We start from the raw sequence: 84358 nt of genomic DNA, 5'->3' as shown, positions 1-84358 counted from the left end.
GTGCACCGGAAGCTGACATCTGGATAACCCCCGTCACGAACGGGCGCCAGCAGCACCGCATCGCACGGTCCGGCCTCGTACGCTCGGATCATGACTCTCGCCGGCGTCCTCGCGTTCCTGGGGCTCGGCGCGATCACCATGGACGTGCTCGGCGGCGTCATCGCGACCGGTATCCTCCTGCGCGGTGGGCGGCTTCGGCACCTGCTCGCCTTCTGCGGCGGCTACGCGCTGGTGATCATCCCGGTCACCGCCCTCCTGCACCCCGTGCTCACCGTGCTCGGCACGTGGCTGCGCCCGATCCTCCACTCGAACAACGCGATCGGCAGCATCGAGGTGGTCGCCGGCCTCGCGCTCGGCGCGCTCGCGCTGCACCAGTGGCGCTCGGTGCATCGGCAGCCCTCCGCCCCCGGCCGGCTCAGCAGTCGCAGCACGCCGTCCCGGCTCGCGATCTGGCCCCTGCTCGCCGCCGGCCTCGCCTTCTCGATGACCGCTCTCGCCGATCCGGCGTTCACGCTTGCGGTGGGCATGGCCGCCCAGGAGGAGTCGCTCCCCCTGCGGATCGGGCTCCTCGTGCTGTGGCACCTCATCTACCAGGCGCCGCTGGTGACCCTCACGATCATCGCGAGCACCGGGAAGCATGATCGCCTGGTGCGGCGCCTCGCCGACTGGTTCGTCGAGCGATGGCGCGCGCTGCAGGCCGTGCTCGCCGTGGTGCTGGCGCTCATCGCGCTGCTGGTGCTCGGGGACGGCACGATCTCCCTGATCGGCGCGCACGTGCCCTGGCTGCGGCAGCTGCTCTCGCTGCACTGAGCGCGCGGGTCTGCCGTCAGTCGATGATCTCGTCATCCCCGCTTCGGCGCAGCTCGGCGAGGCCCTCCCGCATGGCGTGCACGCTCTCGGGGCTGTGCCCGGTCCAGCCCTCGAGCTCGCGGACCACGCGGACCGGCTCCTGGGTGCGATAGGAACGTGTCGGGTTGCCCGGGAACCGCTTGTCGGTGACGTTGGGGTCGTCCTCGATCTCCCCTGTCGGCTCCACGACATAGATGCGGGGCTGGCCCTCGCCCTGGGCGAGCTGGGCTCCCCAGGCCGCGGCGGCCAGAGTCTCGGTGAAGTAGACGTGGCGCATCGCCAGGCCGTCTCGATAATTCGAGGGCTGCTGCGGCGTGAGCAGCTCCCCGGGCTCCAGCGCGGCCTTCGTGCCGTGCAGGTACACGCCCTCGTCGAACACCTCGAAGGGTGCAGGCTCTGTCATCGTGCCCTCCCTCTGGATCGGCGTCTGCAGGTCCCAGAAGTCTGCTCCGGGAACGTCGCGCGCGCCACCGCGAAGCGCGAGGAAATTCTCCGTAGCTCCTCCGTCTCGGCGCGGTCAGCCCGCGAGGTGCTCCCCCAGGGCCGCGAACTGCTCGCGGGGGGCGAAGCCGGTGGCGTGGATCTTCGCGAGGTCCAGAGCGGAATGCCGAGGTCGTGGGGCGATCCCCGTCTTGCCCGCGTAATACTCACCCGTGCTCACGGGCGTGACGCGACCCCGCTCGTGGCCGGTCAGGGCGAACACCTCGGCGGCGATGCGGGCCCAGCTGACCGGCTCCCCCTCGTTCGTGACGTTGTAGATCCCGGCAGCGGGACGCACGGTGAGCAGGTGATCGATCGCCGCGGCGAGATCGGCGGTGAAGGTGAGCCGGCCGATCTGGTCGTCGACCACCGTCGGGTCGATGCCGCGCCCGGCGAGGCCCGCCATGGTGTCCACGAAGTTGCCGCCCTCGCCGATCACCCAGCTGGTGCGCACGATGTAGTGCTCCCTCAGGCTCGCCACGAGCTGGTCGCCGGCGGCCTTCGTCTGCCCGTAGACGCCCAGCGGGCTCGGCGCCTCGTCCTCGTCGTGCACCTCGGCGCTCCCGTCGAAGACGTAGTCGCTGGAGACATGCACCAGCGTCGCCCGCTGCGCACGGGCAGCCTCCACCAGGCGTCCCACCCCGGTGACGTTCACCGCCCAGGCCGCGCGGCGACCCTCGTCGGACTCCGCAGCATCGACCGCGGTGTACGCGGCGGCGTTGACGATCGTCCCGTACGGCGAGAAATCGAACGCCGCGACGCTCACGGGATCGGCGAGATCCAGCTGCTCGCGGGTCACCACGTCGACGTCGGACAGATACGTCCAGCGCGCCGCGAGCGCACGCCCCAGCTGCCCTCCCCCGCCGATCACCAGGGTGCGGCGCGGCGGCACCGGCGTGACCTCCGCCAGACGCGGATGGGCGAGGTCCTTCGCGGAGAGCTCCGACTGGTCCAGCGGGATCGGCCACGGGATCGACGCGGTCTCGTCCGCCAGGTTCAGGAACGTGTACTGCGACTGCGCGGCCTCGGACCAGTGGTCGCTGACCAGGTAGGTGTACGCCGCCGGCGCCTCCAGGGTCTGGAACGCATTGCCCACCCCGCGCGGCACGAAGATCGCCACCTCCGGCGTGATCTCGTGCCAGTACGTCGCCCCGAAGCTGTCCCCGGCGCGCAGATCCACCCACGCCCCGAACACGCGACCGGTCGCGACCGAGATGTACTTGTCCCACGGCTCGGCATGGATGCCCCGGGTGACGCCCACGGCCTGGTTGAAGGAGATGTTGTTCTGCACCGGGCCGAAGTCCGGCAGGCCCGCGGCGACCATCTTCTCCCGCTGCCAGTTCTCCTTGAACCAGCCCCGGTCATCCCCGTGCACCGGCAGATCCACCACGAGCAGACCCGGGATCTGGGTCTCGTGCACGCCGAGCTGGGTCATTGCCCCACCTTTGCGTACTTCGCCTCGGTGGCCGCCTTCTGCGGGCGCCACCAGTCCTCGTTCTCGCGGTACCAGGCAACCGTCGCCGCCAGGCCCGCTTCGAAGTCGCGGAACGAAGGCTGCCAATCCAGCTCGGTGCGCAGCCGCGTCGAATCGATCGCATAGCGCAGGTCGTGGCCGGGACGATCGGTGACGTGCTCGTAGTCCGTGCTCTCACGCCCCATGAGGTCCAGGATCAGCTCCACGACCTCCTTGTTGCTCTTCTCCCCGTCGGCCCCGATCAGGTAGGTCTCCCCGATCGTGCCGCGATCCAGGATCGTGAGCACCGCGCTGGAATGGTCATCGGCGTGGATCCAGTCGCGCACGTTCTGCCCCGCCCCGTACAACCGGGGCCGGATCCCGTCGATCAGGTTCGTGATCTGACGCGGGATGAACTTCTCCACGTGCTGGCGCGGCCCGTAGTTGTTCGAGCAGTTCGACAGCGTCGCCTGCACCCCGAAGGACCGCACCCACGCCCGCACCAGCAGATCACTGCCGGCCTTCGTCGCCGAGTACGGGCTCGACGGGTTGTACGGCGTGGATTCCGTGAACCGCTCGGGATCATCGAGCGCCAGATCCCCGTAGACCTCGTCCGTCGAGATGTGATGGAACCGGGTGCCGTGCTTCCGCGCCGCCTCGAGCAGCGTGAACGTGCCGATCAGGTTCGTGGTCAGGAACGGGCTGGGATCATCGAGCGAGTTGTCGTTATGGGACTCCGCCGCGTAATGCACCACCGCGTCGGCCTCCGCGACCAGCGGCTCCACCGTCGCGGCATCAGCGATGTCCCCGACCACCAGACGCACCCGGCCGCTCGGCACCCCGGCCAGCGACTCGCGGCTGCCGGCATAGGTGAGCTTGTCCAGCACCGTGACCGTGTCATCGGTGTGCGCCATGACGTAGTGGACGAAATCGGAGCCGATGAAGCCGGCCCCTCCGGTGACGAGCAGATGACGCGACATCGAGGATTCCTCCGCGGTGGGTGGGTGGCGGGCCGACGGGTGGTGCGGACCGAGGGTCAGACGGGCCGATCGGCCCGTTCGCGACTCAGGACGTCCAGCAGGTAGCGGCCGTAGCCGGACTTCACGAGCGGTTCGGCACGTTCCCGCAGCTCCTCGTCGCTGAGGTATCCCATCCGCCAGGCGACCTCCTCGGGCGCGCCGATGGACAGGCCCTGGCGCTGCTGGACGGTGCGGATGAAGTCTCCCGCGGCGGCGAGGTCGTCGAAGGTGCCGGTATCGAGCCAGGCGGTGCCGCGGGTGAGCACCTCGACCTGCAGCATGCTGTCGTCGAGATAGGAGCGGTTCAGGTCGGTGATCTCGAGCTCTCCGCGCGCGGAGGGCTGCAGCATCTTCGCCCGCTCCACCACGGTGGCGTCGTAGAAGTACAGGCCCGGCACCGCGTAGTTCGACCGGGGGCGGATCGGCTTCTCCTCGAGCGAGATCGCGTTGCCGTCGCGGTCCATCTCGACCACGCCGTAGGCGCTGGGGTCGTTCACCCAGTAGCCGAACACGGCCGCACCCTCGAGGTCGTGGAAGCGGCGCAGCTGCTCACCCATGCCCTGCCCGTAGAAGAGGTTGTCCCCGAGCACGAGCGCGGCCGGCTCACCGGCCAGGAACTCCTCGCCCAGCACGAAGGCGCGGGCGAGACCGTCGGGATCGGGCTGGATGACATAGCTCAGCGACACCCCGAAGCGGCTGCCGTCGCCGAGGACGCGCTGGAACGCGGGCTGGTCATCGGCGGTGGTGATGATCAGGATGTCGCGGATGCCCGCGAGCATGAGGGTGCTCAGGGGGTAGTAGATCATCGGCTTGTCGTAGACAGGCATGAGCTGTTTGGAGACGCCGATGGTCAAAGGATGCAGCCGCGAGCCCGTGCCGCCCGCCAGAATGATGCCTCGCATACTACGGAGTATGTCACGCTTTGTCCGTTTTGCACCCTTTTCTTCACGCGGGGATCTCGAGGTGCTTCGAGGGAGGCGACGGGCAGCGACAGATCCCGCGACCCGGGGATGCGGCTGCTCCCGCCACTCCTGCCGTTCCCGCTGCTCATGCTACTCCCGCGCGAACACCCCCACGGCGTCCCACGCCGCCCAGCCGCCTTCGGCCAGCTCGAGCTCGAGGACGTTGACCCCCGCCTGCAGCAGCGAGGCCGGGAGCGCGTGCTCGTGGAAGGAGCGCCGCAGCGTCGAGCCCGGCACGGTCGCGTCCCCCTCGCGGGAGCCGCGGGTGCTGCCCACGGGCAGCTCGATATCGGTGACGTGCTCGTCGTTGGCGCTGACCCGCAGGATCCCACCCAGCCGCGTGGTGTCCACGAGCCAGACAGCGAGGTCGAGATCGGCCTGCGGCGCGTCGTCGAGCGTGAGCGTCCAGCGCGCCCGGTAGGGCTTCTTCCCCGCCCAGGCGTCGCCCGGGCCCGGCAGCAGGTACGGCCAGGCGGTGCCGGGCTCGTCGGCACCCTGCTCGTACTCGATGACGGCGCCCGGGAACTCCGCGGGGATCTTCGCATACGAGCTCGGCGCCAGGTGGTGCTCGAGCGTGCGGCCGTCGAAGTCGCCGATCCGGGCGATCTCCCGCCCGGTGGCGGTGACCGAGGGCAGGGAGCTGCCGGTCAACGGCACGCTGGGGCGGCCGCGTCGGCCGGCGTCGGAGACCGCGAGCACGGTGTAGGTCCAGGTCTCCCCGGCCGGGTCGAGGTTCGTGTGGGCGAAGGTCGGGTAGACCGTCTTGGCGATCAGATCGCTCTCCCGCGGCGTGCCCGGGGCGCTCTCGCCGCGAACCGCATAGACCCGGAAGTGGTCGATCAGCGGATCGAATCCCAGGGGCTCCCAGGACACCTGGGTCCTGGCCAGGGCGGGTTCGGCGTGCAGGCCGGTGATGGTGTCGGGGCGCGGGCTCATGGCTGCTCTTCTCTGGCTGGTCAGGCCGGGATCAGGCGGGGGTCGCCGGCGGGCGTGGTGAAGCGCGCCGAGAGCTGCTTCGGGGCGGTGTCGTCGGCCTCGATCCACTCCACGATGTAGAAGCTGGAGACCAGCTCCTGGGGCGTGAAGCGCAGGTGGATGTAGCCGCGTCGGCCGTCGTAGTGCTTGACGTACTCGTGCTGCGTCCAGTCGTCGGTGTAGTTGTCGGTCTTCGCGCCGTCGCCGTCGGAGCCCACCGAGGTGCAGATCAGCTCCACCCCGATGGTGCCGCTGCCCGGATCCGTGAAGTCGGCCAGCAGCTCCGCGGCGACGTGCTTGTGGATGTCGCCGGTGAGCACCACAGGGTTGCTGCTGGCGACCATCGCGTCCAGCAGACGCTGCCGGGCCGCCGGGTATCCGTCCCACATGTCGGTGCGGTCCTCGGTGATCGCGGCGACCACCACGCCATTGGCCATCACGTTCCACAGCGCCGGGGACTGCTCGAGGCGCTCGGTCACCCAGGCCTCCTGCTCCGCGCCGAGCATGGTGCGGTCCGGATCCTGCTGGTCCTCGGCGCCCGTCGGCGCCGGGTCCCGGAACTGGCGGGTGTCCAGCAGCGAGAACCGCGCGAGGGAGCCCACGTCGAACCCGGTGGTGATGTCGGAATCCGGACCCTCCGGCAGCGCCTCGATGTCCAGCGGCATGTTCTCGTAGAAGGCGCGGTACGCGACGGCGATGCGATAGGCGAACTGATCCTCCGGGATGCCGGTGCTGGAGCCGCCGCCCACGTAGTCGTTCTGCACCTCGTGGTCGTCCCACACGGCGACCGCCGGCACCCGGGCGTGGACCGCCTGCAGGTGCGGATCCAGCTTGAACAGGGCGTAGCGCAGCCGGTACTGCTCGAGGGTCTCCGTCTCGACCTGATGCGCGGGGCCCACCTCGGCGCCCTGGCGCCAGAGGTTCGCCTCCGTGATGCCGTACTCGTAGATGTAGTCGCCCACGAACACCACCAGGTCCAGCTCCTCCTCCGCGGCCAGATGCTTGTGCGCGGTGAAATGCCCGTGGTACCAGGCCTGGCAGGAGACCACACCGACGCTGAAGGACTCGACCTCCGCGCCCTGCGCGGGCAGGGTCCGGAAGCGGCCGACGGGGCTGTTCGTGCGCCCCACCGAGAACCGGTAGTAGTAGTCCGTCGCCGGGTCGAGGCCCTCGACCTTGGGGTGGATGGCGTGCGCGAGCTCGGGCTGGGCGAGGGCCTGCCCGCGGGCCGCGATCTGCCGGAACTCAGGATCCTTCGCGACGTGCCAGCGCACCGTGACATCCCGCAGCTCCATCCCGCCGTGGCCGTCCTCGGCGAGCGGCTCCGGGGCCAGCCGGGCCCACAGCACCGCGCCGTCGGGCCGGGGCGCCCCGCTGGCCACGCCCAGGGAGAACAGGCCCTCGGGCTGCGGCCCCTCCTCGGCGCTCGCGTTCGGGGCCGTGATGCCCAGGGCGATCACGGCGGCGGAGGCACCGCTGGCCTGGAGCAGCCGGCGGCGGCTGACGGGGGCGGTCGCGGTGGCAGTGGCGGGCGCGGCGGATGCCGGCATGGGGTCTCCTGGGCGTGGGGGTGTGGGAGAAGGGATTCGGGGAGGTCGCTCGAGCTCTCCGTGTCGAGCGTGTCCACGTCCGATCCGACCACAGGGGGGTTTCGCGCGCATGACGAACGAGGAAAGTCCCGTGAATGGTTTCGGGAAGCTCGGTGCCCCGAGCCTCACCCACCGCGGCCCGACTCCCGGACTCGACGACACCGGCCCGAGCACGCGATTCACGCCCAGTTCTCCGGCGTATCCTGCACGGATGCGCCTCTCCCCCGCTCTTGTGCGATCCCTGCCCAAGGTCGTGCTGCACGACCATCTCGACGGCGGACTGCGCCCGGCGACCGTGCTCGAGCTGTGCGCCGAGCAGGGCATCGCCCCACCGCCGATCGCTCCTGCCCACGAGGCGGACGGCAGCGTCGACGTGCCCGGCGGCGCCGAGGTCCCCACCGCCCGCGACGTGGCCGACTGGTTCCACGACGCCGCCGACTCCGGGTCCCTGCCCGCCTACCTCTCCACCTTCGACCGCACTCTCGCGCTGATGCAGACCGCCCCCGCGCTGCGGCGCATCGCCCGCGAGTTCGTCGAGGACATGGCCGCCGACGACGTCGTCTACGCCGAGACCCGCTGGGCCCCGCACCAGCACACCGCCGGCGGACTCACCCTCGACGAGGCCGTGCAGGCGGTCCAGGACGGACTGGACGAGGGCGTCGCCGCGGCGGCGGATTCCGGCGCACGGATCGTGGTGGGTCAGCTGCTGGCCTACCTCCGCCACCTCGAGCCCACCGACGACCTGGTCGAGCTCGCCATGGATCGGCGTTCGAGCGGCGTGGTGGGCATCGACCTGGCCGGGCCCGAGGAGGGCTTCCCGGCGTCCCGGTTCCGTGCCCAGTTCGACCTCGCCCGCGATCACGGCATCCACGTCACGATCCACGCCGGGGAGGCCGACGGCCCCTCCTCGATCGCGGATGCCCTGGACTGCGGCGCGCAGCGGATCGGCCACGGCGTGCGCCTGATCGAGGACATCGACGGCCAGGAGCTCGGCCCCGTCGCGGCGCGCGTGCACCGCGAGCAGATCTGCCTCGAGGTATGCCCCAGCTCGAACCTGCAGACCAGCGACACCACGGACGTCGCCCGTCACGCCGTCGGGCCGCTGCACGACCTTGGCTTCACCCTCGCGCTGAGCGCCGACAACCGCCTCATGAGCCGCACCTCCACCTCCCGGGAGATGACCCTGGTGACCGAGACCTTCGACTGGACGCTCGAGGACCTCGAGCAGGTCGTGCTCACCGGGCTCGAGGCAGGCTTCGCCCCCGAGCCGCACCGTCGGGCGCTGCGCGAAGAGGTCGTGCTGCCCGCCTTCCGCGCCGCCCGCGAGGCCTGACCCCGGCAGTCCCGCGCTCGCGCATCCCCACGCCCCGAACCGTCCCGCACGGGCCCGGAGTTCTGCGCCTCGGTCCGAGGTCAGAGGCTGGAGGCGCGGACCTCGAGGCGGGGCGTGAGCACCTGCTGGTGCGGCACGTCGGGTTTCCCCTCGACCAGGTCGAGCAGGGTGCGGCCGGCGAGGCGGCCCAGCTCGGTCAGGCCCATGTCCACGGTGGTCAGCGGCGGGCGCGAGGCGAGCGCCATGACCTCCCAGTTGTCGAAGCCGGTGACCCGCACCTGAGCGGGGACGTCGATCCCCTTCTCCCGGAGGCGATCCGTCACCCCGCGCGCGATCTGATCCGAGCCGCAGAGGAGTCCGTCGAGATCGGGGTGGGAGGCCAGCAGCATGTCCACGGTGGCGCGGCCCCACTCCTCGGACCAGTGCCCGAAGAGGGTGGGCGCGACCAGGGCATCCCCCAGCGTCTGCTGCACGGCGAGCGCCCGGGCGTCGGCCGAATGGTGCCGCTGCGGTCCGGTGACGTGCGCGATGCGCCGCGAGCCCATGGCCAGCAGGTGCTCGGCGGCCATCGTCGCCCCGGCGCCCTCGTCGGCCACCACCGCGTAGTCGTCGGGGTCCTCCGAGGGGGAGAAGGCGTAGACGGTCGGGATCGGCAGGGAGATGGAGGGCCGCGGATCGGTGGTGCGCCCGGTGATGATCAGGCCGTCGACGCGCCGCTCCTGCAGGGACTGCAGGTAGTGCTGCTCGCGCAGCACGTCGTCGCGGGTGTCGCACAGGATGATCGCCATCTTCCCCGCGGCGAGCGCGTCCTCGACCCCCATCAGCAGCGGAATCGTGAAGCGGCCGAAGCTGTCCGTGGTCAGCAGGCCCACGGTGTAGGTGCGGGTATCGGCGCTCCCACGGCCGGAGGCGCCGACCACGAAGCCGAGCTGCGCCGCCGCCTCCTTGACCCGTGCCCGGGTGTCCTCGCGCAGCTGCCCGGTGTCGTTGAGCGCTTTGGACGCCGTGCTCATCGAGACCCCGGCGAGCTCGGCGACGTCGGCGATGCGGGGGGAGGGCATCGACGGTCGCATCGGCGTGGTCTTCACGGGGCCTCCTGGGCTCGTGCATGGTGTGCGGTGTGCGGTGTGCGGTGGCACGCATGGCGTGCGGTGACGTGCGTTCCAGGGCGGGGGTTGTCCCGCTGGAGGGAGCATGCCATTATCGACACAGAAACTTGGTTTCCGCACTTTCCGCAACGAAGCTCACCTGTGAGGTCCTTGATGACGACGTCCCCGAACACGCTTACCGCCCCGGCGGTCCCCACTGCTCAGGCCGCCGTCACGCTGCGTCCGCTGCAGCCGGGCGCCGCCCGGATCACCGGCGGCTTCTGGCACACCCGCCAGCAGCGCAACCGCACGGCCGGCCTGCGCTCCGGCTATGAACAGCTCGAGGCCTCGGGCACGTTCCGCAATTTCCGCATCGTCGGCGGCACGGAGCAGGGCGAGGCCTCCGGGATGATCTTCCAGGATTCCGACGTCTACAAGTGGCTCGAGGCGGTCGCCTTCGAACTCGGCCGCGAGGACGATCCCGAGCTGCGCGGCATGGCCCGGGAGGTCACCTCGATGATCGCCGGCGCGCAGCAGGAGGACGGCTACCTCAACTCCGTCCACACCCTGCGCCACTCCCCCGACGAGCACTACTCGCACATGGCCTGGAACCACGAGCTGTACTGCTACGGCCACCTGATCCAGGCCGCCGTCGCCCTCTCCCGCAGCGCCGGCGAGCAGGAGCTCCTGGACGTCTCGCTGCGGATCGTGGAGCACCTGCGCACCGTGTTCGGCCCCGAGCTGCGCCACTCCACGGGCGGCCACCCCGTGATCGAGATGGCGCTGGTGGAGCTGTTCCGCCTCACCGGCCGCGAGGAGATCAAGGACCTCGCCCGCTTCTTCCTGGACACGCGCGGCGGCGAGGAGCGCTTCGACGGCGTGAACCCCGGGCCGGGCTACTTCTCCACCGCGGTCCCGGTGCGCGAGGCCCGCACCGTGGAGGGCCACGCCGTGCGCGCGCTCTACCTCTTCGCGGGCGCCACCGACCAGGCCGTCGAGGATGACGACGCCGCCCTGCTCGCCACCACCGAGTCCGTCTTCGCCGACCTGCTGGCCTCCAAGACGTACGTCACCGGCGGGATGGGCGCCCGCTGGGACTGGGAGGCCTTCGGGGACCCCTTCGAGATGACCACCGACCGCGGCTACGCCGAGACCTGCGCCGCGATCGGCGCGATCCAGTGGGCCTGGCGACTGCTCCTGGCCACCGGGAAGAGCCATTACGCCGACGTCATCGAGCGCCTGCTGTTCAACGCCTTCCTGCCCGGTGTCTCCCTCGCCGGCACCGAGTACTTCTACGTCAACTCCCTGCAGCTGCGCGAGGGCGCCACGGCCGACGAGGGCCGCTCGATCGCCCACGGCCGACGCGGCTGGTTCGACTGCGCCTGCTGCCCGCCCAACATCATGCGCACCTTCGCGAGCCTCGACCATCTCGCGGCGACCGCGACCGCCGACGGCCTGCAGCTCCATCAGTTCGCCTCCGGCACCTGGAGCGCCGGAGAGGGGACGGACACCCTGAGCGTCCGCGTCACCACCGACTATCCGACGGACGGCCGCGTGCACGTGGAGGTCCTCGAGGCCCCGGCGACGGAGCGCACCGTGTCGCTGCGCATCCCGGCCTGGTCGCGCGGTACCGCAGAGGTCACCTTCCGCGGGATGGCGGCCGCGGCGCCCGAGCAGCCGATCACGGTGCCGGCCGATGGCTCCCCCGCCGAGGTCCGCGCGGTCCTCACCGCCGGCGACGTGATCGAGCTGGACCTGGATCTCTCCCCGCGCTTCGTCGGCGCCCATCACCGCCTCGATGCCTCCCGCGGCGCCGTCGCCCTCGAGCGCGGCCCGCTGGTCTACGCGGTCGAGAACGAGGACCAGGACGGTGCGGCGAGCGTCGACGACGCCGCCGTGGATCCGCACCAGGCCCCGTCGGCCGGTGATCCGCTCCCCGCCCTGGACGGCGCCGTGCCGCTCGCCGTCAGCGGCAGCGCTGTCGCCGTCTCCGCCGCGGCCGCCGCCTGGCCCTACCCGGTCCACGGCAGCGCCGATGCGGAGGTCACCCGCACGCCCACCACCTGGACCGCGATCCCGTACTACGCCTGGGGCAACCGCAGCGTGGGCCCGATGCGCGTGTGGCTCCCCCTCGAGGCCGACTGATGATCTCGCGGCGCGCAGGCCTGCGCCGCCCCTGGTGAGGCGCAGGGAACAGAACTGCTGCGGTCCGGTCGGGTGCAAACGGCCCGGGCAGTGGCAGGATCAGCGTCGTGCCCGAGAACTCCTCGCGCTCGCCCCGCTCCGACGAGCCATCTGACCCTGATCACGAGCAAATCCCCCAGACCGACGACCACGAGTCACCGGTCCCTCCGTCGACCGACACCGACCCGGAGCACCCGCACCGCGCGCAGCGCGCGTCGGCCGCACGTCACGCCTCGGGACCGCACCCCGCGCACGCACCTCATCCGCACCAGCACCCCCATCACCACCTCGACCAGCGCGGCATGCCCCGCACCCGGGAACCGCTGGCGATCCTGATGACCGGTGCGCTCGGCGTCGTATTCGGGGACATCGGCACCAGCCCGCTGTATGCGCTGCAGACGGTCTTCAGCACCCACCACAACGCCGTCGCCCCCTCCGAGTCCGACGTGCTGGGCGTGATCTCCATGGTCACCTGGTGCCTGCTGATCATCGTCAGCGTCACCTACATCGGGCTGATCCTGCGCGCCGACAACCAGGGTGAGGGCGGCATCCTCGCCCTCACCGCGCTCGTGCTGCGCAAGCTCGGCACCGGCGGCTCGCTCATCGGCTCCCGGGAAGCGGCGGTCGCGCTCGTGCTCGGCGTGGTCGGGGCCGCCCTGTTCTTCGGGGACTCGCTGATCACCCCTGCGATCTCCGTGCTCTCCGCCTTCGAGGGCATCGAGGTGGCCAGCTCGGTCCCGAACACGGTGATCCTGCCCGGCGCGCTGATCGTGCTCACGGCGCTGTTCGCGGTGCAGCGCTGGGGCACCGCCCGCATCGGCCGCTCCTTCGGGATCGTGATGGTCATCTGGTTCCTGACGCTCGCGGCGATGGGTCTGCCGCACGTGCTCGCGAGCCCGTCGATCCTGCGGGCGCTGTCCCCGCACTACGCCATCGCGTTCATGATCGACCGACCCGTGGTCGCGTTCATCGCGATGGGCGCCGTGGTGCTGACGATCACCGGCGCCGAGGCGCTGTACGCGGACATGGGGCACTTCGGCCGACGGCCCATCGCGCTGGCCTGGATCTGCCTCGTGCTGCCCGCACTGCTGCTGAACTACTTCGGCCAGGGCGCCCTGATCCTCGCCGACCCCGCCGCCGTCGCGAACCCCTTCTTCTCCCTCGTGCCCGACGCCCTGCGCGTTCCTCTGGTGGTGCTCGCCGCGATGGCCACCGTGATCGCCTCCCAGGCCGTGATCTCCGGTGCGTTCTCCGTGTCCCGCCAGGCCACGCGCCTGTCCCTGCTGCCGCGGCTGAAGGTCACGCAGACCTCCGCCGAACACGGAGGGCAGATCTACGTCGCCTCGATCAACGCGCTGCTGTTCGTGGGCGTGGTGGTGCTGGTGGTCGTCTTCCGACGCTCCGAGGCGCTCGCCGCGGCCTACGGCCTCGCGGTGACCGGGACGATCATCCTGGTGCTCGCCCTGTTCCTGCTCTACGCCCGACGGATCCGGAAGTGGCCCCTGTGGCGCGTGATCACCATGGCCGTGGTCGTGGGCGGTCTGGAGCTCGTGCTGCTCGCCGCCAACGTCGTGAAGATCCCCGACGGGGGCTGGCTGCCGCTGGTGGTCGCCGCCGTGCTCACCACCATCATGCTGGTGTGGAAGCGGGGCTCGCGGATCCTGTTCGGGCGGCGCCGTGAGATGGAGGGACCGATCGCGGACTTCGTGGCCGGGCCCGCCCGGGCCGTCCCGCGGGTCCACGGGCTCGCCGTGTACCCCCACGGGGATCCGACGACGGTGCCGCTGGCCCTGCGCACCGGCGTGGAGATGAACGGCGTGCTCCACGAGCACGTGGTGATCGTGACCATGAAGCACCTCTGGGTGCCGCGCGTGCACCACGACGACCGGGTGCTGGTCGACGTGCTGGGAGACAGCTCCGACGGGATCGTGCAGGTCACCTATCAGGTGGGCTTCCATGACTCGCAGGACGTCCCCGCCGCGCTGCGCGCCGCCATCGAGCTGCGTGGGCACCTCCACGACCACTGCGCACCGGACTGCACCGAGCACGTCCCGGAGCTGGTGCTGGATCCCGAGGACGCCGTCTACTTCCTGTCCGTGTTCCGCATCGAACCCGGCCAGGACAGCTCCATGCCGCGCTGGCAGAAGGCGATCTTCCGTCAGCTCGAACGGGCCTCGGCCAACCGCACCCACGTGCTGCACCTGCCGCCCACGCGCACCGTGGTGATGGGCGCGGAGACGGTGCTGTAGCGGCCCGAGCGGGCCCTGGCGGGGCGAGCCCTGGCGGGCCGGGGCGAGGCGGGGCGGGCCGGGCCGGGGCGGGGCCATCCGGGGCGCGTGCCCGCTCAGCCGATCGTCGGCTCGAGCTCCTTCCACAGCGGCTCTGCCATCTCGCGGCTGAAGTGCGCCGTGAGGTGGTGGCCGTCGCGGTACACCAGGGTGTTCCCGATGATCGCGGGGCAGTTCTCCTCGTTGCAGAAGTACCGCTTGAGGTCCAGGAACGTCGCACCGCTGTCCGTGGCGGCGGCCTCGCTGGCCGTCACCAGAGGGGCGTCGAACGCCTCGCCGACCGGGATCGCGCACTCCTGGGCGTCCTCCAGATGCGCCGAGAGGCACACCGCCGAGGTGCTGCCCTGGTTGGGGACGTCGGCGAGCACGTCGACGGCCGGCCCGTCGATCTTCCCCATCGTGGATTCCAGCCCGGCCTGCCACTTCGCCGGGAAGTCGTCGTCGCCGCCCACCAGCTCGGGCGGGGCGCCGGGGTAGTTCGTCAGCAGCACCAGGTCGGGCTGCTCGGCGTTGATCCGGTCGATCACGCCGGCACGCCACTCATCGCACTCGGTGTACGGCACGCCCTCCTCCAGCTGCCGGAGGTCCGCCGAGGTGCACGAGCTCTTGGTGTTCGTGTCCAGGCGGATCTTCCCCTGGTCGGCGAGCTCCGCGAGGGCCGGATACCAGCTGGCCGCGTGCGAGTCACCGAACAGGAACACCAGCGGGGCGTCCTCGTCGTCCCCCACCTGGCAGCCGCCGGGGTCGGTGTCGGCCTCCGAGCGGTGGCAGCCGTCGTCGTAGATCGTGGGGTTGTCGTCCTCGGCCTCCTCGAGGGAGGGCGTGAGGTTCTCGGGCACGAAGTCGGTGCCCTTCGGGTTCGGGGTCGGCGCCTCCGCGGCCGCCGCGACATCGGTCGCCGCCTCCTCCTCCTGGGTCAGGAGATAGCTGCCGCCACCCGTCGCGATCAGTGTCGCCGACGCCGCCAGGGCCACGGCGCCGGTCCACAGCTGCGAGCGCTGGCGCAGCGGGGCGAAGGCGATCACGGGGCGCTCCACGAAGCGGAACAGCAGCCAGGCCAGTGGGAAGGCCACCGCCCCCAGGAGCAGCTTGACCCCCAGCGGCAGCGGATCCTCCTCCCCGGCGACGACCTGCGGGATCACCTGCAACGGCCAGTGCACGAGATACAGCGAATAGGAGATCGCACCGACAAACTGCATCGGGCGCACGCTCAGCAGACGATTCGCGTTCGCGCCGCCGGGCGCCGCACCGCCCACGATCAGCAGGGCGGTCGCGATCACGGGCAGCGCCGCGGTGTATCCGGGGAACGGGGTCACGTCCGTGTACAGCAGACCCACCGCCACCAGCAGCGCCAGCCCCAGCCAGGACAGCAGCCCGGTGCGGGCCGAGCGCAGCCACGGCGCCCCGGTGCGCATCAGGAACGCGATCAGCGCGCCGGCGCCCAGCTCCCATGCCCTCGTGGGCAGGGCGAAGAAGGTCCAGGGCTGAGAGATGGCCATGCCCACCACGCACAGCACGAACGAGAGCGCCGTGAGGACCGAGACGATGATCAGCAGGCGCCGCTCGCTGCGCCGGCACAGCCAGAAGCCGAGCGCGAGGATCGCGGGCCAGAACAGATAGAACTGCTCCTCGACGCCGAGGGACCAGTAGTGCTGGAAGACCGACGGGCTGGTCTCGGCCAGATAGTTCGTGCCCTCCACGGCGAACAGCATGTTGGGCACGTACAGCGCGACGGACACCGCGCCCTTGGCCACCTCGTTCATCAGCAGCGGAGGCATCCAGATCCAGGCCGCCAGCACGGTCAGCAGCGCCACGAGCAGGGACGCCGGCAGGATCCGTCGGGCGCGCTTGGCGTAGAAGCTCCCGAAGCGGATCCGCCCGTGGGTCTCCAGCATCTCCAGCAGATGGGTGCTGATGAGGAATCCGGAGATCACGAAGAAGACGTCGACCCCGACGAAACCACCGGTGATCAGCGGGACCCCGGCGTGGTAGAGCACCACGAACAGCACGGCGATCGCCCGCAGTCCCTGGACGTCGGGGCGGAATCCGGACTTCGTCGCGGCGGGCGTCCCGGCCGCTGCTCTGGCGTCAGCGCTCACTGGTGTCCTTCCCGTGGATGTCCTCGGGCCGTGGAGTATATTCCGCGCCGCGCGCTCCAGGGGAAGCGCAACGCACGGTCGCGTGACGAGTCCCGCGTCGGTGCAGGATCCGGCAGATCGGTCCACGGTCGGCGGAGTCCGACGGCTCGGACGGGTCAGGCGGCCCGGCGGATCACGCGGCCCGGCGGATCACGCGGGCGAGGATGTCGAGGTACCTCCGCGCGAGGACGTCGTCGTCGGCGTGGTCGGAGACCCAGGCTCTGCCGCTGGCCCGCACGCCCGCCTGCGACCGGTCCGCGGCGAGCCCCCGCCACAGGTCCGCGAGCGCGTCGACGTCCTGCGGGGGCAGCACGTGGCCGGCGCCGGCCGCCCGCACCACGTCGGCCGCCTCGCCATCCAGCAGCGCCGTGATGTGCCGCCCGGTCGCGAGCATCTCGTAGAGCTTGGAGGGAACGGTCCACTGGAACGGCGCCCAGTCCCGCAGCGACACCACGACGGTGTCCGCCCAGTGGTACTGCGCGCCGACCTCGCGGTGCGGGATGCGCGGCAGCACCTCCACCGGCGCGTCCAGCTCCTCGGCCAGAGCGGCCAGGGCCGACGCCTCGACCCCGTGGCCCACGAGACGCACCTGCAGGTCCACACCTTCGCGACGCAGCTGCGCCGCGGCCCGCACCACGGTGTCCAGTCCCTGCGAGCGCCCCATGTTGCCCAGGTACAGGCAGCGCAGCTCTGGATGGTCACCAGGCAGGTGGTCGTGACGCGGGGTGACCTTCGACAGATCGGTGCCGTTGCGCACCACGTCGATCTCGGTGACGCCGCGCTCCTCGAGCACCTCGGCGAAGCGATCCGTCGTGGTCACGACGGCCTGCGCGCCGCTCTGCCAGCTGGTCACCTGCTGGTGCACCACGCCCTTGGCCAGCGCGACCGCCCAGCGCATGCTGGTCCGGGCGGCGTTCCGAGGCGGGGCGTGCACCGCTTCGGCCACGAGCGCGCCGGCCGGGCCGACGTGCGTGACCAGATCCGGCCAGGCATCACGCATCTCCACCACGAGCGGAACGTCCCACAGGGAGGCGAGCGCGCGCCCCACCATGAGCGTCGGGATCGCGGGGGCGGTCGCGATGACCACATCGGGTCGGGTATCGGGCCGGGAGAACCGCCGACGCAGGCGCCACAGCGCATCCGCGGCGGCCACCAGGTGATCGGCGGTGCGGGTGCCGATGTCTGCGAAGTGCGGGAGATAGGCGGTGCGCAGCACGGTCTCGCCATGCCGGCCCACCTCGACCCCGCCCACGCGATGGGTGCGCCGCTGGGTGCTGTTGGGCCGTCCGCTGGGATAGTGCGGCACCGGCGCCGCCACGGTCACCCGATGGCCGGCGGCGATGAAGCGCTCGATCAGGGCGGACCATCGACGCTGAGGCGCCCCGAACTCGGGCGCGTAGTAGTGCGTCAGCAGCAGGATCCTCATGCGGTCGCGGACTCCTCGAGCCCGAGCACCTGGTGCGCCTCGCGCAGCAGCTCGGGGGTGAGGTGGCCGGTCTGCGGCGGGCGGATCCCGGTGCGAGCGGTCTCGGCGGAGATCAGCAGACGGATCGACTGCGCGCTCTCGTCGGGCTCCGCAGCAGGCAGCTCGGCGATCGCGGCCGACGGGATGACCCCGTGGCGGGAGCTGAGCTGACGACGCACCACGGAGACCGCCGCGAGCTCGCCGGTGGCATCGTGCAGGTAGATATCGCGCACGCGACCCACCGTATCGCCCTCGCTGCCGAGCACCGCGAGTCCCGCGAGGGCGAGCAGCCGCGCCCGTGGTCCCGCAGCGCCGGCTCCCGGATCACCGTGAGGGGTCGCCTCGTCGGCCTGGCCGGCTCCGTCGGCCTGGCCAGAACCGTCGGCCTGGCCAGAACCGTCGGCCTGATCGGTTCCGTCGGCCTGGCCGGATCCGTCGGACCCGGCCGTCCCCTCCGTGGCTGCCGTGCCTCCGGATACCTCCGCCACGCTCGCGCCCGCCTCAGTCGACGATGCAGAGACGCACGAAGTCGTGCACGTCGCGGATGGGGTCGGCCGTGCGGTCCTGCTGCAGCTCACGCACGGAATGCTCGCGCACCGTGAGGCTCAGCAGCAGCGAGAACAGGCTGCGTGCCATGAACGCCGGCTCCACGCCCTCGAGCAGCAGACCCCGCTCGGCGTGCCCGGTGAAGACCTGTTCGAGCACATGCTCGTGCACCAGGCGCAGCCGCGAGATGCGGTAGCGGCCCGGATGATCCGGGTTCACGGTCTCCGCGGCCAGCGTGGCCAGCAGCGCCATCGAGTGCTGCGTGGGGTTCCACGGGCCGGCCAGCGCCGCGAGCAGCGCCTTCGGGGATCCCTGGAGCGACTCCACGGAGTCCAGCAGGCCCTGGGCATGGGCCTCCAGCCGGTCCACGACCGCGCCCAGCAGCACCTCCTTCGAGGCGAAGTGGTGCAGCATCCCCGGATGCGAGATGCCCACGCGGCGCGAGATGTCGCGCAGGCTCGCCCCGTGATAGCCGCGCTCGGCGAACAGGGCCGCGGCACCGTCGAGGATCGCCTCCCGTCGGGCCTGGCCCGGGGTGGTCGACAACGGCGCCTCGACGACCTCGGGCTCCTGGAGGACCATCGCGAGATCAGGGGCGGCATCCCCGGTCGTGGCCGGCGGCGCCACCGCCGAGACCTCGGCCGGAGCGCCGACGATGGTCCGCAGATCGGTCCCGACCTCGAGCTCCGCGGCCGAGATCGAGTCCAGCGTGCGCAGCGCCTGCGCCAGGGGGTCCACGCTCATGTTCACCGAGTTCCCGTCGAACGATTCATCGCCGGCACGATCGGAGAAGACGGCGGACAACGGCGATGGCCCGGTCCCCGCACCCGGGGGGCCACTCGTCGCGGCAAGCGTCATCGAGGTTGTCCCTTCGCGATCAGTTCGGCGATCTGGATGGCATTCAGGGCAGCGCCCTTGCGCAGATTATCCGCTACGACGAAGAATACGAGACCCTTTCCGCCCGGAACCGACTGATCCTGACGGATCCGGCCCACGAACGTGCCGTCCTGGCCGGCGGCCTCCAGGGGGTTGGGCAGGTCCACGACGGTGACGCCGTCGGCCTCCTCGAGCAGCTCACGGGCACGGTCGGCGGTGATCTCGCGATCGAACTCCGCATGGATCGCGAGCGCATGTCCGCTCATCACCGGCACGCGCACGCAGGTGCCCGCGACGGGCAGCTCGGGCAGGCCCAGGATCTTGCGCGACTCATGGCGGAGCTTCTGCTCCTCGTCGGTCTCGCCGGAGCCGTCCTCGACCAGGTTCCCGGCCAGCGCGAGCACGTTGTAGGCGATCGGCTTCGCGTAGACGGCGGGCTCGCCGAGGTCGACGGACGACCCGTCCAGCGCGAGCTTCTCCACGTCGTCGGCCCCGGCACGGATCTGCCCGGCGAGCTCTGCGACCCCGGCCACGCCGGACCCGGAGACGGCCTGGTAGGTGGCGACCTTCAGCCGCGCCAGACCGGCCTCGTCGTGCAGCGCCTTCAGGGTGGGCATCGCGGCCATCGTGGTGCAGTTCGGGTTCGCGATGATCCCGCGCGGCAGATCGGTGATGGCCTCGGGGTTCACCTCGGAGACCACCAGCGGCACCTCGCCGTCACGGCGCCAGGCCGAGGAGTTGTCCACGACGGTCGCGCCGGCCTCGGCGAAGCGGGGGGCCAGCGCCGTCGAGGTCGAACCGCCGGCGGAGAAGATCGCGATGTCGACCGCCCTGCCCTCGGACGTGATGTCCGCGGCCGTGGCATCCTCCACCACGAGCGCGCCGCCCGCGTACTGCACGGTCGAGCCGGCGCTGCGGGCCGACGCGAACGCGCGCACCGCGCTGTGCGGCACGGCGCGCTCCGCGAGCAGGGCCAGCAGCACCCTGCCCACCTGGCCGGTCGCGCCGACGACGCCGATGACGGGCCCGTCGGCCGCATACCCGGGGGTCGCGGTCATGTCCACGGAGTGCGCGCCGGCTGCCGCGCCGGGGGTCGTGCCGGCTGCCGCGCCGGACGTGCTGGTTGCCGGGACCCCGTGCGCGGAGTCGCTCGGGAAGTCCTGCTGGAAGTCGTTCGCCACGATGGTCCGCTCCTCGGGGTTCTGGGTGCTCATCGTCCGGTCCCTCCGTACACGACGGCTTCGGTCTGCTCGGAGTCCAGGCCGAACGCCGAGTGGATCACGCGCACCGCGTCGTCGAGCCGCGACTGCTCGGTGACGACAGAGATGCGGATCTCCGAGGTCGAGATCATGTCGATGTTGATACCGGCCTCGCCGAGGCTGCGGAACAGGGTCGCCGAGACGCCCGGGTGGGAGCGCATCCCGGCGCCGACGATGCTGACCTTCCCGATCTGGTCGTTGTAGCGCACCTCGGAGTAGCCGATCGCCTCGCGGGACGCCTCGATGGCCTTCAGCGCGGCCGGGACGTCCTCCTCGGGGAGGGTCAGGGAGATCGCGACGGTGTCGTCGACCGTCGAGGAGTTCTGCACGATCATGTCGATGTTCGCCCCGGAACCAGCGACGACATCGAAGAGCAGCGCCGCACGGCCGGGGACGTCCGGCACCTCGACGACGGTGATCTTGCCTTCGCTGCGGTCATGCGCGACGCCCGAGATGATGGGGGCTTCGAGGCCGGGATCGGAATGGTCGTCCATGGGGAGCTCCTGGGTCGGGTCGGCGGCGTCGCGGCGGGCGACGTCCGCAGTGCGGATGGTGACGTCGGGGTCGATGGGGATCATGCGCTCGGGATCGTCGGAGACGATCGTCCCCAAGCGGCCCGAGTACGAGGAGCGCACGTGCAGCGGCACCCCGTAGCGGCGCGCGTACTCGACGCTGCGCACCATGAGGATCTTCGCGCCGTTGGCGGCGAGGTCCAGCATCTCCTCGCACGAGATGTAGGGGACGCGGCGAGCGGCCGGGACGACCCGGGGATCCGCGCTGAACACGCCGTCGACGTCCGAGTAGATCTCGCAGACGTCCGCGTCGAGCGCGGCGGCGAGCGCCACGGCGGTGGTGTCCGAGCCGCCGCGACCCAGCGTGGTGATGTCCTTCGTGCTCTGCGAGACGCCCTGGAAACCGGCGACGATCGCGACCGACCCCTCGTCCAGGGCCTCCTGGATACGACCGGGGGTGACGCGCAGGATGTGGGCCTTGCCGTGCACCTCGTCGGTGATCAGGCCGGCCTGCGAGCCGGTGTAGGCACGAGCGTCGACGCCCGCGTCGTTCAGCGCCATCGACAGCACCGCCATCGAGATGCGCTCGCCCGCGGTGACCAGCATGTCGAGTTCTCGGGCCGGTGGCTCGTCGCTCACCTGCTCGGCGAGATCGATGAGCTCATCGGTGGTATCGCCCATGGCAGAGACGACGACGACCACTGTGTGGCCCGCCTTCGAGTACAGGGAGATCCTCTGGGCGACACGCTTGATCGAGTCGGCGTCGGCGACGGAGGATCCTCCGAACTTCTGGACGACCAGGCTCATGAGACGGGTTCCTTCACGGTTGCGGGCATCGGGCAAAACATCAGGCATCAGGCATCAGGCATCGAGCGGGGTACTGCGTCAGACATCGAGCGGGGTACTGCGTCGGGCACCAGCCCAGCGACTGCGAACGTCACCAGGCGTCGGCCCGGGCGCTGCACCACCGGCGTCCACCCAGGGACGGTCAACGTCACCAGGCGTCAGCCCGGGTGCTTGACCAGGCATCGGACTGCCCCGCTGCGGGACACCGACGAGCGGGCCCCACATTCCGTGACCTGGGCGCTGACCTGTTCGTCGACCCAGCACACGGAACCGCCGACCAGTCTACGAGGGCTCTCGCCCAGACGCTCATGACCCCACCTATCGAGACGCACCCCCAGGTCACAGCCCTTTCGAGACGTGGCCCACCCAACACTCCCCCGCGCGCGCCGTGGCGACTCCCCGGACCACGACCTCATTGGCCTTCGCCGCTCTTCCCCACGACCTCGTCACGGCGAGCGAGGCAAAGTTGGTCGATAGCGTCCTCGATTCCCCCAACTTTGCCTCGCTAACGGGACGGCAGACCGCTCTCGGCGGCCCTGCGAGTAGGAGAGGCTTCCGTATCGCTGGGAGGAAGCAGGAGCAGCACCCGCGGCGGCAGCGGCGGCAGCAGCACCCGCGGCGGCAGCGGCAGCGGCAGCGGCAGCGGCAGCGGCAGCGGCAGCGGCAGCGGGTTGCGCGCGAGAGGCGATGACCAGAACGCCCTGGGGAGGAAGCTTCTCGCACGCCGTGGACCTCGGGATTGTGGACGGCGGCCCGCGTCAGCACCTCCTTCATCGGAGCATTCACCCATGCCTCGCCACCCCTCACCCCTGCCGCCCTCGCTGCCGTTCGCCGTGTTCACCACTGCGGAAGCGCGGCGCGCAGGGGTGAGCACCGACCGTCTGCGGGCACAGGATCTCCGCCGGCTGGGCTACGGCATCTATGTCCGTGCGGACGCCGACCTCACCGAAGCCGCGATCATCACCGCGCTGACCCGCAATGACCCGATGGCTGTGGTCCGGGGCTCGAGCGCCGCGCGGCATTGGGGACTGCCGCTCCCCCTGCCCGTCGAGACCTGGAGCGTGGAGTCGCGCACCACGTCGATTCAGATGACCGCGAATGGACACCTCAGACGCGACACACGACTGGTGCGCTGGACTCGACAGCACCTCCGGGGCGAAGAGCTCGTCGCAATCGGCGCGCTGCGGGTCACCAGCAGGGTGCGCACCTGGCTCGATCTCGCCCGGGATCTCACCCTCGACCAACTCGTCGAGATCGGCGACCACCTGGTGCGTCACCCACGCAGCAGGTTGGAACATCGCACCCACGCCTACGCGACGCCGCAGCAGCTCGGCACGGCGGCGCGCGAATACTCGGGTTCGGGAAGACTGCGCCTGCTGGAAGCACTCGAACTGGTCCGAGTGGGGAGCGACTCCCCCGCCGAGACGAGGCTCAGGCTCGCCGCCGCACGGGCAGAGCTACCGGAGCCCGAACTCAATACACGTCAGTTCGACGGGGGTCACGACCTCGGGGAGCCGGATCTCGCCTGGCCGCGGTGGCGGGTGTGCGTCGAGCATGACGGTCCGAGGCACCGCACTCCGAAGCAGCAGGAGAACGACATCGCCCGACGCGAGAATCGAGAGGCAGCCGGATGGATCGAGGTGCAGACGGTGGCCGCTGACCTCCACAAAGGATGCCGACGCGGGATACGGCGATTGGAGGAGGCGCTCACGCGTCACGGCTGGCGGCGCAGCGCAGCTGCCTGAGCACCTCCGCCGCCTCAACCCCCTCAAGACCTGGCCTCGTGCCCCGCCAGCGGACACGACTCCTCGACGACCCGACGACCCGAGGCATAGTCCCCAGCCCGTCACCCGACACGACGACCCGCAGCCAGCGAGGCAAAGTTGGGGGAATCGATACCGGATAACCCCATCTTTGCCTCTCTCGGGCGGTGCGGAGGCAGGGCTGGGCAACACTCGAGAGCGGGCTGGGCACGGCAGCACCGAGGCAGGACTGGGCACGACAACGCAGAGGCCGGGCAGGTCGCGACAGCGCCGGGGCAGGGCGAGGCACGCGGGGCGCTGGGTCAGCCCTTCTCGACGAGCTCGGTGAGGAGGGCGCGGGCGCCGTCGGTGCGGAGCACCTCGAGGGCGTGGAGGTAGGGCGTGGTGAAGGCTTCCTGGTCGACGAGGTCGCCGAAGAGCTCCTCGTCGCGGAGGAAGGCCAGCGGGTCCTCGTCGTGCTTCGCGGCGGCGGCCATGACGCGGTCGTGGAGACGGTCCACCACGGGCCACTCCTCACCGTTCTCGCCGGTCCCCTCGGCGTAGCGGGCCCAGGAGGCGACGATCGCGGCGGAGGCGGTGACGTCGCGTCCGGCCTCGAGGTTCTCCTGGATCACGGGGACCAGCCAGGTGGGGATGCGGTCAGAGGACTCCGCGGCGAGGCGGGCCAGTGTGTCCTTGACGCTCTGGTTCGCGAAACGCGCCATGAGCTCATCCTTGTAGGCGGTCAGATCCATGCCCGGCACCTCGGGCACGGTGGGGGTGCCCTCGTGGTCCATGTAGAGGGTGCGCGTGAAGGGCGCGAGATGCTCGTCCACGGCGGCCTCGTCGGCGTAGGTCTGCCCCAGGAGCAGGCCGAAGTAGGCGATGGCCTGGTGGGAGCAGTTCAGCAGGCGCAGCTTCATGAGCTCGTAGGGCTCGACGTCCTCGACCATCTGCACCCCGACCTCCTCATAGGCGGGGCGGCCGGCGGGGAAGTCGTCCTCCAGGACCCACTGCACGAAGTCCTCGCTGACCACGGGCCAGGCGTCCTCGATGCCGTAATCCTCCGAGATCATCTCGATGTCCTCGGGCGCGGTGACCGGGGTGATGCGGTCGACCATGCAGTTGGGGAAGGCGACGTCGCTCTCGAGCCAGTCGCCGAGCGTGGCCTCGCCGTGCAGGCCGTTCTCGTCGCGGCGGCGCGCGTAGGCGAGGATCATGCGCTTGGCGAGGTCGCCGTTGCCGCGCACGTTGTCGCAGGACATCACCGTGAACGGCTCCGTGCCGGCCTCGCGGCGGCGGCGCAGCGCCTCCACGACGTAACCGAACATCGTGCGCGGGGTGCCGGAGCCGTCGGCGAAATCGGTGGAGAGGTCCGCGGCGACCGCCTCGGTCTCGTACTGGAACTCGCCGGTGGAGGGGTTGTAGTTGTAGCCGCCCTCGGTGACGGTCAGCGAGACGATGCGCACCGCCGGGTCGACCATCTGGGCGAGCACGGCCTCGGGGTCGTCGGGGGCGAAGAGGTACTTGGCGATCGAGCCGATGATGCGGGGGTCGCGGGTCTCGTCGGGCGCCTTGGTGACCAGCGTGTACATGCCGTCCTGGGCGGTGAGGGCATCGCGCATGCGGGAATCGCCCGGCAGCAGGCCGACGCCGCACAGAGCCCAGTCGCGGTCACGGCCGGCGTTGAACAGCCGGTCCAGGAACATGGCCTGGTGCGCGCGGTGGAAGCCGCCCACGCCGAAGTGGACGATGCCGACCTTCCGCTCCTGGAGCGGGTACGTCGGGACGGCGACCTCGCCCTTCGCAGCGATGTCGGAGAGGGAAGCGGAGGTCAACGCGGTCATGGCTCATCCTTCGTCGGCGAGTGCTCGGAGCACTGACGATACACACTCCCGCGTCAGATGAGCAGGGGTTGACGCTCATCTGATCGAATCGACTGAGCGCCGACGATCGGGACACAGAGAGACGACGACGCCCAGGTGAAGGCGGCGAGCGGCGAGCGGCGAGCTGCCAGCGTCGAGCGGCGAGCGGCGAGCGGCGAGCTGCCAGCGTCGAGCGGCGAGCGGCGAGCGGAGCCCCACCCCTCACCCGAGCAGCGCGGCGACCTGGTCGGCGAGCTCGGGGGCGAGCACGATGTCGTCGACGAGACCGGAGCGAGCTGCGGCGACGACCGCTTCGGGGCGGCCGACGGCGGGGGCCGCAGCGATCACCCGGGCGCGTCGCAGCTGGTCGGCCCGCACACCGATCACACGATCCTCCATCGCGGAGTGCCACACCGCCCCCGAGCCGTCCAGGAGGATCCCGCACACCTCGGCGACGACGCCGGCGTCGTGCGCACGGCGCTGCTCGTCGGCCCCGAGCCGCGCCCAGAGCGTCGAAGCACCGGCGGCCCAGGCACCGATGGAGACCACGGCGACGTCGAGGTCGTCGGCCGCATCGAGCGCGGTGCGCACCTCCTCCATGGCTCGCAGTGACGAGGCGACCTGGGCGGAGTCGACGATGAGCGGGGTGGGCAGGGCCCAGACCCGACCGCCGGCCCGGGCGCCGAGGGTGTGCACCAGCGCCGAGGACAGGGCGGTGGAGAAGCCGGGCGCGCTGAGCGGGCCGACGAGCTGGACGACGTCCGCCGGGGGCAGCGCGCCGAGGTGGTCCGGCAGATGCATGAGGGTGCGCGACCAGGCGACACCGAGGCGGCCGCCCTCGCGCAGGGCGACGGGCAGCAGGCGTGCCACCTGGCGGGCGATCGCGTCTCGCATCGGCTCGCCCGGGCGGGACGCGGCAATGGTCACCGAGGAGATCCCGAGGCGCTGCGCGAGCTGCGCGTGGGTGCGTCCGGTGGCCGTCGGGTCGACGATCTCGATGCGCACGATGCCCTCGTCGCGCGCTTCGTCGAGCAGTCGGGCCACCTGGAACCGGGACAACCCATGGCGGCGGGCGAGTTCGACCTTGGACTGGCCGTCCACAAAATATCCGGTGGCGAGCTGGACCTTGAGCAGGGCCGTCGGGGGCACCTCGATCTCCGTGCCGACCTGCGGCTCCCCGTCCGACATCGTGCCGTGGTGCGCCATGGGAACCCTCCTCCAAGATCTCACGTCGTGAACATCTGCTCGCGGACTGTTGCTCACCTGAGCGTATATGACTACGCTCACTCTCAGTTGAGCAATATTCAGCGATCACATGAGTGCACGGCACCGTTGCCGAGGCACACCATCCCAGCGGGCCACTGTCGACCCCTCCTGAGACAGCCCCCGGACACCCGGGACAGCTCAGGACCAGCCCTGAGCAGTTCAGGGTCACGCAGGACCCGCCGGACCCACCGTTCTACAGCGGCCACGACGCGAGCCCCTCCCCATCTCAGGGCCCGTCCAGCCTCAGCCGTTCAGAGGAGAACAGCGCATGGGACACCTCCGACCACGACCACCCCGCGCGGCACGACAGGCCCGACCCGGAAGCCCGCCTCGGCCCCCGGACCCCGCCACGACCGCGCCCGCACTCACGCCCACACCTGCACCTGCACCTGCACCTGCACCTGCACCTGCAGGAATACGCCCCAGCCGTCGCACTGTCCTGGGCGCCGGCCTCACCGCCGGGCTCGGTGCCACAGCCCTGGCCAGTTGCGGCTCCGGCTCCGGCGGCGGCAAGGAGTCGATCGTCGTCGCGATCGTCTCGAACCCGCAGATGCAGGATGCCATCAGCCTCATCGACGACTTCACGCAGAAGCACCCCGACATCGATGTGCAGTTCGTGTCCCTGCCCGAGAACGAGGCGCGCGCGAAGATCACCGCGTCGGTCGCCTCCGGCGGCGGCGAGTTCGACGTCGTGATGATCTCCAACTACGAGACCCCGCTGTGGGCGCCCAACGGCTGGCTCACCGACCTCGAGCCCTACATCGCGAAGACCGACGGCTACGCGCCGGACGACTTCGTGCCCACCATCAAGGACGCGCTCACCGTGGACGGCTCCATGTACTCGGTGCCCTTCTACGGCGAGAGCGCGTTCCTCGTGTACCGCCAGGACCTGTTCGACGAGGCGGGTCTGACGATGCCGGAGCACCCCAGCTGGGACGACGTGCGCGACTTCGCCTCGACCCTGCACGACCCCGACGCCGGCATGAGCGGCATCGCGCTGCGCGGTCTGGCCGGCTGGGGCGAGAACCTCGCGCCGATGAGCACGGTCATCAACACCTTCGGCGGCTGCTGGTTCAACATGGACTGGGCCCCGCAGCTGAGCTCACCCGAGGTGTACGACGCGGTCTCGATGTACGTGGACACGCTGCGCTCCTACGGGCAGCCCGGCGCCGCCACCTCCGGCTTCGGCGAGTGCCTCACCCGGTTCAGCCAGGGCAACGCCGCCATGTGGTTCGACGCCTCCTCCATGGTCTCCGGCGTGGAGAACCCCGATTCCTCCACCGTGGTCGGCAAGACCGGCTACGCCCTGGGGCCGACGCTCGAGACGCCCTACGCCGGCTGGCTGTACTCCTGGGCTCTCGCGATCCCCGAGACCAGTCAGAAGAAGGACGCGGCCTGGGAGTTCATCGCCTGGATGACCCATCCCGACTACTTCCAGCTCGTGGGCAACGAGGTGGGCTGGGAGGCGCTGCCACCCGGCTCCCGCCTATCCACGTACGAGATCCCCGAGTACGCGGAGCTCTCGAAGAACTACGCGAAGCCCACGCTCGACTCGATGGAGAACTCGACGCAGGAGAACTCGATGACCGTGGAGGTCCCGTACGACGGGCTCCAGAACGTGGTCATCCCCGAGTTCCAGGACCTCGGCACGCGCGTGGGCCAGCAGTTCTCCGCCGCGATCGCCGGGCAGAAGAGCGTCGACGACGCGCTGAAGCAGTCTCAAGGGTTCGCCGAATCGGTCGCCCGCACCTACGGCTGGGAGGGCTGAGCGATGCCGACCTCGCGACGACGAACCGAGAGCACCAAGAGCACCAGAACAGAGCGGGAGGAGAGGGACCGATGAGCACAGCCACTGACACTCCCGTCGGCCGCGGACCGGACGCACCGCGCACCTCGTCGGCCCAGAAGCCCCGCGACCGTGCCCCGCACGACGGCGACTACTCCAAGGCCGAGGCGTGGCGCCGTCGGCTCCCGCTGATGCCCGCGTTCCTGTTCGTGGTCGTCTGCACCCAGATCCCGTTCCTGCTGACGATCTGGTACTCGCTGCGCTCACGCAACCTGCTGCGCCCCGAGGGCGAGAAGTTCGTGGGACTGCGCAACTACCTCGACCTCTTCGTCGACTCCACGTTCCGCACCGCGGCACTGAACTCGATCCTGTTCACGCTGGGCTGCGTGGTCGTCTCGCTCCTGCTGGGGCTGGGCCTGGCGCTGCTGCTGGATCGGAAGTTCTTCGGGCGCGGCTTCATCCGCACCCTGCTGATCACGCCGTTCCTCATCATGCCGGTGGCCGGGGCGATGCTGTGGTCGATCTCGATGTTCGATCCGACGTACGGGCTGGTCAACTGGCTGATCGGCACCGTCGGGATCTCTCCGGTGGACTGGACGAGTCAGTTCCCGATGGTCTCGGTCATCATCGCGCTGGTGTGGCAGTGGACGCCGTTCATGATGCTGCTGCTCCTGGCGGGCCTGCAGTCCCAGACCGGCGACGTGCTCGAGGCCGCCTCGATGGACGGCGCCGGCCCGGGCAAGACCTTCGTGCACATCACCCTGCCCCACCTGCGGTTCTACCTCGAGCTGTCGGTGCTCCTGGGCGCGATCTACGTCGTGAACACCTTCGACCAGATCTACCTCATGACCGCGGGCGGCCCGGGTACCGCGAGCGCCAACCTGCCGTTCTACATCTACCAGCGCGCGTTCCTCGGCTTCGACATCGGGCAGTCCGCCGCGATGGGCGTGGTCACCGTGATCGCCACGATCGTGATCGCGACCTTCGCGCTGCGCCTGATCTTCACCAGCATCAACTCCAAGGAGCAGTCATGAGCATCCTTCGTCGACGACCCGTGAGGACAGACCGGAAGGGGACGGAGTCATGAGCACCTCCACCGCTGATGCCCCGCGCCTGACGCGCCCCGCTGCACCGATCCGCCCGCGCCGACCCAAGGGCAGGACCGGCGGAATCCTGCTGACCATCCTGGCCTGGGCGGCCGGTCTGATCTTCTTCGCCCCGGTGGCGTGGATGGTGCTGACCAGCTTCAAGCAGGAGAGCCAGGCGGCCTCGAACCCGCCCACCTTCTTGTTCACGCCCACGCTGGACCAGTACGCCTCGATCATCGGCTCCTCCGGGGCGGGTTCGTACCTGCTGAACTCGATGATCGCGACCGTCGGCTCGACGCTGCTCGTGCTGGTGCTCGCGGTGCCCGCCGCCTACGCGGTGAGCATCCGGCCGGTGAAGCGCACGCAGGACTTCCTGTTCTTCTTCATCTCCACGAAGATGCTGCCGGTGGTCGCGGTGATCATGCCGATCTACGTGATCGCGGGCCAGATCCGGATGCTCGACAACATCTTCACCCTCATCGTGCTGTACACGGCGATGAACCTCCCGATCGCGGTGTGGATGATGCGCTCGTTCTTCCTCGAGGTGCCCGGTGAGGTGCTCGAGGCGGCGTCGATCGACGGGGCCTCGCTGCTGCGCACCATGCGCACGGTGCTGCTGCCGATGGTCGCGCCGGGCGTCGCCGCCACCGCCCTGATCTGCGTGATCTTCGCGTGGAACGAGTTCTTCTTCGCTCTGAACCTCACCGCCGCGAACGCCGCGACCGTGCCGATCTTCCTCATGTCGACCATGACCTCGGAGGGCCTGTTCCTCGCACGGCTCGCCGCCGCCTCGGTGCTGGCCTCGCTGCCCGTGGTCCTGGCCGGCTGGATCGCCCAGAAGCAGCTCGTGCGCGGTCTGTCCATGGGCGCGGTGAAGTAAGCGGCGAGCGGGCCGCGCACCCTGTCGTCAGCGGCAGAACTCAGCGCCAGAACTCAGCGCCAGCGGGGCAAAGTTGGGGGAATAGCCAGTCCATTCCCCCAACTTTGCCCCGCTGACGTCGATGGGTCGCCGACGTCGCTGGGTCGCCGACGTCGCTGGGTTGCTGACGTCGCTGGGGTTGCTGACGTCGCTGGGGCCGATGGGCGCGTCAGTCTCCGGGGACCTCGTTCTCGAGCTCGGCCATCCAGGCCTTGCTCGTCGCGTCCGAGGGCATCCGCCAGTCGCCGCGCGGGGAGAGAGAGCCGCCGGCCAGCACCTTCGGGGCGTTCGGGGCGGCGGAGCGCTTGAACTGGTTGGAGAAGAAGCGGCGCGTGAACACGCTCAGCCAGTGCTTGATCTCGACCCGCGTGTAGGAGCGCTTGTCACCCTCGGAGTATCCGGCGGGCCACTCCCCCGCGTCGAGATCGCCCCAGGCCTGGTGGGCGAGGTAGGCGATCTTGGCGGGACCGTAGCCGCGGCGCAGCTGGTGGTAGAGCGTGAAGTCGTGCAGCGCGTAGGGCCCGATCGAGTCCTCGGTGGACTGCGCCTTCTCCCCGGGCTTGGTGGGGATCAGCTCCGGGGAGATCTCGGTGTCGAGCACGGCCTGCAGCAGGTCACCGGTCGCCTCGTCGAACAGCCCCTCGGCGATGACCCAGCGGATCAGGTGCTGGATCAGCGTCTTGGGGACGCCGGCGTTGACCCCGTAGTGGGACATCTGGTCGCCCACGCCGTAGGTGCACCAGCCCAGCGCCAGCTCGGAGAGGTCACCGGTGCCCACCACGATGCCGCCGTGATGGTTCGCGAGGCGGAACAGGTAGTCGTAGCGCATGCCGGCCTGCACGTTCTCGAAGGTCACGTCATAGACCTCCTCGCCGCTGCCGGCGGGGTGCCCCATGTCCTTCAGCATCTGGGTCGAGGCCGGACGGATGTCGATCGTCTCGAAGCTCGCCCCGATCGCCCGCGAGAGCAACTCGGCGTTGGAACGAGTGTGCTCGGTGGTCGCGAAGCCGGGCATCGTGTGGGCGAGGATCTCGGAGCGGTCGCGGCCCAGCTGATCCATCGCCCGCGCGCAGACCAGCAGCGCATGCGTGGAATCGAGCCCGCCGGAGACCCCGAGCACGGGGCGCGTACCGCCGGGCTTGTCGCCGCCGATCGCGCTCAGCCGACGCACCAACCCCGCGACCTGGATGGAGAACGCCTCGTAGCTGTCCTGCGCGAGGCGGGCCGGATCGTCGGGCACGAAGGGGAAGCGGTGCAGCGGCCGGCGCAGCGCTCCGGTGGCAGGGTGAGGGCGCTCGAAAGCTTCGCTCACCTCGCCGCGGACGTCGCCGCCGCTGCCCGAGACGGCTCCACCGTGGAACGTCGCGCCGGACAGCGGTGCATGGGCGAACCAGCCCACGCTCCTGCCCTGCTCCTCGCCGTCTCCCTCGTCGCAGTCCTCGAACTCCTCGAAGTCCTCGCCGAAGGGCCCGAAGAGCCACGCCTCGTGCCAGGTCGAGAACTTCTCGAGCGACTCGGCGTGGGTGCGACGGTTGTCGTCGACCGTGTTCTGGCGGCGACGCTCGGCGACGATCCGGTCGAGGTCCACGTCGACGATCGTGGCGCGCGGGCCCTGCGGGAAGCGCTCGGACTCCCCCAGCAGGTCGCCGCACTCGTACACGAAGGTCTGCCCGTCCCACGCGAGGTCCGTGGTGGACTCCCCCTCGCCGGCGGCGGCGTAGATGTACGCGGCCTGGCAGCGGGCCGACGCGGAGCGCGCGAGCAGTGTGCGATCCTCCGCGCGGCCGACGGTGATCGGCGAGCCCGACAGGTTCGCGATCACGGTCGCGCCGGCGAGCGCGGCTTCGGCCGACGGCGGCACCGGCACCCACATGTCCTCGCAGATCTCCACGAACAGGCGCAGTCCGGGCACGTCCTGGACCGTGATGATCGAGTGCGGGGTGAGCTCGTGGTCCTCGCCGGCGATCCGCACGAGCTCCCCGTCGGCGTCGTCCCCGGGGGCGAACCAGCGGCGCTCGTAGAACTCGCGATAGGTGGGGAGGTTCTGCTTCGGGGCGATGCCGAGGATCTCGCCGTGGTGGATGATCACGGCGCAGTTGAAGATCCGGGAGCGGTCGCGGGCGCGCAGCGGGGCGCCGACCACGATGATCGGCAGCAGCTCGCGGCTCGCCTCGACCAGCGTGGCGATGGCCTGCTCGGCGGCATCCAGCAGCGGCTCCTGCATGACCAGGTCGTCCAGCGAGTACCCGGTCAGGGACAGCTCCGGGAACACGGCGAGGCCCACCTGCTGGTCGTGCAGGTCGCGCAGCTGCTCGAGGTGGCGCTCGGCGTTGGTGGCGGGGTCGGCGAGCGCGACCGGGAGGGTCACCGCGGCCACGCGCACGAAGCCGTGGTCGTAGATGCTGGCGTGGGGGTCGGTGACCGGCGCGTCGGCGCCTGCGGGATCCGTCGCTGAGCTCATGTGCCGAGCGTAATCGAGCAGCGGGCCCGGCATCGGCCGGATCCGCCGCTCGTGCCCCAACTGCTATACCGTGACCTGGTGAATCCTCACCAGTCCGCGCCTCGAGGGGAGAGCCGATGAACGCCCGTCGGCCCCTGCTGGGATGGCTGCTGATCGCGCCCAGCCTGATCGGCGTGACCGCCTTCCTGATCCTGCCGGTGCTGCTCGCCTTCGTGGTCTCCCTGTTCCGCTGGGACCTGCTGGGCACGCGCGACTTCATCGGCCTGGACAACTACGCCTCCCTGCTGGCGGACGGGGCGCTGCTGAACTCCCTGATCGTCACCGCCCTGTTCACGCTGATCTCGGTGCCGGTCTCCCTCGCTCTCGGCCTCGCACTCGCCTCGCAGCTGGTGCGGGCGCTGCCGGGCTCGGCGATCGTGCGGGTGATCGTGGTGATCCCGTGGGTGTGCGCGCCGCTCGCCCTCGGCGTGGTGTGGAAGTGGATCTTCCAGCCGTCTGTCGGGGCGCTGAACCAGATCCTCGGGGTGCGCATCGAATGGCTGACCGACCCGAGCCTGGCGCTGCCCGCGGTGGCGTTCGTGGCGATCTGGCAGAACGTCGGCTACATCTCGCTGTTCTTCCAGGCGGGCCTGTCCCGGATCCCCGGCTCGATCTACGAGGCGGCGCGGATCGACGGCGCGGGTCCCTGGCGGACCATGCGGTACATGACGATCCCGCTGCTGCGGCCGACGACGTTCTTCCTCGCCGTCACGCAGGTGGTGGCGAGCTTCCAGGTGTTCGACATGGTCTTCGCGCTCACCGGCGGCGGGCCCCAGCACCGCACCGAGGTGATCGCCTCGCTGGTCTACCACGAGGCGTTCACCTCCTCGAGCCTGGGCCGCGCGAGCGCCGTCGCGGTGATCCTGTTCGTGCTGCTGGTGGTCATCACGCTGATCCAGCAGCGCTACTTCGCCCGCCGCATCACCTACGACATGAGCTGAGAGGAGGACGACGATGACCACCCCCGACACCCCCACCGAATCCGCCACCCCCGCACGGCCCCGTCGGCCCCGCAGCACCGGCTCGATGCAGGCGCGCACGCTCGCGGGCTACGCCGGCACCTACGTGGTGCTCGCCGTGGCCGCCGTGCTCACCCTGGGGCCGTTCCTGTTCTCCGTGATGACGGCGTTCACCTCGAGCACGCAGTTCGCCCAGGAAGGGCCGCTCGCGATCCCCGCGCCGCCGGTGATCGACAACATCATCGAGCTGTTCACCTCGGCGGACGGCTTCGTGACCCCGGTGGCGGTGACCGTGCAGATGGTCGCCGTGATCCTGGTGGGGCAGATGGTGTTCTCGGTGCTCGCCGCCTATGCCTTCGCCCAGCTCCGCTTCCCCGGCCGTGACCTGCTGTTCTGGGTGTACGTCGCGACGCTGATGGTGCCGCAGGTGGTCGTGGTGGTGCCGCTGTACCTGATGATGAGCGAGATGGGCCTGCGCAACACCTTCTGGGCGCTGATCTTCCCGTTCGTGCTCGGCTCCCCCTACGCGATCTTCCTGCTGCGGGAGAACTTCCGCGGCGTGCCCAGCGAGCTGATGGACGCGATGCGGATCGACGGCGCCGGCACCCTGCGCCTGCTGTGGCACCTGGTGGTGCCGCTGAACCGGCCGATCATCGTCACCCTCGTGCTGATCACCGTGGTCACCCACTGGAACAACTTCATGTGGCCGATGGTGATCACGTCGGGCCCCGAGTGGCGCGTGATCACCGTGGCGACCTCCGCGCTGCAGTCGCAGTACAACAACAACTGGACCCTGGTGATGGCCGGCACCACCCTCGCGATGCTGCCGCTGGTCCTGCTGATGATCGTGTTCCAGAAGCAGATCACCAGCTCCGTGGGCGACACGACGATGCGCTGAGCCACCGCCGAGCTGCCGTCGAGCGACCTCCGCTGAGCAGCCGCTGCCGGCCTGCCGCGGCGGGCCTGCTCGGGCTGCACGCCGCGCCGAGTCTCGATTCGACGACATCCCCTCCGGTCCCCGCACCGGAGCGGCACAATGGAGCCATCACCTGCGCCGCGTCCGCGGCCCTCGGAAGGACACCCCATGCTGAAGCGCCGTACCCTGCTCTCCTCCTTCGCCGCGGCCGGCCTGCTCGGCACCGCGGCCGCCTGCTCCCCCTCGAGCGATGGCGGGGGCGACGGCGGCTCCGGCGGCTCGGACGGCGGGGGCAGCAAGGGCACACTGACGTTCCGCCTCTGGGACGAGAACGCCGTGCCCGCCTACGAGGAGTCCTTCAAGGCCTTCACCGCGGACAGCGGCTGGGGCGTGAAGATCGACCTCGTGCCCTGGGCCGACTACTGGACCCGCCTTCCGCTCGACGTGGCCAGCGGCGATGCGGCCGACGTGTACTGGATGAACTCCGCGAACTACGTCCTGTACAAGGACTCCGAGGACCTCCTGGACATCAACAAGGTCGTGCCCGACGGCGCCGCGCAGTGGGAGAAGAGCGTCGTGGACCTCTACACGCGAGACGGCGGCCTCTGGGGCGTGCCGCAGATCTGGGACTCCATCGCCGTGTTCTACAACAAGGCCCTGGTCGAGAAGGCCGGCGTGGACCCGTCGGCCCTGGCCTTCGACCCGACCGCCGACACGGACGAGCTGCGCGACGCCGGGAAGGCTCTCACGCTCGACAAGGCCGGCAAGCACCCGGGCGAGGACGGCTTCGACGCGGACTCCCGCGAGCAGTTCGGCTTCAACTCGCAGGCCGATCGGCAGGCGATCATCGGCCCGATGCTGGCTTCCAACGGTGCGCAGTGGCAGGACGAGAACGAGTACACCTTCGCCTCCCCCGAGGGCATCGAGGCGTTCCAGTACATGGCCGACCTGGTCAACGTCGCGCAGATCGCCCCGAGCGCGGCGGACACCAACGAGAACGGCGACTTCACCAAGGACCTGTTCATCCAGGGCAAGCTCGGCCTGTTCCAGTCCGGACCGTACAACCTCTCGGCGATCGCCGACGGCGTGGCCGACTCCTTCGAATGGGCGCTCGCCGCGCCGGTCGCCGGCCCCGAGGGCGCGAAGTCGCTCGTGCACGGCGTGGTCGCGGTGGGCAACGCGAAGGCCGACGACGACCAGCAGGAGGGCATCACCGCCCTGCTGACCTGGCTGGGCAGCCTCGACGGTCAGCTGCCGCTGGCCGAGAAGGGCGTCTCCTTCCCCGCCCACGTCGACGCGCAGGACGCCTTCCTCGCCTTCTGGAAGGACAAGGGCATCGACGTGAGCGTGTTCGTCGATGCCGCGAAGAATGCCGCCGAGGCGGACATCGGAGCCCGCGCGAACGCCGGCCTCACCGTCGCGATCCCGATCTTCCAGGAGGTCTTCATCGGCCGCCTCACCGCCGAAGAAGGCATCCCGCAGGCGCAGGACGAGGGCAACAAGGCCATGTCCGAGTGAGCAGTCCCGACTGAGCGGTCCCGACTGACACCATGCCTCGGGGTGGGGCTCGCCGGTAGCGGCAGGCCCCACCCCGGTGCTCTGCCGGATGGCTGGTCGCTCGGCCCAGCGCCTCGTCGCCGTCGCCACCTCTTCACGATGTCCCCACGATTCGTATCCGGAACGTGCCCCTGGAATCGTTCTCCGTGCAGGTCACCCCATGGCACGCTGTGCTCATGACGCAGAAAGCGTCCCCGGCCGGGGGAACAGCCGGGTTCCATAGGGGGAAGCACAGATGGACAGATACGACTACGACTCGACGCAGCAGTCGCCGTCCGGCTCGGGGGAGCCGAACGACAGGCCGGGTCCCGACAGCGCCTTCACGGCCCCGGGTCCGGGCGGCCCGAGCCATCCGAGTGCCCAGAGCCAGCCGGTAGCCCAGAGCCAGCCAGACGCGATGGGCCAGCCGGGTGGGCTGAACCAGCCAGGCAGCCAGAGCCAGCCATGCGCCCAGGGCCAGCCAAGCAGCCAGAGCCACCCGGGCGGCCAGAGCCACTCGGGCGGCCAGGTCCCCCCGCCGCAGCACGGCGCGGGCATCGTCTGCGAGCACGTCAGCCGCTCCTTCGGATCGGTGCACGCCGTGCGGGATCTGTCCTTCGTGGCGCCCCGCGGCAAGGTGACCGCGCTCGTGGGCCCCAACGGCTCGGGCAAGTCCACGCTGATGCTGATGCTCGCCTCGCTGCTCGCTCCGGATCAGGGACGGGTGCTGCTGCACGGCATCGACCCCTCCCAGGACTCGCCGGCGGTGCGCGCGATGGTGGGCTGGATGCCCGATCAGTTCGGGGCCTGGGACTCGCTGCGGGTGGCCGAGGTGCTCGAGGTGATGGGGCGGGCCTACTTCCTGCCCACCGCCCAGGTGCGCACCCGGGTCCAGGAGCTGCTGCAGCTCATGGACCTGGTGCCGCTGGCCCAGCAGCCCGCCCACGTGCTCTCCCGCGGCCAGAAGCAGCGCCTGGGCCTCGCCCGGGCCCTCGTGCACGGCCCGCAGATCCTGATCCTCGACGAGCCGGCCTCCGGTCTCGACCCGGCCTCCCGTCGGCGTCTGCTGAAGGTGGTGCGGCAGGTCGCCGAGAACGGCTCCACCGTGCTCGTCTCCAGTCACATCCTCACCGAGCTCGAGGAGATGGCCGATCACGTCGTGTTCCTCGACGGCGGTCATGTCGTCGACTCCAGCAGCGTGCGCGACCTCGCTGCGCGGCCACGGCCCTGGCGGGTCGAGTCGCTCGACGCGAGCTCCCTGTCCCGGGCCCTCGGCGATCTCGGGGTCCACCATCACGGGGTCGTGGATCCCGCGCACACCACCAGCGGCCATGCCGAGACGGTGGTCGATCTGCCCGACGAGGCCACCGCCGCCCGGCTCCTGGCGGACCTCACCGCGAAGGGCGCCGCCGTGGTCTCCTTCGGTCCGGCGACCGGCCGCCTCGAGGCCGCCTACCTGGCGACCGACGCCGCGAACCGTGAAGGAGCGCTCTGATGAGGAACGGCACCCTCTCCCTGCGACCCCGCGGACTGTGGCTGGTCACGTCCCTCGAGCTGCGGCAGCGGATCCGCTCGGTGCGCTGGTACGTCGCGCTCGGCGTGTGGACCCTCGTGCTGCTCGCGCTGGGTCTGCTCGCTCTGGTCCCCGCGATATACACCTCGCAGTGGGTCACGGTCGCGCCCGTCGCGCGGGTGATGTTCAGCCTGCAGATGATCCTCGTGCTGATCGCGATGCTGCTGGTCACGCCCGCACTGTCGGCCGGATCGATCAACGGCGACCGCACCGCCGGCACCCTCGCCACCTTGCAGGCGAGCCTGCTCAGCCCGGTCGAGATCGTGCTGGGCAAGCTGCTGGCGGGGATCCTCACCGGCCTGGCGTTCATGGTCCTGGCGATGCCGTCGGCCCTGCCGCTCGCCCTGCTCGGGCACGTCAGCGTGTTCTACCTGCTGCGGGTCGTGGTGATGATCTGCTTCCTGACGTTCTGCGTGACCGCGCTCGGCCTGGGCCTGTCCGCGATCACCCAGCGCCAGCTCGGGTCGGTCGTGCTCGCCTATGTGCTGGTGTTCGGCGTGACCATCGTGGGCCCCATCCTGTGGGGCGTCTCCGCCACGTTCCTCACCTCGGAGCGCGAGGTCACCGCCTATTACACCCAGTACGACTACGAGAACTCGGGCGAGAGCGACGTGTGCGTCGCCGAGACCACGACGCGGCCCGTGTGGCGGATGGACCTCGCCCAGCCCGTGATGTGGCCGAACCCGCTGATCATGCTGGCCGAGACGGCGCCCACGATCGACGTCGACGAGGACTGGGACCAGTTCGACGACGGCCGCACGCCCGACGCGCTGAGCATCATCAAGTTCGGGATGCGGGAGGTCTCGAGTCCGCCGCACCCCTCGGACTACAACAACTGCGACCCGGCCGACGAAAACTATCCGGACGATCTCGGGACGCCGCTGAGCATCCCGATGTGGCCGATGGGCATGGCGGCGTGGGGCATCGTCGCGCTCATCTCCCTGGCGGTGTCGGTGCTGAGGCTGGCGGTGCCGATCAAGCGCCTGGGCGCCGGGACGCGGATCGCCTGACCTGCGGGCGCTGCAGGCACTGCGGGCACAGCGGTATAGCGGGCACAGCGGGAGCGGAGGATTCAGCGCCCGCGGAGAGCGCCGTCGGCTCGGCGCCCGCAGAGGGCGCCGTCGGCTCAGCGCTCGCGCAGGCCGGTCATCGAATCCGGGATCCCATGGCGACCGCCCTGCCCGTCGGCCCCGTGCCGTCCGTCGGCCCCGTGCTGCCCGTCACCGGATCCGTCCCCGCGGGTGAACGGCGAGCCCTCGCCGCCGAAGTCCGGCAGCGTCCCGGCGGCGAGCTCCGCCTGCCGCACGGCGGTGTCCTTCGCCCCCGGGGCGCTGTCGTCGACCCAGAGCCGCTCCCCGGAGGCGTCGAGGTCGAAGATCGCCAGGGCATGGTCGCCGCCCTGCGCCTGCAGTCGCCGGCGCTGCTCGGCCCGCACCGCCGGATCCTCGGCACGCTGGGCGCGGGTGCCGATGTCGGGGGCGACCAGCGAGTACGGGGTCTCGCGCCGCATGTAGTCCCCGGCCGGTCCGTAGAGCACATCGCGCAGGCCCCGGCGCATCGCGGCCGACGCCCCGGCGCCCAGCAGCGGGATCAGCGTCAGACCGCCCACCACGATCCACACCCAGGCGAGCGCCGTGGCGGCGCCGAGCAGCGCGAGGACCACGGCGAACAGGACCAGTCCCAGCAGCGCCAGCGCGGCGCTGAACCAGCCGGTCAGCGCCACGACCAGCGACTCCCAGGGGTTCACCCGCTTCCGGTGCTCCCACGACGGGTAGGTGCGCTGGTCGATCACGGCGCTCCGCTGCCCCGCGGCGGCGAGCACGGCGAGACCGGGCGCGAACGCCATGGCGAGGGCCACGAGGGCGAGCACCGGAACGCCCACGGCGACCATCTGCCAGTGCAGCGCGGAGCGCACCTGGACCAGATCGCTCTGCAGGAGACCGTTGAAGGTGATGACCACGTCGGCGATCCCGAAGATGATCACGCCGAGGCCCGCGGCGGCAGGGGCCACCCAGGTCAGGGAGGCGCGGGTGATGAGGGCCAGCGAGGTCAGGGCGCCGCGCGGGGTCAGGGCGCGCCGGGCGGCGGCGGTGCCGGGGTTCGGGGGCAGGTGCCGACGGTCCTGTCCGAGCACCTGCGCGGCGGCGGCTCGCCGGGTCACGGGGTCACGGTCCAGGCGCCCGGTGGTCTCCAGGGCTGCGGCCGGTTCGATGCCCAGCACCGTCGGGGCGCTCACCGTGCGGCGCACCAGGATCCAGGCCAGCAGGAGTGCGCCGACGGCCAGGGTCCAGGCCATCAGCTGACCCGCGCCCAGTCCGCTCCAGGGCTGCGGGAGCCCGACGGCGACGCTGAGCGGCAGCGCCGCCACGGCGAGGACGCTCGGGCCCAGGAGGAAGGCGGTGATCCGCGTGGCGACGTCTGCTTGAAATCCGCGTTCGCTGAGGTGACGCCGGGGATCCATGCCCGCGATCGCGCTCGGCGCCAGTGCGGTGACGGCCAGGCTCACCACGGTGGCGAACAGCGGGAGCAGGAAGAACGCCGCCCAGAGGCCACCGCCGGTCAAGCCGAGCTGGGCGGTGGTGGCCCGCAGCATCGCCGGCTCCCCGAGGGAGACCAGGAGGGTGAGGAACCAGAACGTCGGCGACGCGCCGACGACATACAGGACCAGCAGCACGTACCAGAGGCCCAGGAGGAGCAGTCCCGGGGCCCAGGAGATCCGCAGCAGGCGGCGACGCAGCGCGGACTTCGAGTCGGCGATGATCTCTGCCGGGGGCACCAGGTGGGTCGCCTCGCGGGGCAGCTCGCGGGGAGCCGGCAGGTCGGTCAGCGGCGGCAGGGCCTGCGAGTACGGGGAAGTCATCGGGGCTCCAGCTCGACTCTCACACGGTGCGACGGCCCAGGAAGGCCCGGCCGAGGGTCATCTCGTCGGCGTAGTCGAGGTCGCCGCCGACGGGCAGGCCGGAGGCGAGACGGCTGACGGTGAGCTCGAGCGGTCCGAGCAGCCGAGAGAGGTAGGCGGCCGTGGCCTCGCCCTCGATGTTGGGGTCCAGGGCGAGGATGACCTCCTGGGTCTCCCCCGACCCCAGGCGGCTCATCAGCTGGGTGATGCGCAGATCGTTCGGGCCGACGCCACCGATCGGGTCGATCGCCCCGCCGAGCACGTGATAGCGGCCCTTGAACTCGCGGATCTTCTCGATCGCGACGATGTCCTTGGACTCCTCGACCACGCAGATGATCTCGCTGGTGCGACGGGGGTCCGCGCAGATCCTGCAGGTCTCGTCGGCCGAGACGTTCCCGCAGATCTCGCAGAAGCGCACGGTGTCCTTGACGGTCACCAGCACCTCGGCGAGCCGGCGCACAGAGGCGTCGTCGGCGTCCAGCAGATGGAATGCGATCCGCTGAGCCGACTTGGGGCCGATGCCCGGCAGCTTGCCGAGCTCGTCGATGAGGTCCTGGACGATGCCTTCGTACACGCCCTCAACTGTAGTTGCCCCGCCCGACCGAGGACGCCTCCCCCGACGTGCCTCCGAGCACGTCGCGTCGCGATTCGCGCCTGTCGGCGTCCGAACTGCGCACAATATGTCCATCGCCATGACATATTCGGTTACCCTGAGCCGACCAGCCGATCGCGATGAGGAGCCCCATGGTCCAGCTGCCCCCCTCCCTGCTCGACGCCGTGCACGAGCGGATCCTCAGCGGCCTGGGCGAATCCGCCCAGCGCGAGGAGATCGCCCATCGGGTGGTGACCTACCTGCGCAACACCGCCGAGACCACGGTGAATGTCGAGGAGGACGGCACCACCTTCGTGATCACCGGCGACATCCCGGCGATGTGGCTGCGGGACTCCGCCGCCCAGCTCACCCCGCTGCTGCGCCTGGTCATCGCCGGGGTCGGCACCGGGGAGGACCGCACCCAGCTGGTCGCCCTGCTGACCGGCCTGCTGCGCCGCCACTGGCAGTACATCGTCATCGATCCGTACGCCAACGCCTTCAACCGCACCGCGGATGCCTCCCAGTGGGACAGCGACGACACGGAGTTCGACAGCCCCTGGGCATGGGAGCGGAAGTTCGAGCTGGACTCCCTCTCCTACGGCCCGGATCTCGCCTGGCGGGTCTGGAAGGCCACCGGGGACACCACCTGGGCGACCGCGGAGTTCGTCGACGCCGCCCGCACGATCCTCGCCACCGTGCGCACCGAGCAGCACCACGAGGAGCGCTCCGAGTACTTCTTCCGCCGCGCGAACTGCACACCCCAGGACACCCTGGCGCGCGAGGGCCGCGGCTCGCTCACCGCGCCGAACGGCCTGGTCTGGGCCGGGTTCCGACCCAGCGACGACGCCTGCGAGCTGGGCTACAACATCCCTGGCAACCACTTCCTGGCGCTCTCCCTGGAGCGGCTGGGGGATCTGCTCGAGGAGGTCGCCGGCGAGGCGGAGGACGCCGCGGAGGCGCGCCGGCTCTCCTCCGAGATCCGCGAGGCGCTCCAGCAGCACGGTCTGATCGAGGGGGCCGACGGGACGCAGATCTGGGCGTACGAGGTCGACGGCCTGGGCCATCACGTGTTCCTCGATGACGCGAACGTGCCCAGCCTGCTGGGCCTGCCCTACCTGGACTGCGTCGCCGCCGACGACCCGACCTACCTCGCCACCCGCGCCGCGGTGCTCTCGCGGCAGAATCCGTACTACTACGCGGGGCTGTACCTCGAGGGCGTGGGGTCGCCGCACACCCCCACGGACCATGTGTGGCCGATCGGGAAGAACATCGAGGGACTCACCTCGGCCGATGATGCCGAGCGGCTGCGGATCCTCGAGCAGCTCATCCGCACCGACGGCGGTACGGGGATGATGCACGAGGGCGTGCACGTCGATGATCCGTCGACCTTCACGCGGGAGTGGTTCTCCTGGTCCAACTCCATGTTCTGCGAGCTGGCGCTGGATCTGGCCGGGGTGCACCGGGAGGTCGGCGCCGCCGCCCGGTGACGGGTCGACCCTAGCCTGCCGTCGGGCCCCGCGGCGGACCCTGGATGGCCGGCGCAGCTGCGGGATCTGGACGGCGGGCCCGCCAGCCGGACCTGCACGGCAAGTGCACAGCGACCGCACTGGTCAGACCCGGGCTGGAGGGGTACGGTCGAGCCCGGGCCGTCGCATCATGCACGGCCCGTTCGCGACTCTGAACAGGACTTTGCACGATGTCGTCGTTGCCGCATCCCTATGACTCCGCCGAGCCGGCCACCGCATGCCGGGTGACTGACGCCCCGGAGATACCCACTGCGGTGGTGTCCCAGCGTGACTTCCCGATGTACCAGATGTCGTCCTTGATGGACGGCACCTTCACTCACCTCAGCGCGGCCCTGGAGGACGCAGGGATCCACCCGATCGGGCCGGCTTTCGCGCTGCACCACCGGGCGCCGGTCTCGACCGCGGATGTCGAGGTCGGGTTCCCGGTCGACGCTCCCCTCACCGAGCCGATCACTCTGGCCAGCGGCTACGAGGTCATCGCCTCAGCGCTGCCTGCCGGGCGCGTGGCATGGGTCAGCCACGTGGGCGGGTACGGAGCGCTGGCGGAGAGCTGGGGTGCGTTCACCGAGGAGATCGGCGAGTCCGAGGAACAGATGACGTACCCGTTCTGGGAGTTCTACGTGACCCCGCCGACGCCCGGCACGAACCCCTCGTCCCTGCGCACGGATCTGTTCAGCCTGCTCGAGCCGCGCTCGGACTGATCCTTCGCGACCGACGGGCTGGTCCGTCGCTGCCCGCGTGCAGATCCGTTGCGGCCCACGCGCTGATCCTTCGCGACCCAGGTCAGGCGAGGGGTCAGTACCTGTCGGTCTCGTCGATGACCTCGAGCACCTTGCCGCCGAGGATGGTCTCGATGACCTCGCGGCCGTTGCGCTTCGAGACCACGGCATCGTCGTCGTCGCGCGTCGCACCGCCGGTCGGATCGGCGTCGACCGGGGGCTCCTCGGGGCCTCCCTGGTGCCCCCGGGTGCGCAGCCCTGCTGTGCGAGAGGCCTGTGCTGCTTCGCGGACCAGCGCCGCACCGCTACGGGCAGGTGCGCCGGCCGGAGCGGCGCCGGTCGGGGCGGTGCCGGTCTGGACGGTGCCGGTCTGGACTGCGTCCGTCGGAATCGCCGACGGACCGCCCTGACCTGTGGAATTCTGGCCGGAGGAGTCCTGACCCGAGAAGTGCGGGCCAGAAGAGTCCTGCCCGGACGGTCCGGACTGCCCGGAGCCTGGAACGGCGACCGTCGCCGTGCCCCAGGAGGCGGCCGCGCGCGCAGTGGCCGATCCGGAGGCGGACTCGGAGGCCGAGTCAGCGGAGGCAGGCTGCTCGGAGGGTGCCTCGGGCGCCTGGCCACCCACCGCGCTCTCCGCGGAGTCGGCGAGTCCCTCCCCCTGTTCCTGGCCGGACGTGCCGCCCAGCCCTTGGTCGGGGCCGTTCGGGGGGTCGATCGGATCCGTGCTGCTCGCCGGTGCGTCCGGTGTCGCGTCGGGACGGGGGACTCGTGAATGGACGACCCGGCCTTCCGCGATGGCCTGCTTCAGGGCGTTCTGCCCGAAGGTCCGGGGCTCGTCGGCGGGCAGGGAGTCGCGGCCGTCGTCGTCGACGACGGGGATCTCGCCGGCATCAGCGGTGCCCGCGGACGGAGCAGGGGCTGATTCGGAGGCTGACCCTGCGGAGGTTGCCTGCGGAGCCGGGGCCGAGCGTCCGGTGCCGGGCTGAAGCGCATCGGACCAGCGCGGGGTGCGCTCCGGCGACGAGGCCGGAGACTGCGGGCCACCCCCGTGGCGAGCGACCGGTGCGCTCTGCGCTGAGTAGTCGTCGGGCGGGTAGGAATCCTCGGGATCCGGCGGGTACGGATCATCGGGTTCCGGGGCGAACTCCTCGACGCGGTCTGCACCGCCGGGGGCGGTCACGCGCCCGCGCGAGGCTCGTGCGGCGGCCTGCATCGCGCGATCTGCGGCGCGCTGGCCGGCCGAGGCGGGCGGTTCCTCCGACGGGGCCTGCCCACCGGGCGCCGGCGCACCACCAGGGGCTGTGGGGGCTGACGGCGCGGCAGCAGCCGAGGGTGCCGAAGCGGAGGACAGGGCGGAGCCGGGGCCTTCCGGCGCCGCGGCAGGAGCCGCAGAGGCTGCCGTGGCGGCTCCCCCGGCCGGCGGTGCCATCTGGGCCACGGCGTCGCCCCACGGAACAGGCGCGCTGCTCGGAGCGGCACCACCCTGCCCTGCGGCGCCGCGACCGTCATCGCCGCCACCCGAGCCGTCCTGTCCGACGGCCTGCTCCCACGAGCCGGACTGTCCCGACCCGCTAGGAGCCTGCTGACCAGCACCGTCCTGGGGGCCGCCGGCTCCGCGGGGAGCACCGCCCGCCGTGCCCCCGGGGCCCGACGACCCCGGTCCCGACGACCCCAGTCCCGAGGAACCCGGTCCGGACGTCCCTGGTCCCGACGAGCCTGGTCCTGCCGATCCCGGTCCGGAGGAGCCCGGTCCTGAGGAACCCGGCCCTGAGCCACCGGGACCCGGATCCTCTCCGACGACAGCGTCGACCGAGATCTCGACGTGCATGATCCGGCGCACGGCATCGGCCAGGTTCTCTGCTGCCGTGCCCCGGTGGAACGCTGCGACCAGGCCTTCGGTGCGGAACCCGATGAGGAGCGTCGAGCCCTGGGAACCGTGCACGTGCCCGTTCTGCCCGACGAGCGCCCAGCTGGGACGACGGATCTGCGCGAGCTCGTCGAGGATCGCGGACCAGTGCTCGCGCACGGCATCCGCGTTCAGTCCCTGCGCTCCGCCGGCGTCCGGTGCAGCGGGGGCGGGAGCACCCTGCGGGGCGGATGCCTGCGGCGCAGCGTGCTGCGGCGCGGCCTGCTGTGAGGCCGCCTGCTGCTCGGTCTGCTGGGGGGCCGGTGGCTGCTCCTGCGCGGCGCCGCTCTGCGGACCGCCGCCCTGCGGGGAAGCGCCCTGCGGGGCAGCTGCCTGCGGGGCGGATCCCGGCTCCAACGGGCCACCTCCCGGGCGCGATACCGGAGTGTCCCAACCCTGTGAGGACGTCGCGGCGTCGGCCCGGCCGTCGGGCGCCTGGGGCTGGCCCTGGCGTTCCGCCGTCGGGGCCGGCGTGCGCCCGCCGCGAGACTGTCGTGCGGATTCGACCTTCTCCTGCGCGATGCGTCGAGCCTCCTCGCGCCCGGAGGAGCCGCCGACGGCAGCACCCGCACCTGCACTGGGAGCCTGCGCGCCGCGACCCGGCGCTCCCTGCCGACCTCCCGCGGGCGGCTGCCCACCAGCCGGCTGGTTCCGCCCGGCCGGGGCGCCGCCGTCACCCGCGGCAGCCAGCGCGGCACGCTCGTCGCGCAGCACCAGACGCGCCGCGAGCAGCTCGAGGTGCAGTCGCGGCGACGTCGCCCCACTCATCGTGGAGAGCGTCTCGTGGACCAGGTCGCCGCACTGCGAGAGATCCGCCGGTTCGAAGCGGCCGGCCTGGCCGACCATGCGCTCGAGCTCATCGGCAGGGACCTGCGGCAGCAGATCCTGGCCGCGGTCGGGGACGGCCGCCAGGATGATCAGATCACGCATTCGCTCGAGCAGGTCCTCGACGAACCGGCGCGGCTCGTGGCCGGTCGCCAGCACGTGCTCGACAGCGGCATACAGCGCGCCGGCGTCCCGCTCGGCGACCGCCGTGATGGCGCTGTCCAGCAGCGCGGTGTCCGTGAAGCCGAGCAGGGCGATCGCGGTCGGGAAGTCCAGACCATCCTCGCCGGCGCCGGCCATGAGCTGGTCCAGCACCGACATGGAGTCACGGGCGGACCCACCGCCTGCGCGCACCACCAGCGGCATCACGCCCTCGCCGACGTTCACGCCCTCGGCGACGCAGACCTCCTCGAGGTACGGGCCCAGCACCTGCGGCGGGATCAGCCGGAAGGGGTAGTGGTGGGTGCGCGAGCGGATGGTGCCGATGACCTTGTCCGGCTCGGTGGTCGCGAAGACGAACTTCACGTGGTCCGGCGGCTCCTCCACCAGCTTCAGCAGGGCGTTGAACCCGGCCGAGGTCACCATGTGGGCCTCATCGATGATGAACACCTTGTAGCGGTCGCGCACGGGCGCGAAGGAGGCGCGCTCCCGCAGCTCGCGAGCATCGTCCACACCACCGTGGCTCGCGGCGTCGATCTCGACCACGTCGAGGCTGCCAGCGCCGCCGTTGGCGAGGTCGCGGCAGGAATCGCACTGACCGCACGGGATGTCCGTGGGACCTTCCGCGCAGTTCAGGCAGCGCGCGAGGATGCGCGCCGAGGTCGTCTTGCCGCAGCCTCGCGGCCCGGAGAACAGGTAGGCGTGACCGATCCGGCCCGCGCGCAGCGCACGCTGCAAGGGCGTGGTGACGTGGTCCTGGCCGATCACCTCGGCGAAGGACTCGGGACGATAACGACGGTACAGAGCTGTGGCCACCGGTACAGGCTAGTTGAGGCGCCCGACCTTCCTCACCGTTGGGGACGAGCAGGTTCTGTGGAGGACCGGTCCGAGGGCGTCGGATCTCCTCGATCAGCCCCGTTCTCCTGCGCGGTGTCCTGCGTGTTCTCCTGCATGCTCTCGCGTGTGCTCGTGGTCTCCTGCGTGCTCGCGCCCGCGGTGCACGGGGTCCTCCCGCCGTCCTCCGTCGCCCGGGCGCCTGCGGTCACCGTGCCGTCTGCCGTGTCCCCGACCTCCACGGGCCCGTCGTCGTCGGCGGTCTTCCCGGCGTGCGCCTGCGTGGCGGCCCGCGTCGCATCGAGCTTCTCGCGGCGATGGCGCAGGCTCCCGAAGGTCACCAGGAACGCGATCAGCACCACGATCACCGGGAGGGCGGCGTCCACGACCCACTCGGGCACGGAGAACGGCAGCGAGAAGTCCGGGATCCACCCGAACAGCAGATCCGTCAGCCAGTTCCAGGCCTCCCCGATGGGGCGGAGCACGGCGGCGATCGCCGACCTGATCGGCGCGAACAGCGCGTCGAAGAACTCCACGACCGGACGCACCAGCTCGCCGAACCAGGTGCGGACAGGCTCGGTGGCCTCGGAGATCGCGTCGACGACGGGCCGCACCCGGGCCTCCACCCACTCCTGCACCGGATCGAACAGGCCGCTGAACAGGCCGCCGACACCGAGCAGCGGGATCAGGAAGCCGGCGGCCTTCGCCAGCGCGGAGAACATTGCGTAGCGGACGGGATGCGCGATGCGCTTCTCATCGCGCACGGCCGACGGGCTGTCCTCGGCGGGCACGAGCAACGTCTTGTCCAGACCGTGGCGCACATCGACCTCACCGGCGCCGCCGAGCCCGGCGGTGTGCACCGAGATCACCTCGGCATCCGTGAAGCCTGGAACCTCTCGGTCGTCCTCGTCACCGCGTCCGTCGTCGCCGTCGGCGCCGGTCTTGGCGCCGTCCCCGTCGGCGGCGTCGTCGCGTTCGTCGGCGGCGGCGTCGTCGTCCATGACTCGGCGACGCACCGTGCAGCGCACCACGGTGAAACTCTCCTCGAGGCGGAACTGCAGGGCATCGGAGTCTGCGTCGGACCCGGAGTCAGCGTCGGTGTCGGCGTCGGCGCGCGCATCGGCCTCAGAGCGAGGGTCGACGTCGGTCCCTGTCTCCTCCTCGGCGTCCTGGTGTGCCGACTGCTCGGCCTCCTGCGCGGCCGCCTCCTTCTCACCCTCCTGCGCCGACTTCTGGTGCGCCTTCAGGGCCGCTTTCCGTGCTTTCTCCTCCGCGGCCGGATCGTGCTCGACGCCGTCGATGACCACCGTGAAGGAGGAGTCGAGGAGCCGGTGGCGCACGCGCACCAGGTAGTCGTGGCCGTCGGCGCGGCCGCGGTACTCGACGTCCGACGCGAACCGGGTGGGCTCCTGCGCGCCGAAGGGCTTCTCCACGTCGCCCTCGGTGCCTTCGTCCTCGGCGTTCTCCTCGGAATCTTCTTCGGCATCTTCCTCGACGTCAGAGCGCGGGCCGACGACGGCGCGGGCCGTCTCGTCGTCGGCCGGCGCGGCGGAGTCGCGTGCAGCGGGGTCATGCACAGCGGGGTCATGCGCTGAAGGTCGGTCGTCCATGTCTCCACGATGTCAGCAGCCCGCCCCCGCATGCATCGTCCGCAGGTCTGTGACCGGCCACGTCAGCATCAGCCGAACGGACGAGACCGTGAGGACGAGACTGCTGGCACGGCGCCGCGAGCACGACGCCTGAGCACGCCTCCGGAAGCACGACCTCTCGCGACCGACAGCGCGCAGCGGCAATTCCGTTGACCTGCGACCGGCACTCCCGAAGACTCCTCTCATGAGCGTCCGCCACTCCCACACCAGCATCGACTGCCACGACGCCTTCGCCCTGTCCCAGTGGTGGCTCCGCATCCTCGATTACGCGATGGACCCGGAGGATCCGAACCTGCCCGGGCACGAGGAGTGCGCGATCCACGATCCCGAGACCGGGCACACGCTGCTGTTCCTCGAGGTCCCCGACGACGAGCTGCCGGCCAAGCGGATCCACCTCGATGTGCGCCCTCGTGAGCGCCCGCAGGAGCAGGAGATCCTCTGGCTCGAGCAGCAGGGAGCCGTGGCGCTCGCCGACCATCGGGGCCAGTACGGCCCGGGCACCGGATGGCTGACCATGGCGGATCCCGAGGGCAACCAGTTCTGCGTGCTGACGTCCGACGCCGAGCGGGCCGCGATGGCGTCACCGCGCGACGACGGCAGGGCCGCCGATGCACCTGCTGAGGCGAGGACCGACGGGAACGCCGATGACTTCCCCGAAACCCCCTAGTTCTCCTAATGTGACCGCATAGCGTTTTGATTGAACTCGTGACGAGGTCCGCGTAACGTCGCCTGCCGTGAGCACATCCACCACCTCCTCCCCCACGACACCGCGGCGCACGCGCAACCCGTTGCGCGCGATCGTCCGCATCCCCTTCGGCTGGCAGGTCCTGATCGGACTCGTCCTCGGCGTGGTCCTCGGCCTCGTCGCGGCCCAGATCGGCCCCGTCACCGCCACGGACGCCAACCCGGACGGCGCGAACTGGCTGACCACCGCGCTGAACACCATCGGCACGATCTTCGTGACGCTGCTGAAAGCGCTGGTCCCGCCACTGATCTTCCTCGCGATCATCACCTCGATCGCCAACCTGCGCGGCGTCACCAACGCCGCCCGGCTCGCCGGGAAGACCCTGCTCTGGTTCGCCATCACGTCGCTGATCGCCGTGTCGATCGGTATCGCGCTCGGCGCCGTGACCTCCCCCGGCGCGAACTCCGGCGTCTCGGCGGACGCCGCCCAGGCCTCGGACACCCAGGGCGGCTGGATGGACTTCCTCACCGGCCTCGTCCCCACGAACTTCCTGGGCATCGAGGGAAGCGCCGGGGACGACGGCACCGTCTCGCTGAGCTTCAACGCCCTGCAGATCCTGGTCATCTCGATCGCCGTGGGCATCGCGGTGCTCTCCGTCGGCGAGAAGGCCGAGCCCTTCCTGAAGGTCACCGGCTCCGCGCTGGAGATCGTCCAGAAGCTGCTGTGGTGGGTCATCCGCCTCGCCCCGATCGGCACCGTCGGCCTGCTCGGCAACGCCGTGGCCAGCTACGGCTGGAACGCGATCGGTCAGCTCGGCGTCTTCGTCGCCGACGTGTACATCGGCCTCTTCCTCGTGCTGCTGGTCGTCTACCCGGTGCTCCTGAAGCTCAACGGCCTCTCGATCGGCTCCTTCTTCCGCGGTGTGTGGCCCGCGACCTCGCTCGGCTTCGTCTCCCGCTCCTCGCTGGGCACCATGCCGATGACGCAGTCCGTCACCGAGCGCATGGGCGTGCCGCGCCACTACGCGAGCTTCGCCGTGCCGCTGGGCGCGACCACCAAGATGGACGGCTGCGCCGCGATCTACCCGGCCCTGGCCGCAATCTTCGTCGCGAACTTCTACGGTGTGCCGCTCGGCGTCACCGACTACCTGCTGATCGTGCTGGTCTCCGTGCTGGGCTCGGCCGCGACCGCCGGCATGACCGGCGCGACCGTGATGCTCACCCTCACCCTGTCCACCCTGGGCCTCCCGCTCGAGGGTGTGGGCCTGCTGCTCGCGATCGACCCGATCCTCGACATGGGCCGCACCGCCCTGAACGTCACCGGCCAGTCGCTGGTCGCCGTGATCGTCTCCAAGCGCGAGAAGATCCTCGATCAGCCGGCGTACGACGACGCCCGACGCACCTCCTTCCAGGCCATCCAGGCCGAGGAGGCGCAGGACGCTGCCGACGCTGACGTTGACGTTGACACGGAGGCCACGGCAGGCGTCGAGTCCGACGCGGACCGCGAGAAGCAGCCCGCCACCGCCTGATCGGCGCCCACCGGCCGCCACGCGCAGGCACCGCAGCGCGCATGATGCCCCGGCCCCTCGACGACATCACCGTCGAGGGGCCGGGGCATCATCTGTGCGCGCTCTGTGCCCCGCGACGCCAACTGCCCCGCCCAGCCTCGCCTCGGCGTTCGACAGACCGCGACGCGCCCACCGATACCCTCGATATATACCTCCACTGATACATATCGGTGGTCTCGTTCGGCGCGCCCTCGACGGAGAGCGCGCAAGGGGCGCCCGCGCCGGGGAGCGCCCGAGCGACGGCCCACGACCGGGAGCTCCCGCGCCGGGGAGCGCCACCTCCTGGGTGAAACCGCGCACCGCACGCCTCGGAGCTCTGGCCCAACCCTCGCGCCGCCCCTAGAGTGAGGCTGTCAGATCGGCCCGGCTCCACGGGCCCCCGCAGTGCATCTACCTCGGGTCCCTCGGCGGACCGTCCAAGGCGGCACCCACCGTCCGGAGCAGCGATGTCCACGCAGCAGACCACAGCCCCCGCCCCGCAGCAGTCCTCCCCGACCCTGCGCAGCGTCGCCGGGGCTGCCTACTTCCCGATCGCCTTCGTCGCCCGTTTCCCCTTCGCGATGATGGTCGTGGGCACTCTGACCCTCGTCGTCTCCGCTCGCGACTCGATCGCGCTGGGCGGGTTGAACTCCGCGGTCGTGGGCCTGGGCTCCGCGCTCGTCGGCCCCCTGCTCGGTGCCGCGGCGGACCGGATCGGCCAGCGCCCCGTCATCCTCGTCTCCGGGATCGTGAACTCCCTGACCCTGCTCGCGATGGCCGCGGTGGCGTTCAGCGCCCTGCCCGACGCGGCGGTGCTCGCCGTCGGCTTCCTGATCGGCGCCTCGTCGCCGCAGATCGGCCCGCTCTCCCGCAGCCGCCTGGTGCAGCTCATCCTCACCCGCCTGCCCTCCCACCGTCGGGCGAAGAGCCTCAACGGGACGATGGGCTACGAATCCGCGGCCGACGAGACCGCCTTCGTGTTCGGCCCCGTCGTGGTGGGCCTGCTCGCCACCACGCTCAGCCCGGCCGCCCCCATGATCGGCGCCGCGGTGCTCACGCTGCTGTTCGTCACCGCCTTCGCCCTGCACCCCACGGCGAAGGTGGCGGCGCCCACCACCGAGGAGCCCGTCGCGCAGGCCCCGGCCCGTGAGCTGTTCACCCTGCCCGTGCTGGTGATCGTCGCCGGTGCGCTCGGCGTGGGGCTCTTCTTCGGCACGGTCCTCACCTCGCTGACGGCCTTCCTCTCCGACACCGGCCACGGTGACTCGGCGGGGCTCGTCTACGGCGTGATGGGGGTGGGGTCCACGATCCTGGCCCTGAGCATCACCCTGTTCCCCGAGCGGTTCCGGCTGTACGCGCGCTGGCTCACCTTCTCCTCGCTGATGCTGGCCGCGATGCTCGCCTTCGGCCTCGCGGGGGGTCTCACCGGGCTCATCGCCGCGATGGCGGTCGCCGGTATCGGGATCGGGCCGACGGTCGTGACGCTGTACAGCCTCGCCGCAGACCGCAGCCCCCAGGGACGTTCCGCGACCGTGATGACGATGCTGGGCTCGGCCACGATCGTCGGCCAGTCCGCGGCCTCCGCCGTGACCGGCGCGGTCGCCGAGAGCTCCGGATCGCAGGCATCCATGTGGCTGCCCGTCGGCGCCGCCGCTCTCGTGGTGCTCGCCGCCCTCGTCAATGCGCTGGCCTGCCGCACGCCCGCGGGCACCGAGATCTCCGCGGCCGACGAGGAGGTCCTCGAGGAGGCCCGGCGACTCACCGAGCTGCCCTCCGAGCACCTCTGATCCGACACGGAGCGTCGCCTGCGGACCCTCACCGCCACAGCACGTGCTGGAGAGCCTGCTCGAGAGTGGTGTGCGCGGCGCGGAACCCGCTCGCCTGCAGGCGCGCGTCCGAGACGTTCTGATCGGCCTGGATGAGCTCGTCCGCCCCGTCGGCCCCCAGCAGCAGCTTCGGCCCGAACGCCGGGACCGGCACCACGGCCGGCCGGTGCAGCGCCGCGCCGAGAGTGCGCGCGAACTGCCCGGCGGTGACCGGCTCCGGGGCGACGGCGTTGAGCGGTCCGTGTACGTCCGCCGAGAGCGCCGCATGGGCGTAGACCCGCACGATGTCGTCCAGGGTGATCCACGAGGTCATCGAGTCCGCACTGGTCAGGCGGCCTCCCGCCCCGGCGAGGAAGAGCGGCAGCTGGGGCAGCAGCGGCCCACCCCCGTCGGACAGCACGAGAGAGGTGCGCACGAAGACGGTGCGTATCCCCGCCTCGGTCGCCGCGTGGGCGGCATGCTCCCAGTCGCGCACCAGATCGGCGAGGAACCCCTCCCCGCCGGGATCGGCCTCCGTGAGCAGCTCGCCGGGGCGGCGGGGGCCATAGAGGCCGATGGCGCTGGCCTGCACGAGAGCCGAGGGCCCGTTGTCCATGTTCGCGAGGGTGCGGGCGATGAGTGCCGAGCCGTGCACGCGGGAGGAGCGGATCTCGCCGCGCGCGCTGTGGGTCCAGCGGGTGGCGATGGAGCGGCCGGCGAGGTGGATGACCACGTCGACGCCCTCGAGATCGGCGGGGTCCAGGCGCCCGCCCTGCGGGTCCCAGGAGATCTCGTCCGGGCCGACGTCCTCCTCGCGGATCATCCGTCGCACGGTGTGCCCGCCGGTCTCGAGCAGGGCGGCGAGCTGGGTGCCGATGAGCCCGGAGGATCCGGTCAGGGCGATCGTGCGTCGGGGCTGGTCGGCGTAGCGAGCGTGGAAGGCGAGGTCCTCGCGCAGCTGCCGGTCCCGGAACCGGAACACCCGCTGTATCTGGGGGCTCAGCAGCGGCTCGAGGCGCTGGAGGCGGGCGGGGAGCTCGACCTCGAGGGTGTCCCGCACCAGGGTTCCGCCCTCGGAACCGGGATCGGACAGGAGACGATGCTCGTGGCTCCAGGTGCGCCAGGGTCCCCGCACCTGCTGATCGACGAACCGGGCCTCGCCCTCGACATCTCTCTGGTGCTCGCGGTGGCGCAGGATCCAGTGCGGGCGCAGCAGCGACGGCAGGGCGGACGGTCCCAGCCGGGTGCCGACGACGCGGCCCACCTGCAGGCCGCCGGCCGTCGGATCATCCGGCGTGGCGAGGCCGGGCGGGGTGAGGCGCACCAGCGCCCCGGGCCGTTCGTGCCAGGCCAGGACCTCGGCCTGGGGGAAGGGGATCCAATGGGTGGTCTCGATCTTCATGACTGCTCCGTTCCTCGGCGGCGCCGCACGCTCAGGCGGTGCAGGTCCTCGCCGGTAGTGCGGTCCACGCTACGCACAGCATGCGCCCTTGACCAGGGCCTGCCGCATGCACTGCCCGCAGCATTCAGTCCGGGTGCGGAGCTGTGCGGTCCAGGGGCCCGGCAGGTGCGGCCATAGGCGCGACCCCCGCCGGCGTCAGCCCGTCGGCCACCCGCAGGATGACCCACGCGACACCGAGCCACAGGACCCACGAGCTCAGATCCATCACCCACAGCAGGGTCGGATCGACGGGGCCCAGGACGTTCTGCTCGAGCGCGACCCGCAGGCTGTTCAGCAGGCCGTGCCCGATGATCGCCGCCCAGGCCGTCCCGGAGAGACGGCGCAGCACGGACAGCAGCGGCGCGACGGCGACGATCGTGCCGAGATAGCTGACCATCGCGCGACCGGACAGACCCAGCGCGAGCACCACCGGCAGATGCCACAGAGCCCACAACGCGCCGATGGCCAGCGACATCCGCCAGAAGCCGAGCGGCTCGAGCGTGCTCTGCAGCCACCCGCGCCACCCGGCCTCCTCCCCGATCGCGAAGACGGCCTGCATGACCAGAACCACCGGCGCCGCGAGCAGCAGGCCGAGCAGGGGCGGTGCGTCCGCGAGCGGGGACGCTCCGCCGACGACTCCGATCAGCAGGCGGGCCACGGGCACCAGCGTGAAGGCGGTGATCGCGGCGAGCACCGCGATCAGCAGAGCTCTGCCCGAGGGCACGTGCAGGGCGAGGGAGCGCCACCAGGGCTCATCGCGCCGGCGCACGAGGAGCGCCGCGAGCAGCGGGGACAGCTGGGCCAAGGGCACCACCAGACCGAGCGCCGCCGGGGGCAGCAGACCGGTGGCGAGGGGGATCGAGAGGGCAGCGGCGACCGCGGTCGCGATCAGGACGAACAGGCCGACGCGCGCCGGCGAGTCGATGACTCCCTGTGGCGCCGAGGGGGCCGGTGACCGGTGCCGGGAGGCGGGTGCGTCGGGATCGGCGGGGACGTCCGGGACGTCGGGATCGGTGGGGACGACGGGGCGGGAGGACATCGGGGGCTCCTGGGACCGGGTGCGGCGCGCCTGGTGCGACCGCAGCGTCGATGTCCACGCTAGGAAGGGCCCGCGAGCTCCGGTACGGGGAGGTCCGCCGTGCCGAGCGGGGGCAATCCCCCTCGGATCCGCCCGGGGTCACGCCGACGGGGCAGGGCACGTCGTCAGGGCATGAAGCGACCCCTCGTGCACCTGCCAGAGCTCACCTGCCCTTGCTGCCGTCAAGCCCTGGGGGAGTTCAGCAAGATGACACCGCACGAGGGGTCGTGTCCCAGTGTAGCGGCTCTATCGCATGCACTTCGAGCCTCGCGAAGGCGATCCCGCGCACATCGTCCCGCCCGTCGGCTCCGCCCTTCACCGTGGGCAGATCGCCGGGCTCCGAGGCACCTTCTCCTGGGAATCCCCGAGTAGTTTCACGAGCAATCAGGTCACGACCGTGCAACACGCTCGGGATAGCGCGCTTTTCACGGCCCTGTTCAGGTAGGTTCCCTCCAGCACATTCTCGGTGACCCAGGTCACCACCCGCGGTGCCGATGCTGCCACCGCTCCCCCTGACCCTGGAGGTTTCATGCCCTTCGATACCCTGATCACCGGGGCGAACAACCTCGTGTGGTCCCTCCCCTTGGTCGGTCTACTGCTGATCACCGGCCTGTACTTCTCGCTCCGTACTCTGTTCCTGCAGATTCGCTGCATCCCCGACATGCTCGAGCAGCTCAGAAAGGGCGAGTCGTCACCGGACGGCACGTCATCGCTTCAGTCGCTCATGATGTCCCTCGCAGGCCGCGTCGGCATGGGCAACATCGGCGGCGTCGCCACGGCGATCGCCCTCGGCGGCCCCGGCGCCGTGTTCTGGATGTGGCTGATCGCCTTCCTCGGCGCGGCGACATCCTTCATCGAGTGCACCCTCGGCCAGATCTACAAGGAGAAGGACGTCGACACCGGTGAGTACCGCGGTGGCCCGGCGTACTACATCGAGAAGGCCTTCAAGCACACCAAGGCCGCTCCGGCCTTCAAGGCCTACGCGATCGTATTCTCGATCGTCACCGTGATCGCCATGTGCTTCTTCCTCCCGGGCGTGCAGGGCAACGGCATGGCGTCCGCAGCGTACGAAGCGTGGAATCTTCCCCACTGGATCTCCGCCGTAGGCGTCGTCATCCTGCTGGCCTTCATCATCATCGGCGGCGTGAAGCGGATCGCTCGCTTCGCCGTGATCGTCGTACCCGTGATGGCGATTCTTTACATCATCGCCGCCATGGTGGTGTTCTTCGTGAACTTCGACCAGATCGGGCACGTTTTCGGCCTGATCTTCTCCAGCGCCTTCGGTGCGCACGCGATGTTCGGCGCGATCGTCGGCAAGGCCGTGGAGATGGGCGTCAAGCGCGGCCTCTACTCCAATGAAGCGGGACAGGGCACCGGCCCGCATGCGGCAGCCGCCGCTGAGGTCTCCCACCCGGCCAAACAGGGCTTCGCTCAGTCGTTCGCCGTCTACATCGACACCCTGTTCGTCTGCACCGCGACCGCGTTCCTCATCATCTCCACGGACATGTACCAGGTGTTCCAGGGGCCGGAGGAGACGCTTCTCTACGAGGGGTCGGTGCCGGCCGGTACCGATTACGGTCCAGAGTTCTCTCAGAACGGTTTCGAGACCGTGTTCCATGGCCTGGGGCCGACCTTCGTGGCGATCGCACTGTTCTTCTTCGCCTTCACCACGATCGTCGCCTACTACTACATGGCCGAGGTCAATCTGACGTACCTCAACCGCTGGATCCCGAACCGCCTGGTGCGCCGTGCCCTGGTGCGGGCTCTCCAGGCGCTCATCCTGGTTGCCGTGGTCTACGGCTCGGTGACCACCACGGGCAACGCGTGGGCGCTCGGCGACATCGGCGTGGGTGCGATGGCCTGGCTGAACGTCGTGGCGATCCTGATCCTGCAGGGCCCCGCTCTGAAAGCTCTCAAGGACTACCGGCAGCAGAAGAAGCAGGGGTTGGACCCGCAGTTCGACCCCCGCAAGCTCGGCATCAAGAACGCTGAGTTCTGGGAGCTGCGCGCAGACGGCCTGAACCGGCCGGGCAAGAGCGGTGAGCAGCTGAAGAAGGAGACGACCGACGTCTGACACCGCCTCCGCGGATCCCCCCACCTGCAGAACGGCCGCCCCCCGAGGGGAGCGGCCGTTCTGTCATGGCGCAGGCGCCGACCCTCAGGACAGGCGCTGCGCCGGGGAGACGGTCTTGGCCGGGTCGGTCTCGGGGATGTCACCGAGCACCTCGTCGATGCGCGCCTTCACGTCGGCATCGAGCGTGACGCCGGCGGCCTTGACGTTCTCGGTGATCTGCTCGGGGCGGGAGGCGCCGATGATCGCGCCGGCCACGTTGTCGTTGCTGAGCACCCAGGCCACGGCGAGCTGCGCCATGGTCAGGTCGAGCTCCGCGGCGATCGGCTCGAGGCCCTGCACGGCCTGGAGCACCGGGTCGTCCAGGAAGCGCTTGATCATGTCGGCGCCGCCCTTCTCGTCGCGGGCGCGCGAGCCCTCGGGCGCCTCGGCACCGGGCTTGTACTTGCCGGTGAGGATGCCCTGGGCGACGGGCGACCACACGATCTGGGAGATGCCGAGCTCGCGGGAGGTGGGCACCACGCGCTCCTCGATCACGCGCCACAGCTTCGAGTACTGGGGCTGGTTGGAGATCTGCTGGATGCCGAGCTCGCGGGCCAGCTGGTGGCCGGCGCGCAGCTGATCCGCGTTCCACTCGGAGACGCCGATGTAGAGGGCCTTGCCGGAGTGGATGACGTCGGCGAAGGCCTGCATCGTCTCCTCGAGCGGGGTGGCGTCGTCGTAGCGGTGCGCCTGGTAGAGGTCCACGTAGTCGGTCTGGAGGCGGGAGAGGGAGCCGTCGATCGACTCGCGGATGTGCTTGCGCGAGAGCCCGGTGTCGTTGTGCCCCTTCCGGCCCGTCGGGAAGTAGACCTTGGTGAAGATCTCGAGCGACTCGCGCCGCTCGCCCTTGAGCGCCTCGCCGAGCACGACCTCGGCGGCCGTGTTCGCATAGGTGTCTGCGGTGTCGAAGGTGCTGATGCCGGCGTCGAGCGCGGCGCGCACGCAGGCCCGCGCGCGCTCGTCCTCCACCTGGGAGGCGTGGGTGAGCCAGTTCCCGTAGATGATCTCGCTGATCTTGAGGCCGCTGCGGCCGAGGTGACGGTGTTCCATGCCGTTCAGCCTACGGTCGGCCGGCAGGGCTTACGATGGTGATCCACGTCATAGCGCGGCCGTCGGCTCCCCGCGGAGCGACCGGACCGGTCGCGCCCCAGTCTCGACGACGAGCACCGAGGAGAACACATGACCGCCTATGCACACCCCGGAACCGACGGCGCGAAGGTCACCTTCAAGCAGCGGTACGAGAACTACATCGGGGGCCAGTGGGTCCCACCGGTCAAGGGCGAGTATTTCGAGAACCCCACCCCCGTGACCGGCAAGGTGTTCACCGAGGTGGCCCGCTCCACCGCGGAGGACATCGAGAAGGCGCTCGACGCCGCCCACGCCGCGGCACCGGCCTGGGGGACGACGTCGGTCGCCGAACGCGCCGTGATCCTCAACAAGATCGCGGACCGTATCGAGGAGAACCTCGAGATGCTGGCCGTGGCCGAGACCTGGGACAACGGCAAGCCGATCCGGGAGTGCCTGGGCGCGGACCTGCCGCTCGCGGTGGATCACTTCCGCTACTTCGCCGGCGCGATCCGGGCCCAGGAGGGCGCGCTCTCGCAGATCGACGACGACACCGTCGCCTACCACTTCCATGAGCCCCTCGGCGTGGTCGGGCAGATCATCCCGTGGAACTTCCCGATCCTCATGGCCGTGTGGAAGCTGGCCCCCGCGCTCGCGGCCGGCAACTGCGTGGTGCTCAAGCCCGCTGAGCAGACCCCTGCCTCGATCCTGGTGCTGGCCGAGCTCATCGGCGACCTGCTGCCGGACGGCGTGCTGAACATCGTCAACGGTTTCGGCGTCGAGGCCGGCAAGCCGCTCGCGTCGAACAAGCGGATCGCGAAGATCGCCTTCACCGGCGAGACCACCACGGGCCGCCTGATCATGCAGTACGCCTCGCAGAACCTCATCCCCGTCACCCTCGAGCTGGGCGGCAAGAGCCCGAACCTGTTCTTCGAGGATGTGGCGTCGGCGAAGGACGACTACTACGACAAGGCCCTCGAGGGCTTCGCGATGTTCGCCCTGAACCAGGGCGAGGTGTGCACCTGCCCGTCGCGCGCGCTCGTGCAGGACTCGATCTACGACGACTTCGTGGCCGACGGGCTGAAGCGCGTCGAGGCGACGAAGCAGGGCGATCCGCTGGACACCGACACGATGATCGGCGCCCAGGCCAGCAACGACCAGCTCGAGAAGATCCTCTCCTACATCGACATCGGCACGAAGGAGGGCGCGAAGCTGCTCACCGGTGGCGAGCGCGCCGATCTCGGTGGGGAGCTCTCCGGGGGCTACTACGTGACGCCCACGGTGTTCGAGGGCGACAACTCGATGCGCATCTTCCAGGAGGAGATCTTCGGGCCGGTGCTCGCGCTGACCCGCTTCTCCGACTACGACGAAGCCATCTCGATCGCCAACGACACCCTGTACGGGCTCGGCTCCGGCGTGTGGAGCAGGCAGCAGAACATCATCTACCGCGCGGGCCGGGCCATCCAGGCCGGGCGCGTCTGGGTGAACAACTACCACTCGTATCCGGCGCACTCCGCGTTCGGCGGGTACAAGTCCTCGGGCATCGGCCGGGAGAACCACCTGATGATGCTCGACCACTACCAGCAGACCAAGAACCTGCTGGTCAGCTACTCGGAGAAGAAGCTCGGCTTCTTCTGATCGGCACGGCCGGCCCGCACTCGCCGGGCCGGCTCGACCGGTACGGCCGACGGGCCGGCTGACCCGGCCGACCCGATGGACCCGGTCGGCTCGACCGGCACGGCCGACGGGCCGGCCCACCGGGGCTCCCCGGACCGGCCCGTCGGCACCATCGCGGGAGGAGAGATCATGCATGAGGAATCGAACCAGCACGACATGAGCATCCCCGGGCCGTACGAGCCCCCGATGCCGCCGCCGGGCCAGCCGCCCACGGATCCACCGGGCCCTCCTCCCGGCCATCCCGCACAGCCCTTCCCCGGTCAGCCGCTCGAGCCGACGCCCGAGCAGCCCCGGCCCGAGCCCGAACCCGATCAGCCACCGCCGGATCAGCCGCCCCCGGGCGCTCCCCCGTCGACCCCCTTCGGGCAGGCCGGCTCCACTCCCTTCGGGACGGGCGGTGGGTTCCGATGACCGCCGGGCCCGATGGTGCGCGGCCGACGACGCTCGGCGCCGATCCCTCGCGACCGACGACGAGCAGCTCCGAGGGGGCGGCGCCGGTGGATCCCGGCCCCGGGCTCCCTCCACCGACTTCGGCCGACGACGTGCTCGAGGCGGAGCCCACGATCGAGGGCGAGGACTTCTCGCGGGTCGCGTTCACCCAGGCAGCAGTCGCGCAGATGCAGCGGCTCATCGACCGCAACGGCCCCCTGATGTTCCACCAGTCCGGGGGCTGCTGCGACGGCTCCTCCCCCATGTGCTTCCCCGAGGGGGACTTCATCACCGGGGACGCCGACGTGCGCATGGGTCATGTCGAGGTCCCTCTGCCGGGCGGCGGCACCTCGCCGCTGGACTTCTGGATGAGTCGCGAGCAGTTCGCCTATTGGCGCCACACGCACCTGACGATCGATCTGGTCGACGGGCGCGGCGGCGGTTTCAGCCTCGAGACTCCCGACGGGAAGAGGTTCCTGACCAGGTCGCGGATGCTGACGGACTGACCGTCATCTCGGCAACAGCCTGTCGACCAGTGCGTCGAGGATGTCGTCGATCGGCCCCTCCGGCATCAGCGGGTCCGTGAGCTGGTCCAGCATCAGGCCGTCCATCGCGTAGTGGAACAGCGCGATCTCGTCGGCCCCTCCCGGGAGTCCGGGCCGGGCGTTGAAGGCGACGTCCACGGCGAAGCCCTCGCGCCGCCAGCGACCGAGGAGCTCAGCGATCTCCGGCCGACGGGTGCTCTCCAGGCGCAGCTCGAACAGGGCGATCGCGACCTGCCGCTCACCGAGCAGTCGGCGCGCGATATCGCGCAGGTACTGGGCGAACAGGTCCCTGCTCGGCGGCAGGCCCTCTCGCTCGCGCACGAACTCCGCGCTCGGGGCGAGCCGTTCGCCGATGCGCCCCACCAGGCCTTCGATCAGCGCGGTGCGTGAGGGGAAGTAGTTCGACGCCGTGCCGAGAGGAACCCCGGCGGCGCGGTCCACGGCGCGGTGGGTCAGGCCGCGAGCTCCCTCGTCGGCGAGGACGGACAGGCCGGCGTCGGCCAGTGCCCGTCGGCGGTCATCGTTGCGAGCCATGGAAGCACCCTAGCGCGAACCACCACAGGTGTCGTACTCTCGACCACCACAGCTGTCGTGGTCCGCGACGGCGTCCCGCACCCCTGGAGTCGACATGCGTGAGCTCATCTATTACGTCGCCGTGAGCCTGGACGGCTATATCGCCGGCCCCGAGGGCCAGTTCGACAGCTTCCCCACCGAAGGGGACCACATGGACGTCCTGCTCGAGGAGTACCCCGACACCATCCCCACCGACATCGCCGCGCATCTCGGCATCGACCAGTCCAGCGGTCGCTTCAGCACCGTCCTGATGGGCGCGGCCACCCACGCCGTGGGACTGCCGGACATGCCCAGCCCGTACCGGCACCTCGAGCAGGTGGTGTTCACCCACCGCGAGCTCGAGCCCGCGGAGAATCTGACCACGACGGACGCGAACCCCGTCGAGGTCGTGCGCGAGCTGAAGCAGCGCGGCGAGGGCTCGGGCGGCGGCAGGGATGGCGGCACCGGCGACATCTGGCTGTGCGGGGGCGCCGACCTCGCCTCCCAGCTGCGCGGCGAGATCGATCGCCTGGTGCTCAAGCGGCAGCCGTTCCTGTTCGGCAGCGGCATCCCGCTGTTCGCACCCGGCGACTACGCGCCCGTCCGCTTCGACCACGTCCGCACGCGCGACTTCGACAGCGGGGTCGCGCTCATCGAGTACGTGCGGCGCCCCTGAGCGCAGGCGGCCGGCCAGCCTCGCGGCACCCCGGCTCGTCGTCCGGATCACCGGCTCGGCCCGGATATCGACACCGGGCGCCCCGACCGAGATCGGTCACCGCCCGGTGCCGCACAGAGAGCATGGCCGTCCCGCGAACATCCGCGTCCGCTCTCTGCCTGGTGGGCCCGCGCAGAGCTTCCTAGGCTCGAGGAGCACGCACAGCTGACCGCACACCACTCCCACGAAGGGTCGATGATGACCACCCTCTCCACTGCTCCCGCAGACCTCGACGCACTGGCCGATTCCTATGACGAGCAGGGCTACGTCCTGGTCAAGGGACTCCTCACGAAGGAGGAGGCGGCCGAGTACCGCACTCGCAGCCACGAGCTGATCGCCTCCCTGGACCGCAAGGACGACGCCACCTGGGACTCCGCCTCCGCCAGCGCGATGGGCCGGAAGACCAGCCTCCAGCACCTGCACGACGCCCAGTTCTACGACGCCGCGTACACCCGCCTGCTCACGGATCCGCGCTTCACGTCCGTCGCGGCGGCTGTTCTGCGCACCCCCAACGTGCAGCTGCATCACACCAAGATGTTCATCAAGCCGCCGGAGAACGGCTCCCCGTTCCCTCCTCACCAGGACTACCCCTTCTTCCCGCACAAGCACCACAAGGTGGCCGCGGCGATCTTCCACTTCGATGACGCCCCGGACGTCAAGGGCTGCGTGCGCGTCGCCCCGGGCAGCCACAAGGCCGGGCCTCGCGAGCACGACCCGGAGGGCAGCTTCCACCTGCCCGACTTCCCCACCGACCAGCTCGTCCCGATGGAGGCCGAGGCCGGTGACGTCATCTTCTTCACCTACTTCACGGTGCACAGCTCCGGCGTCAACATGAGCGACGAGGCCCGCACCACGTGGCTCGTGCAGTTCCGCGATCCGGCCGATCCGCCGATGACCGACCAGCACAAGGAGTCCCTCGGCCAGGGCCTCATCCTGGCGGGATGTGATCCCACGGGTCGGGCCGAGCAGGCATGATGCTCGGGTGACCCTCGATTCCGTCGCCCGTGCGACGACCTTCGTCGACTACCTCAGCTGGGGCTTCTACGCGCCCGCGGTCTGGCGCAACTACGCGCACACGCACTCCTACTTCGAGGTGTGCCTGGCCTACTCGGGCTCGGGCACCTTCAGCGTCGAGGGCGACGCGCACGAGATCGAGGCGGGCACCCTGTTCGTGGCGCGCCCGGGGGACGTGCACGAGATCGTCTCCGATCCCGTCGGCGGGCTCGGGATCGCGTTCTGGGGGTTCACGCTGCAGCCGACGGGCGCGGCGTCCGCCTCCGCCCCCGGCTGGTGGAGCGGGCTGCTGCGCGCCGACCACCCGCTGGTCTCGACCACCATCGGATCCCTGCCCGTGCTGATCGCGACACTGGCCGCCGAGGCCGCCTCGCCGCGCTCCGGGGTCGGCGAGCAGCTCACAGCACTCGGGACCGCTCTCGTGATCGAGACCTCGCGGGCCTTCGCCGAGCCCGGGGACCTCGCCGTCACCCTCGACCCGGCCGCCCGCACCACCTCGAGCGTGGCCGCCATGGAGCGGTACCTCGCCGACAATCTCGAGCGCCCGGTCCAGGTGCGGGACGTGGCAGCGGTCGTCCACCTCTCCGAACGACATGCGGCGAGACTCTTCGCGCGAGAGACCGGGGAGTCGCTCATGGCGATGCTGCGCCGGCTGCGCCTGGAGCGCGGCGCCCACCTGCTGCTGGAGACCGACGACCCGATCGCCCAGGTGGCCCGCTCCTGCGGCTATCCCGAAGCGCGACCGTTCATCACCGCGTTCCGCCGACACTTCGGGCAGCCGCCCGGCATCTTCCGCAGCAACGGCGGCACCTTGCACCTGTGAGGTGGGCACGGCGCCCACCTCTGGGGTGAGCGTGTCTCAGGCGGCGACGAACTGGCGGCTGAGCAGGCGGCTCACGCCGGGCAGGCCGATCGCGCGACGCCCCACCTGCTGCAGGCGCAGCTGGAACGTGGTGGCTGGGATGAAGGCCGATGCGCTGAGGCGACCGGAGCGCCGCACCCTCTCCACCGTCGGCCGCCACCGGCGCTCGTACTCCGCCAGGCCCACCTCGACGTGCGGACCGGCAGCCCGCAGGCTCCGGGCCAGCGCCTCGGCACCGGCGATCGCGAGGGAGGTCCCCTGCCCGGCGAGCAGCGACGGCGCGTGGGCGGCGTCCCCGGCGAGTACCACGCGTCCGCGGCTCCAGCGCGGCGCATGGCTCTGGGCCACGAGATCGTCGTAGAAGGAGTCCGGGACGTGGGTGAGAGCCCGGTCGATCTGCGGATGCAGTCCGCTGAATCGCCGACGCAGACGATCGGGGTCCGGGACGGGACGCTCCGTGTCATGGCGGTCGACGCGCTCGGCGAACATGACGCCCACCTGATCGACGTCGGCCGCATACAGCCAGCCCACCCGCTGGATCGAGTCGGACATGAGCATCCGCTCCCCCAGCTCGCGGGCCAGCTGCCGATCCTCGAAGAGGTAGCTGGCGGCGCGGTACCCCATCGGCAGGATCGAGCCATGGCCGGGAGCGACGTGCTCGCGCACCGGCGAGCGCACGCCGTCGCAGGCGACCACCAGATCGGACTCGAGCACCTCGCCCTGCGCAGTGCTGACCGCCGCGCGCTCCGGGCCGACGTCGTGCACCTCGACCACGCGGGTCCCGTAACGGAGGTCCACGGCGTCCGGGAGCTGGGCGAGCAGCCCGAGCTCGACCTCGGGACGGAGGATCGAGAAGTATCGCCCGCCGGCCGCCTCGACCAGCGGGGCGGCATCGATCGTGCCGCTCTCGGAGCCGTCCGGCAGGCCGTAGCGGACCCCGTCGAACACGTGCCCGCGCAGGCGGAGCTCCTCGATCACGCCCATCCGCTCCGCGGCGACGAACCCGGGGCCGAAGAAGTCGATCATGTACCCGCCGCCGCGCGGTCCCGGGGAGGACTCCAGCACGGTGACGCGATGATCGGGGGCGAGCTCATGGGCCACCGCGAGGCCGCAGACCCCGCCGCCGACGATCGTGATGTCCATGCTCCGACGCTACTCCCCGCGAGTGGTCCAGACCACAGAGCACCGGTCGCTGAGCTCCCCGGTCCTCGTGCTCCCCGCCTCGTGTCCCATGTCCCACGCCCCACGCCCCACGCCCCACGCCCCACGCCCCAGCGAATCCGACGCAGCCACCATGCCCCGCGACCACGATCGCGGCCACAGCCACTGCCACGGCCACGGCTGCCGACTACCGATAACCGATTGCCAGCGGGGCAAAGTTGGGGGAATGGCGAGCTCATTCCCCCAACTTTGCCCCGCTGGCCCTGCACCCCAGGCGGGGGACGCGTGCCGGGGTCGGGGGTACAGAACGTGAGCCCAGGCGAGGAATCCGTGACCGGGCAGCGCGAGGTACAGCTCGCCGGGGCAGCACCTGGCTAGGCGTGAGCGGGGCCGTCCGGGGTGTCGGGCGCCTGGCTAGGCGTGAGCGGGGCCGTCCGGGGTGTCGGGCGCCTGGCTAGGCGTGAGCGGGGCCGTCCGGGGTGTCGGGCGCCTCGCCGGCCACGGCGGCCACCTCGCCGGTGACGGCTGCGGAGCCCGCCAGCACGGCGTCCTCCGCGTCGGGATCCACACCGCCGGCGAACTGCGACCAGTAGAGCCGGTGGTAGGCACCCTCGGCCTCGAGCAGCGCGTCGTGATCGCCCTGCTCGACGATGTCGCCGTGCTCCATCACGAGGATCACGTCGGCGTCGCGGATGGTGGAGAGCCGGTGGGCGATGACGAAGCTGGTGCGGTCGGTGCGCAGCGCCGCCATCGCCTCCTGCACGAGGACCTCGGTGCGGGTGTCCACCGAGGAGGTGGCCTCGTCGAGGATCAGCAGCGCCGGATTCGCGAGGAAGGCGCGGGCGATGGTGATCAGCTGCCGCTCACCGGCGGAGATGTTCGCGCCCTCGTCCTCGATCACGGTGTCGTAGCCCTCGGGCAGGGTGTGCACGAATCGGTCCACGAAGGTGGCGGTCGCCGCCGCGATCACCTCATCGTCACTCGCGTCCAGGCGCCCGTAGCGGATGTTCTCGCGGATCGTGCCGCCGAACAGCACGGCATCCTGCAGCACCATGCCCACCTGGCTGCGCACCGCGCCGCGGTCCAGGGCACGGATGTCCACGCCATCGAGTCGGATCTCGCCGCCGTCGATCTCGTAGAACCGCATGATCAGGTTGACCAGAGTGGTCTTGCCCGCGCCGGTGGGTCCCACGATCGCGATCGTCTGGCCGGGTTCGGCGACCAGGGTGAGGTCCCTGATCAGCGGCTTGTCGGCCGTGTAGGAGAAGGCGACGTGGTCGAACTCGATGCGCCCGCGGGTGGGGGCGGTGAGTTCGGCTCGCTCGATGCGGCGGCGTGGGAGCGCACCGTCGGTGACGGGACCGTCGAGAGTGGCGGACCCGTCGGGAGCAGCGGCGGCACTGTCGGGAGCAGCGTCCGGGGCGGTGATCTCCCCGTCGGCCTCCTGCTCCTCGGCATCCAGCAGCTCGAAGATCCGCTCGGCCGACGCCACGCCGGAGATCAGCATGTTCGCCATCCCGGCCACCTCGCCCAGCGGCGCGTTGAACTCGCGCGAGTACTGGATGAAGGCGACCACCTGGCCGAGGCTGAGCTGCCCGCTGGCGATCCGCAGACCGCCCACCACGGCGATCCCCACGTAGCCCAGGTAGGTCACCCACTGCATGATCGGCATGATCATGCCGGAGTAGAACTGGGCCTTGAAGGACGCCTCGTACAGCTCCTCGTTGCGCGTATCGAACTGCTCGAGCATCGAGTCCTGGCGGTCGAACACGGTGACCAGGTCGTGGCCGGTGAAGGACTCCTCGACGTGGCCGTTCAGCCGTCCGGTGTTGCGCCACTGCGCGGTGAACAGCTTCTGCGACTTCGATCCGATGAAGCCGATGACCACGCCGGAGACCGGCAGGGCCACCAGGGCGATCACGGCCAGCTGCCAGGAGAGGTAGAACATCATCGCGGTGATCCCCACGATGGTGAGCACCGCGTAGACCAGGGAGGCGAAGGCCTGCTGGAGGGCGGTCTGCACGTTGTCGACGTCGTTGGTGGTGCGCGAGAGCAGGTCACCGCGCTGGCGGGTGTCGAAGTACGAGAGGGGAAGACGGTTGACCTTCGCCTCGATCTTCTCGCGCAGGCGGTACACGATGCGCATGACCACGTCGTTGAGCAGCCGCCCCTGCAGCCAGTCGAACAGGGCCGCCACGAGGTACATGCCCAGCACGATCAGCAGCAGCCGGCCCAGCGCCGGGAAGTCGACGCCGTTCCCGGTGCGGACCCCGTCGAAGATGACGTCCATCGCGTCGCCGAGGATCGAGGGCGCCCATACGGTCAGCGCCGTGGAGATGATCCCGAAGGCCAGCACGATCCCGAGGCTGAGCTTGTGGTCGGCGAAGGTTCCGGCCAGACGCATCGCGGAGGGCCAGAACGCCTTGGCCTTGCGCGGCGCGGAGTCGCCCCACTCGCCGCTCATGGAGTCCTGCATCTCGAGGATCTCGGCCTCGGTGAGGTCTGCGGCGGCCGCCCCGGATCGCGGCGTCGCCCCGTCGGCCGGATCCGTCACGTTCTCTCCCTGCTTCTTCGCGGCGCTCATGCCGGCTCCTCCACGGTGATCTGGGAATCGACGATCTCCCGGTAGGTCTCACTGGACTCCAGCAGCTCCTCGTGGGTCCCGCGGCCCACGATCCGGCCCTCGTCGAGCACGAGGATCTGGTCGGCGCCGGTGATGCTGGAGATGCGCTGGGCGACGACGATCCGCGTCGCCCCCTCGGTGTGCGCATCGAGCCCGGCGCGCACCGCGGCGTCGGTGGCGACGTCGAGGGCGGAGAAGGAGTCGTCGAAGACGAACACCCGGGGCCGGGCCACCAGGGTGCGGGCGATGCACAGGCGCTGGCGCTGCCCGCCGGAGACGTTGGTGCCGCCCTGGGAGACGAGGGATTCCAGGCCCTTCGTCACGCCCTCCCCCTCGCCGGTCGTGCGGTCGGCGACGAACTCGGTGGCCTGGGCGATGTCGAGCGCCCGCCACAGCTCGTCGTCGTCGGCCGTCGGATCACCGAAGCGCAGGTTGTGCGCAATGGTGCCGGAGAACAGGTACGGCTTCTGGGGCACGAGGCCGACGGTCGCGGAGATCGTGGCGCGGGAGAGGTCGGTGACCGGCACCCCGTCCAGCAGCACCTGGCCGCCGGTCGCGTCGTGCAGGCGCGGGATGAGATTGATCAGCGTGGTCTTCCCCGAGCCGGTGGAGCCGATGATCGCCGTGGTGCGGCCCGCCTCGGCGGCGAAGGAGACGCCGTCGAGCACGGCGGCCTCGGCGCCCGGATAGGAGAAGGTGACATCGCGGAACTCGACCGTCGCACCGCCGCCGGCCCGATCCAGGGAGACGGGACGGGAGCTCTCGGCGAGGGTGGGCGTGGTCTCGAGGACTTCGCCGATGCGGCGGGCGCTGATGATCGCGCGCGGGAACATCATGAACATGAAGGTGCCCATCATGACCGCCATGAGGATCTGCAGCAGGTACTGCATGAAGGCGGTCAGCGAGCCGACCTGCACGAGCCCCGCATCCACGCGGTGACCGCCGAACCAGAGCACGGCGGCGGTGGCCAGGTGCAGCACCACGGTGATCGCCGGGCCCATGATCACGAACAGCCGGCCGATCCGCACCGAGGTGTCGGTGAGAGTCGCATTGGCGTCCTCGAAGCGGGCAGTCTCGTGCTTCTCGCGCACGAAGGCCCGCACCACGCGGATGCCCATGATCTGCTCTCGCATCACGGAGTTGATCGAGTCGATGTTGTCCTGCATGCGCTGGAACAGCGGCATGAGCTTCGTGACCAGCAGGCCCACGATGACCATCAGCACCGGGACGGCCACCCACACCAGCCAGGAGAGGCCGGGGTCCTCCTGGATCGCCATGACGATCCCGCCGATGGACATGATCGGCACCATGACCATGAAGTTCAGCGTCATCAGCACGAGCATCTGCACCTGCTGCACGTCGTTGGTGCCGCGGGTGATCAGCGTGGGGGCGCCGAAGCGTCCCATCTCCTCGGTGGAGAAGCGGTCCACGCGGGTGTAGATGGAGCGGCGGATGTCCCGCCCCATGCCCATCGCCACGCGTGCCCCGAACCAGGCGGAGATCACTGCCGTGATGACCTGCACCATCGCGACGATCAGCATGACTCCGCCGATGCGCCAGATGTAGTCGGTATCGCCCGTGGCCACGCCGTTGTCGATGATGTCCGCGTTGAGGCTGGGCAGGTACAGCGTGGCCAGCACGGTCGCGAGCTGCAGCACGATCACGGCGGCGACGTGCGGGAGATAGGGGCGGAGGTGTCGCCGGATGACGGTCCAGAGCATGGAGGGTCCTTGGTGAGGGATCAGGCTGGGGCACGGCAGTGCTCGCACCGCGATCGGCGGCAGGAGCAACGGTAGGGGCAGTGGCGGACAGATCCTGTCCGCGAAGCGAGCCGCAGCCCGAGCGCGGCACGGCAGGACACGACACGACACGACACGACACGACCCGGGTAGGGCGGCAACAGTCCATTATTTCGGAGTGCACGGCGCACCGCACCCGACTTTTGGAGGAGGTCGCGGACCGCATCTTTCTGTGCACTCAGCGGGGTTCCGTGGAACCTGGGACCGAGGACGTGGAGCCTCAGGTGGCGGTCAGGTCACCGAGAGACGATCCCCCGCGGACGAACACCCCGGAGGAGGCGACCGTGAGCGCAACAACCCTGCTCGTCGGCTGCGGCCGCGTCGGCATCCGCGTGGGCGAGCTGCTGCTCGCCCAGGGCAGAGAGGTCGACGGAGACAGAGAGGTCGCCGGAGGCCGCGAGATCGCCGGACTCCGCCGCGACCCGAGCGCCCTGCCGCTCGCGTTCACGCCGATCACCGCGGATCTCAGCGAGCCCCTCCCCTCCGCGCTGCCCGCGGTCGACACCATGGTCATCACGTTGACCCCGTCCGTCGCCGCGAGCTATCGCGAACCGCTGCAGCATCTCGCCGCCGCCCTCCCTGCGGCGCCCCGGCGCACCGTGTTCGTCTCCTCGACCCGGGTGCTCGAGGGCTACGACTCCTCCCGCCCGCTCACCGAGTCCGATCCCGCCCGTCCCCGGTCGGAGCGGGCCCACGTGCTCCTCGACGGGGAACAGGCCGCGCGCGAGCTGTTCGGGGCGAGCGTCCTGCGGCCGGCGGGCATCTACGGGCCCGGGCGCGATCACCTGATCAGGGCCGTCCTTGAGGGGCGCCCTGTCGAACACGGCCGGCACACGAATCGGATCCACGAGGTCGACCTCGCCCGGGCGGTCGTGACGCTGCTCGGCACCCCCGATCCGCCGGAGCTCCTGCACGCCGTGGACGGCGTCCCGTCGACCCTCGGCGAGGTCGTCACGCACATCGCACGGCGGCTCGGGAAGCCTGCGCCCCCGCGCAAGGAGCCGGATACCGGCGTCGGCACCGTGCTCGCCGGCACCGCTCTCCTCGATCTGCTCGGCTCTCTCGAGGTGCCCGACTTCCGCGCCGGGTATGACGAGATGATCGACGGGTCTCCTCCCCCGCTCGCCGATGCGCCGTGAGGGGCATCAGCCCTCGACGCCCTGTCGCGAGGTCCGCACGAGGCGTTCGACGAGGTCGTCCGGGATGGGTTTGCGCGGGGTGAACGTGATGCCGGTCTTGGTCGCCTTCAGACCGGCGGCCGCGATCTCCTCGGCGTGCTCGGTCAGGGCGTGGGGACGCAGATACAGCCCGCACTGCTTGCTGAACGCTGCATAGCTGGCCACGACCGTGCCGTCGATCGTGAACCCGGGCATGGTGCAGGCGACGATCTCCTCGGCCTCCGGCAGGACGCGGCGCAGGATCTCGCGCAACCGGTGCAGAGAGGGCTGGAACTGTTCGGGCGCCTACGCGATACAGGCGTCGTGGTCGGCGATCGACGTCATGAGGGGGTCTCGCTTCCCATTCCTGGTCGTGGTCAGGCCATGCGCTTCTGCGTCCTCCAGGCTGCAGCGACCCCGAGAACCTGTTCTCGACACCCCTGCGGTCCTCTGACGACGAGGATCGCGGGGTCATGGGTTCGGGGATCTCCGGGTCAGGACGACGATCTGCTGAACCGTTCGGCTTTCCGGGTGGGTCCGGTGACCAGGATGGTGTCTCCCTCCGTGAGCACGGTGTTCTCCGTCGCTGGCTGCCACGCCCCGTTCCGGTGCTTCACGGAGCTGACGGTGACTCCGAACTTGCGGCGGATGCCGCTGTCACCGAGCCGTGTTCCCTCGTACTCGGGATTCAGCGCGGTCTTGACCATCGCGAAATCGGTGTCGATCTCGATGAAGTCCTGCATGCTGCCGAGCACGATGTGGGCGACGCGGCGACCCATGTCCTTCTCGGGGTACACGACGTGGGGGATCCCCAGCTGCTCGAGGATCAGGCCGTGCGCGTCGCTGACGGCCTTCGCCCAGATCTGCGGGACCGAGAAGCGCAGCAGCAGCGACGTGACCAGGATGCTCGACTCGATGTCGCTGCCGATCGCGACGACCACCCGATCGAACTCCGAGACGGACAGCTGACGCAGCACCTGCTCATTGGTCGCATTGGCCGCGACGACGTGGGTCAGCTGCCCGTTGAGGGCCTGGACGACGTCCTCGCGCACGTCGATGCCCAGCACCTCGGCGCCGTCCTTCATGAGCTCGAGGGCGAGGGACTGACCGAACCTGCCCAGCCCGATGACGGCCACCGCGTTCGCCGAAGTGACGGAGGAGGAGGGTACGGACCGGAAGAACCTGCGCTTAGCCAATGATCGGCCTTTCCTTGGGGAGGTCGTAGAGAAGGGTCCGCTGCCGCAGCGCGAGGCCGGTGGCCGCCGTGATCGGGCCCAGACGGCCGATGAACATCAGCACGATGAGTATCAGCTGCGCGCTGGCAGGGAGATCCGCCGTGATCCCGGTGGACAGACCCACCGTGGCGAAGGCCGAGACCACCTCGAACAGGATCACGTCGAGCGAGAGGTCGGTCAGGAGCATGATGACGATGGTGGCGGCGACGATGAGGCCGGCCGCCAGCACGATGACGGTGATGGCCTGGCGATGCACCGCCCGGGAGAGGCGCTTGCCGAAGACGGTGACGGCGCCGGCGCCGCGCAGCTCGCCGAGCATGAGGAAGAACAGCACCGCGAAGGTGGTGACCTTGATGCCACCAGCGGTTCCTGCGGGTCCTCCGCCGATGAACATCAGCAGGTCCATGCCCACCCAGGTGGCGGGATCCATCGCCCCGGTGTCGACGGTGTTGAAGCCGGCGGTCCGCGTCTGGGCGGACATGGCGAAGCCGTTCAGGATCCGCAGATGGGGCGGCATCCCTCCCAGCGTCTCCGGATTGCTCCACTCCAGAGCAGTGATGTACAGGGTTCCCAGGGCGAGCAGGAGCGGCGTCGCAGCGACCACGATCCGGGTGTTCATCGACCAGAGGCGCACGGTGCCCAGATGCTTCTTCAGCTGCATCAGCACGGGGAAGCCGACACCTCCCAGCACCGTGGCACCGCTGGCGGTCAGAAGGATGACCGGGTCATCGGAGAAGGACATGAGGCTGTCGCTGTACAGCGCGAACCCGGCGTTGTTGAACGAGGAGACCGCGTGGAAGACGCCGAGCCACACGGCGTCGCCCCATGTCTCGCCGTAGGCGAGGGCGAAGCGCAGCGTGAGGATCACCGCCGCGACCGCCTCGATCATCAGGGAGATCCGCACGACGCTGAGCACGAGGGTCCGCACGTCCTCGATGCCGAAGCTCTTCACCTCTGCCGCGGCGGTGAGCTTCGAGCGCAGGGAGAGCTTCCGGATCACGGCGATGCCGATCACGGAGGCGAAGGTCATCACGCCGAAGCCGCCGATCTGGATCAGCACCAGGATCACGACCTGGCCGAACGTGGTCCAGAAGACGGGGGTATCGACGACGATGAGCCCGGTCACGCAGAGGGCGGAGACTGCTGTGAAGAGGGCTTCCACGAGTGTGGCTCCTCTGGCCCCCGTGGAGGCCGACGGGAGCAGGAGCAGGAGGGTCCCGAGGAGACCGCAGGCGGCGAAGGCCAGGAAGACGGTCCGAGCGGGGCGCGGACGCCGGTCGACGGCGCGGGATGGGGTGAGGCCGAGTGGTGGCACGCGCGGAATCGTACGCCTGTTCGGTGCGGCCACCGAACGGCTGCTGCCGTTCCTCGAGCAGCGGGGCTGCCGTGCTTCTCGAGGTGGGAGTGGGCCTGCTCGCCGGAAGAGGGCGCGTGGAGGTGGTTCCGGTGGTGGACTCGGTGGTCTCCTGGGTGCGGGACGTCAGGACGAGGTCTGCGTGAGGTCGTCCAGGAGCGTGCGCACCCGGGCGTCGATGTCGTCGCGCACCAGGCGCATCCGCTCGGCGCCCTCGATCCCGCGTTCGGAGGGCTCGTCGGTCACCCACGTGGTGATCGTCCCCGCCATGCCCCGCACCGACTCGACGACGGCCTCCTCGCCGAGCACCACGACCCGGTCCACGCGGGCCAGCAGCGCGGGGTCGATCGGCTTGGTGAATCCGGCGGACATGTCCGCGCCGACCTCGGCGACGACGCCGGCAGAGAGTGCGTTGATCGCGCTGCCGGGCTTCGTCCCGGCGGAGTGCACCTCGACGGCGTCTCCGGCGTGGTGGCGCAGGAGCGCGGCGGCCATCTGGGACTTGCCGCCGTTCTTCACGCACACGAACAGCACGGACGGCGTGGCGGAGTTCTGGGAGCTCATGCGGAGACCTTCTCGGTGGTGCGGGCGGGGACGGTGGTGTCACCGGGGAACAGGCGCGGGCCCAGCCAGAGGGACACGTAGACCAGGGCGACGAGCACGGGCACCTCGATCAGAGGGCCGACGACACCCGCGAGCGCCTGCCCGGACGTGACGCCGAAGGTGCCGATCGCGACGGCGATCGCGAGCTCGAAGTTGTTGCCCGACGCCGTGAAGGCCACCGTGGTGGACTTCGCATAGGTCAGCCCGACGGCGCGGGCGGCGACGAGCGAGACGAGGAACATGCCTACGAAGTAGGCCAGCAGCGGTAGGGCGATCCGGGCGACGTCCCAGGGGTTGGAGGTGATCGCCTCTCCCTGCAGGGCGAAGAGCAGCACGATGGTGAACAGCAGGCCGTACATCGCGAAGGGGCCGATGCGGGGCAGGAAGCGGTTCTCGTACCAGTACCGCCCCTTCGCCCGCTCGCCGAGCACCCGGGTGAGGAAGCCGGCGAGCAGGGGGATGCCGAGGAAGACCAGCACGGAGAGCACGATCGCACCGACGGAGAACTCCGCCGATGTCACGGGCAGCCCCAGCCAGGAGGGCAGCACCTGGAGGTAGAACCAGCCGAGCGCCCCGAAGGCGAGGACCTGGAAGACGGAGTTGATGGCCACCAGCACCGCCGCGGCCTCCCGATCGCCGCAGGCGAGGTCGTTCCAGATGAAGACCATGGCGATGCAGCGGGCGAGGCCCACGATGATCAGTCCGGTGCGGTACTCGGGGAGGTCGGCGAGCAGCAGCCAGGCCAGGGTGAACATGATCGCGGGGCCCACGATCCAGTTCAGCACCAGCGACAGCACCATGAGCTTGCGGTCGGCGGTCACGCGGCGGGTCTCGTCATAGCGGACCTTGGCCAGGACCGGGTACATCATCACCAGCAGCCCGATCGCGATCGGCACGGAGATGCCGGCGACGGACATGCTCTCGAGCACCTGGTTCAGCCCGGGCACGAAGCGGCCGAGGGCCAGTCCGAGGATCATCGCCACGATGATCCACACCGGCAGGAACCGATCGAGGAAGGACATCTCCCCGGCCACGCGGGTCGGCGCACCGGGCGCTGTGGTCGTCGTCATGACGGGGGCCACCTCTTCCTATAGACGAACATCGATGCGAACGCTAGCCTGCCGTATAGACATTCGTCAATGTAAGGTGATCGCATGACCTCCCCCTCGATCGCGCCCTCGATCCCGCTCCCGGAGAGCACCGCGCCGTCGTGCACATCGCGCGAGCGCGCACCGGACGAGCGCGCCACGCTCGACTGCTGCGCGCTCGGGGCCGGCCCGATCGATGCCACCGAGGCGGAGCACCTGGCATCGCGCCTCAAGGCCCTCTCGGACCCGACGCGCCTCCAGCTGCTCTCCCATGTGGCGGCCCAGGGATGCGGCGACGTCTGCGCCTGCGATCTCACCGAGCCGCTGGGCATCAGCCAGCCGACCGTCAGCCACCACATGAAGAAGCTCGTCGACGCCGGCCTGCTCACCCGTGAGCAGAAGGGGCGATGGGCCCACTACTCCGTCGTACCGTCGGCCTTCGCCGAGCTGCGCGCCTTCCTCGAACTCTCCTGACCTGCGCCCTCCGCCACTCACCCCCAGGAGCCCCCTACGACCGCTCGCCCCAGTGTCCTGTTCGTCTGCGTCCACAATGCCGGCCGCTCCCAGATGGCCGCCGCCTGGCTCTCCCATCTCGCCGGCGACTCCATCGAGGTCCGCTCCGCCGGTTCGGCCCCGGCCGACCAGGTCAACCCGGCCGCGATGGAAGCCATGGCCGAGGTCGGCATCGACATCGCAGCCCAGAGCCCGAAGATCCTGACCACCGATGTGGTCAAGGAGTCCGACGTGGTGATCACGATGGGCTGCGGTGACGCCTGCCCGATCTTCCCCGGCACGCGCTACGAGGACTGGGAGCTCGTGGACCCTGCCGGCAAAGGCGTCGCGGAGGTCCGCCCGGTGCGCGGCGAGATCCGCACCCGGGTCAAGGAACTCATCGCGAGCCTCCTGCCGCGGAACGCACCGGCCGCCCCCTCGGGCCTCGGTGGCTGACACGACACCCTCGCGGGGGACCCCGTCGCTACTCAGCACCGATCACGCTCTGCACGCGATCACCGATGACCTCGCGCAGCGCTTCACGGGCGCCAACTCCTCGGAGATCGTCGTGCGCCGCGTCGTCGCGTCGCACACGATCCTGGCTCGCACCGCCCTGATCGCCACCGGCGTCACGGCCCTGCAGCTCCATGCGCCGGCCTCGCGTGGGGCAGACTGGGGCGATGAGCGGGAACGAGGAGATGCCACAGCTGATGCACATCGGCGCCGTCACGGAGCGCACGGACCTCAGCTTCCGCACACTGCGGCACTACGACGAGATCGGCCTCATCACCCCCTCGGAGCGCACCGCCGGCGGGTTCCGGCTCTACTCGGAGTCCGACGTGGAGCGGATCCTGCTGATCCGTCGGATGAAGCCGCTGGATTTCACGCTGGACCAGATGCGCGAGCTGCTCGAGGCCACTGACGCCGCCGCCACGCACGGCGCCTCGGAGGACGCCCGGCGTCGGGTCCAGGAGTTCGAGGAGATCGCCATCGAGCGCCGCCAACGGCTCGCGAGAAAGGTCGAGATGGCAGACGAATTCCTCACCCGTCTCCGCGAGCTCTCCACGACTCCGTCCCTGTCCTCGCGTGAACCCGACGACGACTCGGCGAGCGAGTAGCAGGCGAGCAGCACCGCGCGGGATGTGATGCACGACCCCCTGTCAACCCGGCCAACTCTCACGTAACGTGAGGTTTGCATGCCGGGTCTCTCATGGAAACGTTCCGTGCTTCCGGGGCCCGCCCTCTCCCCTAGGACTCCCCACGTGTCATCACTCAGCACGGCGCCTGCGGACAGCGCGCCCCAGCACTCCCAGCAGGAACCGCCCACGGTGCGCAGCGCCCTGCGCAGCCCCCGACTGCTCAAGACCGAGATCTTCGGCGGTCTGGTGGTCGCCCTCGCCCTGATCCCCGAGGCGATCTCGTTCTCGATCATCGCGGGCGTCCCGCCCCAGGTCGGCCTGTTCGCCTCCTTCACCATGGCCGTCACGATCTCGATCGTCGGCGGGCGACCGGCGATGATCTCTGCCGCGACCGGAGCGGTCGCCCTGGTCATCGCCCCGGTGGCCCGTGATCACGGCATGGACTACTTCATCGCCACGGTCATCCTCGCCGGCGTGCTCCAGATCGTCCTCGCCCTCCTCGGCGTCGCGAAGCTGATGCGGTTCATTCCCCGCAGCGTCATGACCGGCTTCGTCAACGCCCTGGCGATCCTCATCTTCCTCGCCCAGCTCCCCCACCTCCTCGGTGAGGACATCCCCTGGATCGTCTACCCCCTGGTCGCCGCGGGCATCGCGATCATGGTGCTGCTCCCGCGGTTCACCACCATGGTGCCGGCGCCGCTGGTCGCGATCCTGCTGATCACCCTCGCCGTCGTCGCCTCCGGCTGGACGATGCCGAACGTCTCGGACCAGGGCGAGCTGCCCGAGTCGCTCCCGGAGCTGCTCTTCCCGAACGTTCCACTGAGCCTCGAGACCCTGCAGATCATCGGCCCCTTCGCCCTCGCGATGGCACTGGTCGGGATCTTGGAGTCGCTGATGACCGCCAAGCTGGTCGACGACATCACGGACACCCATTCCGACAAGACCCGCGAGACCTGGGGCCAGGGCATCGCCAACGTGGTCACGGGCTTCTTCGGAGGCATGGGCGGCTGCGCCATGATCGGCCAGACCATGATCAATGTGAAGCAGTCCGGGGCCCGCACCCGCCTTTCCACCTTCCTGGCCGGCGTATTCCTGCTAATCCTGGTAGTCGCCCTCGGCGACATCGTCGGCCTGATCCCGATGGCGGCCCTGGTCGCGGTGATGATCATGGTCTCCGTGGGCACCTTCGACTGGCACAGCATCCGCCCCATCACGCTGCGGATGATGCCGTGGTCCGAGACCGCGGTCATGCTGGTGACCGTCGTCGCGACCGTCGCCACCGACAACCTCGCGATCGGCGTTGTGCTCGGCGTGATCGCCGCGATGATCCTGTTCGCCCGCCGCGTCGCTCACCTGGTCGGCATCGAGAAGGTGTGGGAGACCGACGTGGACGGCGACGACACCGTCGACATCCGCCGCTACGCCGTGACGGGCCAGCTGTTCTGGGCCTCCAGCAACGACCTCGTCTACCAGTTCGACTACGCGGGCGACCCCACCACGGTGATCGTCGACCTCACCGACGCCGACGTCTGGGACGCCTCGACCGTCGCCTCCCTCGACGCGATCCAGTCGAAATACTCCGCCCGCGGCAAGGAAGCCCGCATCATCGGCCTGGACGGAGCCAGCCTCCAGCGCCTGGAGCGGCTGTCCGGCAAGCTCGACGGCGGCCACTGATCTGCAGATCCTCAGCCGGTGACCAGCGCCGCTACGATCGGCAGCACAACGGTCATGACCAGGGCGTTCATCACCATCGCCGCGCTGGACCAGCCGCCGGACACGGTGGATTCGGCGAGCACGCGCGAGGTGCCGATGCCGTGGGAGGTCAGGCCGATGGCGAAGCCGCGAGCGCGTTCGTCGCGCACCCGCACGAGGGTCAGCAGCGCCGGGCCGACGACCGCCCCGAGCACCCCGGAGATCAGGGTGAGCACCACCGCGAGCGGCACGGACGCCCCGAGGAGCTCCGCGATCGACAGTCCCACCGGCGAGGTCACGGAGCGGGGCAGGGCGGCGCGCAGCAGGTTGTCCCCCACCCCGAACCCGGTCAGCACCGCGACGGTGAGCGCCACGCTCAGCGCGCCGCCCACCACCAGCGTCGCCAGCACGGCGGGGGCCGACGTGGCCAGCGCCCGGCCGTTGCGCAGCAGCGGCAGGGCAAGGGCCACGGTGGCGGGGCCGAGCAGGAGCGTCAGCACGGTCACCTGCTCGAGGTACTCGGCGTACGGGAGCCCGGTCAGCTGCAGCACCCCGGCCACGATCACGACCGTGACGAGCACCGGGGACAGCAGCCCGGGCCGCCCCGTTCGCTGGTACAGCCACAGGGACAGGAGGTAGGCGCTGAGGGTGAGGGCGAGGCCGAACACCGGCAGGTGGATGAGCGTGCTCATGCGGCCGCGCCCCCCGCCTGCGGGGCGTCTGGCCCGTCGGTCGTCCCCGTGCCCTCGTCGAGTCCGGGCCCGTCGTCGGGACCAGGCCCCTCGGCAGGTGCGGTCGTCGCCCGCCGACGGTCCTGGCGGCGCAGCAGCGCCTGCAGCATCGTCCCGGCGACCAGCAGCGTCACCACGAAGGAGCCACCCACGGCGAGCGCGATCGGCAGCGCGTTCTCCGCCAGGGAGTCGAGCTCGAGCAGGATCCCGACGCCGGGCGGCACGAACAGCAGCTGCAGGTGCGCGAGCAAGGGGGTCGCGGCCGGTTCGGCGACGCGCAGCACGGCGCGCGTGGGGCGCAGCAGACCGAGCACCACCAGCAGCACGATCCCGAGCACCACCCCGGGGACGGGCAGGCCCAGCAGCGCCGACAGGCCCAGGCCCACCATCTGCGCGAGCAGCAGGACCACGAGGCCGAGCAGCACGGGAGGGAGCAGGGCGGCGCGGGACATCCCGGTCAGGGTAGCCCGACGGGACGCCCTCGCATCGCGTTGACCACGACATACCGCGCACCGCACACTGCCCTCATGCCGCGCGCATCCCGCACGTCCCGCACGCCCCTCGCCTTCCCTCTGGTCGGCGAGCGCGTGCTGCTGCGCCCCTTCGAGCAGACCGACGCCGCAGCCGCGCACAGGATCTACGGCGATCCCGAGGTGATGCGGCACGTGGGAGCGGGCGGTGCGGTCAGCCCGGGGACGACGGCGCAGATGATCACGGACTACCGCCACCACCAGGTCGAGCACGGCTTCGCGTTCTGGGCGGTGATCGATCGAGGCACCGGCAGCCTGATCGGTGACGCCGGGCTGGAGGTCACCCGGTTCGGGACCGAGCTCGGGTACACCCTGGCCCGCGACGCCTGGGGGCGGGGCCTGGCCACGGAAGCTGCGCAGCTGTGCGTGGACGCCGCACTCGGACCGCTCAACATCTCGCGTCTGGTGGCGGTGGCCGATGTCGCGAACCCTGTCTCGGCGCGGGTGCTGGAGAAGATCGGTTTCGCCCCTGCCGGGACCGTCACGGCCTACGGCCGTCCGCACCGGCGCTTCGTCCGCGACCGGGACCACGCCCAGAGCTGACGATCAGTGATCAGCGATCCTGTTCTCGAACTCGATCCCCGTCCCGATCCCGGCCGCGAGCTCGCGACTCCAGCACGCGACCGATGATGATCATCGCGGCGCCGCCGACCATGTAGAGCAGACCGAAGTTGCTCCAGGAGATGCCGCCGTGCAGAAGGGCGAGCACGACGGTTGCCACCAGTCCGCCCACGAGAAAGACGAGGCCGCTGCGCTGCAGGGTCCGCGGGTAGAAGATGGGCGCTTTCGCCATGCCGTCCTTCCGTCATCGGCCCTGGGCGTGGTCCCAGGAGCCGTCCTCTCGACGGTAGCTGAGATACACATGGTTCCGATCCGCGCGGGCCTGCATGAACTCGATCCGCTCCGGCTGCAGGGCGTAGACCTGCCATTCGGGGTTCGGAGTCCCGTCGGACGTGGGGCGGGCGAGCCAGTCCCGCTGCGAGACGTCCTCCCCGAGGGCAGTGACCACGCCGGTGACCTGCACCTGCCGTCCGCTCTCGCGCCAGAAGAAGGTCATGGCCGCGCGGGGATCGTCCGCGAGCTGATGCGCCTTGGCCGAGGTGTTGCGCGTGGAGATCTGGAAGCCGGTCTCGTCGAGGTCCTTGAGGATCAGGGTGCGGCCGACGGGTCCGCCGCCTGGCAGGAGCGTCTGGAACGTCATCGCGTGGGGTTGGCGGACACCGCTCTCGATCGCCCCCTCGAACCAGGCGAGGAACAGCTCGGTCGGGTTCTCGGGCAGCGCGTCGAGATCGAGATCGGGCATCTCCTCGGGGAAGGCGGGCAGGGCGCGGAGGCGTGCGGCGAGGTCGCTCATCCCGGCATCCTGCGGGCAGCCCGCGCAGAGGACAAGGCGCGCTCAGGCATCGCCGAGCATGCAGCGCTCGGAAGGCGTCGCGCGGCGCGACCTCACGGCTCGACGAGCCCGGTCCGGTAGGCGACGACGGCGGCCTGCGTGCGGTCACGGGCACCGAGCTTGCGCAGCACGGAGGCGACATGGGTGCGCACGGTCTCGGTGCCGAGCACCAGCTGCGCAGCGATCTCGGCGTTGCTCGCCCCGCGGGCCACGGCCTCGAGCACCTCTGCCTCCCGCGGGGTCAGCGCCGGACCGGTGTACGCCGCGGTGGCCGCGCGAGGCTGCAGCAGCATGCGCACGGCGTCGGGGAACAGCAGGCTGTCACCGTGGGCGATCGTGCGCACGGCCTGCACCATCTCCTCGGCGCGGGAACGCTTCAGCAGGAAGCCCGACGCCCCGGCCAGGAGCGCGTCCAGCACATGCCCGTCGTGCTCGAAGGTGGTCACGACCAGCACCTTCGGCGGTTCGGGGAGGCGCAGCAGCAGCTCCGTGGCGCGGATCCCGTCGATCTCGGGCATGCGCACGTCCATGCACACCACATCCGGGGCGTCACGTCGGGCGAGCTGCACGGCGTCGGCGCCGTCATCCGCTTCGCCGATCACCTCGAGATCGTCCTCGGCGTCGAGGATCATCCTCATGCCCTGGCGGACCAGGGGCTCGTCATCGACCAGCAGGATGCGGACCGGGTCGCGGGTCATGTCTGACTCACGAGTCATGTCGGGGCCTCTCGGAGAGGATCGGGAGCTCGGCGCGTGCGCGCCAGCTGCCGTCGGACGGTCCGACGTCCAGCGTGCCACCCCACAGCTCGAGGCGCTCCCGCAGCCCCGCGAGGCCGCGCCCTCCACGCCGTCCCGCCGAGCCCTCCGAGACCTCCGAGACCTCCGAGACCTCCGAGACCTCCGAGCGAGCATCATCTTCCCGCAGGGCCGTCGCCGACAGCGGGTTGCACGTCTCGACGATCACGAGGCGTTCCCCCATCGCCCTCGCCCCCTCGGCGATGCGCAGCCGCACCGGACCCGCGCCGCCGTGGCGGTGCGCGTTGGTGAGCAGCTCGGTGACGATCCGGGCGAGGTGCTCGTGCTGAAGACGGGGCAGGCCTCGGGGGACCTCCATGCTCGCGCGCAGATCCAGGCCGGCACGACGGTGGTCCTCGAGGACACGGTCCAGGCGAGGCGCGGCTCCCCCACCGGCCGCCTCCCCGTCGGCCGCCTCGTCGCGCAGGCCCGCGAGCACCTCATCGAGCTCGAGCAGCGCCTCGCGCGCGGTGGCCTCGATCTGTGCGAGGGACCGCGCGGCCGCGTCCTGGTCGCGGATGATGACGTGCCCGCCGGCAGCCGCCTGGACGCTCACGATGGTGAGGGCGTGACCGATGCCGTCGTGCAGGTCGCGGGCGATGCGAGTGCGCTCGGACTCCCGGTCGATCCGGGCCAGGGCCAGCTCGAGACGATCCCGGGAGGTGGGTCCCAGCAGCCGTGGCGCGAGCTGAGCGGCGAGCCGTCCGAGCGGGAGGAAGGCGGTCAGGGCGATGACGGCCGAGAGCAGCGCGGCGGCGGCGATGCCCAGCCGTCCGGCCGCCGTGCTCGCGGTCGGCACCAGGGTGCTCTCCCCGCCGCGGAGCGCTTCGACGAGGGTGAGCACCGAGGCGGGGAGCAGCATCGTCAGACACGCCGCGACCAGCAGTCCCAGCAGCAGGTGCAGCTGCACCCACACCACGTCCTGCACCCGGTGCACGAGGCCCGGCCGAGAGGGCACCACCAGCTCGGAGTCGACGCCGAGCATCGAGCGGGCGGCGGTGACCTCGAGCTCCCGCACCCCGGGGACCAGCCCGAGCAGGCCGCCCAGAAGGATCGCCAGCAGCACACCGGGCAGGAGGAGCGGGACGGGCAGCAGCTGCTGGCGGGGCACGGGGACCACGAGCGCGAGGACGAGCACGACGGTCGTCCCGATCGCCGCGCCCGTCATCAGCCACGCGAAGCGGCTGCCCTGCTGTCGGACCTGCCGTCGGACCTGCCGTCGGACCTGCCGTCGGATGCTCACGCCCCCATCCTGGCCGAGGCGGGGCCTCCGGCGCGAGGGTCGATGGTCGACCGGCGGTGGCCGACGTACCCCCACACGGCGAGCGCGAGCGCCGGGCCCCAGATCCAGCAGGGGAACACGAGCGCGAACTCGAGCGCCGAGGCGAGACCGAGCGACGAGGCGCCGAGCACGATCGGCACCGCTGCGAAGCACAGCAGGGCGGCGACCGTGAACCCGGGGATCGCGGCCGTGGCGACCGGGACCGCGCGCCCGCCGACGGCGGGGAACCAGCGCGGGAACACCTCGCCCCACGGACGGATCAGGCCCAGGGTGAGGAGCACGGCGAGCCAGGCCCCGGTCGAGAGCGCGAGCCCCCACACCCGGATGGAGGGATCACCAGCGGCCATGTCCCCGCCGAGCAGCGGCCACGGGGTGAGCCAGGTCAGGCGGAGCAGCGCGTACGGGAGGGGTCCGCAGGCCGCGATGAGCGTGAGGATCCGGCGCCGGCGCACGGTCCACGCTCCCAGCGCGCGCAGGGTCCCGGTGTCGCGCAGCGCGAGCAGGGAGATCGCGGCCCAGAGGGCGCCGGCGACGACGAAGTGCGCGGTGGCGAGGATCAGGGGGCCGACGGCGAGCATGCTGGGCAGGATCATCGAGGCGAGATGGGCGATCGTCCCCGCGCCGGCGACGGCGCCCA

The 84358-nt window shown here is 70.6% G+C and carries 70 protein-coding genes, 1 other RNA gene and 1 pseudogene (1 of these 72 running past the window's edge); 32 read left to right on the top strand and 40 right to left on the bottom strand.

Annotation, left to right across the window (positions count from 1 at the left end; genetic code table 11):
- Positions 1-90 precede the first annotated feature (90 nt).
- A complete protein-coding gene (locus ACT3UL_RS12520) occupies positions 91-810 on the top strand; it encodes a GAP family protein (protein WP_443350618.1) in 720 nt (239 codons plus the stop codon).
- 16 nt (positions 811-826) lie between these two features.
- On the opposite strand, the gene arr is transcribed toward ACT3UL_RS12520, so the two are convergent.
- The 6 genes from arr to ACT3UL_RS12490 all read right to left on the bottom strand — a co-directional run bounded on the left by arr (position 827) and on the right by ACT3UL_RS12490 (position 7288).
- Positions 827-1252 carry an NAD(+)--rifampin ADP-ribosyltransferase gene (gene arr / locus ACT3UL_RS12515; RefSeq protein WP_444578583.1) on the bottom strand — a complete coding sequence of 142 codons (426 nt, stop codon included), beginning with the start codon at positions 1250-1252 and terminating at the stop codon, positions 827-829.
- Positions 1253-1366: 114 nt separating this feature from the next.
- A complete protein-coding gene (locus tag ACT3UL_RS12510; RefSeq protein WP_444578581.1) occupies positions 1367-2764 on the bottom strand; it encodes a sugar nucleotide-binding protein in 1398 nt (465 codons plus the stop codon).
- Positions 2761-3762 (bottom strand): dTDP-glucose 4,6-dehydratase, encoded by a 1002-nt coding sequence (rfbB, locus tag ACT3UL_RS12505; RefSeq protein WP_444578579.1) that lies wholly within the window; start codon positions 3760-3762, stop codon positions 2761-2763. The genes ACT3UL_RS12510 and rfbB overlap by 4 nt, the downstream gene beginning before the upstream one ends.
- A 56-nt stretch (positions 3763-3818) precedes the next feature.
- Positions 3819-4703: a glucose-1-phosphate thymidylyltransferase RfbA gene (gene rfbA, locus ACT3UL_RS12500; RefSeq protein ID WP_444578578.1), complete on the bottom strand. Its 885-nt coding sequence runs from the start codon at positions 4701-4703 to the stop codon at positions 3819-3821.
- Between the two features lie 150 nt (positions 4704-4853).
- Entirely contained in the window at positions 4854-5699 is an 846-nt protein-coding gene (locus ACT3UL_RS12495) for a polysaccharide lyase family protein (RefSeq protein WP_444578576.1), read from the bottom strand.
- Between the two features lie 20 nt (positions 5700-5719).
- Entirely contained in the window at positions 5720-7288 is a 1569-nt protein-coding gene (locus ACT3UL_RS12490) for an alkaline phosphatase D family protein (RefSeq protein WP_444578574.1), read from the bottom strand.
- Positions 7289-7538: 250 nt separating this feature from the next.
- Between ACT3UL_RS12490 and ACT3UL_RS12485 the strand changes: the two genes are divergently transcribed.
- Positions 7539-8660, top strand: a complete 1122-nt coding sequence (locus ACT3UL_RS12485) for an adenosine deaminase (protein ID WP_444578573.1) — start codon at positions 7539-7541, stop codon at positions 8658-8660.
- Positions 8661-8740: 80 nt separating this feature from the next.
- On the opposite strand, the gene ACT3UL_RS12480 is transcribed toward ACT3UL_RS12485, so the two are convergent.
- On the bottom strand, positions 8741-9748 hold the full coding sequence (locus ACT3UL_RS12480; protein ID WP_444578571.1) for a LacI family DNA-binding transcriptional regulator: 1008 nt from the start codon (positions 9746-9748) through the stop codon (positions 8741-8743).
- A gap of 174 nt (positions 9749-9922) precedes the next feature.
- On the opposite strand from ACT3UL_RS12480, the gene ACT3UL_RS12475 reads away from it, so the two are divergent.
- Both ACT3UL_RS12475 and ACT3UL_RS12470 read left to right on the top strand, forming a co-directional pair.
- Positions 9923-11893, top strand: coding sequence for a glycoside hydrolase family 127 protein (locus ACT3UL_RS12475; RefSeq protein WP_444578569.1), 1971 nt, complete (start codon positions 9923-9925; stop codon positions 11891-11893).
- Between the two features lie 341 nt (positions 11894-12234).
- A complete protein-coding gene (locus tag ACT3UL_RS12470; RefSeq protein ID WP_444578567.1) occupies positions 12235-14181 on the top strand; it encodes a potassium transporter Kup in 1947 nt (648 codons plus the stop codon).
- A gap of 95 nt (positions 14182-14276) precedes the next feature.
- On the opposite strand, the gene ACT3UL_RS12465 is transcribed toward ACT3UL_RS12470, so the two are convergent.
- From ACT3UL_RS12465 to ACT3UL_RS12440, 6 genes are all read right to left on the bottom strand, one after another.
- Positions 14277-16319 (bottom strand): acyltransferase family protein, encoded by a 2043-nt coding sequence (locus ACT3UL_RS12465; protein ID WP_444578566.1) that lies wholly within the window; start codon positions 16317-16319, stop codon positions 14277-14279.
- A 172-nt stretch (positions 16320-16491) separates the two neighbouring features.
- Positions 16492-17784 (bottom strand): glycosyltransferase family 4 protein, encoded by a 1293-nt coding sequence (locus tag ACT3UL_RS12460; RefSeq protein WP_444578565.1) that lies wholly within the window; start codon positions 17782-17784, stop codon positions 16492-16494.
- Positions 17781-18311 carry a hypothetical protein gene (locus ACT3UL_RS12455; RefSeq protein ID WP_444578563.1) on the bottom strand — a complete coding sequence of 177 codons (531 nt, stop codon included), beginning with the start codon at positions 18309-18311 and terminating at the stop codon, positions 17781-17783. Before ACT3UL_RS12455 ends, ACT3UL_RS12460 begins: the two co-directional genes overlap by 4 nt.
- Positions 18312-18324: 13 nt before the next feature.
- Complete coding sequence (locus ACT3UL_RS12450) at positions 18325-19113, bottom strand: TetR/AcrR family transcriptional regulator (protein WP_444578562.1); 789 nt, start codon at positions 19111-19113, stop codon at positions 18325-18327.
- Between the two features lie 110 nt (positions 19114-19223).
- Positions 19224-20303 (bottom strand): aspartate-semialdehyde dehydrogenase, encoded by a 1080-nt coding sequence (locus ACT3UL_RS12445; RefSeq protein WP_444578589.1) that lies wholly within the window; start codon positions 20301-20303, stop codon positions 19224-19226.
- Between the two features lie 152 nt (positions 20304-20455).
- Complete coding sequence (locus ACT3UL_RS12440; protein WP_444578561.1) at positions 20456-21823, bottom strand: aspartate kinase; 1368 nt, start codon at positions 21821-21823, stop codon at positions 20456-20458.
- Between the two features lie 827 nt (positions 21824-22650).
- On the opposite strand from ACT3UL_RS12440, the gene ACT3UL_RS12435 reads away from it, so the two are divergent.
- On the top strand, positions 22651-23607 hold the full coding sequence (locus tag ACT3UL_RS12435) for a hypothetical protein (RefSeq protein ID WP_444578559.1): 957 nt from the start codon (positions 22651-22653) through the stop codon (positions 23605-23607).
- Between the two features lie 320 nt (positions 23608-23927).
- On the opposite strand, the gene ACT3UL_RS12430 is transcribed toward ACT3UL_RS12435, so the two are convergent.
- Complete coding sequence (locus tag ACT3UL_RS12430) at positions 23928-25451, bottom strand: mannitol dehydrogenase family protein (RefSeq protein WP_444578557.1); 1524 nt, start codon at positions 25449-25451, stop codon at positions 23928-23930.
- Between the two features lie 240 nt (positions 25452-25691).
- Positions 25692-26675 (bottom strand): sugar-binding transcriptional regulator, encoded by a 984-nt coding sequence (locus ACT3UL_RS12425; protein ID WP_444578556.1) that lies wholly within the window; start codon positions 26673-26675, stop codon positions 25692-25694.
- A 610-nt stretch (positions 26676-27285) separates the two neighbouring features.
- Between ACT3UL_RS12425 and ACT3UL_RS12420 the strand changes: the two genes are divergently transcribed.
- From ACT3UL_RS12420 to ACT3UL_RS12410, 3 genes are all read left to right on the top strand, one after another.
- A complete protein-coding gene (locus ACT3UL_RS12420; RefSeq protein ID WP_444578554.1) occupies positions 27286-28503 on the top strand; it encodes an ABC transporter substrate-binding protein in 1218 nt (405 codons plus the stop codon).
- Positions 28504-28574: 71 nt separating this feature from the next.
- The gene (locus ACT3UL_RS12415) at positions 28575-29555 is read left to right on the top strand and encodes a carbohydrate ABC transporter permease (protein ID WP_444578553.1); all 981 of its coding nucleotides are present in this window, start codon (positions 28575-28577) and stop codon (positions 29553-29555) included.
- Positions 29556-29604: 49 nt separating this feature from the next.
- Entirely contained in the window at positions 29605-30489 is an 885-nt protein-coding gene (locus tag ACT3UL_RS12410) for a carbohydrate ABC transporter permease (RefSeq protein ID WP_444578551.1), read from the top strand.
- A 208-nt stretch (positions 30490-30697) separates the two neighbouring features.
- On the opposite strand, the gene ACT3UL_RS12405 is transcribed toward ACT3UL_RS12410, so the two are convergent.
- Positions 30698-32989, bottom strand: coding sequence for an NAD(+) synthase (locus tag ACT3UL_RS12405; protein ID WP_444578549.1), 2292 nt, complete (start codon positions 32987-32989; stop codon positions 30698-30700).
- 116 nt (positions 32990-33105) lie between these two features.
- Between ACT3UL_RS12405 and ACT3UL_RS12400 the strand changes: the two genes are divergently transcribed.
- The 5 genes from ACT3UL_RS12400 (at position 33106) to ACT3UL_RS12380 (ending at position 39022) form a co-directional block, all read left to right on the top strand.
- Positions 33106-33969, top strand: a complete 864-nt coding sequence (locus ACT3UL_RS12400) for a carbohydrate ABC transporter permease (protein ID WP_343921956.1) — start codon at positions 33106-33108, stop codon at positions 33967-33969.
- A 13-nt stretch (positions 33970-33982) separates the two neighbouring features.
- Positions 33983-34885 carry a carbohydrate ABC transporter permease gene (locus ACT3UL_RS12395; RefSeq protein WP_444578547.1) on the top strand — a complete coding sequence of 301 codons (903 nt, stop codon included), beginning with the start codon at positions 33983-33985 and terminating at the stop codon, positions 34883-34885.
- Between the two features lie 186 nt (positions 34886-35071).
- The gene (locus tag ACT3UL_RS12390; protein ID WP_444578545.1) at positions 35072-36421 is read left to right on the top strand and encodes an extracellular solute-binding protein; all 1350 of its coding nucleotides are present in this window, start codon (positions 35072-35074) and stop codon (positions 36419-36421) included.
- Between the two features lie 436 nt (positions 36422-36857).
- Entirely contained in the window at positions 36858-37934 is a 1077-nt protein-coding gene (locus ACT3UL_RS12385) for an ABC transporter ATP-binding protein (protein WP_444578544.1), read from the top strand.
- The gene (locus tag ACT3UL_RS12380; protein ID WP_444578542.1) at positions 37934-39022 is read left to right on the top strand and encodes an ABC transporter permease; all 1089 of its coding nucleotides are present in this window, start codon (positions 37934-37936) and stop codon (positions 39020-39022) included. Before ACT3UL_RS12385 ends, ACT3UL_RS12380 begins: the two co-directional genes overlap by 1 nt.
- 116 nt (positions 39023-39138) lie before the next feature.
- Here ACT3UL_RS12380 and ACT3UL_RS12375 read toward each other — a convergent pair whose 3' ends face one another.
- A complete protein-coding gene (locus tag ACT3UL_RS12375; protein WP_444578541.1) occupies positions 39139-40872 on the bottom strand; it encodes a hypothetical protein in 1734 nt (577 codons plus the stop codon).
- 19 nt (positions 40873-40891) lie between these two features.
- The gene (recR, locus tag ACT3UL_RS12370; RefSeq protein ID WP_193119164.1) at positions 40892-41485 is read right to left on the bottom strand and encodes a recombination mediator RecR; all 594 of its coding nucleotides are present in this window, start codon (positions 41483-41485) and stop codon (positions 40892-40894) included.
- A gap of 170 nt (positions 41486-41655) precedes the next feature.
- Here recR and ACT3UL_RS12365 point away from each other — a divergent pair, with 170 nt between their 5' ends.
- Together ACT3UL_RS12365 and ACT3UL_RS12360 are read left to right on the top strand one after the other, a co-directional pair.
- Positions 41656-42990, top strand: coding sequence for a glycoside hydrolase family 125 protein (locus ACT3UL_RS12365; protein WP_444578540.1), 1335 nt, complete (start codon positions 41656-41658; stop codon positions 42988-42990).
- Between the two features lie 209 nt (positions 42991-43199).
- On the top strand, positions 43200-43730 hold the full coding sequence (locus ACT3UL_RS12360; protein ID WP_193119162.1) for a transcriptional regulator: 531 nt from the start codon (positions 43200-43202) through the stop codon (positions 43728-43730).
- A gap of 94 nt (positions 43731-43824) precedes the next feature.
- Here the strand turns inward: ACT3UL_RS12360 and ACT3UL_RS12355 are convergent, their stop codons facing one another.
- Both ACT3UL_RS12355 and ACT3UL_RS12350 read right to left on the bottom strand, forming a co-directional pair.
- A complete protein-coding gene (locus ACT3UL_RS12355) occupies positions 43825-47454 on the bottom strand; it encodes a DNA polymerase III subunit gamma and tau (protein ID WP_444578538.1) in 3630 nt (1209 codons plus the stop codon).
- 32 nt (positions 47455-47486) lie between these two features.
- Positions 47487-49082 (bottom strand): hypothetical protein, encoded by a 1596-nt coding sequence (locus ACT3UL_RS12350; RefSeq protein WP_444578537.1) that lies wholly within the window; start codon positions 49080-49082, stop codon positions 47487-47489.
- Between the two features lie 223 nt (positions 49083-49305).
- Here ACT3UL_RS12350 and ACT3UL_RS12345 point away from each other — a divergent pair, with 223 nt between their 5' ends.
- From ACT3UL_RS12345 to ACT3UL_RS12335, 3 genes are all read left to right on the top strand, one after another.
- Positions 49306-49788, top strand: coding sequence for a VOC family protein (locus ACT3UL_RS12345; RefSeq protein ID WP_444578536.1), 483 nt, complete (start codon positions 49306-49308; stop codon positions 49786-49788).
- A gap of 67 nt (positions 49789-49855) precedes the next feature.
- Positions 49856-51334 (top strand): dicarboxylate/amino acid:cation symporter, encoded by a 1479-nt coding sequence (locus ACT3UL_RS12340; protein WP_444578535.1) that lies wholly within the window; start codon positions 49856-49858, stop codon positions 51332-51334.
- A gap of 485 nt (positions 51335-51819) precedes the next feature.
- Positions 51820-53139 (top strand): MFS transporter, encoded by a 1320-nt coding sequence (locus ACT3UL_RS12335; RefSeq protein ID WP_444578534.1) that lies wholly within the window; start codon positions 51820-51822, stop codon positions 53137-53139.
- A 28-nt stretch (positions 53140-53167) separates the two neighbouring features.
- Here ACT3UL_RS12335 and ACT3UL_RS12330 read toward each other — a convergent pair whose 3' ends face one another.
- The 3 genes from ACT3UL_RS12330 to ffs form a co-directional block, all read right to left on the bottom strand.
- Positions 53168-54559: a TIGR01777 family oxidoreductase gene (locus ACT3UL_RS12330; RefSeq protein ID WP_444578533.1), complete on the bottom strand. Its 1392-nt coding sequence runs from the start codon at positions 54557-54559 to the stop codon at positions 53168-53170.
- A gap of 124 nt (positions 54560-54683) precedes the next feature.
- Positions 54684-55637, bottom strand: a complete 954-nt coding sequence (locus ACT3UL_RS12325; RefSeq protein WP_444578532.1) for a CPBP family intramembrane glutamic endopeptidase — start codon at positions 55635-55637, stop codon at positions 54684-54686.
- 172 nt (positions 55638-55809) lie between these two features.
- An RNA gene (ffs, locus tag ACT3UL_RS12320) (signal recognition particle sRNA small type) lies at positions 55810-55906 on the bottom strand.
- Positions 55907-56205: 299 nt separating this feature from the next.
- Between ffs and ACT3UL_RS12315 the strand changes: the two genes are divergently transcribed.
- Positions 56206-57750 (top strand): alanine/glycine:cation symporter family protein, encoded by a 1545-nt coding sequence (locus ACT3UL_RS12315; RefSeq protein WP_444578530.1) that lies wholly within the window; start codon positions 56206-56208, stop codon positions 57748-57750.
- An 84-nt stretch (positions 57751-57834) separates the two neighbouring features.
- On the opposite strand, the gene ACT3UL_RS12310 is transcribed toward ACT3UL_RS12315, so the two are convergent.
- Entirely contained in the window at positions 57835-58839 is a 1005-nt protein-coding gene (locus ACT3UL_RS12310; RefSeq protein ID WP_444578529.1) for an aldo/keto reductase family protein, read from the bottom strand.
- A 129-nt stretch (positions 58840-58968) separates the two neighbouring features.
- Here ACT3UL_RS12310 and adh point away from each other — a divergent pair, with 129 nt between their 5' ends.
- The 3 genes from adh (at position 58969) to ACT3UL_RS12295 (ending at position 61466) form a co-directional block, all read left to right on the top strand.
- Positions 58969-60492, top strand: a complete 1524-nt coding sequence (gene adh / locus ACT3UL_RS12305) for an aldehyde dehydrogenase (RefSeq protein WP_444578528.1) — start codon at positions 58969-58971, stop codon at positions 60490-60492.
- Between the two features lie 168 nt (positions 60493-60660).
- Positions 60661-60942: a hypothetical protein gene (locus ACT3UL_RS12300; RefSeq protein ID WP_444578526.1), complete on the top strand. Its 282-nt coding sequence runs from the start codon at positions 60661-60663 to the stop codon at positions 60940-60942.
- Positions 60939-61466 carry a DUF779 domain-containing protein gene (locus ACT3UL_RS12295; RefSeq protein ID WP_444578525.1) on the top strand — a complete coding sequence of 176 codons (528 nt, stop codon included), beginning with the start codon at positions 60939-60941 and terminating at the stop codon, positions 61464-61466. The genes ACT3UL_RS12300 and ACT3UL_RS12295 overlap by 4 nt, the downstream gene beginning before the upstream one ends.
- 3 nt (positions 61467-61469) lie before the next feature.
- Here ACT3UL_RS12295 and ACT3UL_RS12290 read toward each other — a convergent pair whose 3' ends face one another.
- Entirely contained in the window at positions 61470-62039 is a 570-nt protein-coding gene (locus tag ACT3UL_RS12290) for a TetR/AcrR family transcriptional regulator (protein ID WP_444578524.1), read from the bottom strand.
- 94 nt (positions 62040-62133) lie between these two features.
- On the opposite strand from ACT3UL_RS12290, the gene ACT3UL_RS12285 reads away from it, so the two are divergent.
- The 3 genes from ACT3UL_RS12285 (at position 62134) to ACT3UL_RS12275 (ending at position 64609) form a co-directional block, all read left to right on the top strand.
- Positions 62134-62733: a dihydrofolate reductase family protein gene (locus ACT3UL_RS12285; protein WP_444578523.1), complete on the top strand. Its 600-nt coding sequence runs from the start codon at positions 62134-62136 to the stop codon at positions 62731-62733.
- Positions 62734-62967: 234 nt separating this feature from the next.
- Positions 62968-63747, top strand: a complete 780-nt coding sequence (locus tag ACT3UL_RS12280; RefSeq protein WP_444578522.1) for a phytanoyl-CoA dioxygenase family protein — start codon at positions 62968-62970, stop codon at positions 63745-63747.
- 7 nt (positions 63748-63754) lie between these two features.
- Entirely contained in the window at positions 63755-64609 is an 855-nt protein-coding gene (locus ACT3UL_RS12275; RefSeq protein WP_444578521.1) for an AraC family transcriptional regulator, read from the top strand.
- 36 nt (positions 64610-64645) lie between these two features.
- On the opposite strand, the gene ACT3UL_RS12270 is transcribed toward ACT3UL_RS12275, so the two are convergent.
- The 3 genes from ACT3UL_RS12270 to ACT3UL_RS12260 form a co-directional block, all read right to left on the bottom strand.
- The gene (locus ACT3UL_RS12270) at positions 64646-65791 is read right to left on the bottom strand and encodes an FAD-dependent monooxygenase (RefSeq protein WP_444578520.1); all 1146 of its coding nucleotides are present in this window, start codon (positions 65789-65791) and stop codon (positions 64646-64648) included.
- A gap of 472 nt (positions 65792-66263) precedes the next feature.
- On the bottom strand, positions 66264-68393 hold the full coding sequence (locus tag ACT3UL_RS12265; RefSeq protein ID WP_444578519.1) for an ABC transporter ATP-binding protein: 2130 nt from the start codon (positions 68391-68393) through the stop codon (positions 66264-66266).
- The gene (locus ACT3UL_RS12260) at positions 68390-70153 is read right to left on the bottom strand and encodes an ABC transporter ATP-binding protein (protein WP_444578517.1); all 1764 of its coding nucleotides are present in this window, start codon (positions 70151-70153) and stop codon (positions 68390-68392) included. Before ACT3UL_RS12260 ends, ACT3UL_RS12265 begins: the two co-directional genes overlap by 4 nt.
- 362 nt (positions 70154-70515) lie before the next feature.
- On the opposite strand from ACT3UL_RS12260, the gene ACT3UL_RS12255 reads away from it, so the two are divergent.
- Positions 70516-71370, top strand: a complete 855-nt coding sequence (locus tag ACT3UL_RS12255) for an SDR family NAD(P)-dependent oxidoreductase (RefSeq protein ID WP_444578516.1) — start codon at positions 70516-70518, stop codon at positions 71368-71370.
- Positions 71371-71376: 6 nt separating this feature from the next.
- Here ACT3UL_RS12255 and ACT3UL_RS12250 read toward each other — a convergent pair whose 3' ends face one another.
- From ACT3UL_RS12250 to arsB, 5 genes are all read right to left on the bottom strand, one after another.
- Positions 71377-71670 carry an iron chaperone gene (locus ACT3UL_RS12250; RefSeq protein ID WP_444578588.1) on the bottom strand — a complete coding sequence of 98 codons (294 nt, stop codon included), beginning with the start codon at positions 71668-71670 and terminating at the stop codon, positions 71377-71379.
- A 212-nt stretch (positions 71671-71882) separates the two neighbouring features.
- Positions 71883-72584 carry a potassium channel family protein gene (locus tag ACT3UL_RS12245; protein ID WP_444578514.1) on the bottom strand — a complete coding sequence of 234 codons (702 nt, stop codon included), beginning with the start codon at positions 72582-72584 and terminating at the stop codon, positions 71883-71885.
- Entirely contained in the window at positions 72577-73938 is a 1362-nt protein-coding gene (locus ACT3UL_RS12240; protein WP_343926684.1) for a TrkH family potassium uptake protein, read from the bottom strand. The genes ACT3UL_RS12245 and ACT3UL_RS12240 overlap by 8 nt, the downstream gene beginning before the upstream one ends.
- A 165-nt stretch (positions 73939-74103) precedes the next feature.
- Positions 74104-74541 carry an arsenate-mycothiol transferase ArsC gene (locus tag ACT3UL_RS12235; RefSeq protein ID WP_444578512.1) on the bottom strand — a complete coding sequence of 146 codons (438 nt, stop codon included), beginning with the start codon at positions 74539-74541 and terminating at the stop codon, positions 74104-74106.
- Complete coding sequence (gene arsB, locus ACT3UL_RS12230; protein WP_444578511.1) at positions 74538-75650, bottom strand: ACR3 family arsenite efflux transporter; 1113 nt, start codon at positions 75648-75650, stop codon at positions 74538-74540. Before arsB ends, ACT3UL_RS12235 begins: the two co-directional genes overlap by 4 nt.
- Before the next feature lie 84 nt (positions 75651-75734).
- Between arsB and ACT3UL_RS12225 the strand changes: the two genes are divergently transcribed.
- The 5 genes and pseudogenes from ACT3UL_RS12225 (at position 75735) to ACT3UL_RS12205 (ending at position 78973) form a co-directional block, all read left to right on the top strand.
- Positions 75735-76142, top strand: coding sequence for an ArsR/SmtB family transcription factor (locus tag ACT3UL_RS12225; RefSeq protein WP_444578509.1), 408 nt, complete (start codon positions 75735-75737; stop codon positions 76140-76142).
- A 57-nt stretch (positions 76143-76199) separates the two neighbouring features.
- Positions 76200-76616, top strand: coding sequence for an arsenate reductase ArsC (locus ACT3UL_RS12220; protein WP_444578587.1), 417 nt, complete (start codon positions 76200-76202; stop codon positions 76614-76616).
- Positions 76609-76740: pseudogene (locus tag ACT3UL_RS12215) on the top strand (hypothetical protein); the annotation flags it as partial. The gene ACT3UL_RS12220 and the pseudogene ACT3UL_RS12215, both read left to right, overlap by 8 nt.
- A 100-nt stretch (positions 76741-76840) precedes the next feature.
- A complete protein-coding gene (locus ACT3UL_RS12210; protein WP_444578508.1) occupies positions 76841-77278 on the top strand; it encodes a MerR family transcriptional regulator in 438 nt (145 codons plus the stop codon).
- A 78-nt stretch (positions 77279-77356) separates the two neighbouring features.
- Positions 77357-78973 (top strand): SulP family inorganic anion transporter, encoded by a 1617-nt coding sequence (locus ACT3UL_RS12205; protein ID WP_444578506.1) that lies wholly within the window; start codon positions 77357-77359, stop codon positions 78971-78973.
- An 11-nt stretch (positions 78974-78984) separates the two neighbouring features.
- On the opposite strand, the gene ACT3UL_RS12200 is transcribed toward ACT3UL_RS12205, so the two are convergent.
- Positions 78985-79683 carry an LrgB family protein gene (locus ACT3UL_RS12200; protein ID WP_444578505.1) on the bottom strand — a complete coding sequence of 233 codons (699 nt, stop codon included), beginning with the start codon at positions 79681-79683 and terminating at the stop codon, positions 78985-78987.
- Complete coding sequence (locus ACT3UL_RS12195; RefSeq protein WP_444578504.1) at positions 79680-80174, bottom strand: CidA/LrgA family protein; 495 nt, start codon at positions 80172-80174, stop codon at positions 79680-79682. The genes ACT3UL_RS12200 and ACT3UL_RS12195 overlap by 4 nt, the downstream gene beginning before the upstream one ends.
- 75 nt (positions 80175-80249) lie before the next feature.
- Between ACT3UL_RS12195 and ACT3UL_RS12190 the strand changes: the two genes are divergently transcribed.
- The gene (locus tag ACT3UL_RS12190) at positions 80250-80795 is read left to right on the top strand and encodes a GNAT family N-acetyltransferase (protein WP_444578503.1); all 546 of its coding nucleotides are present in this window, start codon (positions 80250-80252) and stop codon (positions 80793-80795) included.
- Positions 80796-80805: 10 nt separating this feature from the next.
- Here the strand turns inward: ACT3UL_RS12190 and ACT3UL_RS12185 are convergent, their stop codons facing one another.
- From ACT3UL_RS12185 to ACT3UL_RS12165, 5 genes are all read right to left on the bottom strand, one after another.
- Positions 80806-81045: a hypothetical protein gene (locus ACT3UL_RS12185; protein WP_444578501.1), complete on the bottom strand. Its 240-nt coding sequence runs from the start codon at positions 81043-81045 to the stop codon at positions 80806-80808.
- Between the two features lie 12 nt (positions 81046-81057).
- A complete protein-coding gene (locus tag ACT3UL_RS12180; RefSeq protein ID WP_444578500.1) occupies positions 81058-81606 on the bottom strand; it encodes a pyridoxine/pyridoxamine 5'-phosphate oxidase in 549 nt (182 codons plus the stop codon).
- 92 nt (positions 81607-81698) lie between these two features.
- On the bottom strand, positions 81699-82361 hold the full coding sequence (locus tag ACT3UL_RS12175) for a response regulator (RefSeq protein WP_444578499.1): 663 nt from the start codon (positions 82359-82361) through the stop codon (positions 81699-81701).
- Positions 82351-83682: a sensor histidine kinase gene (locus ACT3UL_RS12170; RefSeq protein ID WP_444578498.1), complete on the bottom strand. Its 1332-nt coding sequence runs from the start codon at positions 83680-83682 to the stop codon at positions 82351-82353. Before ACT3UL_RS12170 ends, ACT3UL_RS12175 begins: the two co-directional genes overlap by 11 nt.
- Positions 83679-84358, bottom strand: the 3' portion of a protein-coding gene (locus tag ACT3UL_RS12165; protein WP_444578496.1) for a hypothetical protein. Its footprint extends 436 nt past the window's final position; 680 of the gene's 1116 nt are visible here — the last part of the coding sequence; its start codon lies beyond the right edge, outside the window; it ends in the stop codon at positions 83679-83681. The genes ACT3UL_RS12170 and ACT3UL_RS12165 overlap by 4 nt, the downstream gene beginning before the upstream one ends.

Origin of the sequence: Brachybacterium sp. 107 (genome assembly GCF_052379725.1) — a bacterium.
Taxonomy (GTDB): domain Bacteria; phylum Actinomycetota; class Actinomycetes; order Actinomycetales; family Dermabacteraceae; genus Brachybacterium.
The sequence above is the reverse complement of the archived record's forward strand: the minus strand, read 5'-3'. Positions and strand labels throughout refer to the sequence as shown.

Coding starts and splice junctions, on each gene's coding strand:
- ACT3UL_RS12210 (WP_444578508.1), top strand. CDS start 76,841: ATGAGCGGGAACGAGGAGATGCCACAGCTGATGCACATCGGCGCCGTC.
- arr (WP_444578583.1), bottom strand. CDS start 1,252: ATGACAGAGCCTGCACCCTTCGAGGTGTTCGACGAGGGCGTGTACCTG.
- rfbA (WP_444578578.1), bottom strand. CDS start 4,703: ATGCGAGGCATCATTCTGGCGGGCGGCACGGGCTCGCGGCTGCATCCT.
- ACT3UL_RS12290 (WP_444578524.1), bottom strand. CDS start 62,039: ATGGCTCGCAACGATGACCGCCGACGGGCACTGGCCGACGCCGGCCTG.
- ACT3UL_RS12315 (WP_444578530.1), top strand. CDS start 56,206: ATGCCCTTCGATACCCTGATCACCGGGGCGAACAACCTCGTGTGGTCC.
- adh (WP_444578528.1), top strand. CDS start 58,969: ATGACCGCCTATGCACACCCCGGAACCGACGGCGCGAAGGTCACCTTC.
- ACT3UL_RS12385 (WP_444578544.1), top strand. CDS start 36,858: ATGGGCCAGCCGGGTGGGCTGAACCAGCCAGGCAGCCAGAGCCAGCCA.
- ACT3UL_RS12440 (WP_444578561.1), bottom strand. CDS start 21,823: ATGAGCCTGGTCGTCCAGAAGTTCGGAGGATCCTCCGTCGCCGACGCC.
- ACT3UL_RS12335 (WP_444578534.1), top strand. CDS start 51,820: ATGTCCACGCAGCAGACCACAGCCCCCGCCCCGCAGCAGTCCTCCCCG.
- ACT3UL_RS12205 (WP_444578506.1), top strand. CDS start 77,357: ATGCCGGGTCTCTCATGGAAACGTTCCGTGCTTCCGGGGCCCGCCCTC.
- ACT3UL_RS12310 (WP_444578529.1), bottom strand. CDS start 58,839: ATGGAACACCGTCACCTCGGCCGCAGCGGCCTCAAGATCAGCGAGATC.
- ACT3UL_RS12400 (WP_343921956.1), top strand. CDS start 33,106: ATGAACGCCCGTCGGCCCCTGCTGGGATGGCTGCTGATCGCGCCCAGC.
- ACT3UL_RS12360 (WP_193119162.1), top strand. CDS start 43,200: ATGTCGTCGTTGCCGCATCCCTATGACTCCGCCGAGCCGGCCACCGCA.
- ACT3UL_RS12435 (WP_444578559.1), top strand. CDS start 22,651: ATGCCTCGCCACCCCTCACCCCTGCCGCCCTCGCTGCCGTTCGCCGTG.
- ACT3UL_RS12200 (WP_444578505.1), bottom strand. CDS start 79,683: ATGAGCACGCTCATCCACCTGCCGGTGTTCGGCCTCGCCCTCACCCTC.
- ACT3UL_RS12375 (WP_444578541.1), bottom strand. CDS start 40,872: ATGACTTCCCCGTACTCGCAGGCCCTGCCGCCGCTGACCGACCTGCCG.
- ACT3UL_RS12450 (WP_444578562.1), bottom strand. CDS start 19,113: ATGAGCGTGGACCCCCTGGCGCAGGCGCTGCGCACGCTGGACTCGATC.
- ACT3UL_RS12425 (WP_444578556.1), bottom strand. CDS start 26,675: ATGGCGCACCACGGCACGATGTCGGACGGGGAGCCGCAGGTCGGCACG.
- ACT3UL_RS12180 (WP_444578500.1), bottom strand. CDS start 81,606: ATGAGCGACCTCGCCGCACGCCTCCGCGCCCTGCCCGCCTTCCCCGAG.
- ACT3UL_RS12195 (WP_444578504.1), bottom strand. CDS start 80,174: ATGTCCCGCGCCGCCCTGCTCCCTCCCGTGCTGCTCGGCCTCGTGGTC.
- ACT3UL_RS12475 (WP_444578569.1), top strand. CDS start 9,923: ATGACGACGTCCCCGAACACGCTTACCGCCCCGGCGGTCCCCACTGCT.
- arsB (WP_444578511.1), bottom strand. CDS start 75,650: ATGACGACGACCACAGCGCCCGGTGCGCCGACCCGCGTGGCCGGGGAG.
- ACT3UL_RS12390 (WP_444578545.1), top strand. CDS start 35,072: ATGCTGAAGCGCCGTACCCTGCTCTCCTCCTTCGCCGCGGCCGGCCTG.
- ACT3UL_RS12405 (WP_444578549.1), bottom strand. CDS start 32,989: ATGAGCTCAGCGACGGATCCCGCAGGCGCCGACGCGCCGGTCACCGAC.
- ACT3UL_RS12345 (WP_444578536.1), top strand. CDS start 49,306: ATGAGCGTCCGCCACTCCCACACCAGCATCGACTGCCACGACGCCTTC.
- ACT3UL_RS12490 (WP_444578574.1), bottom strand. CDS start 7,288: ATGCCGGCATCCGCCGCGCCCGCCACTGCCACCGCGACCGCCCCCGTC.
- ACT3UL_RS12175 (WP_444578499.1), bottom strand. CDS start 82,361: ATGACTCGTGAGTCAGACATGACCCGCGACCCGGTCCGCATCCTGCTG.
- ACT3UL_RS12235 (WP_444578512.1), bottom strand. CDS start 74,541: ATGAGCTCCCAGAACTCCGCCACGCCGTCCGTGCTGTTCGTGTGCGTG.
- ACT3UL_RS12410 (WP_444578551.1), top strand. CDS start 29,605: ATGAGCACCTCCACCGCTGATGCCCCGCGCCTGACGCGCCCCGCTGCA.
- ACT3UL_RS12415 (WP_444578553.1), top strand. CDS start 28,575: ATGAGCACAGCCACTGACACTCCCGTCGGCCGCGGACCGGACGCACCG.
- ACT3UL_RS12520 (WP_443350618.1), top strand. CDS start 91: ATGACTCTCGCCGGCGTCCTCGCGTTCCTGGGGCTCGGCGCGATCACC.
- ACT3UL_RS12325 (WP_444578532.1), bottom strand. CDS start 55,637: ATGTCCTCCCGCCCCGTCGTCCCCACCGATCCCGACGTCCCGGACGTC.
- ACT3UL_RS12185 (WP_444578501.1), bottom strand. CDS start 81,045: ATGGCGAAAGCGCCCATCTTCTACCCGCGGACCCTGCAGCGCAGCGGC.
- ACT3UL_RS12495 (WP_444578576.1), bottom strand. CDS start 5,699: ATGAGCCCGCGCCCCGACACCATCACCGGCCTGCACGCCGAACCCGCC.
- ACT3UL_RS12265 (WP_444578519.1), bottom strand. CDS start 68,393: ATGAGCGCCGCGAAGAAGCAGGGAGAGAACGTGACGGATCCGGCCGAC.
- ACT3UL_RS12485 (WP_444578573.1), top strand. CDS start 7,539: ATGCGCCTCTCCCCCGCTCTTGTGCGATCCCTGCCCAAGGTCGTGCTG.
- ACT3UL_RS12395 (WP_444578547.1), top strand. CDS start 33,983: ATGACCACCCCCGACACCCCCACCGAATCCGCCACCCCCGCACGGCCC.
- rfbB (WP_444578579.1), bottom strand. CDS start 3,762: ATGTCGCGTCATCTGCTCGTCACCGGAGGGGCCGGCTTCATCGGCTCC.
- ACT3UL_RS12470 (WP_444578567.1), top strand. CDS start 12,235: ATGCCCCGCACCCGGGAACCGCTGGCGATCCTGATGACCGGTGCGCTC.
- ACT3UL_RS12295 (WP_444578525.1), top strand. CDS start 60,939: ATGACCGCCGGGCCCGATGGTGCGCGGCCGACGACGCTCGGCGCCGAT.
- ACT3UL_RS12285 (WP_444578523.1), top strand. CDS start 62,134: ATGCGTGAGCTCATCTATTACGTCGCCGTGAGCCTGGACGGCTATATC.
- ACT3UL_RS12420 (WP_444578554.1), top strand. CDS start 27,286: ATGCAGGATGCCATCAGCCTCATCGACGACTTCACGCAGAAGCACCCC.
- ACT3UL_RS12270 (WP_444578520.1), bottom strand. CDS start 65,791: ATGGACATCACGATCGTCGGCGGCGGGGTCTGCGGCCTCGCGGTGGCC.
- ACT3UL_RS12365 (WP_444578540.1), top strand. CDS start 41,656: ATGGTCCAGCTGCCCCCCTCCCTGCTCGACGCCGTGCACGAGCGGATC.
- ACT3UL_RS12460 (WP_444578565.1), bottom strand. CDS start 17,784: ATGAGGATCCTGCTGCTGACGCACTACTACGCGCCCGAGTTCGGGGCG.
- ACT3UL_RS12280 (WP_444578522.1), top strand. CDS start 62,968: ATGATGACCACCCTCTCCACTGCTCCCGCAGACCTCGACGCACTGGCC.
- ACT3UL_RS12300 (WP_444578526.1), top strand. CDS start 60,661: ATGCATGAGGAATCGAACCAGCACGACATGAGCATCCCCGGGCCGTAC.
- ACT3UL_RS12380 (WP_444578542.1), top strand. CDS start 37,934: ATGAGGAACGGCACCCTCTCCCTGCGACCCCGCGGACTGTGGCTGGTC.
- ACT3UL_RS12330 (WP_444578533.1), bottom strand. CDS start 54,559: ATGAAGATCGAGACCACCCATTGGATCCCCTTCCCCCAGGCCGAGGTC.
- ACT3UL_RS12225 (WP_444578509.1), top strand. CDS start 75,735: ATGACCTCCCCCTCGATCGCGCCCTCGATCCCGCTCCCGGAGAGCACC.
- ACT3UL_RS12350 (WP_444578537.1), bottom strand. CDS start 49,082: ATGGACGACCGACCTTCAGCGCATGACCCCGCTGTGCATGACCCCGCT.
- ACT3UL_RS12510 (WP_444578581.1), bottom strand. CDS start 2,764: ATGACCCAGCTCGGCGTGCACGAGACCCAGATCCCGGGTCTGCTCGTG.
- ACT3UL_RS12445 (WP_444578589.1), bottom strand. CDS start 20,303: ATGACCGCGACCCCCGGGTATGCGGCCGACGGGCCCGTCATCGGCGTC.
- ACT3UL_RS12430 (WP_444578557.1), bottom strand. CDS start 25,451: ATGACCGCGTTGACCTCCGCTTCCCTCTCCGACATCGCTGCGAAGGGC.
- ACT3UL_RS12190 (WP_444578503.1), top strand. CDS start 80,250: ATGCCGCGCGCATCCCGCACGTCCCGCACGCCCCTCGCCTTCCCTCTG.
- ACT3UL_RS12260 (WP_444578517.1), bottom strand. CDS start 70,153: ATGCTCTGGACCGTCATCCGGCGACACCTCCGCCCCTATCTCCCGCAC.